The sequence below is a fragment of the Marinobacter litoralis genome (genome assembly GCF_016427555.1).
Lineage (GTDB): Bacteria > Pseudomonadota > Gammaproteobacteria > Pseudomonadales > Oleiphilaceae > Marinobacter > Marinobacter litoralis_A.
Genome location: NZ_JAELVS010000001.1, coordinates 1,151,009 through 1,264,020, shown reverse-complemented (window position 1 = coordinate 1,264,020; position 113,012 = coordinate 1,151,009). Strand labels below are relative to the sequence as shown.

115 protein-coding genes (2 of these 115 running past the window's edge) are annotated in these 113,012 nt (G+C 55.1%); 58 read left to right on the top strand and 57 right to left on the bottom strand.

Translation table 11 applies throughout. The features are described 5' to 3' along the window. The 6 genes from JAO79_RS05795 to urtA form a co-directional block, all read right to left on the bottom strand. On the bottom strand, positions 1 to 225 hold the beginning of the coding sequence (locus tag JAO79_RS05795) for an urease accessory protein UreD (protein ID WP_199006164.1). Its footprint begins 672 nt before the window's first position; 225 of the gene's 897 nt are visible here — the first part of the coding sequence; it begins with the start codon at positions 223 to 225; its stop codon lies off the left edge, out of view. Then, positions 222 to 920, bottom strand: coding sequence for an urea ABC transporter ATP-binding subunit UrtE (gene urtE, locus JAO79_RS05790; protein WP_199006163.1), 699 nt, complete (start codon positions 918 to 920; stop codon positions 222 to 224). Before urtE ends, JAO79_RS05795 begins: the two co-directional genes overlap by 4 nt. Beyond that, the gene (urtD, locus tag JAO79_RS05785; RefSeq protein WP_199006162.1) at positions 920 to 1,744 is read right to left on the bottom strand and encodes an urea ABC transporter ATP-binding protein UrtD; all 825 of its coding nucleotides are present in this window, start codon (positions 1,742 to 1,744) and stop codon (positions 920 to 922) included. The genes urtE and urtD overlap by 1 nt, the downstream gene beginning before the upstream one ends. After that, a complete protein-coding gene (urtC, locus tag JAO79_RS05780) occupies positions 1,741 to 2,880 on the bottom strand; it encodes an urea ABC transporter permease subunit UrtC (protein WP_199006161.1) in 1,140 nt (379 codons plus the stop codon). The genes urtD and urtC overlap by 4 nt, the downstream gene beginning before the upstream one ends. Positions 2,881 to 2,883: 3 nt before the next feature. Then, a complete protein-coding gene (gene urtB / locus JAO79_RS05775; RefSeq protein ID WP_199006160.1) occupies positions 2,884 to 4,488 on the bottom strand; it encodes an urea ABC transporter permease subunit UrtB in 1,605 nt (534 codons plus the stop codon). A gap of 73 nt (positions 4,489 to 4,561) precedes the next feature. Further along, positions 4,562 to 5,860, bottom strand: a complete 1,299-nt coding sequence (gene urtA, locus JAO79_RS05770) for an urea ABC transporter substrate-binding protein (protein ID WP_199006159.1) — start codon at positions 5,858 to 5,860, stop codon at positions 4,562 to 4,564. Between the two features lie 633 nt (positions 5,861 to 6,493). Here urtA and JAO79_RS05765 point away from each other — a divergent pair. Both JAO79_RS05765 and JAO79_RS05760 read left to right on the top strand, forming a co-directional pair. Then, positions 6,494 to 6,766 (top strand): ComEA family DNA-binding protein, encoded by a 273-nt coding sequence (locus JAO79_RS05765; RefSeq protein ID WP_199006158.1) that lies wholly within the window; start codon positions 6,494 to 6,496, stop codon positions 6,764 to 6,766. Positions 6,767 to 6,866: 100 nt separating this feature from the next. Further along, positions 6,867 to 7,811, top strand: coding sequence for a DMT family transporter (locus tag JAO79_RS05760; protein WP_199006157.1), 945 nt, complete (start codon positions 6,867 to 6,869; stop codon positions 7,809 to 7,811). A 26-nt stretch (positions 7,812 to 7,837) separates the two neighbouring features. Here the strand turns inward: JAO79_RS05760 and gloA are convergent, their stop codons facing one another. Continuing rightward, positions 7,838 to 8,386: a lactoylglutathione lyase gene (gloA, locus tag JAO79_RS05755; RefSeq protein WP_199006156.1), complete on the bottom strand. Its 549-nt coding sequence runs from the start codon at positions 8,384 to 8,386 to the stop codon at positions 7,838 to 7,840. Between the two features lie 154 nt (positions 8,387 to 8,540). On the opposite strand from gloA, the gene JAO79_RS05750 reads away from it, so the two are divergent. Together JAO79_RS05750 and JAO79_RS05745 are read left to right on the top strand one after the other, a co-directional pair. Further along, a complete protein-coding gene (locus JAO79_RS05750; protein ID WP_199006155.1) occupies positions 8,541 to 9,197 on the top strand; it encodes a GntR family transcriptional regulator in 657 nt (218 codons plus the stop codon). 132 nt (positions 9,198 to 9,329) lie between these two features. Beyond that, positions 9,330 to 10,277 (top strand): YbgA family protein, encoded by a 948-nt coding sequence (locus tag JAO79_RS05745; RefSeq protein ID WP_199006154.1) that lies wholly within the window; start codon positions 9,330 to 9,332, stop codon positions 10,275 to 10,277. A gap of 78 nt (positions 10,278 to 10,355) precedes the next feature. On the opposite strand, the gene JAO79_RS05740 is transcribed toward JAO79_RS05745, so the two are convergent. From JAO79_RS05740 to JAO79_RS05700, 9 genes are all read right to left on the bottom strand, one after another. Next, positions 10,356 to 11,090 carry a YdiY family protein gene (locus tag JAO79_RS05740; RefSeq protein WP_199006153.1) on the bottom strand — a complete coding sequence of 245 codons (735 nt, stop codon included), beginning with the start codon at positions 11,088 to 11,090 and terminating at the stop codon, positions 10,356 to 10,358. A gap of 25 nt (positions 11,091 to 11,115) precedes the next feature. Continuing rightward, complete coding sequence (locus JAO79_RS05735; protein ID WP_199006152.1) at positions 11,116 to 12,135, bottom strand: rhodanese-related sulfurtransferase; 1,020 nt, start codon at positions 12,133 to 12,135, stop codon at positions 11,116 to 11,118. A gap of 277 nt (positions 12,136 to 12,412) precedes the next feature. Continuing rightward, entirely contained in the window at positions 12,413 to 13,144 is a 732-nt protein-coding gene (locus JAO79_RS05730; protein WP_199006151.1) for a DsbA family protein, read from the bottom strand. A gap of 13 nt (positions 13,145 to 13,157) precedes the next feature. Continuing rightward, the gene (locus JAO79_RS05725; RefSeq protein ID WP_199006150.1) at positions 13,158 to 13,739 is read right to left on the bottom strand and encodes an ACP phosphodiesterase; all 582 of its coding nucleotides are present in this window, start codon (positions 13,737 to 13,739) and stop codon (positions 13,158 to 13,160) included. A 40-nt stretch (positions 13,740 to 13,779) separates the two neighbouring features. Beyond that, a complete protein-coding gene (locus tag JAO79_RS05720; protein WP_199006149.1) occupies positions 13,780 to 15,210 on the bottom strand; it encodes a DUF5666 domain-containing protein in 1,431 nt (476 codons plus the stop codon). Next, entirely contained in the window at positions 15,191 to 16,111 is a 921-nt protein-coding gene (locus tag JAO79_RS05715) for a DUF6502 family protein (RefSeq protein WP_227664334.1), read from the bottom strand. Before JAO79_RS05715 ends, JAO79_RS05720 begins: the two co-directional genes overlap by 20 nt. A gap of 78 nt (positions 16,112 to 16,189) precedes the next feature. Next, entirely contained in the window at positions 16,190 to 17,611 is a 1,422-nt protein-coding gene (locus JAO79_RS05710) for a DUF5666 domain-containing protein (protein WP_199006148.1), read from the bottom strand. 152 nt (positions 17,612 to 17,763) lie between these two features. Next, positions 17,764 to 18,108: a chaperone modulator CbpM gene (locus JAO79_RS05705; RefSeq protein WP_199006147.1), complete on the bottom strand. Its 345-nt coding sequence runs from the start codon at positions 18,106 to 18,108 to the stop codon at positions 17,764 to 17,766. A 14-nt stretch (positions 18,109 to 18,122) separates the two neighbouring features. Further along, positions 18,123 to 19,082 carry a DnaJ C-terminal domain-containing protein gene (locus tag JAO79_RS05700; protein WP_199006146.1) on the bottom strand — a complete coding sequence of 320 codons (960 nt, stop codon included), beginning with the start codon at positions 19,080 to 19,082 and terminating at the stop codon, positions 18,123 to 18,125. Positions 19,083 to 19,337: 255 nt separating this feature from the next. Between JAO79_RS05700 and JAO79_RS05695 the strand changes: the two genes are divergently transcribed. The 8 genes from JAO79_RS05695 (at position 19,338) to JAO79_RS05660 (ending at position 27,077) form a co-directional block, all read left to right on the top strand. Continuing rightward, entirely contained in the window at positions 19,338 to 20,111 is a 774-nt protein-coding gene (locus JAO79_RS05695) for an SGNH/GDSL hydrolase family protein (RefSeq protein WP_227664333.1), read from the top strand. A 69-nt stretch (positions 20,112 to 20,180) separates the two neighbouring features. Further along, the gene (locus JAO79_RS05690; protein ID WP_199006145.1) at positions 20,181 to 21,203 is read left to right on the top strand and encodes a hypothetical protein; all 1,023 of its coding nucleotides are present in this window, start codon (positions 20,181 to 20,183) and stop codon (positions 21,201 to 21,203) included. Positions 21,204 to 21,368: 165 nt separating this feature from the next. Next, a complete protein-coding gene (locus JAO79_RS05685; protein WP_227664440.1) occupies positions 21,369 to 22,517 on the top strand; it encodes an MFS transporter in 1,149 nt (382 codons plus the stop codon). 98 nt (positions 22,518 to 22,615) lie between these two features. After that, positions 22,616 to 23,308 (top strand): DUF3348 family protein, encoded by a 693-nt coding sequence (locus JAO79_RS05680; RefSeq protein ID WP_227664332.1) that lies wholly within the window; start codon positions 22,616 to 22,618, stop codon positions 23,306 to 23,308. Then, positions 23,305 to 25,296, top strand: a complete 1,992-nt coding sequence (locus tag JAO79_RS05675) for a DUF802 domain-containing protein (RefSeq protein WP_199006143.1) — start codon at positions 23,305 to 23,307, stop codon at positions 25,294 to 25,296. Before JAO79_RS05680 ends, JAO79_RS05675 begins: the two co-directional genes overlap by 4 nt. Then, complete coding sequence (locus tag JAO79_RS05670; RefSeq protein WP_199006142.1) at positions 25,296 to 25,952, top strand: OmpA family protein; 657 nt, start codon at positions 25,296 to 25,298, stop codon at positions 25,950 to 25,952. Before JAO79_RS05675 ends, JAO79_RS05670 begins: the two co-directional genes overlap by 1 nt. Then, the gene (locus tag JAO79_RS05665; RefSeq protein ID WP_199006141.1) at positions 25,952 to 26,578 is read left to right on the top strand and encodes a DUF2894 domain-containing protein; all 627 of its coding nucleotides are present in this window, start codon (positions 25,952 to 25,954) and stop codon (positions 26,576 to 26,578) included. The genes JAO79_RS05670 and JAO79_RS05665 overlap by 1 nt, the downstream gene beginning before the upstream one ends. Positions 26,579 to 26,636: 58 nt before the next feature. Continuing rightward, a complete protein-coding gene (locus JAO79_RS05660; RefSeq protein ID WP_199006140.1) occupies positions 26,637 to 27,077 on the top strand; it encodes a hemerythrin domain-containing protein in 441 nt (146 codons plus the stop codon). A gap of 22 nt (positions 27,078 to 27,099) precedes the next feature. On the opposite strand, the gene JAO79_RS05655 is transcribed toward JAO79_RS05660, so the two are convergent. Next, positions 27,100 to 27,834, bottom strand: coding sequence for a hypothetical protein (locus JAO79_RS05655; RefSeq protein ID WP_199006139.1), 735 nt, complete (start codon positions 27,832 to 27,834; stop codon positions 27,100 to 27,102). Continuing rightward, on the bottom strand, positions 27,831 to 28,322 hold the full coding sequence (locus JAO79_RS05650) for an RNA polymerase sigma factor (protein ID WP_199006138.1): 492 nt from the start codon (positions 28,320 to 28,322) through the stop codon (positions 27,831 to 27,833). Before JAO79_RS05650 ends, JAO79_RS05655 begins: the two co-directional genes overlap by 4 nt. 127 nt (positions 28,323 to 28,449) lie before the next feature. Between JAO79_RS05650 and JAO79_RS05645 the strand changes: the two genes are divergently transcribed. Next, positions 28,450 to 29,817, top strand: coding sequence for a S8 family serine peptidase (locus JAO79_RS05645; protein ID WP_199006137.1), 1,368 nt, complete (start codon positions 28,450 to 28,452; stop codon positions 29,815 to 29,817). On the opposite strand, the gene JAO79_RS05640 is transcribed toward JAO79_RS05645, so the two are convergent. The 5 genes from JAO79_RS05640 to JAO79_RS05620 all read right to left on the bottom strand — a co-directional run bounded on the left by JAO79_RS05640 (position 29,795) and on the right by JAO79_RS05620 (position 32,797). Further along, positions 29,795 to 30,763 (bottom strand): surface lipoprotein assembly modifier, encoded by a 969-nt coding sequence (locus tag JAO79_RS05640; protein WP_199006136.1) that lies wholly within the window; start codon positions 30,761 to 30,763, stop codon positions 29,795 to 29,797. The genes JAO79_RS05645 and JAO79_RS05640 overlap by 23 nt on opposite strands. A 66-nt stretch (positions 30,764 to 30,829) precedes the next feature. Next, positions 30,830 to 31,336, bottom strand: a complete 507-nt coding sequence (locus JAO79_RS05635; protein WP_199006135.1) for a hypothetical protein — start codon at positions 31,334 to 31,336, stop codon at positions 30,830 to 30,832. A 130-nt stretch (positions 31,337 to 31,466) separates the two neighbouring features. Then, entirely contained in the window at positions 31,467 to 31,883 is a 417-nt protein-coding gene (locus tag JAO79_RS05630) for an MAPEG family protein (RefSeq protein WP_199006134.1), read from the bottom strand. Beyond that, the gene (locus JAO79_RS05625) at positions 31,880 to 32,422 is read right to left on the bottom strand and encodes a peroxiredoxin-like family protein (RefSeq protein ID WP_199006133.1); all 543 of its coding nucleotides are present in this window, start codon (positions 32,420 to 32,422) and stop codon (positions 31,880 to 31,882) included. Before JAO79_RS05625 ends, JAO79_RS05630 begins: the two co-directional genes overlap by 4 nt. A gap of 129 nt (positions 32,423 to 32,551) precedes the next feature. Beyond that, positions 32,552 to 32,797 carry a Rho-binding antiterminator gene (locus JAO79_RS05620; RefSeq protein ID WP_199006132.1) on the bottom strand — a complete coding sequence of 82 codons (246 nt, stop codon included), beginning with the start codon at positions 32,795 to 32,797 and terminating at the stop codon, positions 32,552 to 32,554. Between the two features lie 219 nt (positions 32,798 to 33,016). On the opposite strand from JAO79_RS05620, the gene JAO79_RS05615 reads away from it, so the two are divergent. Further along, entirely contained in the window at positions 33,017 to 33,607 is a 591-nt protein-coding gene (locus tag JAO79_RS05615) for a hypothetical protein (protein WP_199006131.1), read from the top strand. 57 nt (positions 33,608 to 33,664) lie between these two features. Further along, complete coding sequence (locus JAO79_RS05610; protein ID WP_199006130.1) at positions 33,665 to 34,189, top strand: hypothetical protein; 525 nt, start codon at positions 33,665 to 33,667, stop codon at positions 34,187 to 34,189. On the opposite strand, the gene JAO79_RS05605 is transcribed toward JAO79_RS05610, so the two are convergent. The 16 genes from JAO79_RS05605 to tkt form a co-directional block, all read right to left on the bottom strand. Continuing rightward, positions 34,186 to 36,177, bottom strand: coding sequence for a hypothetical protein (locus JAO79_RS05605; protein ID WP_199006129.1), 1,992 nt, complete (start codon positions 36,175 to 36,177; stop codon positions 34,186 to 34,188). The genes JAO79_RS05610 and JAO79_RS05605 overlap by 4 nt on opposite strands. Positions 36,178 to 36,426: 249 nt before the next feature. Next, on the bottom strand, positions 36,427 to 36,939 hold the full coding sequence (locus JAO79_RS05600; protein WP_199006128.1) for a hypothetical protein: 513 nt from the start codon (positions 36,937 to 36,939) through the stop codon (positions 36,427 to 36,429). 4 nt (positions 36,940 to 36,943) lie between these two features. After that, the gene (locus JAO79_RS05595; RefSeq protein ID WP_199006127.1) at positions 36,944 to 37,147 is read right to left on the bottom strand and encodes a hypothetical protein; all 204 of its coding nucleotides are present in this window, start codon (positions 37,145 to 37,147) and stop codon (positions 36,944 to 36,946) included. Between the two features lie 30 nt (positions 37,148 to 37,177). Then, positions 37,178 to 37,819 carry an ankyrin repeat domain-containing protein gene (locus JAO79_RS05590; RefSeq protein WP_199006126.1) on the bottom strand — a complete coding sequence of 214 codons (642 nt, stop codon included), beginning with the start codon at positions 37,817 to 37,819 and terminating at the stop codon, positions 37,178 to 37,180. Positions 37,820 to 37,959: 140 nt separating this feature from the next. Next, positions 37,960 to 39,003 carry a hypothetical protein gene (locus JAO79_RS05585; RefSeq protein ID WP_199006125.1) on the bottom strand — a complete coding sequence of 348 codons (1,044 nt, stop codon included), beginning with the start codon at positions 39,001 to 39,003 and terminating at the stop codon, positions 37,960 to 37,962. Beyond that, a complete protein-coding gene (locus JAO79_RS05580; RefSeq protein ID WP_199006124.1) occupies positions 39,003 to 40,106 on the bottom strand; it encodes a hypothetical protein in 1,104 nt (367 codons plus the stop codon). The genes JAO79_RS05585 and JAO79_RS05580 overlap by 1 nt, the downstream gene beginning before the upstream one ends. Next, complete coding sequence (locus JAO79_RS05575) at positions 40,094 to 40,705, bottom strand: cell envelope integrity protein TolA (protein WP_199006123.1); 612 nt, start codon at positions 40,703 to 40,705, stop codon at positions 40,094 to 40,096. Before JAO79_RS05575 ends, JAO79_RS05580 begins: the two co-directional genes overlap by 13 nt. A 12-nt stretch (positions 40,706 to 40,717) precedes the next feature. Beyond that, on the bottom strand, positions 40,718 to 40,846 hold the full coding sequence (locus JAO79_RS16380; RefSeq protein WP_265091608.1) for a hypothetical protein: 129 nt from the start codon (positions 40,844 to 40,846) through the stop codon (positions 40,718 to 40,720). A gap of 173 nt (positions 40,847 to 41,019) precedes the next feature. Further along, complete coding sequence (locus JAO79_RS05570) at positions 41,020 to 41,922, bottom strand: hypothetical protein (RefSeq protein ID WP_199006122.1); 903 nt, start codon at positions 41,920 to 41,922, stop codon at positions 41,020 to 41,022. A gap of 23 nt (positions 41,923 to 41,945) precedes the next feature. After that, positions 41,946 to 43,565, bottom strand: coding sequence for a vWA domain-containing protein (locus tag JAO79_RS05565; protein WP_199006121.1), 1,620 nt, complete (start codon positions 43,563 to 43,565; stop codon positions 41,946 to 41,948). A 73-nt stretch (positions 43,566 to 43,638) separates the two neighbouring features. After that, the gene (locus JAO79_RS05560) at positions 43,639 to 44,394 is read right to left on the bottom strand and encodes a hypothetical protein (RefSeq protein WP_199006120.1); all 756 of its coding nucleotides are present in this window, start codon (positions 44,392 to 44,394) and stop codon (positions 43,639 to 43,641) included. Beyond that, positions 44,387 to 45,247, bottom strand: coding sequence for an RNA polymerase sigma factor (locus JAO79_RS05555; RefSeq protein ID WP_199006119.1), 861 nt, complete (start codon positions 45,245 to 45,247; stop codon positions 44,387 to 44,389). The genes JAO79_RS05560 and JAO79_RS05555 overlap by 8 nt, the downstream gene beginning before the upstream one ends. Before the next feature lie 168 nt (positions 45,248 to 45,415). Further along, a complete protein-coding gene (fba, locus tag JAO79_RS05550; RefSeq protein WP_199006118.1) occupies positions 45,416 to 46,480 on the bottom strand; it encodes a class II fructose-bisphosphate aldolase in 1,065 nt (354 codons plus the stop codon). A gap of 222 nt (positions 46,481 to 46,702) precedes the next feature. After that, a complete protein-coding gene (locus JAO79_RS05545; protein WP_199006117.1) occupies positions 46,703 to 47,863 on the bottom strand; it encodes a phosphoglycerate kinase in 1,161 nt (386 codons plus the stop codon). A 105-nt stretch (positions 47,864 to 47,968) separates the two neighbouring features. Further along, positions 47,969 to 48,997: a type I glyceraldehyde-3-phosphate dehydrogenase gene (locus JAO79_RS05540; RefSeq protein WP_199006116.1), complete on the bottom strand. Its 1,029-nt coding sequence runs from the start codon at positions 48,995 to 48,997 to the stop codon at positions 47,969 to 47,971. Next, positions 48,997 to 50,997 (bottom strand): transketolase, encoded by a 2,001-nt coding sequence (gene tkt / locus JAO79_RS05535; protein ID WP_199006115.1) that lies wholly within the window; start codon positions 50,995 to 50,997, stop codon positions 48,997 to 48,999. Before tkt ends, JAO79_RS05540 begins: the two co-directional genes overlap by 1 nt. Positions 50,998 to 51,178: 181 nt before the next feature. Here tkt and JAO79_RS05530 point away from each other — a divergent pair, with 181 nt between their 5' ends. The 8 genes from JAO79_RS05530 (at position 51,179) to JAO79_RS05495 (ending at position 59,170) form a co-directional block, all read left to right on the top strand. After that, positions 51,179 to 52,180, top strand: coding sequence for a metalloregulator ArsR/SmtB family transcription factor (locus JAO79_RS05530; protein ID WP_199006114.1), 1,002 nt, complete (start codon positions 51,179 to 51,181; stop codon positions 52,178 to 52,180). Between the two features lie 143 nt (positions 52,181 to 52,323). Next, positions 52,324 to 53,514 carry a methionine adenosyltransferase gene (gene metK / locus JAO79_RS05525; protein WP_199006113.1) on the top strand — a complete coding sequence of 397 codons (1,191 nt, stop codon included), beginning with the start codon at positions 52,324 to 52,326 and terminating at the stop codon, positions 53,512 to 53,514. Between the two features lie 60 nt (positions 53,515 to 53,574). Then, complete coding sequence (ahcY, locus tag JAO79_RS05520; protein WP_199006112.1) at positions 53,575 to 54,948, top strand: adenosylhomocysteinase; 1,374 nt, start codon at positions 53,575 to 53,577, stop codon at positions 54,946 to 54,948. A 12-nt stretch (positions 54,949 to 54,960) separates the two neighbouring features. After that, positions 54,961 to 55,830 (top strand): methylenetetrahydrofolate reductase [NAD(P)H], encoded by an 870-nt coding sequence (gene metF, locus JAO79_RS05515; protein WP_199006111.1) that lies wholly within the window; start codon positions 54,961 to 54,963, stop codon positions 55,828 to 55,830. Between the two features lie 216 nt (positions 55,831 to 56,046). Continuing rightward, positions 56,047 to 56,802: a transporter substrate-binding domain-containing protein gene (locus JAO79_RS05510; protein WP_199006110.1), complete on the top strand. Its 756-nt coding sequence runs from the start codon at positions 56,047 to 56,049 to the stop codon at positions 56,800 to 56,802. 56 nt (positions 56,803 to 56,858) lie between these two features. Further along, positions 56,859 to 57,545, top strand: coding sequence for an amino acid ABC transporter permease (locus JAO79_RS05505; RefSeq protein ID WP_199006109.1), 687 nt, complete (start codon positions 56,859 to 56,861; stop codon positions 57,543 to 57,545). Between the two features lie 13 nt (positions 57,546 to 57,558). Beyond that, complete coding sequence (locus JAO79_RS05500; protein ID WP_199006108.1) at positions 57,559 to 58,305, top strand: amino acid ABC transporter ATP-binding protein; 747 nt, start codon at positions 57,559 to 57,561, stop codon at positions 58,303 to 58,305. Between the two features lie 94 nt (positions 58,306 to 58,399). Continuing rightward, positions 58,400 to 59,170, top strand: a complete 771-nt coding sequence (locus tag JAO79_RS05495; protein WP_227664331.1) for a putative 4-mercaptohistidine N1-methyltransferase — start codon at positions 58,400 to 58,402, stop codon at positions 59,168 to 59,170. A gap of 88 nt (positions 59,171 to 59,258) precedes the next feature. Here the strand turns inward: JAO79_RS05495 and JAO79_RS05490 are convergent, their stop codons facing one another. Continuing rightward, positions 59,259 to 59,747: a DUF2505 domain-containing protein gene (locus JAO79_RS05490; RefSeq protein WP_199006106.1), complete on the bottom strand. Its 489-nt coding sequence runs from the start codon at positions 59,745 to 59,747 to the stop codon at positions 59,259 to 59,261. A 248-nt stretch (positions 59,748 to 59,995) separates the two neighbouring features. Here JAO79_RS05490 and JAO79_RS05485 point away from each other — a divergent pair, with 248 nt between their 5' ends. The 4 genes from JAO79_RS05485 to JAO79_RS05470 all read left to right on the top strand — a co-directional run bounded on the left by JAO79_RS05485 (position 59,996) and on the right by JAO79_RS05470 (position 64,585). Continuing rightward, positions 59,996 to 61,345 carry an adenosylmethionine--8-amino-7-oxononanoate transaminase gene (locus JAO79_RS05485; protein ID WP_199006105.1) on the top strand — a complete coding sequence of 450 codons (1,350 nt, stop codon included), beginning with the start codon at positions 59,996 to 59,998 and terminating at the stop codon, positions 61,343 to 61,345. A 15-nt stretch (positions 61,346 to 61,360) separates the two neighbouring features. Next, a complete protein-coding gene (locus JAO79_RS05480) occupies positions 61,361 to 62,095 on the top strand; it encodes a 16S rRNA (uracil(1498)-N(3))-methyltransferase (RefSeq protein ID WP_199006104.1) in 735 nt (244 codons plus the stop codon). A gap of 137 nt (positions 62,096 to 62,232) precedes the next feature. Further along, positions 62,233 to 63,462 carry a hypothetical protein gene (locus JAO79_RS05475; RefSeq protein ID WP_199006103.1) on the top strand — a complete coding sequence of 410 codons (1,230 nt, stop codon included), beginning with the start codon at positions 62,233 to 62,235 and terminating at the stop codon, positions 63,460 to 63,462. A gap of 85 nt (positions 63,463 to 63,547) precedes the next feature. Next, entirely contained in the window at positions 63,548 to 64,585 is a 1,038-nt protein-coding gene (locus JAO79_RS05470; protein WP_199006102.1) for an HDOD domain-containing protein, read from the top strand. Here JAO79_RS05470 and JAO79_RS05465 read toward each other — a convergent pair. Together JAO79_RS05465 and JAO79_RS05460 are read right to left on the bottom strand one after the other, a co-directional pair. After that, positions 64,582 to 65,898: a YihY/virulence factor BrkB family protein gene (locus JAO79_RS05465; RefSeq protein WP_199006101.1), complete on the bottom strand. Its 1,317-nt coding sequence runs from the start codon at positions 65,896 to 65,898 to the stop codon at positions 64,582 to 64,584. The genes JAO79_RS05470 and JAO79_RS05465 overlap by 4 nt on opposite strands. A gap of 110 nt (positions 65,899 to 66,008) precedes the next feature. Next, positions 66,009 to 66,944: a D-2-hydroxyacid dehydrogenase gene (locus JAO79_RS05460; RefSeq protein WP_199006100.1), complete on the bottom strand. Its 936-nt coding sequence runs from the start codon at positions 66,942 to 66,944 to the stop codon at positions 66,009 to 66,011. 75 nt (positions 66,945 to 67,019) lie between these two features. On the opposite strand from JAO79_RS05460, the gene tmpT reads away from it, so the two are divergent. The 5 genes from tmpT (at position 67,020) to JAO79_RS05435 (ending at position 74,226) form a co-directional block, all read left to right on the top strand. Then, a complete protein-coding gene (gene tmpT / locus JAO79_RS05455) occupies positions 67,020 to 67,679 on the top strand; it encodes a thiopurine S-methyltransferase (RefSeq protein WP_199006099.1) in 660 nt (219 codons plus the stop codon). 174 nt (positions 67,680 to 67,853) lie between these two features. Next, complete coding sequence (locus JAO79_RS05450) at positions 67,854 to 69,776, top strand: PrkA family serine protein kinase (protein WP_199006098.1); 1,923 nt, start codon at positions 67,854 to 67,856, stop codon at positions 69,774 to 69,776. A gap of 26 nt (positions 69,777 to 69,802) precedes the next feature. Then, complete coding sequence (locus JAO79_RS05445; RefSeq protein WP_227664436.1) at positions 69,803 to 71,092, top strand: YeaH/YhbH family protein; 1,290 nt, start codon at positions 69,803 to 69,805, stop codon at positions 71,090 to 71,092. Beyond that, entirely contained in the window at positions 71,089 to 72,645 is a 1,557-nt protein-coding gene (locus tag JAO79_RS05440; RefSeq protein ID WP_199006096.1) for a SpoVR family protein, read from the top strand. The genes JAO79_RS05445 and JAO79_RS05440 overlap by 4 nt, the downstream gene beginning before the upstream one ends. 141 nt (positions 72,646 to 72,786) lie before the next feature. Then, positions 72,787 to 74,226, top strand: a complete 1,440-nt coding sequence (locus JAO79_RS05435; RefSeq protein ID WP_199006095.1) for a WS/DGAT/MGAT family O-acyltransferase — start codon at positions 72,787 to 72,789, stop codon at positions 74,224 to 74,226. On the opposite strand, the gene JAO79_RS05430 is transcribed toward JAO79_RS05435, so the two are convergent. After that, positions 74,223 to 74,846, bottom strand: a complete 624-nt coding sequence (locus JAO79_RS05430) for a TetR family transcriptional regulator (RefSeq protein WP_199006094.1) — start codon at positions 74,844 to 74,846, stop codon at positions 74,223 to 74,225. The two genes, JAO79_RS05435 and JAO79_RS05430, sit on opposite strands and share 4 nt — an antisense overlap. Before the next feature lie 199 nt (positions 74,847 to 75,045). Between JAO79_RS05430 and JAO79_RS05425 the strand changes: the two genes are divergently transcribed. After that, positions 75,046 to 76,152, top strand: a complete 1,107-nt coding sequence (locus JAO79_RS05425) for a ferredoxin reductase (RefSeq protein WP_199006093.1) — start codon at positions 75,046 to 75,048, stop codon at positions 76,150 to 76,152. 50 nt (positions 76,153 to 76,202) lie between these two features. Beyond that, on the top strand, positions 76,203 to 77,276 hold the full coding sequence (locus JAO79_RS05420) for a fatty acid desaturase family protein (protein WP_199006092.1): 1,074 nt from the start codon (positions 76,203 to 76,205) through the stop codon (positions 77,274 to 77,276). Here JAO79_RS05420 and JAO79_RS05415 read toward each other — a convergent pair. Both JAO79_RS05415 and JAO79_RS05410 read right to left on the bottom strand, forming a co-directional pair. Further along, entirely contained in the window at positions 77,251 to 79,098 is a 1,848-nt protein-coding gene (locus JAO79_RS05415) for a diguanylate cyclase (RefSeq protein WP_199006091.1), read from the bottom strand. The two genes, JAO79_RS05420 and JAO79_RS05415, sit on opposite strands and share 26 nt — an antisense overlap. A 109-nt stretch (positions 79,099 to 79,207) precedes the next feature. After that, positions 79,208 to 79,648, bottom strand: a complete 441-nt coding sequence (locus JAO79_RS05410; RefSeq protein WP_199006090.1) for an Rrf2 family transcriptional regulator — start codon at positions 79,646 to 79,648, stop codon at positions 79,208 to 79,210. 167 nt (positions 79,649 to 79,815) lie between these two features. Here JAO79_RS05410 and moaA point away from each other — a divergent pair, with 167 nt between their 5' ends. Further along, complete coding sequence (gene moaA, locus JAO79_RS05405) at positions 79,816 to 80,808, top strand: GTP 3',8-cyclase MoaA (protein WP_199006089.1); 993 nt, start codon at positions 79,816 to 79,818, stop codon at positions 80,806 to 80,808. Between the two features lie 7 nt (positions 80,809 to 80,815). Here moaA and JAO79_RS05400 read toward each other — a convergent pair whose 3' ends face one another. Both JAO79_RS05400 and JAO79_RS05395 read right to left on the bottom strand, forming a co-directional pair. Then, the gene (locus tag JAO79_RS05400; RefSeq protein ID WP_199006088.1) at positions 80,816 to 82,003 is read right to left on the bottom strand and encodes an L-lactate dehydrogenase; all 1,188 of its coding nucleotides are present in this window, start codon (positions 82,001 to 82,003) and stop codon (positions 80,816 to 80,818) included. A 43-nt stretch (positions 82,004 to 82,046) separates the two neighbouring features. Continuing rightward, entirely contained in the window at positions 82,047 to 82,409 is a 363-nt protein-coding gene (locus tag JAO79_RS05395) for a DUF488 domain-containing protein (RefSeq protein ID WP_199006087.1), read from the bottom strand. 284 nt (positions 82,410 to 82,693) lie between these two features. Between JAO79_RS05395 and JAO79_RS05390 the strand changes: the two genes are divergently transcribed. After that, positions 82,694 to 83,053 carry a hypothetical protein gene (locus JAO79_RS05390; protein ID WP_227664330.1) on the top strand — a complete coding sequence of 120 codons (360 nt, stop codon included), beginning with the start codon at positions 82,694 to 82,696 and terminating at the stop codon, positions 83,051 to 83,053. Between the two features lie 101 nt (positions 83,054 to 83,154). Here the strand turns inward: JAO79_RS05390 and JAO79_RS16210 are convergent, their stop codons facing one another. From JAO79_RS16210 to hemN, 3 genes are all read right to left on the bottom strand, one after another. Then, positions 83,155 to 83,289, bottom strand: a complete 135-nt coding sequence (locus JAO79_RS16210) for a putative transporter small subunit (RefSeq protein WP_227664329.1) — start codon at positions 83,287 to 83,289, stop codon at positions 83,155 to 83,157. Further along, positions 83,286 to 84,965 (bottom strand): sodium:solute symporter family protein, encoded by a 1,680-nt coding sequence (locus JAO79_RS05385; RefSeq protein ID WP_199006086.1) that lies wholly within the window; start codon positions 84,963 to 84,965, stop codon positions 83,286 to 83,288. The genes JAO79_RS16210 and JAO79_RS05385 overlap by 4 nt, the downstream gene beginning before the upstream one ends. Before the next feature lie 515 nt (positions 84,966 to 85,480). Beyond that, a complete protein-coding gene (hemN, locus tag JAO79_RS05380; protein WP_199006085.1) occupies positions 85,481 to 86,890 on the bottom strand; it encodes an oxygen-independent coproporphyrinogen III oxidase in 1,410 nt (469 codons plus the stop codon). A gap of 168 nt (positions 86,891 to 87,058) precedes the next feature. Here hemN and JAO79_RS05375 point away from each other — a divergent pair, with 168 nt between their 5' ends. Beyond that, the gene (locus JAO79_RS05375; protein WP_199006084.1) at positions 87,059 to 88,591 is read left to right on the top strand and encodes a cryptochrome/photolyase family protein; all 1,533 of its coding nucleotides are present in this window, start codon (positions 87,059 to 87,061) and stop codon (positions 88,589 to 88,591) included. Between the two features lie 48 nt (positions 88,592 to 88,639). Here the strand turns inward: JAO79_RS05375 and JAO79_RS05370 are convergent, their stop codons facing one another. After that, positions 88,640 to 89,557: an AEC family transporter gene (locus JAO79_RS05370; RefSeq protein ID WP_199006083.1), complete on the bottom strand. Its 918-nt coding sequence runs from the start codon at positions 89,555 to 89,557 to the stop codon at positions 88,640 to 88,642. A 187-nt stretch (positions 89,558 to 89,744) separates the two neighbouring features. Between JAO79_RS05370 and JAO79_RS05365 the strand changes: the two genes are divergently transcribed. From JAO79_RS05365 to JAO79_RS05335, 7 genes are all read left to right on the top strand, one after another. Next, positions 89,745 to 90,446, top strand: coding sequence for a Crp/Fnr family transcriptional regulator (locus JAO79_RS05365; protein WP_199006082.1), 702 nt, complete (start codon positions 89,745 to 89,747; stop codon positions 90,444 to 90,446). A gap of 85 nt (positions 90,447 to 90,531) precedes the next feature. Next, positions 90,532 to 91,209, top strand: a complete 678-nt coding sequence (trhA, locus tag JAO79_RS05360; RefSeq protein WP_199006081.1) for a PAQR family membrane homeostasis protein TrhA — start codon at positions 90,532 to 90,534, stop codon at positions 91,207 to 91,209. A gap of 14 nt (positions 91,210 to 91,223) precedes the next feature. After that, positions 91,224 to 91,685, top strand: coding sequence for an EVE domain-containing protein (locus JAO79_RS05355; RefSeq protein ID WP_199006080.1), 462 nt, complete (start codon positions 91,224 to 91,226; stop codon positions 91,683 to 91,685). Further along, complete coding sequence (locus tag JAO79_RS05350; RefSeq protein ID WP_199006079.1) at positions 91,676 to 92,413, top strand: 5-oxoprolinase subunit PxpA; 738 nt, start codon at positions 91,676 to 91,678, stop codon at positions 92,411 to 92,413. Before JAO79_RS05355 ends, JAO79_RS05350 begins: the two co-directional genes overlap by 10 nt. Continuing rightward, complete coding sequence (pxpB, locus tag JAO79_RS05345; protein ID WP_199006078.1) at positions 92,413 to 93,105, top strand: 5-oxoprolinase subunit PxpB; 693 nt, start codon at positions 92,413 to 92,415, stop codon at positions 93,103 to 93,105. The genes JAO79_RS05350 and pxpB overlap by 1 nt, the downstream gene beginning before the upstream one ends. Then, positions 93,102 to 94,046: a biotin-dependent carboxyltransferase family protein gene (locus JAO79_RS05340; protein WP_199006077.1), complete on the top strand. Its 945-nt coding sequence runs from the start codon at positions 93,102 to 93,104 to the stop codon at positions 94,044 to 94,046. Before pxpB ends, JAO79_RS05340 begins: the two co-directional genes overlap by 4 nt. A gap of 86 nt (positions 94,047 to 94,132) precedes the next feature. Continuing rightward, positions 94,133 to 94,948, top strand: a complete 816-nt coding sequence (locus JAO79_RS05335; protein WP_199006076.1) for an ion transporter — start codon at positions 94,133 to 94,135, stop codon at positions 94,946 to 94,948. A gap of 91 nt (positions 94,949 to 95,039) precedes the next feature. Here the strand turns inward: JAO79_RS05335 and JAO79_RS05330 are convergent, their stop codons facing one another. Further along, the gene (locus tag JAO79_RS05330) at positions 95,040 to 95,417 is read right to left on the bottom strand and encodes a SirB2 family protein (RefSeq protein WP_199006075.1); all 378 of its coding nucleotides are present in this window, start codon (positions 95,415 to 95,417) and stop codon (positions 95,040 to 95,042) included. A 193-nt stretch (positions 95,418 to 95,610) separates the two neighbouring features. On the opposite strand from JAO79_RS05330, the gene fabA reads away from it, so the two are divergent. Both fabA and fabB read left to right on the top strand, forming a co-directional pair. Next, positions 95,611 to 96,120, top strand: coding sequence for a bifunctional 3-hydroxydecanoyl-ACP dehydratase/trans-2-decenoyl-ACP isomerase (fabA, locus tag JAO79_RS05325; RefSeq protein ID WP_199006074.1), 510 nt, complete (start codon positions 95,611 to 95,613; stop codon positions 96,118 to 96,120). Positions 96,121 to 96,131: 11 nt separating this feature from the next. After that, positions 96,132 to 97,343, top strand: a complete 1,212-nt coding sequence (gene fabB / locus JAO79_RS05320; protein WP_199006073.1) for a beta-ketoacyl-ACP synthase I — start codon at positions 96,132 to 96,134, stop codon at positions 97,341 to 97,343. On the opposite strand, the gene JAO79_RS05315 is transcribed toward fabB, so the two are convergent. Then, on the bottom strand, positions 97,344 to 97,700 hold the full coding sequence (locus JAO79_RS05315; RefSeq protein ID WP_199006072.1) for a helix-turn-helix transcriptional regulator: 357 nt from the start codon (positions 97,698 to 97,700) through the stop codon (positions 97,344 to 97,346). A gap of 347 nt (positions 97,701 to 98,047) precedes the next feature. On the opposite strand from JAO79_RS05315, the gene sufB reads away from it, so the two are divergent. The 7 genes from sufB to JAO79_RS05280 are packed head-to-tail and all read left to right on the top strand — an operon-like array spanning position 98,048 to position 104,262. After that, a complete protein-coding gene (gene sufB, locus JAO79_RS05310; RefSeq protein ID WP_114334449.1) occupies positions 98,048 to 99,496 on the top strand; it encodes a Fe-S cluster assembly protein SufB in 1,449 nt (482 codons plus the stop codon). A gap of 56 nt (positions 99,497 to 99,552) precedes the next feature. Then, entirely contained in the window at positions 99,553 to 100,314 is a 762-nt protein-coding gene (gene sufC, locus JAO79_RS05305) for a Fe-S cluster assembly ATPase SufC (protein ID WP_199006071.1), read from the top strand. Between the two features lie 15 nt (positions 100,315 to 100,329). Further along, positions 100,330 to 101,616: a Fe-S cluster assembly protein SufD gene (gene sufD / locus JAO79_RS05300; RefSeq protein ID WP_199006070.1), complete on the top strand. Its 1,287-nt coding sequence runs from the start codon at positions 100,330 to 100,332 to the stop codon at positions 101,614 to 101,616. 4 nt (positions 101,617 to 101,620) lie between these two features. Continuing rightward, positions 101,621 to 102,874: an aminotransferase class V-fold PLP-dependent enzyme gene (locus JAO79_RS05295; protein ID WP_199006069.1), complete on the top strand. Its 1,254-nt coding sequence runs from the start codon at positions 101,621 to 101,623 to the stop codon at positions 102,872 to 102,874. Between the two features lie 12 nt (positions 102,875 to 102,886). After that, complete coding sequence (locus JAO79_RS05290) at positions 102,887 to 103,243, top strand: HesB/IscA family protein (protein ID WP_199006068.1); 357 nt, start codon at positions 102,887 to 102,889, stop codon at positions 103,241 to 103,243. Between the two features lie 18 nt (positions 103,244 to 103,261). Continuing rightward, positions 103,262 to 103,804: a putative Fe-S cluster assembly protein SufT gene (gene sufT / locus JAO79_RS05285; RefSeq protein ID WP_114334454.1), complete on the top strand. Its 543-nt coding sequence runs from the start codon at positions 103,262 to 103,264 to the stop codon at positions 103,802 to 103,804. Continuing rightward, positions 103,801 to 104,262, top strand: a complete 462-nt coding sequence (locus tag JAO79_RS05280; protein WP_199006067.1) for a SufE family protein — start codon at positions 103,801 to 103,803, stop codon at positions 104,260 to 104,262. The genes sufT and JAO79_RS05280 overlap by 4 nt, the downstream gene beginning before the upstream one ends. A 2-nt stretch (positions 104,263 to 104,264) precedes the next feature. Here the strand turns inward: JAO79_RS05280 and JAO79_RS05275 are convergent, their stop codons facing one another. Both JAO79_RS05275 and JAO79_RS05270 read right to left on the bottom strand, forming a co-directional pair. Further along, positions 104,265 to 105,479, bottom strand: a complete 1,215-nt coding sequence (locus JAO79_RS05275; protein ID WP_199006066.1) for a flagellar assembly protein T N-terminal domain-containing protein — start codon at positions 105,477 to 105,479, stop codon at positions 104,265 to 104,267. Between the two features lie 33 nt (positions 105,480 to 105,512). After that, positions 105,513 to 106,055, bottom strand: coding sequence for an LPP20 family lipoprotein (locus tag JAO79_RS05270; RefSeq protein WP_199006065.1), 543 nt, complete (start codon positions 106,053 to 106,055; stop codon positions 105,513 to 105,515). A 243-nt stretch (positions 106,056 to 106,298) separates the two neighbouring features. On the opposite strand from JAO79_RS05270, the gene traF reads away from it, so the two are divergent. The 4 genes from traF to trmL all read left to right on the top strand — a co-directional run bounded on the left by traF (position 106,299) and on the right by trmL (position 110,573). After that, a complete protein-coding gene (gene traF, locus JAO79_RS05265; RefSeq protein WP_227664328.1) occupies positions 106,299 to 107,561 on the top strand; it encodes a conjugal transfer protein TraF in 1,263 nt (420 codons plus the stop codon). A gap of 145 nt (positions 107,562 to 107,706) precedes the next feature. Next, complete coding sequence (locus JAO79_RS05260) at positions 107,707 to 108,810, top strand: multifunctional CCA tRNA nucleotidyl transferase/2'3'-cyclic phosphodiesterase/2'nucleotidase/phosphatase (protein WP_199006064.1); 1,104 nt, start codon at positions 107,707 to 107,709, stop codon at positions 108,808 to 108,810. Between the two features lie 114 nt (positions 108,811 to 108,924). Further along, complete coding sequence (locus JAO79_RS05255) at positions 108,925 to 110,103, top strand: acetyl-CoA C-acetyltransferase (protein WP_199006063.1); 1,179 nt, start codon at positions 108,925 to 108,927, stop codon at positions 110,101 to 110,103. A 5-nt stretch (positions 110,104 to 110,108) separates the two neighbouring features. Continuing rightward, on the top strand, positions 110,109 to 110,573 hold the full coding sequence (gene trmL / locus JAO79_RS05250) for a tRNA (uridine(34)/cytosine(34)/5-carboxymethylaminomethyluridine(34)-2'-O)-methyltransferase TrmL (RefSeq protein ID WP_199006062.1): 465 nt from the start codon (positions 110,109 to 110,111) through the stop codon (positions 110,571 to 110,573). A gap of 70 nt (positions 110,574 to 110,643) precedes the next feature. Here trmL and secB read toward each other — a convergent pair whose 3' ends face one another. Continuing rightward, positions 110,644 to 111,141, bottom strand: coding sequence for a protein-export chaperone SecB (gene secB / locus JAO79_RS05245; protein ID WP_114334462.1), 498 nt, complete (start codon positions 111,139 to 111,141; stop codon positions 110,644 to 110,646). Positions 111,142 to 111,280: 139 nt separating this feature from the next. Next, the gene (locus tag JAO79_RS05240; protein ID WP_199006061.1) at positions 111,281 to 111,697 is read right to left on the bottom strand and encodes a rhodanese-like domain-containing protein; all 417 of its coding nucleotides are present in this window, start codon (positions 111,695 to 111,697) and stop codon (positions 111,281 to 111,283) included. Positions 111,698 to 111,859: 162 nt separating this feature from the next. Between JAO79_RS05240 and gpmM the strand changes: the two genes are divergently transcribed. Then, positions 111,860 to 113,012, top strand: partial view of a 2,3-bisphosphoglycerate-independent phosphoglycerate mutase gene (gene gpmM, locus JAO79_RS05235; protein ID WP_199006060.1) — the 5' portion only. Its footprint extends 395 nt past the window's final position; only the first 1,153 of its 1,548 coding nucleotides appear in the window; its start codon is at positions 111,860 to 111,862; the stop codon falls past the right edge of the window.

The following is a 113,012-nucleotide window of genomic DNA, read 5'->3' as shown; positions in this document are numbered from 1 at the left end:
CGGGTGCAGCAGGTACACGTGGCAGCAACCGTGTTTGCCTTCCGGATAGAACGGGCGCTGTACCCGCAACGGGCCGGTGTGCTTGCGGCGCACCATGCGGGTGACGGGCTCGGCCCCGCCCTCGCTTCGGGATTCGAAGCCGAGGGACAACGAGGCCGCCCAGCGCCGTTCGGTATCGAACCGGTGGCCAGAGCTATGGGTCGCGATGGGTTGGTACGCGGTCATACGGTCAGGTGTTTCTTGATCAGCTCGTCGCTCAAACCTGCGATCTCACCCTCTGCGACTCGCCGGCCCCGGTCCAGGATGGCGAAGCGGTCTGCGTATTTGCGGGCGAACGGGAGTTTCTGTTCCACCAGCAGTACCGTCAGGCCATCTTCTTCGATCAGTTTGCGAATCACCTCGCCAATCTGGGCCACGATGTTGGGCTGTATGCCCTCACCCGGCTCGTCGAGGATCAGCAGTTTCGGTTCGATCACCAGCGCCCGGCCGATGGCCAGTTGCTGTTGCTGGCCACCGGAAAGATCGCCGCCGCGGCGGTGTTTCATTTCCTTGAGCACCGGGAACAGCTCGTAGATGCGCTCGGGGATTTTTTTGCTGCCGTCTTTGCGGACCGCCAGGCCCGTGCGCAGGTTTTCTTCTACAGTAAGCAGCGGAAAAATCTGCCGGCCTTGGGGCACGTAGCCGATGCCCAGGCGGGAGCGGTCTTCGATTTTCTTTTGGGTGAGCTCTACCTCGCCCGCCAGCGCCATGTTGCCGCTCTTGACGCTTTCTTCCCCCATGATGCATTTCATCAGCGTGGTTTTACCCACGCCGTTGCGCCCCATCACGCAGGTGCATTGACCTTGGGGGATGTCGAGTTCCAGATCCCAGAGGGTGTGGCTTTCGCCGTAGTATTGGTTGAGTTTCTCGATCTTGAGCATTAGGCCTCTTCCCCCAGGTACACTTTGATCACTTCCGGGTCGTTCGACACCTGGTCCATGGTGCCTTCCGCCAGCACGCTGCCTTGGTGCAGCACGGTGACTTTGCGGGCGATGGAGCGCACAAAACCCATGTCGTGTTCCACCACCACAACCGACTGTTTACCGGCCAGGCTGGTAAGCAGTTCGGCGGTGCGTTCCATTTCCTGTTCGGTCATGCCCGCCACCGGCTCATCCACCAGCAGCAGCCGTGGTTTTTGCATCAGCAGCATGCCGATCTCCAGCCACTGTTTCTGGCCGTGGGAAAGAATGCCTGCGGGTTTGTTGCACAGGGGTTCCAGCTTGATGGTTTCCAGTACCTCGCCAATGCGGTCCCGGTGCTCCGGCTTCAGGATGGCGGTGAGTGTAGGCCAGATGCCTTTGTTGGTGGCCATCGCCAACTCGAGGTTTTCGAACACGGTGAGGGCTTCAAACACCGTCGGTTTCTGGAACTTGCGGCCGATGCCCAAACTGGCGATTTCCGGCTCGTTCATAGTCAGCAGGTTGTGGCGGCTGCCAAACCATACCGAGCCGTTATCCGGGCGAGTTTTACCGGTGATGATGTCCATCATGGTGGTTTTCCCGGCGCCGTTGGGGCCGATGATGCAGCGCAGTTCGCCGTCGTCGATGGTAAGGTTGAGGTTGTTGATGGCATGGAAGCCATCGAAGCTCACATTCACATCTTCCATATACAGAATCGGGCCGTGGCGCACGTCTACCGGGGATTGGGCGGGCTCCAGAAATTCGAACACCCGCTCTCGGTTGGTCAGTTGCTCGAACATGCTCATGCGGTGGCCTCCTGTGCAGCTGGCGCGTCGTCATTGGCGTTGGCTTTCCGGTCTTTTTGTAGCAAGCCGGCAATGCCTTTAGGCAGGAACACGGTAACCAGCACGAACAAGGCACCAAGGGCGAACAACCAGGCATCTGGCATCACGCCGGTGAACACGGTTTTGGCGTAGTTCACCAAAATGGCGCCAATGACGGCCCCATAGAGGGTTGCGCGGCCACCCAAGGCCACCCACACCACAATTTCGATAGAGAACAACGGCGAGAATTCACTGGGGTTGATGATGCCCACTTGCGGTACATACAAGGCCCCGGCCACACCCGCCAGCATGGCGGATACCACGAATACGAACAGCTGCACCCGCTCTACCCGATAGCCCAGGAATCGGGTGCGTGCTTCGGCATCCCGGCAGGCGATGCTGACCCGGCCCAATTTGCTGGTGACAATGCCGCGGCAAATCACATAGCCGATGGCCAGCGCCACACCGGTAGCAATGAACAGCCCGAGCCGTGTCGCGTCGCTACGCAGGTTAAAGCCGAGAATGTCGCGGAAGTCGGTCAGGCCGTTGTTGCCACCAAAGCCCATTTCGTTGCGGAAGAACGCCAGCATCAGGGCGAAGGTCAGCGCCTGGGTGATGATCGACAGGTACACGCCGGTGACGCGGGAGCGAAAAGCCAGGAAGCCGAACACCAACGCCAACAGGCCGGGTGCCAGCAGCACCATGATGAAGGCGAACCAGGCCATGTCGAAGCCGAGCCAGTACCAAGGCAGCTCCTGCCAGTTCAGGAACACCATGAAGTCCGGCAACAGCGGGTCGCCGTAGGTGCCGCGATCGCCGATTTGGCGCATCAGGTACATGCCCATGGCGTAACCGCCGAGGGCAAAGAAGGCACCGTGACCCAAACTGAGAATACCGAGGTATCCCCACACCAAATCGACCGCCACCGCCAGCAGGGCGTAACACAAATACTTGCCCAGCAAGGTTACGGTGTAGGCGCTGACATGCAGCGCGCTGTCTTGTGGCATGAACAGGTGCAGAAAAGTGACCAGTACCAAGGCGCTGAACAACACGCCAAGGAAAATCTGGGTGGAACGTTCCTGAAACGGCCGGAACAGCCAGGTTTGTGATGAAGCCATAACTCAGCCCTCCGCGGCCCGGCCTTTCTGGGGGAAGAGCCCCTTCGGCCGTTTTTGAATGAACAGGATGATCATGACCAACACCATGATCTTGGCCAGTACCGCGCCAGCCCAAGGTTCCAGAACCTGATTGATGGTGCCCAGCGTGAGCCCGGCCACCAAGGTGCCCCAGAGATTGCCGACACCGCCGAACACCACCACCATGAACGAATCGATGATGTAGTTCTGGCCCAGGTTCGGCCCCACGTTGGTGATCTGCGACAGCGCCACACCGGCCAGGCCCGCAACGCCGGAGCCCAAGGCAAAAGTGAGAATGTCTACTTTGGTGGCTTTGATGCCCATGGAGCGGGCCATGGCGCGGTTTTGGGTAACAGCGCGCACCTCAAGGCCGAGGCGGGTTTTGCGCATGATCAGCATCAGCCCCGCGAACACCACCAGAGCAAAGCCAATGACGTAGAGGCGGTTCAGGGTGAGTGACAGGGCTTCGTTGATCATGATCGAGCCGCTCATCCAGTCCGGCGTGACCACCGAGCGGTTCAGCGGCGACACCAGAGTGCGCACCAGCTGTTGCAGAATCAGACTGATGCCGAAGGTGGCCAACAAGGTTTCGAGCGGGCGGCCTTTGAGGTATTGAATAACGCTGCGTTCAATGGCGATGCCCGCCAGCGCCGCCACCAAAAAGCCGGCCGGAATCGACAGAATCAACGCCAAACCGGGCTGGCCGGGGAATAACTGCTGCATGCCCCAGGTGGTGTAAGCACCAAGCATGATCAGTTCGCCGTGGGCCATGTTGATCACTCCCATCACGCCAAATGTGATGGCCAGACCAATCGCCGCCAGTACCAGTACCGAACCGAGGGACAGGCCGAAGTACAAGGTTTCGGCGGCGCGGTTCATCTTCAGCTTTTGTTCTATGCTTTCGAGCGCTTGCGCTGCGGCTGCGGCGAGCGCCGGGTCGTCACTGTTGCTGGCGTTGTTCAACGCCGCCCGTGCCTTGGCATTCAAACTGCCCGACAAAGTTTCAACCGCGCTTACGTCGCCCTGCTCCAGCCGGTGAATGGCCAAAGCCGTGGCGAGCATGTCGCGCACGGCGGAGTTGTCGTCTACCTGCGCACGCTGTTCAATTTGGGCTACCAATGCGCCATCGACTTCACCCAGTAAGTCCCGGGCTGCCGCTAGCCGAACGTCCGGGTTGGCGGCGGTCAGGTCGATCACGGCGAGCAGGCCTTCTACCTCGCTGCGCAATGAGTTGTTTACGCGAACGGTAGCCAAAGCCCGGCGGGACACTTTGCCTAGCTCTTCCCCGTTCAGGGCGCTGGCAACCGTCCAGTTTCGGCCCACATTGTTCAGAACGACCACCGTGGTGCCGCTCTCTTTAACCGTGGCGAGCTTGCCTGCCGAGAAGGCTTCCAGCCATCCCCGGGCACGCTCGTCACCGCTTTCGGAAATTTGTTTCAGAACCGCAGTGCGCTCGGCGTTGCTGGCTTCTACGAGCCGTTGCAACAGTGCTTGCGCTGCGTCGTCCTGTACCTGGGCGGTCGCCAGCGACGGCCCCAGAGTGATGCACCAGACAAAGATCAGCCCGGCGAGCAATCGAAAGATGCTCATGATTCATTCCTGTTGGCGATGAAATGAAGTTCGAAATGCCGGGCAAGCCTAAAAGCCTGCCCGGTTAAACGTTTTACTTGGCGGCTACATCTGCGGAGCTGCCACAGGTGCCGGTGACTACGTTGAAGTTGCCGCAGCGCAGCGGTGCGCGCCAATCACTGATCAGGTCTTTTGAACCCGGCAGGAAATCAGACCAGGCATCGCCGGCAACGGTAGACGGGGTTTCCCACACTACCGAGAACTGGCCGTTGTCCTGAATCTCGCCAATCAGCACCGGTTTGGTGATGTGGTGGTTCGGCATCATGGTGGCGTAGCCGCCGGTGAGGTTAGGTACGCTCACGCCGATGATGGCGTCTTTAACCGCGTCTACGTCGGCGGTACCGGCTTTCTCCACGGCTTCAACGTACATGTTGAAACCAATGTAGTGGGCTTCCATCGGGTCGTTGGTGACAGCCGCTTCGTCACCTTTGAATTCCACCCAGGCGTCGATGAAGTCGTAGTTGGCGTCGGTGTCTACGCTCATGAAGTAGTTCCAGGCGGCGAGGTGACCAACCAGAGGGCCGGTGTCGATACCCGCCAGCTCCTGCTCACCCACCGAGAAGGCCACCACCGGAATGTCCGATGCGGAAATGCCCTGGTTGCCCAGTTCGCGGTAGAACGGCACGTTGGCGTCGCCGTTAATGGTGGAAACCACGGCGGTTTTCTTACCGGCGCTGCCGAACTTTTTGATGTCGGAAACGATGGACTGCCAATCGGAATGACCAAACGGCGTGTAGTTGATCATGATGTCGCTGGCCGCCACACCTTTGTCTTTCAGATAGGTTTCGAGCACTTTATTGGTGGTGCGGGGGTACACGTAATCGGTGCCCGCCAATACCCAGCGTTCCACGCCGATGTCGTTCATCAGGTAGTCCACCGCGGGAATCGCCTGTTGGTTGGGCGCTGCACCGGTGTAGAACACGTTTTCTGAGGATTCTTCACCTTCGTACTGAACCGGGTAGAACAGCAGGCCGTTCAGTTCTTCGATCACCGGCAGTACGGATTTGCGGGATACCGAGGTCCAGTTGCCGAAGATGACATCCACTTCTTCTTTTTCGAGAAGCTCACGGGCTTTCTCGGCAAACAGCGGCCAGTTAGACGCAGGGTCAACCACGACGGGCTCCAGCTTGCGCCCCAGTACACCACCCGCCTCATTCTGTTTTTCGATCAACATCAGCATGGTGTCTTTGAGTGCTGTTTCACTGATCGCCATGGTGCCGGACAAAGAATGCAGCACCCCCACTTTGATGGGGTCTTCCGCTGCCATCGCGTGGAAGGAAACCGACAGTGCCAAGGCAGACAGGCCAAGCTTTACGTTTTTTTTCAGGCTCATGGTGCACGTCCTTTTCGTTGGGTATTGAGTCGTTTAACGTACTCAGCCTTTGCACCGACCGTTCCAACCCACATGAAAACCATTAAAAAACAAAAGGTTGCATATAATTCAGCTCATCAGATTCAAGGATTGAGCCCCGCTGCTTCGGATTCGAGGCCTGATTTTGGTGCTCGCGATGGGAGCGCGCGCCACTGTGGTGCGTCTCAAACAATGAATCTCAATTCACCGTGAAACGCACAAGCTTGTAGGAGATATCGCACACGCTGGGTGGATGATGTCCGATTCTTAATAAACGGGCCCGGCGTAGAATCGATGTTGTCAGGAATGACAAGCCGGCACGGACGTTGGCTCAGGGATGGAAACTCAAGGATATGAGAGTTGCCCGAAGGATCAGGGCGTACAGGGATGAACCAGGGATGACGTGCTCAGGATGATGCACAGCCTGACGGATCAGGCAGGGGTCAGCCACGGAATTTCGGGGGCACAGGGAGTGTGTCCTCTTCCGTGCATTAGCCAGCCTGCTTTCCTCGCTTTTGATTCCACGAAACACCAGCCACTTTGCAGTTCCAACAACCTCTGGGTTGTCTCACCTGATTGATCGATAAAAAGAACCCTTACAATCAGGAATCACCCATGAAACACACGTCTTTTTTCGCTGCCCTTGTTCTGTTGTTCAGCCTGGCGACCGGTTTTGTTTATGCCAATGAACCGACCGCGATCAACATCAATGCCGCCGATGTGGCCACTCTGTCTGCCCTGAACGGCATTGGCGAGAGCAAAGCCGAAGCCATTGTGGCGTACCGCGAAGCGAACGGCCCGTTTGCATCGGTTGAAGATCTGGCCAATGTAAAAGGTATTGGCGCCCGCACCGTTGAGAAGAATGCCCAACGCCTCGCGGTGAAATAACCCGTTCCAGGGGGCGCTCCGCCCCCTGCTATTCGCCTATGGCGAACCCTGCCTGCCACTGTTAGTCTGCTCGGTTAATTCTCTGTGCTTGGCCAGCTTTATGATTCGAGGCGTTCTTTTAATTGCACTGGCGGCCCTGCTTTGGGCGACCACCAGCATTGTGGCGAAATTTCTGTTTGGCGGGTCGGACCTTCCGCCCCTCACCCTCGCCTTCTTACGCTTGCTGGTGGCGTTGCCGTTTTTCTGGGTATTAATGCGGCGGGAACAACGCCAGCTTCGCCGGGCCAATCCCGGCGGGAATGCGGCGCAATATTCGTTGCGCTCACTCAGCTGGAAAGCACTTCTGCCATTAACCGCTTTGGGGCTGTTTCAAGCCCTGTATCAGGGCAGCTATCTGGTTGCGGTGGATCTGTCCGGTGCGGGTATTGCCACGTTAATTTCACTCTGCCTGCCTCCTGTTTTCGTGGCCATACTGGCTGCCCCAATGTTGGGCGAGCGGCCCACTCTGACCACCTGGATTGCTGCTCTGGGCGCGCTTTTGGGCACCGGCATGCTGGTGGTGGGTGATATTGATACCACCGGCACTCTTCGGCTTGCGGGCATTTTGATGTCGTTGTTGGCGGCGGCGGTGTACACCGGGTTCACACTCACCAGCCGTTATAATTCGGTGGGCACGCCCGCCTTCACCACAGCCTTCATCTGCTTTCTCACCGCTGCGCTGTTGCTGCTGCCGGTGGTGCTGTTCACCGGCGGCTTTGCAACGCTGGAAAGCATGGCTCTGAAGCACTGGTTGATGGTGTGTTACATCGGGTTGGTACCCACCGGTATCGGCTACCTGATGTTTTTTACCGGTATCAAAAGCACACCGGCGACACTATCGAGCATTGTGGTTACGCTGGAGCCTTTGTTTGTGGCGCTGCTGGCGTGGCTTATTCTGGGGGAAATGCTGGGGACGGTAGGGGTGGCCGGTGCCATCGTATTGGTAGTAGCGGTGATTGTTGCTTCACGCAGCAACCGCTTGTCCGGAACCAACCAGGACGGTTGATTCCGGCGCTCAGAAGGGCGTAAAACTTAGTTACCCTTACGCTGTTTTTCCAGCATGTTGGGCTGCAGGATTTCAATCCAGTAGCCATCCGGGTCTTTGATGAACGCCAGCCCCTTCATCTTGCCGTCGTCTGGCCGTTTCACGAACTCGACACCCAGCTGCTCGAAACGTTCACAGGCGCTGTAAACATCCGGAACAGCCACACCGATATGGCCAAAGCCTTGCGGCTCGTCGTTACCGTTGTGGTACCCGAAATCGGCATCGTCTTCGGTGCCCCAGTTGTGGGTCAGCTCCAGCATGGCTTCGCGGCCGAAGGTGTATGTGGTCCGGTGACCGTCATCGGCGGGTACTCGCTCGGCTTCGGCATCGTCCAGATACGCCAGAAAATACAGCGTGAACTTCATTTCCGGGAAGTCCAGTTTACGCACCAAACGCATTCCCATAACTCGGGAATAGAAATCCAGAGAACGCTCGGGATCTTTAATCCGCAGCATGGTTTGGTTGAACACGTAACCTTCGGTTTCAGGAACCGGTGCGTCATGGAGGCCAACGGCCTGTTCGAAATGCTTTGGCATAATGGGTCATCCCAATCTGGTTCAGACTTGAACCGCTTTATATGCGTGCAGACGGTGGTTTTTCAAGGCCCCACGTACCATTACCTGGATATGATAAACTGCACGGTCGTTAGCCTCAGCAGGCTTCGTTACCCGATTTAAAGAGTTATCAATCATGGACTTTCAAGCGCCGAACACTCTGGCCGAACAGATTGCCGGTTATATGGCCGAACGCATCATGACGGGGCAAATTCAACCGGGCCAGCGCATTCAGGAAGCCAATCTGGCAACCGAACTCAAGGTAAGCCGGGCGTCAGTGAAAGAAGCCCTGTACACCCTCGAACGCTGGCATCTGGTTGAAATTACCCCACGCAAGGGCGCGTCTGCCACTCAGATCAACGCGGAATACGCCGCCGAGCTTTACGATGTTTACATGCATCTGCTGATCATGCTCGCCACCCGCTTGTGCGAACGCTGGGAAGAAGACGATAAGCCGATGGTCATGGAGGCTGTTAACCGTATTCTTGCCACCGTCAATGAACCCGGTGCAGACATCACAGCCGTTGTGGAAGCCAGCTTTGGCGTTATGGAAGCAGCCTGTGCAGTGGTCAACAATCCCTACCTCACGGAATCCCTGTCCAACTTCAAACCGGCGGTCAGTCGCACTTACTACTTGAGCGCCCAGCGCTACCGACAGGGGCTGACCCACACTCTCCGCTTTTTTACCGAGCTGCAACCCGCGGTGCTGGCACGAGACACCGCCAAAGTTCGCACATTGATCGAGGACTTTGCTGAGCAGCAGAAAAGTCTGATCCGGAAGGCAATGGCGTAAAGCGCTTCGTGTGGCAGTTGCATAAATGATCCCCGCAACGGACTGCGGATAGTGGAAGTTCCGGTTGATCGGCTTACACTGTAGAGACGTATGTTTCAGTATCGATCACAGGCGACCCACAAGGAGCATTTAGTGAGCAATATTCCTGTTGGCATCAGCACTTGCCTGCTTGGCAAAGAAGTTCGCTACGATGGCGGCCACAAGCATTCCCGTTATTGCACACAAGTGCTGTCGCAGCACTTTGATTTTCGCTCTATCTGCCCAGAGCTGGAAGCTGGCTTGGGCGTGCCCCGCCCGGCCATTCACCTGCGCGAAAAAGACGGCGAATTGCGCCTGACCGATAACAAAGGCACTGCCGACCACACCGAGGCCATGGCCGACTTTATCCAGCAGGTGATGCCGTCGCTGGCCGATCTGCGCGGCTATATTCTGATGGCAAAATCACCCAGCTGCGGCATGGAGCGCATTAAAATTCACGACGCCGATGGCAAGGTAATGAACCGGGATGGCCGGGGCTTGTTTGCCGAGGCGCTGATGAGAGCGTACCCGTTGATGCCGGTTGAAGAAGAAGGCCGATTGAACGACAACGTTCTGCGGGAAAACTTCATTGAAAGGGTGTTTGCCTACGACGACTGGATGCTGAACGTGGCCGGCGACAAGCTCACCAAACAATCCCTGCAGGATTTCCACAGGCGCTATAAATTTGCGCTGCTGGCTCATTCCGAGAAAATTTACCGCCAGTTGGGCCCCATGCTGGCCGATTTGAAATCCGAACCTTTGGAAGACATTGCCGAGCGCTACATTCACGGTTTTATGGAAGCCATGACTCAGCGCGTCAGCCGCGGCGCCCATGTGAATGCCATGAACCACCTGTTGGGTTATCTGAAAGATGATATGAGCGCCGCCGACAAAGCCGTGCTGCTGGAGCAGATTGAGGCCTATCACCGGGAGGAAGTGCCTTTGGTGGTGCCGATGACGCTGTTGCGTCTGGCTCAGCGCCGGGAGCCTGTGGACTATTTAAGTACCCAGAAATACCTCACTCCCTACCCGGACGAGCTGGGTTTGCGAAACAACGTTTAAGCCCAGTGTTAAACGCAAAAGGGGCAGAGAGCTTTACAACTCTCTGCCCCTTTTTTATGAGCACACGGTTAGCTTCGCTTAGAAACCGTAGAGCAGTGATACCGCCAATTCGGTGTCGGTGCTTTCCGAATCATCAGGCGCATCCGATACGTGCTTGACCCGGTACGCAACCTTCATGGACAGATTGTTCATGATGGAGCTTTGCAACGAGGTTTCCGATTTGGAAATGGTGTTGTTGTCATCCAGACCGATTTCCGTGCTCAGCTTCTGCCGGAACAGAGAGTTTTCGGACAATCCGTAGTCGAACTGGGCAGCTAGCCGCGCAATGGCGTCTTCTTCCACGTCGCGTCCGGTATCCGGATCAACTTCCATGCGTTTGTTATAGCGATAACCGGCACCCGCGGAAAGATCGAGAAAGGAGCGCTCACCGGCTCGCCACACCCGGTTTCCGTAACCGGTGGTGACCGACGATTCAAACTCGTATCCGGAGAAACGATCGTCTTCCCAGTTGCCACGCAGGAACCAGTACTGCTGCTCGTCGAACTTGTAATTGGTTTCCAGTGCGGCACGGTATTCTTCAGCGGTGGTTTCGTCGTCTGCTTCGGTGTACTTGGTGCTGAACTCACCGCTGTTGCGCCAGAATTCCTGTTCGTTGATCAGGCCCAGGCGGCCGTTTACCTTGGTTTCGTCGGTGTTGCCTGACGTCATCAACACGCCCAACTCTGCCTCGCCTTCCCAGTTTTCACTTTCCTGTGCTTGCACCATGGGTGCCACGGCCAGACAAGCGATAACGAGCGGCTTCCTGATCAACATACGGTCTCCTTAGTTCGGTTTAATCTTACGATGACGCCGAGTTGCGGGTGCGCTCGCCTTCCAGACTTTTCCGCGCCTGGCGCTCACGCTCTGCTTGTTTGCGCGCTTTCCGCTCGGCAATAATTCGGGCTGCTTCACCACCTACGTGGGCTTCGCCCCGCTGTTCCGCCAGGCGCATTTGGCGTTCGCGCTCTTTGAAGCGGGCCTTCTGTTCTTCGGTCAGTGATTCAATGCACTGATGGCAGCTCACGCCTTGTTCATATTCCGGGCGCAGCTTGTCGTCTTCGGTAATCGGGCGACGGCAAGCGTGGCACTGGTCGTAGTCTCCGCGCTCAAGATTGTGATTAACCGTGACCCGATCATCAAATACAAAACATTCACCTTTCCACAGACTTTGCTCTTGAGGCACCTCTTCCAGGTACTTCAGGATGCCGCCTTTCAGGTGATAAACCTCGTCGAAGCCCTGCTCTTTCAGATAGGCGGTGGACTTCTCGCAACGGATGCCGCCGGTGCAGAACATGGCAACCTTTTTGTGTTTGGCCGGGTCGAGGTTTTCTTTCACGTAGTCCGGAAATTCACGGAAGGTGTCTGTGGCGGGGTTTTGCGCGTTCTGGAAGGTGCCGATTTCGACTTCGTACTGGTTGCGGGTATCCACCACCAGCACTTCCGGGTCTGAAATCAGGTCGTTCCATTCTTTGGGATCTACGTAGGTGCCCACCACCCGTTTGGGGTCGATGCCTTCAACGCCCATGGTGACGATTTCTTTCTTAAGTTTAACTTTGGTGCGTTTGAAGGGCTGGAATTCTACGAAGGATTCTTTGTAGTCGATGCCGTCGAACCGTTCGTCGCTGGCGATCCATGCTTTAACGGCGTCGATGCCTTCACGGCTGCCGGCGATAGTGCCGTTGATGCCTTCACGAGCCAGCAGCAGTGTGCCGTGCACGTCTTTTTCCAGCATCAGGTTTAGCAGTGGGTCGCGTAGGTCTTTGTAATCGTTTACGACTGCGAACTTATAGAGTGCGCAGACAACTACGTTGTTGCTCATGTTTTTCTCCTGCGGGCCGGATCGTAAATCCGGAGCATGGTTGATGGTTATCGCGGGCTCTTTGCCAGCTTGGGGGCGATTTTAACGCACTCCGGGGCGGGTGCAAGTTGGGGGTTACCGTGAATGGAGCATTGGGGCCGCCCTGCACGAGAGACCCCTTTCCAAAATACGCTGTGGATACGTCCTTGTACGCTCGGCTCCGCCATCCATGGCTGCGCACGATTTTGGAAAGGGGTCCCTCGCACAGGGCTAACTCTGTGCGGGGGTTGGAGAGTCTTTAGTCTTCGGCTTTGTTTAGTTCGCGCTCGATTACTGCGGACAGCTGGCCCCAACCGGGACGGGTCAGCTGGATGTTATCGACCAGAACCGTTGGCGTGCTGGCGACGCGCAGTTGCATGGCAACTTGCAGGCTTTGTTCAACGGCTTCTTTGTGCAGCTCTGTGGTCATGCAGCGGCGGAAGCGGCGTTCTTCAAGGCCGAGGTCGTTGGCGTAGCGGGTGAAGGTGGCAACCGGGTCGTTTGAGCCGCTCCAGTCGGATTGCGAGCCGTAGAGTTTGTCGTGCATGGCCCAGTATTCACCCTGATCACCGGCACAACGTGCCGCTTGGGCAGCGGGCATGGCGTTCGGGTGCTGGCGCAGTGGCAGGTCGAAGTACACGAAACGCACTTTGCCGGATTCGACGTATTCTTTTTTCAAACGCTGGCTGGCTTCGGAGAAGCGGGCGCAGGCCGGGCACTGGTAGTCGGCGAATTCCCGCACCACCACAGGGGCATCTTCCGCACCGACCGAGGTGCCGTATTGATCAAAAACAGCCGGAAACTCGTCGGCGTTCTCAGCGGCCACCGGCAAGTTACTGGAGGTAGGCGCAGGCGGCGTGGTCATGAAATAGACCGCAGCAATCACAGCTACAACAACCACCGCGGCTATTGCGATGTAGGCCGGTTTTTTGTTGCCTTGGTTACGCGGCGCAGGTGCGCCTGTTTGTTTGCGTCGCTTTGCTTCACCCATCTTGGGCTCCTTGTCAGGTGTCCGGATACTGGCGGGCGAAGGTTTGCAGTTCGGGGAAGAACTCCAAGAAATTCGCCTCTAGTTCCCGCTCATTCTCCCGAATTTCATCAATTATTCCAGTAAATTGATTGGGAAAACGAATACGTTCGGCTACCCGATCCAGGGCGAATCCGATGTTGTCCAGTTCCTGATAGGCACTGAACCAGTCGTGTTCCACCATGCGTCGGGTAACCCTGATCATGGCCGGTGGCATGAGCGGCTCTTGGGCGCTGAGTTCCCGATATACGGTGTGTATGAACGCGGTTTGTTCGAACTCGCTATAACGATGCCAGTGCCGCAACAGGAAGTGGTCGTAGAGGATATCCAGCGCGACACCGGCAAAGCGCCGGCGCTGTTTGGAGAAGAGTTGCTTGCTGGCCAGCACTTGTGGGTGTTGGTCGGTGAAGGTATCCACCGCCAGGTGGTGGCGGACGCCTTCCAGAACCGGTTTCGGCAGCCCTGCCCAGTCGATGCCTTTGGTGAAGTCGCCGAGAATGCTGCCCACACGCGCCTCGGCAGAATCCGGCGCGAGAAACGTATGGGCAAGATGGTTCATGGGTTAGTGCTCCCTCGGGCTAGTGCGAAATCACTTAGCCTTAATCATCGCATTCGATTCCGGTTGCCTGAAACCCGTCGGTGACTTTTTGGTATTCGACGCTTACAACGGCACAGTCGCGCCAGCCTTCGTTTTCACTTCCTACGTTTTGATCGTAGGTTATCTCGACGCCCAGGACAGTAAGTTTTCTGGAGTTTGGGTCGTCCGCGGTTAACTGCCCGGTTAGCTCATACTCACCGCTGTCATCAGACTCGATTTCAATGTTGAGCGCTTCGAGATAGCTGAAAACGCCATTCGCATCTTTTTGTTCGACACCTTCCACTTCCAGAAACTTCGCTTCAGAGAGCGGCGTTTGGTCGTCATCGTCTCTGTCGATCAACGTACTGTTGGTAATCCGAACCCGAACACCTCCGACATTCAACTCGTTTTCTGCCGAACCTTCAAAGGGGGTCAACACTGCAGCTTCCACTTCCGCATTGCCTTCGAACAGTTCAATTTCTTCGGCATACAGTCGGCCAGATTTAATCTCGCCCTCCACCTGAACCAGCAGGCCATCGGCGATGCGTGAACGGGCGAAATCGTCGAACTCGGTGTTGTCGTCATAGACAACCTGAATGCCGTTCAATGCGAAGGTTGAGCCGGGCACGTTCAGGGACTGCACCGGGCCGGTCATTTCTATTTCGCCACTTTCATCTGAGAGGAAGCGGCGGTCGTCCGAGGCACGGATTTCGGCGGCGGTGACATCGCCACCCTCAGAGAGGAAGCGGCCTTCCACCTCAACCAATGCACCTTTCACGATGTCGTTGATCGTGAGGTCTCCGGGATAACTTACGTTCTGACCACCACGAATCCATTGATCGCCAATCCGAAACTTATCTAACTGAACCTCGTCGATTCGTCCTTCCAATTCCAGGGGGAAGTCGGAGCCTGTGGTGGCACTGCCTATGAAGCTGGCGCGGTATCCGTCTGCCATGCGCCAGGCGCTGACTCGTACCGTCATGCCTTCGGTGAGGTTGCCATCTTTGACACGTACTACCGTGCGCCGATCGTAGCTAATCGTTTGTCCCAATACACGGAAACTACCGGGTGTGCCGGTGCTTTCGTCGGGCACTACAATATCCGTCACCGGCCCGCGGAAGGTGTCGTCGTATTTCAGGGCTTCGGCATTGCCGGAGCCGTCTTTATTCCACTCCCCTTCGATCCGTAAGATCATGCCTTTTTCAAGGTCAGCTTCGGTCGAAATATCGTCGTTGCTTTCAACGCGCTGATTGACGATATCGCGGGTTTCAAACTTCACGCCGTTTACAAACACGCTGCCAAAACCCGATACCGGGCCAACGCTGGAGCCCGTGCCTCGAATACCGCCATCCGCAATGCTGGTGCCACCACCGCCTCCGCAAGCAGCCAGAATGCCGAGGGTGATCGGAGTGAGTACCAGCGTCAGGCGTTTTTTAATGGATACCGGATTCATTTGGGTCTCCTGCCAGCGGTTCAGGCTGGTGATGGTCATCAGATAAAGTGGAATCAGCAGCGCTGCGCGCCTGAATCGGATCTTCAAAATAAAATACCCCCACACCAGTGCGCACCCGCTCTCCTGAATGGCTGGAGGAAGATTGCGAAAGGTCCTGGTCATAAGGCGCCAGCCACTGGTCTAGTTCTTCCAGCAATCGCTGCGATTTCTCGGCCGCAAACTGTTGCCAGCGTTCGATCACGTCTGCGGGGATGTTGTCGTAGGTGAGTGTTCTTTGGAACAGTGGGACCCGGCCGGGCTGGCTTTCGGTCAGGTTGTGATCAATCGTTGCCACCAGATCTGACACGTCTTCACCAAAGATCTGCAGCATTTCTTCGCTGTCGCCTGCGGGTACGTAGGCGCGCTTCTGAAGGTGCAGTTTGCCGGTTTGTTCATCCGCGGACACAACGCCCACGCGAAACAATTCGTCCAGAACGGCTCGAGGCGGCATATCGCCGCTGTATTTGCGCACCAGATCGGTGAAGCTGCCGTCACCTTCAAAGGGCAACATGGCTGGCTGACCATCAGCCGATTGAAAGGCAGTATCCCGAACCCAACCAGACACCACACGGGACGCGCGGTTGGCGTGGGAGCGGCCTTCAGAGCCGGAATGTTCACCGGCCAGCAAATCACGCTGACGTTTCACTTCTTTACGGGTGAGCCCCGTCATCACGGCGGCTCGGGAATCGGTTGGTTTGCGTCGCCCATCGGTAAAATCTTCAAGGGCCGCTTCCACATAAGCACGCTTCACCAGATCAGCAAATTCGCTGAACGGAATACCATTGCGCAACAGCAATCGGGCCAGAGGTCGAAGGATGCGATACAACGCTTTGTGGAGAGGATTGGTATTGGGTGTCGTCATGTTTGGGATTGTATTCCCATAGCTAGCCTGAAAGCCAGAAAGGGCCGCCTTATGGCAGCCCTTTCTCAACTCGAGAGATTAATTGCTCACATCGCTGGCCAGTACGAATTCACCGCCAGTGTTTTGGGTGTATTCAACTTCCACCTCGTCACCCACGCTTACACCAGCCGCACTATAGGCTCCGAACCGAATCTCGAGGTTCATGATGGTCAGAGAGGTTTCGCCCATCGCATCAACACGACCTTCGATTTCTGCAACGGTTTCGCCTTCGGCGTCTTCACGCTCGATGGCGAAAGCTTCCAGATAACCGCCATCGGTATCACGCTGGCGCCCTTCTACTTCCACATAATCGCCTACCTGAAGAGCGTTCAGATCGTCTTCTCGGCTTCTGCGCTCGTCTGATTCCGTCTCGATGAGCGTGGTGTCCGTCAGCCAGACTTTGACACCGCTTACGGTCAGGATTTCGTTCTCACGATCAAACTCCTGGATCTTGCCGCTCAGTTCGGCATCGCCTTCCTGACCTTCGATCTCCTCAGCAATCAGAACGCCGTTACGGAACTCGCCTTCTACCTTCACATAGGTACCGTCCTGAAGGGTGCTGCTGTCCATGTCGTCGAATTCAGTATCATCAGAGAGCTGCACCTGAACGCCGTTGAGCATAAAGGTGCCTGCCGATTCATCGAACGCGAAGATATCACCGGAGATTTCTACGTCGTCGTCATCCTCGAAAAGATCGTCTTCTTGTTCGATTTCCTTCGCCATGAGCAGGTCGCCGTTCAAGTAACCTTCGATTTCCACCGTCATGCCGTTTTCGAGATCGGCCAGATCAAAGTCGTCATCACCGCTGGCCAACTCGTAGTTCACGTTGTACCCGGCAATGGTGAACGTGCGGGCGGTGGCATCCAGGTCAGCCACGATACCTTCAAGCTCGGCTTCGTTCGTACCATCAAATTCCAACCCGATGACTTTCGCACCCACATAGCTGGCACGGAACTGCCCGTCAGCGGTACGCCAGCCACTCACTCGCACGCGATAGTTCGTTGGATTACCGGCCAGCTCTGCTGCGGTTGCGCCGCGAAATACCGTTTTAGCATCAAGCTCGACCGTCTGGCCCAGCAGAGTCAGGCTGCCTGTTTTATCGGTGCTGCTCCAGGTTGCCTCGGTGAGCGGGCCGCGGAGGGTGTCGTCGTAGGAAACCTCGCGGGCCTGACCTTCACCTTGGCCATTCCAGCTGCCACTAACCTTGACCACCATACCTTTCTGGAGCTGGTCTTCGCGCTCGAGACCATCGTTGCTGGTTACTGTGCCATCGGTTTTGAAGCGCGTACCGTTGACGTAAACACTGCCGAACCCGGTAACGGCCCCCACGCTACGACCATCGTTCCCTGAGCTTGCTGACGAACCACTGCCGGAACCCGAGCCGCCACACGCGATCAGCGAGCCTGCGACCGTACCCATCATGACCATCTTCACTGCTACGGAAAGACCATTACGCTTCATCTCAATTCCTCTCATGTTCGGGCCAATTCAATTATTGGGATTATTTTCCCAAAAAACATAAATGGGAAATTAATCCCAAAATTGGCAATTGTCCAGAAATTTCACATGAAGGTTTTGTGAGGAAAGGGGTAGAAGACAACCTACCCCCGGGCTTAATCACCCATCAGCTGGTGAACTCTTTGATTTAACCGGGCCACTTCCCGCCGCATTTCGTGAAGCTCATCGAGCAGGTCTAGGGAAACCGCCAACCCCGGCAGGTTGAGTTTCAAGTCTCGCTGCAGGCGCAGCGCTTTCTGAAGGCGATTAAGCGCGTCCGCATCAAACTGCCACTCGCGAGCCTCCGGAACATCCTCAACCGGCACTAAAATGCCGTAGGTCACCAGCTTGATGACAAACTCAGCATGGCAATTGCCCCGCTCGCACACTTCTTTGAGGGTAAAGGTGCGGCCTCCGTTGTCGATGATTTCCACGGTCAGGATCTGGGTTTTGTTGGTCATATCCTTGCCCCCGCCTACAGATGCAGTTTGCTACGTGGATTGAAGTTCTTTTCTAGCTCGGCCAGCTTCTCATAGAGCTCATTCGCCTCAGCGGAATGCTGTTCCGGCATGGCAACCTGCAGAATCACGATCTGGTCCCCCGGGTGCTTGCCGGGAAAACCCTTGCCTTTCAACCGCAGCTTGCGGCCACTGGTGGAGCCTTTGGGAACTTTTACGTTCACCTTCCCGCTGACGGTAGGCACGGTGACGGTTGCCCCCAGAGCGGCCTCCCAGGGGGCGATGGGCAATGTTACCAACACGTCGCCACCTTCAACGGTGAAGTGCGGATGCGGTGCCAGCTCTACCTCGAGAAACAGGTCCCCGGGCGCACCACCGCCTATTCCCGGCGCACCTTGCCCTTTAAGCCGTAAGTGCTGGCCATCGCGCATGCCGGCTGGAATTTTCACTTTCAGTGTTTTAGGGCGAGTTACCAGGCGGCCGTGATCATCTACCTCGCGCACCGTGAACGACACTTGCTTATCACAGCCAGTCAAAGCTTCTTCCAGAAACAGGGCCAGCCGGGCATGCACATCCTCGCCCCGCATTCTCATGCTCTGGTGAAAACCGCCACCCCCGAAGCCTCCACGCCGGCCACCGCCGAAGATTTCCTCAAAAAAATCACTGAACTGGCGAGCGTCGGCCTCGGTGTATCCTCCACCGCCAAAGCCCGAGGCACTCTGCCAGCCCGGTGGCGGCTGGAATGAGCCATCGGCGCGGGCACCGTACTTGCGCAACTGATCGTACTCGGCCCGTTTTTCAGGGTCTTTCAACACTTCATACGCTTCGCCCACATCTTTAAAACGGTCGCTCGCGTCGGCCTCTTTGCTGACATCCGGGTGGTGCTTCCGCGCCAGCTTACGGTAGGCCTTCTTGATCTCCTCGGGCGTGGCAGACTCACTCACACCGAGGACGGCGTAATAGTCTTTGAAATCCATGGCGCTCCTCGCATCTGACCAAAGAGGTTTCTCTGACTACCTATAATTGACGCTGAAGGAAAAAATACAAGCCAGTGCTGACCGCCACTTGAGACAGGTCAAGAACTGAGAGGTGGTTCACAATGACCGACTGATGGCCGGATCTGACAACTCCGAAGCCTCTTCTCCCATTCTGCAAACCAGCCCCCATGGACGATATTGAAAGGGCAGTACCCATAGACGGACCGTCTATCCCTTACACAAGGAGTTCAAACAATGACAATTAATGAACACCGTTCGTTCCTGCCCGATTTCCTGGGCAAAACCCTCAAGCCAGCCATGGCACTTGGCGCGGCCCTGCTGTTTACCGGTTGCAGTGAACTCGGCTATCTGCTCAGTAACGACAAGGTCACCGACGCCGACAACGACCAGGTGGTTTTCGTTGGTGATTCCATCTTTGCCCTCTCCGGTGAAATCCAGAATCAGCTGGAGGCCAAAGCCGGCGAAACCTTCCGGCGCTACACGGTCTCCGGTGCAGAGCTGTCCGGAGAGCTGATTGCCCCGTCCATTCCCAATCAGTTCCGGGAAGCAGTTACCGATAACCCGGATATCAAAACCATTGTGGGTGATGCCGGCGGGAATGACATTCTGATTCCTGCGATTGCCTTCAACTCCAACAACTGCAAGACACCCTGGTGGCGCTTCGGGCGCCTGAGCCAGCAATGCCGTGATTTCATCGATGATATCTATGTGGAAGGCGTCGATTTCCTGAACGAGATGGCGGAAGCCGGCGTTCAGAACGGCATTCTGACCGGCTACTACTACACCAAGAACGGCCTGTTCCGGCTGGACGACATGAAAGAGGCGGTGGACTACGGCAATGCCACACTGGCCCGGGCCTGCGAGAACTCGGTACTGGACTGCACATTTGTGGATCCGCGCTGGGTAATCAACGACCGCGACATCATCTTTGATGGTATCCACCCGGCGGATAGCGGTTCGAAAAAGATCGCTGATCTGATCTGGCCGAAACTGCAACCGCTTCTCTGAGCGCCCTAGTGTCCCGGCCGGAAAACGGCCGGGACCACATTCTGCAAGACCACTGGCAGGACCGCTGCAATGAAACCACTCAACTCCTTATTGGCGCTCGGTGCCATGGCCTTACTGGTTGCCGGCGGTGTTCATTACTGGCCCGAGTCATCAAAGACAACGGCCAGTCAGGTACACGACAGCTCCGCGCCTTCACATGCAGCCGCGACGCCCACCGCCGAGCCAACCCAAAGCGGTGACCAACGCGTTGTCGAACTAGCCGTTAAATACCTGGAGCTTTATGGCGACACCATCACCGAGCCGGCCACCCAGGCACGTCTGTATAACGAACGCCGAAACCTGTTGGCGCGTTACCCGGATTCCGGTAACGAACTTTTCCAGTCCGCCATCACCACGGCCTTTCCAGAACTGGCCGACAGCATTTTCGCGTTAATGGCCAAGCTGGACCTGTACAACCGGTGGCTCGACAATCACGAGCTTCGTTTACAGGGGTTGCCGGACATGGAACGCTACGCCGAACTCTGGCAGCAACGGGAAGCGATTTTCGGCCCCCTGGCAAGCCAGATCTGGGCTGAGGAGCAGAACCCGGTGGAAGCCAAATCGGACCAGTTCCAGCAGACTCTGGCGCGGCTGGACCAGGCCAACCAGATGCCACTGCCCGAACTGGCTCACCAGCTAAAGACCACCGCAGACGAACTCTATGGTGCCGATCTGGCCCGGCAACTGGCGGGTTCCGGTGCGACCGGCCATGCCCTGTTTGCCATGGACAGCGTGCAACAGCAGCTTGCCAGCCTGCCTGCAGACAAGCGCCAGCAAACTATCAACGATCTGCGCCGCCAGATAGGCTACTCCGAAGAAGCCGTTCGCCAGTTGGCCGAGGAAGACCAGCGCCGGGAGGAAAAATGGCAGAAAGGCAAAGCTTACATGGCCGAAAGACGCGCCTTGCAGAACCGCCTGAACGGCGACCAACTGGAGGCCGCGTTAACGGATCTTCGCCAGGAGCATTTCGGGTTTTCTGCCCCGACCATCGAGCGGGAGGAAGAAGAGGGATTTTTCCGGTTTGAACGTGAACGTCGCTACGGCTTGAATTAGCAAGCTAATATCCATCCTCATAATCGCTTATAGCCGTTAGAGCACCCAACCCTGACAATGGCGGGCTTTCTCTTCCCTGATTGGATCAAGGAGATCAGATTGAGCGCCGCCAACCACAATTCCGAGTCCCGCCTTCCGACCTGGCTGATCGTCTTTGCGCTGGCGATGGGCGGCTTTGGTATCGGTACCGGTGAATTCGCCATTATGGGATTGATGCCCAATGTCGCTCAGGATCTCGGCGTTTCTGAGCCGCAGGTAGGCCACCTTATCTCCACCTATGCGCTGAGCGTAGTGGTCGGTGCGCCCATTCTGGCCATTCTCGGCGCGCAACTGTTCCGGCGGCAGCTGCTCATTCTACTGATGTCCTTCTACGCGCTGGGCAACCTGGCCAGTGCACTGGCCAGCAATTACGAATCCCTGCTGGTTTTCCGGTTTATCGCCGGACTGCCCCATGGCGCCTACTTCGGTGTCGCTGCGCTGGTGGCAGCCTCGCTGGTACCAGTACACAAGCGGGCCAAGGCGGTGAGCCAGATCATGATGGGGCTGACCCTGGCACTGCTGATCGGCAACCCCCTGGCCACGGTGATGGGGCAATCCATGGACTGGCGCTATGCGTTCGGCTTCGTTGGCGCCATTTCCCTGTTAACAGTCGTGCTGGTCGCCTTATTGCTGCCGAGAGATCCGAGCGAGCAACGTCACAGCGCTCTGAGCGAACTTCGAGCCTTCAACAAACCAGACATCTGGCTTGCACTGGCCATTGGCTCCATCGGATTCGCTGGCATGTTCACCGTGTTCAGCTACCTGGCTCCCACCTTGCTGCAGGTCACACGGGTTGATGAAGGCTGGATTCCCGTTGCCCTGGTGGTGTTCGGGCTGGGCGGTTTTGTTGGCAATCTTCTCGGGGGCTGGCTGTTTGATCGCCTGCAATTTCGCGCCGTAGGCGTGGTGCTGATTTTCAGTGCCGTTATCCTAAGTGTGTTTCCATCAACCACGAGCTACCTACCCGCATTATTGACCGCCTGTTTCCTAACTGCGTTGATGGTTGCGCTGGGGCCGGCACTGCAGACTCATCTGATGGATGTGGCCGCTGGCGCTCAAACACTGGCGGCCGCCTCTCATCACGCTGCCTTTAATCTGGCCAATGCTCTGGGCCCTTGGCTGGGAGGGCTGGCTATCACCGCAGGATTTGGCTGGCAATCCACCGGATACGTCGGCGCTGCCACGGCGCTGGCCGGGTTATGTATTTTCCTGATAGCGTGGCGGCGGTCGACGCCGGAGTCCAGAGCCGAACCACAAGCCGATGCGGCGGTTTAGGTAACCATTATGATTCGGCCCGGTTAGGCAGTAGAATAGCGAACTTTAATAAATATTCGTTCGTTATTCTTCCAATACCCTGACCCGGTGCGCCGCCTATGGATCCAATGGCCTCTGTACAATCCGGCAGTGCTCATGCCCGGCTGTTGCAGCTTCTGGCCACCGGCGATGCACCTCGAAAACCTCACAACCTGCCCTGCTTCGCCGAGCGACTAAGCCGTTTATTCGGGCTTGGAGATACCATGTCATTGGATGCGGCGACCGCGTTTCGAAGCCGCCAGCCCGGCATGAATCAGGAGGCGGTTTTCGAGCAACTGACTAAAGAGTTGAGCAACATCCGGCGGGCATTGCGGCGCAAAATCGGACGCTACGGTGAGGAAGTCGAAGCCGGCGATAGTGTCACAGCCGAAACCTACCTGAATGCCTGGCTGGTGCTGCAGCGCAAGGTGGCGGCCTCCAGCCGCCAACTCCGGGACAAAGTGCGCAAGGCGATGAAAGATCATAATCAGGACCTTGCTCGTCTGGCGGAACTGGATTCGGTTTTCGACCACACCATGGCCAGCTACACCAGCCAGTGTTTTTCTCATATTTCCAAGGTTCTGGAACAGCGATTCCACAGCCTGCAACCCTCCTCTGATTCACCCCCTGAAACCGGCCACACGCCGGATGACTGGCTCCACCGTTACTGCGAAGACTCGCAGAATCTTTTACTCGCTGAACTGGATGTTCGGCTGGAGCCGGTGTTGGGGCTGCTAGAGGCCTGCCACAACGAGGTAAATCACTCTCCATGAGCAGACTTTTCTTTTTTCTCGCGTTTGTTACAGGTTTGGCGGTAACCGGCTGGATTGGCCAGCGTTTCATCTATTCCGACCTGTTGGCGCTGTCTGTCACTATGATCATTGCCGTGGTGTATACGCTGGGCTTTGTAGAGTTGATGGGCTTTCGCAGCACCACCCGAAAACTGGCCGATAAACTGACGACAACTCCGGAAAACCGCGAGCAACTGTCGGGGTGGCTAGCCGGCCTGCCGGAGCAAGTACAGTTTGCGGTGCAGCGGCGCATTGACGGTCATCTTGCGGCCCTGCCCAGCCCGCAATTTACCCCTTATCTGGTTGGCCTGCTGGTGATGCTCGGTTTGCTGGGCACCTTTGCCGGCATGATCGTGACGTTGAGCGGTGCCGCGTCGGCCCTGGATGGCAGCACCGAGCTGAGCGCCATTCGCAGCGCCTTGGCCGCGCCCATTGCCGGGCTCAGCCTGGCCTTTGGCACCTCCATTGCCGGTGTGGCAGCTTCCGCCATGCTGGGACTGGCCTCTACCCTGAGCCGGCGTGAACGGTTACAGGTTTCCCGCCAACTGGACAACACCCTGCGCCAGCGCTTGCACCATCTGTCCGCAGACTACCAGCGCCAACAAGCATTCACAGCGCTGGAGTCGCAAGCCGACGCCCTGCCGCAAATGGCATCAGCCATGGAAAGCATGACCGCCCGTATGGAGCAACTGGGCCAGCAACTGGAACAATCCCTGATCCAAAACCAGCATGACTTCCACAGTACAGTGGGCGATCACTATCAGTCCCTGGCCGCTTCTGTGGCGGAATCGCTCAAGAACGCACTGGAATCCAGCACACGCCTGACCGCGGATCGGATTGAACCGATTGTTACCGGGGCCATGACCGAGCTACAAGCCAGCGCAGGTAAGCTTCATGAACACTGGGCGGCGACCACCCAGCAACAACTGGCCGAGCTGACCGACACCTTCCAGAAAACCACCCGTGAGGCCAGCGAACACTGGCAGCAGAATCTTCAGGCGCAGCAGCAGGCCTCCGCTGAACATCAGCAAGCCTTGCAACAGAGCTCGGAGCAAGCTCAGAAGCAGCTGTTCGAGCAGGTTCAAAGTGCCACAGAACAAACTGCCCAGCATTGGCAAACCGGTGTTGCACAACAACAGCAAACCGCCGAAAAGCTGGTGACCGATCTGCAGAACACTCTGCAGGACTACCAAACTCAGTTCCGAAACGAGACCGCCGGGATTGCAAGCCAACAGCAGCAAGGTTTGGATGCACTGATTACCCGTATCAGCGAGCAGCTTACAACGCTGCATGCACAAGAAGTGGCCCGCGGCGAAACCGCGCACAACCAGTTGGCTGACTTGGAAGCCTCGGTGACCAAACACCTGACCGAGCTCGGCGCGGGGCTGGAAGCGCCCATGACTCGCCTGATTGAGACCGCTTCAGAAACCCCGAAAGCGGCGGCGCAGGTGATTTCTCAGCTGCAATCCGAGATGGCCCGCAATAGCGAACGGGAAAACCAGTTACTGGAAGAACGCCAGCGCCTGGTGCAAGAGCTGGACAGCTTGCTGGAATCCCAGCGCAGCAACGCCGACAGCCAACGCCAGGCGGTGGATTCTTTGATCAGCGGTGCTGGCGAGACTCTGACCGGCATCAGCGAGCGTTTCAATGTACTCATTCAGGAGCAAAGCCAGCAGCTCGGCAAACTGGGCGAGGACTTGAGCGGCAGCAGCCAGGAAGTGGGTGCGCTCAGCGAGGCCTTCCTCAAGGCCGTGGAATTGTTCAGCGCGTCCAATGCGCAACTCCAGGACAACCTCAACAACATCCAGAAAGCGCTGGACACCGCCAGCAACCGCCACGACGAGCAGCTAGCCTACTACGTGGCCCAGGCCCGTGAAGTCATCGACCTGTCGGTCAGCTCCCAGAAAGATGTTATTGATGCCGCCGCGGCACTGCGGCGCGGTGAGCTTGAGACCAGCGGGGTGGACTGATGGAACATCTGGAGGACAGCGAACAGCAGTCCACGCCGATCTGGGCGATTTTCTCCGACTTAATGGCCGCGTTGGTCGGCATTCTGGTGCTGATACTGGTGTGGGTGATCGGGGTACAGCTGGAACTCAGCCAGTCTTTGGCGGAAGAAAAAGCCAAACGCGAAGCCGAAGAAGAGCGCCGTATTGCGCTGGAACAAGCATTGGAAGACCCACTGACCAAAGGCCTGGTGACCTTCAGCAATGGCCGCATTGGCATCAGCGGTAACGTACTGTTTGAGCTGAATTCGGCTCAGTTACAGGCCGATGGGGTCGAGGTGCTGGAATCGCTGGTTACGCCGCTGAAGACCTACCTGACTCAACACGATGAATTGTTGATGGTCAGCGGTTTTACCGATGACTTGCCGATGCATCGGAGCAGCCGGTATCAGGACAACTGGGGACTGTCGGCGCAGCGTGCGCTCACCGTAACGCGCACGCTGATGGAACTGGGCCTGCCGAACGACCGGGTCTTCGCCGCGGCTTTTGGCGCACACCACCCCGCAGTACCCAATGTGGATGCCGAATCCCGCGCTCAGAACCGACGGGTGGAGATCAGTACCGTGCCGCGCGCCTCAAACAGCACCGCAGCCGACCCCCAATCGGATACCGAAAGCTGATGGCTAATCTGGCTGAATCGTCTCTGCTTGCTCCGTTGCAGGCGGCCGGCGCGGACCAAGTTGATCCGGTGCGCTTTCACTACCTGGCAACGCTCGAACAGCGCCTGCGGGCGAAAGGGCTGGAGGGCTCCGCGCATTGGCGCAAACTGGAGCGGGCGGTCGCCGAATTACGAACCACAGAGGATGAACATGGTGAGCAACCTTCTGCGGCCGAGCCCCCGCGTCGCTCTCCCCTGCTCGAGTTGATCGACAAACTCAATCAAGCTCCAGCAAGCGTTCCGGCACAAGCGCCCCGCTCCGCAATCGAGCAACTGATTTTCGGGGCAACAGAAGAGGAAGAACTTACCGGTTCACAAACCACACCAAACAGCCCTCAACCCTTGAAAGCCATGGCCCGAGCATCGGCTGACCAGGGTGTTCAAGCCCTTCAAGACCGCATTCAGCATGCCATCGAAGATATTCCCGAAGATGCCGGCCCGATGAACGCCCACCGGCTGGTCAGCCGGGCCATTGCCGAGATGCAGCGTCTGTCACCGGCGTATCTCGACCGGATGGTGAAGTACACCGACACGCTGATGGCGCTCGAGAAGCTGGGGCGCAAAATCGAGATTACCAAGTCGAAATAAAACCCGTTCAAATGTGTTCTACACTATCTCGGTGTTCAAGCCGATAAGGAGAGCCATAGTGAACGTGTTCGAAGCCTTGAGACAGGATCACGACGTACAACGGGAACTGCTGGATCAACTGGCCGATACCTCTGGCGATGAGCAAGTCCGCCGCCAGGGCTTTGCGAAGCTAAAAACCGAGCTGACCGAACACGCGGCGGCTGAAGAAAAGCATTTCTACGCCCACCTGATGCAACACGAACAAACCCAGGACAAAGCCCGCCACAGCGTTGCCGAGCATCACGACATTGATGAATGCATCGAGCAGCTTGAACAAACCGATTATTCCAGCCCTCAATGGCTCCAGCTATTCAAGGAGCTGCAACACCTTGTCAGCCATCACCTGGAGGAGGAAGAACAGGAAGTGTTCCAGATGGGCGGCAAGGTACTGACCGATCAACAGAAAACGGATCTGGGCAGCCAGTACCGCAACGAGATGGAGCAGCGCAGAAACGCTTAAGCGCGTTTGCCACCGTCAAGCTTCAGTGGTTTGGCGACCACTGAAGCTCGATCAGGCGCCGTTCATCTTCAGGTGCCACTATGGGGCCTGCGATCATCTTATCCAGGGTGGCATCCAGCGCCGAGCCGCCACTGGCTGTTTGATAGCGATCCTCGGCAACCTCACCCGCCACTTCAAAACGCACAGCCAGATCCCATGCCCGGGCCTCGTCACCACTCAGGCAGGCAATATTTTCAGAACGGCTGGTATCGCCTTGTACCCGAAACTGTCGGCAGTATTCACCGTCGTGATTCACGAACGTCAGCCGCGGTGTCAGCTGTTCTCCGCTAGCCAAGGTGTAGTTGGTACCGCTGGGCGTCGATTCCAGCACCTGCGCCACCTCCTGCCAGGACGCATCCGCATCCATCGTAGGCAGCGACAGCCACTGGGCCAAGGCAAAGCCACCAACCAAAGCGGCAGCGATGGCCTTCCCGGTATGAGCGCGAAGCCGTTCCCGTAAAGGAAAACGAATCACATTGTTCAGAGGTTGTTCGGGCTCGTTCTTGGCCATACCCAACATCTGCGTGATCGCCTCGGGCAATGGCCGGTGGTCTATTTCCCCGTAATGGGCCTGCAGAGTCTGATCGACCAGCGACAGTTCACTCAGACGCGCAGCCAGCGCAGGCTCTACTGCTAGACGATCACGAATCTGCTGCATTTCCTCGGCGAGCAATTCGCCATCGAGAAAAGCCGAGAGTTTTTCATCCACGTTGGTCATTGCTTGATCCTCGTTGTCTCAGGCGCCAGCGCCTCACTCAATGCGCCGCGCGCACGAGCCAGCCGGCTCATTACCGTACCTTTGGGCACCGACAAAATCTCTGCGACAGCCTGATAAGACAGTCCCTGAATCGCCACCAGCGATATGATCTGGCGCTGGTCTTCCGGGAGACGGCTCATTGCCTGGTCCACGCGGTTAACCTCCATTTCGTTGGCTACTTGCTTATCGCCATCAAAAATCTGGCCGTCACTGAGCTCCGGGTGTTCTGCCGCATCACGACGAACCTTGCGAGCCCGGCACTCGTCAATCCACACGTTGCGGCACACCCGAAATGCCCACGGGGTAATGTCTGCGTCTTCAGGCCGCGGCCGGCTCAACAACCGTTCAACCGTGTTTTGAAGCAGATCGTCCGCATCAGCCGCGGACCCGGTCAGTGAGTAGGAGAACCGCCTCAAGCTCGGCAATAGTTCCGTGATTTCCTGTCGCATGGCGCCCTTTGTCGATATGTGTTACCTGTACAACGGGTCACAGCGGGATTTATTCCCTCTGATTGGGAATTATTTTTCGGTCCAGCCGTTGTTCTGTTAGAAACTCCTCTTTACCTGGGTCTACACGATGATGAAGCGACCAACGTTCCACTGGCTGATGGTGCCGGCCTTACTGATTGCGCCCGGGTTGGCACAAAGTGTCGGCCCCAGCGGTCTTATTGACGGGCGAATTGACAGCATTTCCGAACAGGTCGAACGGCGCGCCGAAGCATTGGTGGAGCGCAAAGTGGCGGAGCGGACTCGCGAGCGTATGGTCAACGCCGACGAGCTACCGGAGCAACTGCAAGGGCAACTGTCGGAGCTGTTGCCTGTCCGTACCCGCAATGGCGAAACTGCCTTCTACGAGGCACTCCAACGCGATGGTTCCCGAGCTGTGGCCAGGCAATGGCTTATCACAGCCACCGCCGATGAACTGGTTCAGCTCCGCCGCCCCGGCGTGACGATTCTGGAGCAACGAGAGCTTGAAGGCTTGGGGCTGACCGTGGTGCGTTTTCAGGTGCGCCCGGACATTGACTCCCGTGCCGCGCTGGAAAAACTGTTACCCGAACTGTCAGAACGACTCGACCGCAACCACATCTACAGCCCGCAAAGCCGGGCTGCTGGTGCAGTGCCCAACGGGCCCCAACAGCCGATCGCCAGCCTGTGCTCGGACCCCGTTCGGGTCGGCATGGTGGATACGCTGATTAGCGATGAACATTCAGCGTTTGATCAGGCGAGCATCATTCAGAAACCGTTCTTAACGATGGCAAACCAACCCGGTGAACTGACAGCACCTCGTGCCCACGGCACCGCTGTTGCCAGCGTGCTAATGGGCCAGCTTGGTGCTCAATCCCGAGCCCGACTGCCGCACGCCACCTTGTTCAATGCATCGGTGTTCTACGAGGGCTCCGGGGCGACTTCGGGGGCAACGCTCGCTCATTTGCTGGAAGGATTAAACTGGCTGGCAGAGCAAAAGACTTCGGTCATCAATATCAGCCTGACCGGCCCGGATAACCGGATTCTGGCCGCTGCCATCAAAAGCCTGCAAAAACAGGGGCCGATACTGGTCGCCGCTGTGGGCAACGAGGGCCCCGCTGCACCGCCGCTGTATCCCGCTGCTTATGAGGGGGTGATCGGGGTGACGGCGGTGGATAACGCAGGCGCGCTATACCGGTGGGCAAACCGGGGAAACCACGTGGCATTTGCCGCGCGCGGTGTGGACGTGCCGGTGGCTCACACTAACGGCGGCTTGGTACGCGACAGCGGCACCTCGTTGGCGGCCCCGGTGGTCGCTGCCCTGCTTGCGTGTTCGTTGCCGCGTATGAGCAAAGAGCAGGCGATTCAGGCACTGATTGACCACGCTGAAGATCTGGGAGACAAAGGCCGCGACCCGGGTTTTGGCCACGGCTTTCTCGACGATCAATCTGAGCGTTTCAGAAATCCGCCCGCAGAGTAACGCCCGCCACGGTTTTGTCGTAATCCGCCGAGTCTACGTTTGAGGTGTAGTGGCCGTAAGATACTTTCGGTTCAAGGCTCAGTACCTCGTTCAGCCCGATCCGCCAGCCGGCTTCCACGATCCAGGCCTGGTCTGCGCGTTGTTCTGAAGTGCGCTCCTGCAAATCTGAAGTAAACGGGTTCTGCAATAGCGGCGCATCCGGTTCGATCACCACCTCGTCGTATTCGCGATCTTCGTAACGCCACTTCAGCTGCAGGCGATTGTCCTGCTCCGCCAGCTGAAACCTGTGCACCCAGCTGACCCGCACGCGAACGAGCCGATTGTCATAGGCATCGGCCTGCGCATCTTCGCGATCACCGTCTATACCGAACAGCAGGTGACTGCGCGCGTCATTAAAGAAGAAAAACGCATCCAGGCTGGCACCTTTGATATCGGCGTCCCGGGCGTCGCCTTCCTCAAAATCTTTGGTTTTGTCCTGAAGGCTCACCATGACATAGGTGCTGTCGCCCAGCAGACTGCCAAGGTAGACGCTGGTTCTCGTAAAATCCAAAAACGGATCAGAGTCCAGAGTCGCGTGGGAATAGTGGTAGCTGGCACCCACCGTGACCGGATCAAAATCGTAACTCAGATCCGCAGAGGCCAGATGAATGTTTTGATCAAACTCATCGTAGGTTTGGTAGCGGCTACCAGACACCGAATAATCCAGTGTCAGGTTCAGAGCGTTTGTGGGTTTCAAGATCGCTTCCAGCCCGGCATCGAAGACCCAGGCTTCGTCGCTGTTATCGGAGGAGCGGTTCAGTTCGTCAACCGTCAGGTTGTTGTCGTGCTCCATGCCCGCAGCCAAATGACCGTTCAGTTCGGCGCGCTCTGAAGCCCACAGTGCCGGCGTAACCAACGCCATCACAGCCACAAGCGGCAACTTAGGAAAACGTTGTGTCAAATGCATGAAAGGTATCTCCTGACCAGAAGAAAGCCGAGCCTTTACAGGCTCGGCTATCATCAAACGGCGTGGTTAAAGTACTCCACCACCGGTAGAGCCTTTGACAGCGCCTTTTACGGAGTTCCGAACTTCACCTTTCACGGAATCCGATACCGAGGTACCAATTTGCTGATTGGTTTCTACGCGGACTTCCGAGCTGCGAGTCTTGTTCACACGATCTTTTACCGCGGCGCGTTTTTCAGCAGCCTTGTTGGCGGCCGCATCGGCAGTGGCATTCGCTTTGCCGCGGACTTTCTGGCCCGCTTCGACACCGGCGCTCACCGCTGCGTTGGTTTTCTGGCGAGCTTCGTTGCTGGCCGCCCGCCCTTGTTCAGAAGCTTCACGGCGCGCTGCCTCACCGTCTACATTACCCTGAGCAGATGCTGAGCCACTGCCTTGGGCCGAGACACCGTCGTTGCCGTTGGCACTGGCGCTCATGTTGGCATCGGCTTGAACATTGGCCGATGCGGCGCCTTCAGCGGCAAATGCGCCGGTTGAAAGAATGGAACAAATCGCAAAAGTCAAAACGTGCTTTTTCATAGTTTCGTCCTCCTTCTGATGGACCCTTATGGGCAGTTTTCATCAGGAAGACGACTGGGCCGAAACTTTATTCCAAAAAAAATCCAAAAAAATTGAAATCCGGCATTTCGGCTCAGGAATCGTCTACTAATCAGAGCAGTGGAAACATCACAGAACCCCACAACCCGCACAAGCAAACCAGGCTCAACACGAAAACGAAAAACCGGTAGTTCACGTTGTTGTTGGTCAGGTGGATGACGGAATGTACCACCCGGGCCGCCACAAATGCCCAGGCGAAAATCAACGTAATCATGGCGGTGTTGCCGGTAACCAAACCGAAAATGATGCCAATATAAAACAGCGGCGGCACTTCAAAGTGGTTCTGCACATGGCGGGCCATCAAGTGCAGATAATCCGGCTGCGTGCCTTCGTTGTAGGTGCGGTAGTAGCTCAACCGGACTTTCCGCGCCCTAACGGCAAAGAACCTCAGAGTGCCCAGCCTGAAGATGCAGGTCATGGTCAACACGAACATCGCAAAAGCGGGGTATAAAATGGCTGTCGAACTCATGCGCTCACCTGCTCGGTCTTGGCGTGCTGGATCACCTCGTTCAGTGTCCACTGGTCATCCGCGTGGTTGCCGTATTTCAGAGCGACAATTTTCCCGCTTTCATCAATCAGGAAATCTGCTGGCAGCCCCAGCTCCGCTTCCAGGCTTTCCGGTTTTTTCATGCCGAACTTGCGTACGCCGTTCAGTGCTCCTCTCATCATTTTGAAATTGAGAATCGCTTTCCATGAGCTTTCCACGCCAAACGCTCGGTACAGCTGTCTGGAAGGATCCGCAATCAGATCAAAAGGCACATCAATCACATCTTTTAGCATGCGCTCTTGGCTGGCATGAAAGACGACCACCTCGTGGATGTTGTTTTCCTGCAGCTGTGCGGAATTTTTGAAGAAAGACTGCAAATGGAGATTACAAATCGGGCAACCCGCAAAGCGTCTGAACTGCAGATGAACTAGTTTGCCGGGCTGGGGAACCTGTACCGGCTGATTTTTGATGTTTCTCAAATCGGCCAATGCGACCGTATCGCCTATAACTTTACATTTCACTCGATCTCTCCGGTGATTATTTATTTGTTAGAGGGTTATTCATTGACGCGGCTATTTACCAGAAGGTTCCGAAAGGGAGTTATAGTGCATTTGGTGGGTGAAGCGTCATGCCCCAAGCATACGCCCAAACTAGACAAAAGAAACGCTCTGAAAATGCGGGTTATCCACACGCGCTTCGAGCGATGCGATGGTATCGGTTGCGACCAAGCTGACAACGCCATTTGCGTCGAACTTGATGCATTCGTTTCGACTCTCATCAAACGCGGTATCAAGCCCGACACCTTCGATCACCGCACCTGACTTCAGCGTGAGTTTTATCGGGTACCGGTACATGCACGCTATTTCTATGTAGTCGTGCTGATCACACGTAATCATGCTGCAGGCTCCAATCACGTTTAATCAATTTGTTGGCGCACACAATCAAATTAAAGCACGTGTGCAGCGCTAGTATTCGCCGGTGTACTCATGGGAGCACTCAGCAGATCAGATAATTATACGATGAGAAGCGGTATTCCGTTTCTGCCGATTCCGTTATAAGGTAAAACTTTCCCTATAAATCCCTCGCACACTGCGGCCAGCCAAAGAGCACGAGGCATGACAAGGCAAGTTCCAACACAATGCGTACGCTTCAGGGGCTCAGGCTACATCCTGCTTGGCGTAGATCAGACTCTTTTCTCACCCTGGGATCACGGTATTCACCCCGAAAATACAGATTCTTCGAACTGGGCGGGGTTTGTCGCGCATTTTGATATCCCAGATGAACAGCTGTATCTCGATTACCTAAACGTCAGCCACACGCCCCCCGCCAGAAAGCGCTTGCAACGGTCACTTTCCAATACTCGCGACCAATTGGGTGCAACGCTGGATGAGCTCATTGGCGACTACAGCTTGCCCTCGCTCAATGGCGTGGAAGCCACCGATGCCGGCATGGGATATTGGCACTACGAGGATGTCCAGCTCGCGCTTAACTACACCGGTGCGCTGACCCTATGCCCGGAGCCTGGCCAACACGAGCAAGATTATCTGGAGCTGGTCTTTGAAAAAGGGTGCCTTATTACATGCAAAACCATCTCGCCCCCTCTCTCTGATGACGCTTCCAGAATAATGACAGAGGGCTTTTCGCGGGAGTTCGACTGGAACAATCTGGACAACGATCCCGAAATTGATCCGCCACAACAGCCCTGAGTAAACAACACCAGAGATAGGTACAGGGTATCTTTCTGAATCGTGGAGAAATGAAATATGAAACACTTTATCAAAGCAGCAATGATTCTATTGCTGATTTTTTCGGCGAACGCCTATGCCTACGATCAGATCTTCAAGGTATCGGAGGGGCTGAAAATCCGCTCACCTTACTATGGCGATCAACCGATCATTTCGATCCGGGTGTACGGCGATACGGTGTCGGCTTTTTCAAAAGATAAATTCGGCAAAGACTACAACGACACCCTTTTCAAATTAACGGCAAAGACCGAAGCTCTGAAGGAGTTCTTTTTCGATATTCTTGAGAAAGGCCGATTTGTGATTCTTCCTAATAGCAGCGGTTCGGTGGAAGATCTCAGGATTATCTACAAGGGCAAAAAATACAGCTTTTATGAGGGAGCCGTCTATTTGAACGAAAACGATATGTGCGGACTTGATATGCAATGCCCGACCAGCGACGCGGCCGCCCGCCAGGGACGGAACACCACGGCTCCAGGCACAAAAGGGCCGCTTGAGAGAGCGGACGCGACAAAGGTGGACCACATGACGCGGATTAAATTCTAATAGGACGCTGCACTGATGGAGCAGGCTGTTTTAATGTGTTCGGGAATTTCGACGATCCCGATATTAAGATAATCATCTTCCCATTTTGGCAGCAGGACCAGATCCCGACCTATCGCCATATCTGATTCATTGGAAGCTGCCGCAGCGCTGGATCGGGCCCCGTATTGCCAGCTGCCGTAATATTCTTGAAAGTTACCCGGACAACCAATAAGCAGACGTTTATCAGAATTTGATCCGCGATAGAAAAACGCCAGAACTCCGTTATCATTTTTATCCATCCAAAAACTGCTTTTAGACGCCTTTCGAAATAGCGTTTTTTCTCCAGAGGCAGTATTTAGCTGGTATATGCGGCTGCTGCCAAGTGAGAAGTAAACATCTTTACCTCTCACGACTGCATGAATTTGAGCCCCACCCTCACGGGAGAAACTCATTGAATGGCCAATCCCGTTAGAGTCATGGTATTTGAGCATAACCTCATCGGTACCGCTTTCAGGCTTATAAAAGATCGCTACCGTATTACCACCCGAGCGTACTGTTTCGATTTCTGCGGCCCTATCCAGCAGGGGCTCGGCGTTAGTCCCTCCCTTACGCAAACGGTAGACCATAGCCTGGTTTATCTTAATGCTATCGTAGTCCTCATAGCCGATAAGCAGTCCGGATTTCCCAATATCACGAATCCATTCCCCTTTTCTTTCCTGGATTTTATCGCCGCTCAGGCTTGAGGTTACCGGCCGCGTACTGCGCGGATTATTGATATCAAACAGTGCATAGTAATCATTGTTGTCATAGGGATACCCGCTTTGCTTTTCTGGCGAAGCATGAATAACCCACGTTACATTCCCGGACTCCCAGATCCCCAAGCCTTGTCCTCCGTATCGATCATCGTTCTTTACCAGCGACGATATTTCCGTTGTTACCAGTGAACCGTTCCGATACTGATGATAGTTCCAGGAATTAGTCCTTGTGTCGCGGGAGGTAAAGACGGCACTTGCTCCGGAAGCGGCGTAGCTGTTGGCTGCAATTCTCCTTCCATCGCTGCTGGCATAGCTATACACCTCGGTATAACCCGACAAATCAACGATGCCCACCTTTCGTGTACCCAGATCACCCCGACGAATATGGAGAAGGATGTCGTCGCCCGCTTCTGCCCATTCTATATGCCCTCCAGAGGAGCCAGAGGAAGCAGGAAAGCGTTTCACTACCCGGAAGTTGTCATCTAACGATAGCGGCTTGTTTACTTTTTTGCGGTCGGTGCCCCCGGTTCTGATCCCATTCCCTCCAGCTTGAGTGCCCCCTCTATGTTCAGAACCGGCCACCTCGTGATCTGGTCCGGAGGAAAGCTGTGCCCAGAAAGACGCCGAAAGATCGCCAAAGTCCTGAGCGTTCAGAAAAGCGACCGTCAGCGGGTTTAACACAAGCAATATGCCGCCCCAGGCACCGGATCTAAGCCATCTTTTTTGCTTGCTATGCACCACAGTCGCAAACCCGCCAGCGATGGCGACAAGCAACGAGAATCCGGCAACTTTCCTTAATTCTGCCAAGTCCCAAAGCAACAACAAACCGGCCAGGGCGATGAGCAGAGCCGCTACCAACCCACCAAAAAACTTAGCCAGCCCGCCCTCACTGCTGCGTTTAAGGCCGCTCAAAGGTGTGTATGTACCAAGCTCAGGCAACTCATAGCATTTGCCCTCAATGAGCGTTTGTTTTTCGCCATGTTTTTCCGCCAGTTTCAGCCCTGATTGCGCGGCCCAATGCAAGCAGAGACCACAGCTGCACCTAATACAGGCATCATCTTTGACAGAAAATTCAAGATGTTTTGCGCAGCCCGGGCACGGCATTGTTCCGATATCATCGCTGGATTCAGGCGCGTTTTTTCCTGGCTGGCCCTCTTGCCGGTCGTTGTTGTTGGGCAAGCTGACCCCTTTCTGGGGCGACCAATGAAAAACAGCGTTGCATCCGGAGCAGCGGAATTTTCTTTCTTTATTCAAAGAGTCTCGGAGCGCGAGTCGTCCATCGCAGGAGGGACAAGGCAGCTCAATTGAAAGATCCTCAACTCGGGTAACGGCCTCATAATTGCTCAGAGGGTGAAGACCGCGAGATGGTGACCAGAACATTCGGGTACCACAGTTTTTACATCCCACTTTCCCGGTGCGATCTAGGGGAAATGTCAGGGGTTTCTTGCACCCGATACATGGCATCATAAGTCACTACATCCGGCTTGATTATGAGACACGTCTTTATTCATAGCCACTATCACAATATTCCAGCACCGACATTGATACACGCGCCAACGGGTTTAACTGTTTGCCATCCCACTGGTAATAGCGAGTCTCCATTCTCATCGACTCGCCCGCGCCGGGATTCGTAATCAACAAGGCGCTATCTGCCCGGAAGCAAAGGCCCAATGACGTTGACCAGGCTTCATTCATAGAGACTTGGCCCGTTCTAATATCCACAATGGAGAACTGCTGACAGCCAGTGCCACACCCCCAGTAGACCAGACGGTAGTGGCCAGCAAAGTTGGCAGGACGCCCCATCTGGGCATTGAATCGACTCCTGAAACTGATGGCGTCCCGATGACTGTCGAAATCCACGAACTCTAGTGCCTGGTCAGACGCCTCCACCGGGAAATCGGAGAAATCGACTGTTTCTAGCGAAACCTTGTGTTCCACTTCACCGGCTGCCGCATCTACCCGTGAAGTAGGAAGCGCGAACACCAGGCAAAGCAACCCGATCATTTGCCATCGCATGAATCTATCGCCCCCTCAGATGCAAAACATGGACATCCACTTCCTCACCTGTTGCTTGTTCAGTCACCAGGTACAAAACACCCGATCCATCAGAGCGTAACCGTTGCGTGACGACATAGCGAAGCGCCAAACGTTGTCCCGGTTGCAGGTCCAGCTGGGTCGGAGTCGTGGCGGTTACCGTAATATGCCTTCGCTTTTCATCGTCCATTGCAGACTACCGCTTCAATCAGTCCTTGGGTTACTTGTCCCATTCTTCCGGTGGAGTTGCGCCATGTTTCAGCAAGAACTTCACCATAGCGTCATCCTGGGAATACAGCAGGGGGCGCCGGCCTTCTTTATCCTGACGGTTCAATAGATCAGGGTTTTGCTGGATCAGCCACGTCACCATTCTTCGATTGTTGTATTTCACGGCCATATGCAAAGGCCCTATGCCTGACATTTTTGCCGATTCCGGCCAAGGCACGCCCTTCTGTTTGAAGTGCTGGTAGCAAGCTGGACTGCCTCGGTAGGCAATCACTTTGCCCAGATCCAGCTTCCTTTTAGCTTCATCTGACAGGACCTTGGCCATAACACAGCCCCCAACATCGTTGCCGAACATCAGGGGACCAACCAGATTCACCTTCGCTCTGTTTAGATGCTCGATCGCATGTTGCTCATCGTCAGACAATTGATCAAATTTTTCGGTTTGCGCTGCGAGCGATTGGACATAAACCCCAACCAGCCTGGCAAATCCGGGGCTTAGCAAAAACTCTTCATCATTTACGTTGTCCTGAAGCAGGCCCCCTAATTCAATGACAGTCAGCTCTCCCGCTTCAAACCGTTTGCTGACGAGAGCTACGGAATCAACTGACGTTACCTTTGGAGCCTGCGTCTCCACCATCTCGGCGCCACCTGACGTGTCAGCCCATACGGGTTGACCTAAACAGAACACTAATAGCAGTAATAGTCGACCCACCTAAAAACTCCGTTCGAATGTTATACCCTACTGAAGTCGTCAAATTGACTGTAAACGATTACAAATCAGTCGCCGCGAGAAGCGGGATCAGGCGATTTACCTCTAATCTTTTTCAACAACGCCTTAGCATAATAAAAATATTCAAAATCACCATTATCAATATAATCTTGAAGTGATTTCTCAGCTAACTCAAATTCTTCCAGACGGAGATAAACCAGTGCTTTCAAAAAATGGTATTTTTTCGGAATATTTAAATTCTCTTCACCAAGAAATTCATAAAGGCTTTCAAGATTAGATGTGCTTTTCCGAAAATTTCTTCTACCAAGATCTCTTTGAATTATTTCTAAATGTTTATCATACTGATAAGAAACTCGCTCCTCATCTTTTAAACTAAACCCTGCAAGCAATCTTCGAGAATGATCCTCATAATATTCAGTCACGCCCCCCTTTATCATATGAGGGAGATGGTAACTGGAATCTCTTTTGAGGTCGGGAGCATACTCCAAACGAACTCTTATCCCTGTTATGGCCGGAACGGGCTTATTATGCTCATTCCTGAAATGCTCACCGAGATCAAAGGCCACTTCTCCCGATTCCACTTCAACGTATGTTCGGTGCTTAATAAATACACTGTCCGAATTCGCTGTGAAGTATTTTCCATACAAGAACATCCCATCACCGTCAGAAAACTTCCTGACCGGATCTACTCTGACATTACCAGTCTCTTCAACTTCAAAAACTTCCATTTTTTCTATTTCCGGGAAAACAACACCGCACGTTTTATTCCACCGCCTAATGCTATACCTTATCTGTTTAACCTCTGTGTGATATTCGGGTCGGAGCCGCAATATATTGTTATCGATTTTAGCGGAAGTGATCCGGAAACCTTCCATAAAACCTTTCCAAGGTTGACGCTCACCTCTCCACTCATTCTTGGCCTGCTTTGTTTCCCAATCGATTTCAACTTCGTCTTCCCAAGCAACAAAAGGTCCTTCTTTACGCTCGTCGTCTACCGTACAAGATAACGAGGCACACCCTTGAACAATCAGAACCATACAGATCAAAAGGGAATACTTTCGTGTCGTCGAAGAAATAATTCGATCAACCATCACAGCACCCCCGTTTTCATCATAAACTGCAAAATCTCACCAAGGTCGCACTGTTTGGATTCACAATCCGGGGCATTTCTGGACGCTTCTTCCCAATGATCATAACCAGCAACTTCGTCCCAACCATCATCACCGTTGACCATTGCCCTGTAATCATATGGAGCGGGTGCTGCGGATTTAGTTATCGCCTTTGTCGTGCTTCTCATTCTGGGCTCGGGCTCGGGCTCGGGCTTGGGCTTGGGCTTGGGCTTGGGCTCCACATAAGCCGAGTATTTCACTTTACAAAAATCGAGGTATTCCTCAACAGCAGATATGGCTTTAACACCACTACCTTTTCTGACGGACAGCGTCAGCGCACTTGGATTAATAGGTTCCCCGTTGTAAGTTGCGCGGTAACGCCCAGTAAAATATATTTTTATTTTATCAAAGTAATTTCCTTTTTCTTTTTTAATTGAAATACCAGAACCCGCGGAAATTTTTATATCGTTGCTTTTAAAAACATTCTTTATTCTTTTCACGACCCCATAATCTTCCAACCGAATCCGGCTCACCTTCTCAACGCGACTTATACGGCATTCGCCCTTACTCCAACTACTAAATATAAAAGTACTTAGATGCTCTTCTCTTGAACTATACCTACTTTCTTGGTTGGAAGTGACATTCATTGTGTAACGAAGAATGTTATCCATTAAACGCTCTTGCATATCACCAAACATTGAATCAAGCGCTGAGTTGCCCTTCTGTTTAGCGGCCTTGGGAGCAACATCCCGTAAGAGTCCCGCAGACTCGTCAGAAAAACGACCGCTACCGTTAGTGATCGCCTGATAAACTTGGAACGACGTTCTGGCAAGAACGTAATCACCCAACTCAGCGGCGACGACGCCTCGGTAGTACCAGTAACTTTCAGGCACCCCCAATTGATGTTCTGTCCGCAGCTGATCGATGAGCCATAGGCTCTCATAGGCGGCATCATAGTCTTCAGTCACTAACTGATCCGCCAATTCAGATACCTGATCATCCAATTCGTCGATTGGCGCCTTCGCCATTGCTGTACCCGAACCCAAAAAAATCGCCAAACAGAGAAGTACAACTACCGTATGCATGCAGTAGCTCCAGCCACAACTGATGACTCTGCGTATTTCTCACAGCCGCACAAAAGGCCACCCACCCTGGCCAATGCAGCCTCGCAGGCTTTCTTATTCTTTTCTCGGGACACAGCTTCCCTGGCCTCTTGCTCCAATTTGACAGCATCACGCCTTTTCTGATTGAGCTGTTGTCGCTTCCTGACTTCCTCGGCGAGACGGCGCTTCTCTTTCTCCTCGGCCTGTCGAGCAAGCATCCGTTCTCTCTTTGCTTCCGCCTTCAACTCGCCTAAAAGGCTATTCAGGCCATCAATATCACCACGGTTCATTCGGCAATATTCGCGTCTTTTATTTATTATTCGGTCAACCCTTTTCTTGCAAGAAGAGTCACAATTTTCCGGATAACTCCTCAGCAGACACGGATTGAACGCGCAGTGACATTTATCTCGCCACGCCTTGGATTCTGCCTGCTTTTCCCTGACGATTTTATCTGTCTTACGGGCTTCCACTCTGTCAAGGGGAGAAGCCACTACTGAAGACACTACTACGAGATAAACAAATAGCATTAAGGGCAACTTCGTCAGCAAAAAGCGCGCGTCAAACAAACCGTAAGAATTCAAATTCGACTCCAATTAACCGCGGGCAACCGCGAAGACAATCTGCGCAGCGAAAAAGATCATGAGGGCCACGCCGACCCAGCGGCCGACCTTTTTGTTTTTTCCAGCACTCGTATCACTATTACTCTGCTCATTATTTTCCATTTTTAGCGTCCTCTCAGCCTCTAAAGTTCAAGCCTGTGGTCATTCGGTTTCGAGCTAATGACCCGTTAACTATCAAGGCGTTCCAGACCATTTGCCTCACGAATCCCTTTCATCCCAATACCTTGACCACGACCTAAAATATAAGAAACCCCTAATTGGGGGTTCTTGACAATTTACTGACGAATATCTCGCAACATTAAGGCAAGAATCCCCCAGGTTTCCTCCTCGCAAACCCGCTCAGTCTTGCCCTGCACGTAATCACGCCAGCCAGCCAATAACCTCACCCTATCGATCCCATTCTTACCTACAGAGTAGCGACGGTATGTTTTCTCGGCAATCCGAGCCATTTCATAGCCCACATAGTAGCTAAGCATGCCAAGCTGCTCTCTATGATCAGCGCCATCCGTTATTTGAGATTCACCGATTATGTCTTGAGGCGAATATCGCACCGGCACAGCCTGAAAGAAGTCTTCGATTCCAGCATAAGACCTCCCTAAATCAATCTTGTGGCGAATCATGGAAATATTGCTTTGAGCAAATAGTGCCGCGAGGCCATACGACGCTCTCTGTCTGTCGGAGGAAAGCCTGACCGACTCGTTTTGCCACACCGTTTCGCGACCCAAAAACCATCCGAGTTTCTGGCTGTAATCAGTGTGAACTTCGTGATACAGGGCCCTGGCTTCGAGGTAGTGGTGTTCAGCCAATAGGTTTTCCGCCTGAGCCATTTTCCCTTCCAGCTTTTCGATTACTGCGTTGTTAAACAGCGCTTTGTCGACGCGTTCTCGCCAGAACGCGAGGGATGACGCACTTCCAGTCGCTGATCCCGAATCGATATACAGTTGTTCCAACGCATTCCGGCCCTGATCCAGTCGCACCCTGAGCCCATCAATTTTCTCTTTAACAACGACGATTTCGGCCTTTAACCTGACCTCTTCCAGACGCTTCTCGGCGGTCGAGCCTGAAACATCAACGGGGCCGGTGGTGATGGCGGTTCCTATGCCAATCATGGCGAGTATTACCCAGGCTCCAATCCACAGGTTTCTCCCCGTTGCCGGGACTGCATTCTTCTCAACCACGGCCTATTCTCCTGACGCAAGAATCAATCCAGTCCCTTGGCAAGGCGCAGCAACTGAACAAACTCGGCCCGGTAACCGTACATATCATCACCTCGGTTGCCTTGTGCCAGAGTAATCGCATCGTCCAGCGTCCAGTCGCCGGTGTACTTACTCCCACTCAACAATTGCCCGGCGCCCGCTACCGCAGTGGCGAATGCGGTTTCCTGGTGACGCAGCGCCTCATCAACTGCCGTATTGTGTGCCGGAATCGGAGTTTCCAGGTGTTTGGATGCTTTCTCGCCCGGCAGCTTGTAGCGCAGCTTCAGGAATGCGAACTCATCAGCCTTTTCCGCCCTCGGCTTCGACGGTTCCGTTTCATATCGGGAAGGCGAAATTAGCGGTGTGCCACCTACCGGAGTAATCTCATAGATGGCAGTGACACTGTGCCCTGCACCAATATCTCCGGCGTCGACCGCATCGTTATTGAAGTCTTCCCGCTTCAGGGCCCGGGTCTCATAACCCAGTAGGCGGTATTCCTGAACGGTGGCGGGATTAAATTCCAACTGGATTTTCAGGTCTTCGGCAATGGGAAACAGGGAGGAAGTGGCTTCCGTGACCAGCACCTTTCGGGCTTCATTCAGGTTGTCAATGTAAGCCGCCACGCCATTGCCGTTCTGGGCCAGCGTCTGCATCAGGTGGTCGTTGTAGTTGCCAGCGCCAAACCCCAGAACAGACAGGTAGATGCCTTGTTTCCTCTTGCGGGCAATCAGGCCCTCCAGGGCGTTACGGTCGGTTATGCCGACGTTGAAATCGCCATCCGTGGCGAGCATTACCCGGTTGACGGCTTTCTCATCGAAGTTCGCTTCCGCCAGCTGGTAGGCGAGCTGAATACCCTCCCCTCCAGCGGTGGATCCGCCCGCTTGCAGCTGGTTCAACGCCATCAGTATTTTCGATTTTTCCTTCACTGGTGTGGGAGGCAACACCACACCCGAGGCACCCGCATAGACCACGATGGCCACGGTATCGTCGTCGGGCATATCGTTTAGCATCATGGTCAGGGATTGCTTGAGCAGGGGCAGTTTGTCCTCAGCGCTCATACTGCCGGACACGTCGAGCAGGAACACCAGGTTCGCCCGGGGCCGAGTTGTTGGCGGCAGTTCGTAGCCCTGAATGCCGATATGCAGCAGTTTATTACCTGCCTTCCATGGGGAGTCGGTGACCACTACAGTCGGCTTGAATGGTTGTTCCGCGTTCTCAGGGGTGGGGTAGTCATAATCGAAGTAGTTTAGCCATTCTTCCAAACGGATAGCTTGTGGCTCAGGCAGCTGGCCTGCCACCAGCCGTCTCCGGGAAAAGCTGTAAGAGGCAGTATCCACGTCCGATGAGAACGTGGAAACCGGCGTTTCCAACACCCGATGGACCGGATTTTGTTCAACGGACTCAAAGCGATCCCGTGAAGTCTTCACCTGCTCGGGATAGTGGCGCTGATAGCCTGATACGCTTCTGTCCGCCTGCATACGGGACGCGACCATCTTTGCCTGATGGTGCAGCGAAACGGCCATTTCCTTCTCTGCCACCGGTGGACCTACGACCGGTTCCGCTGCGCAAGCAGATAACAGGATTCCCGCCACGAATCCAAGTGCGACATGCTGTACTACTTTCATGAGAAGCTCCATTTCGAACGTGTTTCCTTCTTTGACGGACAGGAGAAAAAACTGCCTCATCCAAAACAGCAAATCAGTCTTCGGACACAGGGGATTGTGGCCCACTCCTGGTAAGTACCTGCTGAGCTTTTTGCTTCAGCGTTGCGCCAAGCCGGCACCACCCGGCTTCATTTTCCGGGGTGAGCGGTTCCAGTTCCCGATTGAAGCGTTTCGCCAACAAAGCCCACGGGAACTGTGCCGACAAGACGTCTTCAGCATCTGGGTTGCCCCCGGCCTGGCACACGGTTGATTCCAGAGTACGAAGTTGCTCTGCAAGTTCCGAAAACAGCTGCGAGGTCTTATCCAGCGGCACGGCAGAGTATCCCTCCCCCTCATACGCTTTCAGAAACGTATCCCAGGCACCGGGTGGCACCGGCTGAAACGCATGGTCAGGCGCCGAAGCCACATTGACCGAGGCGCGGAGTTCCCGTTTTGCGGCCAATTGAGGTTCTGGCTCTTTGCTTGTCCAGGCCAGCACAACAATAAGAGCGAGACTCGCGACCATGCCAACGCCTCCAAGCGCCAGGCCGTGCTTCGACCATGAGCGACCAACGGCAGGCTGACCTGTCTGAGCTTCACGTACAGCCTGCCACTGCTGGCGTAGCAATGGGTTGGCGGACAGAGCCCGTTTAACTGCTTGCTCCTGTTCCGGGTTCAACCGCTTGTCCGCAAAAGCCGCCAGGATGGCATCCTCATTCTCAAATGTCGCAAACAACGGCTGGCCGCATAGCGCCGGCGGCTGCTTCTTTAGCAATGCCTGTATGACCGCTTTTTCGGTGCTATTAACCAAAATCACTCTCCAAATCAGTCGCGATAACGCCGTCTAGACCCAGTTGCCGCAACACCCTATGAAGCTCGGCTCGAATACCCTGCAAGCGTCGCTGGACCGTAGCCGGACTGGTATCAAGTAGTTCGGCTATCCTGCGGCTCGACAGACCGTCTTCATAACTAAGTGAAAGCAACAAACGGTCGTCTTCGCTAAGGGATAACAGGGTATCGATATTATCCAGCGTCTCTTCGGTATGAGACGGACATATCTCGTGCGATGCTCCAGAATGCCCTAATAACTGACCCAACAGCGCCAGTGCTCGCGAACGCTGGGCACGTCGAAGACTGGCGTTGAGAGAAGCGCCCTGATCGTCCGGCAACTGCTCCAGGCCCAGTTCGGTGGCGCAGCACTCGGCGAAACCAGGTTCACCGCAACGAGGGATTCTTTCTTTGATGGTGCGGACGATCTGCTTGACCAAACCTTCCTGAAAATCGTTTGCGAGACGGGCTATGATCGTTTCCGGCCACTGACGTTCCAGACATAGCATATGCCAAAGCTTCACCCATGCATGCCCTAGCTCCTGCAACCAGGCAGGCGGGCGCGGGCGGCCAAAACGACGGCGCGCAAAATCTTCCATGGCACGGCTGGCAATGGCATAGGCAAATGTGGAAGGCTGACTTTTCCCGTTGAAGCTCTGTAGGCAATGCCAGTGATCTTCACTTAGCACCTCAATCATGGCGGTGACAGCTTCGTCCTTCAGCCCGGGCTGTACAAAACGTTTCGCCGCCATGCGCTCCAGACCCGCCATAAAAGCAGGATCGAAAACCACAGAAGACCAGTCGGTAGAACCGCCGGATTCATTTCTGGATACCATGCCAATCTATTGTTTTTTTTTGAAAGTCACGGCGAGGGACACAGACGCACCCTCGCCCAGGGCGTGCGACGGCTCAAAACTATACGGCTTCACTCCGAAGCAATGAGTCCGTTGCCATCACACATCACAAAAAAAGCCCCCGGATTACGGGGGCTTTTCGCAGACAGCTTACTTAACCTTAGGGTCCAGCTCGCCAGCCTCGTAACGCTCAAACATTTGCTCGAGGTTCAGCGGCTTGATTTTGCTGGCCTGACCGGCGCAGCCGAAGGCTTCGTAACGAGCAACACAGATGTCGGTCATCGCTACCATGGTGGCCTTCAGGAATTTACGCGGGTCAAACTCGGCCGGGTTCTGCGCCATGAAGCGACGAACCGCACCGGTGCTTGCCAGGCGCAAGTCGGTGTCGATGTTCACTTTACGCACGCCGTGCTTGATGCCTTCAACGATTTCTTCAACCGGTACACCGTAGGTTTCCGGAATTTCACCGCCGAATTCGTTGATTACTTTCAGCCACTCCTGGGGTACAGAGCTGGAGCCGTGCATGACCAGGTGGGTGTCCGGGATGCGCTTGTGGATCGCTTTGATCTGCTCGATCGCCAGGATGTCGCCCGTTGGTGGACGGGTAAACTTGTAGGCGCCGTGGCTGGTGCCGATGGCGATGGCCAGTGCGTCTACGTGGGTTTTTGCCACGAAGTCGGCGGCTTCTTCCGGGTCGGTCAGCATCTGGTCCATGTCCAGAGTGCCTTCGGCGCCAATGCCGTCTTCTTCACCGGCTTGGCCAGTTTCCAGAGAGCCCAGGCAGCCCAGTTCGCCTTCTACGGAAACACCGCACGCGTGCGCCATTTCGACTGTGCGGCGAGTTACGTCTACGTTGTATTCGTAGCTGGTCGGGGTTTTGCCGTCTTCACCCAGCGATCCGTCCATCATGACGGAGCTGAAGCCTAGCTGGATGGAGCGCTGGCAGACGGCCGGGCTGGTGCCGTGGTCCTGGTGCATAACCACGGGGATGTGCGGCCATTCTTCGATGGCGGCCAGGATCAGGTGGCGCAGGAAGGGGGCACCGGCGTATTTGCGGGCACCGGCAGAGGCCTGAACAATAACCGGGGAGTCGGTTTTGTCGGCGGCTTCCATGATGGCGCGCATTTGTTCGAGGTTGTTTACGTTAAAGGCTGGCACACCGTAACCATGCTCGGCGGCGTGGTCCAGAAGTTGCCGCAGCGATATCAGGGCCATGGGTTGTCTCCTTCATTAGACTATTAATGTTTGGAGCAGACTGTGTATTCAGGAGTCTGCTGCGGATGAAGGGGAAACAGTTTCGCGGAACCGCTACGAGCACATCCATGTGCGCTTCTCTCAGGCCATCCTTGGCCTTCGAAATTCCGCGAAACTGTTCCCCCTCCCTCCTTGCGATTCTTACTTGGTTCTTTGCTGCTCTTTATTCAGCTCTGACTGAAATCAGGCGCCTCTTTCTTCCAGTACAGCTACTGCCGGCAGGGTTTTGCCTTCTACGAATTCGAGGAAGGCACCACCGCCCGTTGAGATGTAGGAGATCTTGTCAGCTATATCGTATTTGTCAACGGCTGCCACGGTGTCTCCGCCGCCGGCCAGTGAGAAGGCTTCGCTTTGGGCGATGGCTTCGGCGAGGGCTTTGGTGCCGTTACCGAACTGGTCGAATTCGAACACGCCGACCGGGCCGTTCCAGAGGATGGTTTTGGCGCTCTTTAGGAGTTCGGCGAACTGGCCAGCAGTCTCCGGGCCTACGTCGAGGATCATGTCGTCGGCGGTTACGTCGGAGATGTTGCGAACCGTTGCGGTGGCTGTTTCGGCGAATTCGCTGGCAACCACTACGTCAACCGGCAGCGGGATTTCCACACGGCTGGCGATGTCTTTGGCGGTGTCGATCAGGTCGTGCTCGCACAGGGATTTTCCAACCGGATGGCCGGCGGCCGCCAGGAAGGTGTTGGCGATGCCGCCGCCTACGATGATCTGGTCGCAGACTTTTTCCAGGGCGTTGAGTACGTCCAGTTTGGTGGAGACTTTGGAGCCGCCAACGATGGCCACAACCGGCTTGGCCGGGTTATCCAGCGCTTTTCCAAGTGCGTCCAGCTCAGCCGCCAGCAGCGGGCCGGCGCAGGCTTCGGGGGCAAACTTGGCCACGCCGTGGGTAGAAGCCTGGGCGCGGTGAGCGGTACCGAAGGCGTCCATCACGTAAATGTCGCACAAGGCTGCATACTGCTTGGCCAGGTCTTCGTTGTCTTTCTTTTCGCCTTTGTTGAAGCGAACGTTTTCAAACAGAACCACTTCGCCGTCGGCCACTTCCACGCCGTCGAGGTAGTCTTTAATCAGGCGCACTTCCTGGCCCAACATGGAAGACAGGTGGTCAGCGACCGGCTTCATGGAAGAGGCTTCGTCGTACACGCCTTCTTCCGGGCGGCCGAGGTGGGACATCAGCATGACTTTCGCGCCGGCGTCTTTCGCTGCTTTGATGGTGGGCAACGAAGCGCGGATGCGGGCATCGCTGGATACCTTGCCGTCTTTTACCGGTACGTTCAGGTCTTCACGAATCAGAACCCGCTTGCCGGCGAGGTTCAGGTCAGTCATTTTTTTGATGGCCATAATCAAGGTCCGTAGTTATGGATTCAATCGTATCTTGGTTCGGGTCTATCTTGGGTGGGGTCTGACCCCATTCGGGGTCAGACCCCTTCTATCCCGTTGTATCGGTCAGGGTTTGCTTAGCCACGCCTGGCTGACATTCAGCATTCGGTTGGCGAAGCCCCATTCGTTATCAAACCAGCACAGCACCTTTACCATGGTGCCGCCGGTGACTCTTGTTTGCCCGCCATCAACCACGCCGGAATGGGAATCGTGGTTGAAATCCGAACTCGCCAGCAACTCGTCAGTGTAGTCGAGGATGCCCGCCAGCGGCCCTTCGGCTGCGGTTTTCAATGTTTTGTTCACGGCTGCCACATCGGTGGCTTCGCGCACATTGACTACCATGTCGATGGCCGACACGTTGAGCGTAGGCACGCGAATGGCAACAGAGCTGAAACGCCCTTCCATGTGCGGCATTAGCCTCTCGATACCCCGAGCTAATCCGGTATCAACCGGCACCAGGTTATGGAGAGCGCTTCGGGTGCGGCGCAAATCCTTATGGTGGTACGCATCGATCACAGGTTGGTCGTTCATCGCGGCATGAATGGTGGTCGTACTACCCTGCTCCACGCCGAAGGCATCATCCAGCACTTTGATCACCGGCACCAGGCAGTTAGTGGTGCAGGAGCCGGCGGCGACAATCACATCGTCCCGGGTCAACGCCTGATCGTTGATGCCGTAAACCACGGTACGGTCTACGTCGGCTTCGCCCGGCTGGGAGAACAGCAAATGTTTGGCTCCTGAGGCGATGTGCTTTTCTGCTGTCGCACGATCGGTAAAGGAGCCCGAGCATTCGAGCACCAAGTCCACATCCAGCAGCCGCCAGGGCAAATCATCCGGGTCCGGGTGACGCAGCACGCGGATGCGATCACCGTTCACAATCAGGTCACCGCCTTCCACTGACACCTTTCCATTGAGCCGCCCGTGGGTAGAATCGTATTTGGTCAGATGTGCAATGGTGTCGATGTCTGACAACTCGTTAATCGCGACCACCTGCAGGTGGTCGCGAAAGCCGTTCTCATACAATGCCCGCAACACGCACTGGCCAATACGGCCGTACCCGTTGATAGCAATCCGATAAGGCTTTGAGTTGCTCATCAAGCTTCCAGCAGTTCAGCAGCCACTTCCAGGATGTTTTCAGCGGTGAAGCCGAATTCCTTGAACAGCTCGCCAGCCGGCGCAGACTCACCAAAGGTGGTCATGCCTACAACCCGGCCGTCCAGCCCAACGTACTTGTACCAGTAATCCGCGATGCTGGCTTCGATCGCGATGCGGTTGGTCACTTCCAGCGGCAAGACTTGCTGCTTGTATTCAGCACTCTGGGCATCGAACACGTCGGTAGAGGGCATAGACACCACGCGTACCGCTTTACCCTGCTCGCGCAGCTTGCCGGCCGCGTCCTGCGCCAGGCCAACTTCAGAACCGGTGGCAATCAGAATCAGCTCAGGCGTGCCTTCGCTGTCGGACAACACGTAGCCACCTTTGGCGACATTTGCCAGCTGCTCGGCGTCACGATCCTGATGCGGCAGACCTTGGCGGGAGAACACCATGGCCGTGGGGCCATCGTTGCGCTCCAGGGCTGATTTCCAAGCTACGGCAGATTCAACGGCATCGGCCGGGCGCCAGGTGCTCATGTTCGGCGTAGTGCGCAGGCTGGCCAGTTGTTCAATCGGCTGGTGGGTTGGGCCGTCTTCGCCCAGGCCAATCGAGTCGTGGGTGAATACAAAGATGGAGCGCTGCTTCATCAGTGCTGCCATGCGCACGGCGTTACGGCAGTATTCCATGAAGATCAGGAAGGTAGCACCGTAGGGAACAAAGCCGCCGTGCAGCGCCATACCGTTCATGATCGCCGCCATACCAAACTCACGCACACCGTAATAGATGTAGTTGCCGGAGGCGTCGTCTTTGGTCACGCCTTTACAGCCAGACCAGATGGTCAGGTTAGAGCCGGCCAGGTCGGCAGAACCGCCCATCAGTTCCGGCAGCAGCGGGCCGTAGGCGTTCAAGGCATTCTGGGAAGCCTTACGGGAGGCGATGGTGTCGCCCTTGTCCTGACATTCCTGGATGTAGGCTTGCGCTTTTTCCGCGAAATCTGCTGGCAGCTCACCGGCCATACGGCGCTTGAACTCTGCAGCCAGTTCCGGCTCGGCTTTTTCGTAAGCGGCAAACTTGTCTTCCCAGGCTTGCTGGGCCGCTGCGCCTTTTTCTTTGGCATCCCAAGCGGCATAGATGTCGTCAGGTACTTCAAAGGCGCCGTGCTGCCAGCCTAGCGCTTCGCGGGTCAGAACGATTTCGTCGTCACCCAGTGGGGCACCGTGGCAATCTTCTTTGCCTTGCTTGTTCGGAGAACCGAAGCCAATGATGGTCTTGCAGCAGATCAAGGTAGGCTGTTCGGTGTTTGCGCGGGCCGCTTCAATGGCAGCACGAATGGCATCGGCGTCGTGGCCGTCTACGTTCGGGATAACCTGCCAGCCGTAGGATTCAAATCGCTGCGGAGTATTGTCGGTGAACCAGCCTTCCACTTCGCCGTCGATGGAAATGCCGTTGTCGTCGTAGAAAAACACCAGTTTGCCCAAGCCCAAAGTGCCAGCCAGGGACGCCACTTCGTGGGAGATGCCTTCCATCAGGCAGCCGTCGCCGAGGAATGCGTAGGTGTAATGGTCAACAATGTCGTGACCCGGGCGGTTGAACTGAGCCGCCATCGCTTTTTCTGCCAATGCGAAACCGACGGCGTTGGCAATACCCTGACCCAGCGGCCCCGTAGTGGTTTCTACGCCTGGGGTATACCCGTACTCAGGGTGCCCCGGAGTCTTTGAGTGCAGCTGACGGAAGTTTTTGATGTCTTCAATCGACACGTCGTACCCGCTCAGGTGCAGCAAAGAATACTGCAGCATGGACCCGTGACCGTTAGACAAGATAAAGCGGTCGCGGTTGGCCCACTGCGGGTTAGCCGGGTTATGGCTCAGGTAATCGTTCCACAATACCTCGGCGATATCCGCCATCCCCATGGGCGCACCCGGGTGGCCGGATTTGGCTTTCTGAACCGCATCCATGCTCAGCGCGCGTATGGCGTTGGCGAGATCTTTACGAGACGGCATCGACAATTCTCCAGTGTTTTTCAGGAAAAGACTTCAAGCTGCAAAAACTGCTTAAAAAGAAGGCGCGTATTTTCGCCGATTAGGGTATCCGGGGGCAAATTTCAGACAAGAATAAATCTATATCAAAAAAATTTGATATGGCTATTGATCGATCAACCGAACCACCCTACACTCTTCCGCCATGACATCACTCAACACGCACGCTCCCGAAACCTCATCCGTAGAGGCCCTGGCTCCGATCTTCAAAGCAAGCGGGGATCCTTTACGCCTGGAAATTCTGCGGGTGCTGCGCCGGGACACCTTTGGTGTGCTTGAGTTGAGCCAGCTGTTTGATATGCGCCAGTCCGGCATGAGCCACCACCTGAAGGTGATGCACAAAGCCGGTTTGCTGGAACCCCAGCGGGAAGGCAATGCCATTTTTTACCGTCGCCCGCTGCATCTGGACAGCGTAAAACTGACGGACCAAGCCATTCGGCAGATTTTTGAAACGGTAGACCGCATTCCGCTGCCCATGGCGCTTGCCGAGAAAATTGAAGCCATTCGGGCACAACGAGCGGAACAGTCGCAGGCGTTTTTCTCGCGCCATTCCGCGCAGTTCCGGGAACAGCAAGAATTGATTGCGGCGTTTGATCTGTATGCCGACCCGACAGCAGAGCTGATTCGCAAGCGAGTGAGCCAACAGAGCTGGCAGAGCGTATTGGAAATCGGCCCGGGCGAAGGCGGCTTTCTGCCTGTGTTGTCCGAACTTTTCGAGCACGTAGTGGGTCTGGACAACAGCAAAGATATGCTCGCCAAGGCGACCCGAACGTGTATTGAAGAGCGCCTGAACAACGTTGATTTGATTGAAGGCGTGACCGACACCGTGCTGGCCAGCGGCGATGCGTTTGATCTGATTGTTGCCAACATGGTGCTGCACCATGTACCCAGCCCGGCGGATATCTTCCTTGATGCCGCGGCCCTGATGAACAACGGCGGCTGTTTCATTATCAGTGATCTGTGCAGCCACGATCAGGACTGGGCAAAAGAAAACTGCGGCGACCTTTGGTTAGGCTTCGAGCCCGAAGAGCTGACCGCCTGGGCGGCCGATGCCGGCCTGAACGCGGGAGAGCAGCTGTTTATCGGCCTGAGAAACGGTTTTCAGATCCAGGTTCGGGAGTTCTGGAAAACAACCAAAAGAGCCTGAAACGCACGCAGATCACGGAATATTGAAAAAATTTGATATAGAAGTAAGTAGTAATACTTACACCCTGAAAACACAAAAAGAGCCGGTAGGTCATCCCTGACAGTGCCGGTACGAATTTGACAACGCTCACAGAGGACACACGTATGTCTGACTACAACATCTTTACCTCCGAATCGGTCTCTGAAGGCCACCCGGACAAACTGGCGGATCAAATCTCTGATGCGGTCCTGGACACCATCCTGACCGACGATCCGCACGCCCGTGTAGCCTGTGAAACCATGGTAAAGACCGGTGTTGCCATTGTCGGCGGTGAAATCACTACCAGCGCCTGGGTTGATCTGGAAGACCTGGTTCGCGGCGTGATCAAAGACATCGGCTACACCTCGTCAGACGTAGGTTTCGATGGCGACACCTGCGGTGTAATCAACATTATCGGTAAGCAGTCCGTCGAAATCGCCCAAGGCGTTGATCGCCAGAAGCCGGAAGACCAGGGCGCCGGCGACCAGGGCCTGATGTTCGGCTACGCCAGCAATGAAACTGACGTGCTGATGCCTGCCCCCATCACCTTCTCGCACCGTTTGGTGCAGCGCCAGGCCGAAGCTCGCAAGAGCGGACTGCTGCCTTGGCTGCGCCCGGATGCCAAGAGCCAGGTTACCTGCCGCTACGAAAACGGTCAGGTTGTTGGCATTGACGCGGTTGTACTGTCCACCCAGCACGATCCGGACGTCAGCCAGGCAGACCTGAAAGAAGCGGTGATGGAACTGATCGTTAAGCACACCCTGCCGGCAGAACTGCTGCACAAAGACACCCAGTTCCACATCAACCCGACCGGCAAGTTTGTGATTGGCGGCCCGGTAGGCGATTGCGGCCTGACCGGACGTAAAATCATCGTAGACACCTACGGCGGCATGGCTCGTCACGGTGGCGGTGCGTTCTCTGGTAAAGACCCCTCGAAGGTTGACCGCTCGGCCGCTTACGCAGGCCGTTACGTGGCCAAGAACATCGTGGCAGCTGGCCTGGCCGATAAATGCGAGATTCAGGTGTCCTACGCCATCGGTGTGGCACAGCCTACATCTATCTCTCTGAACACCTTCGGCACCGGCAAGCTCAGCGATGAGAAAATCGTTGATCTGGTACGCGCACACTTCGACCTGCGCCCTTATGCCATCACCAACATGCTCGACCTGCTGCACCCGATGTACCGGGAAACCGCAGCCTACGGCCACTTTGGTCGTGATCCCTACGAAATGACCGTAGGCGGCAAAACATTTACCGCCTTCCCATGGGAAAAGACCGACCGCGCGGCTGCTCTGAAAGACGCCGCCGGCATCTAAGCCATATTCAGGCGCATGAACAACTTCATGCGCCTAAACAGAATCTACCGGAGAATACCTATGAGCAACTTCGACGACTATAAAGTACGCGACATCGCCCTCGCCGATTGGGGCCGCAAAGAAATTCAGATCGCCGAAGGCGAAATGCCTGCGCTGATGAAGCTGCGCGAAAAATACAAAGCCGATCAGCCGCTGAAAGGCGCCAACATCATGGGCTGTATTCACATGACCATTCAGACCGCCGTGTTGATCGAAACACTGGTCGAGCTGGGCGCGAACGTGCGCTGGTCTTCGTGCAACATCTTCTCGACTCAGGACCAGGCCGCTGCCGCTATCGCCGCTCAGGGTATTCCGGTATTCGCCTGGAAAGGTGAAACCGACGAAGAATACGAATGGTGCCTGCACAAGACCGTTGGCGCAGACGTAGACGGCTGGGAACCGAACATGATCCTGGACGACGGCGGCGACCTGACCGAACTGCTGCATAAAGAGTACCCGCAGATCATCGCGAACTGCCACGGCGTGACCGAAGAAACCACCACCGGCGTTCACCGCCTGCAGGAAATGCTGCGCGACGGTACGTTGAAGATTCCGGCGATCAACGTGAACGACTCCGTGACCAAGTCCAAAAACGACAACAAGTACGGCTGCCGCCACAGCCTGAACGACGCCATCAAGCGTGCCACCGACCACCTGTTGTCTGGCAAGAAAGCACTGGTTATCGGTTACGGGGACGTAGGTAAAGGTTCTGCCCTGTCACTGCGCCAGGAAGGCATGATCGTGAAGGTCACCGAAGCAGACCCGATCTGTGCGATGCAAGCCTGCATGGACGGCTTTGAAGTGGTTTCTCCATACATCGACGGCATCAACACCGGTACCGAGCAAGGCATCAACGCTGACTTGCTGGGCAACACCGATCTGCTGGTCACCACCACCGGTAACGTGAACGTGTGCGATGCCAACATGCTGAAAGCCCTGAAGAGCGGCGCGGTGGTTTGTAACATTGGCCACTTCGACAACGAAATCGACACCGCTTACATGCGCAAGAACTGGGAGTGGGACGAGGTTAAACCGCAGGTCCACCTGATCTACCGCGACAAAGCCACCAACGACCACCTGATTCTGCTGTCTGAAGGCCGCCTGGTGAATCTGGGCAACGCTACCGGTCACCCGTCTCGCATCATGGACGGCTCTTTCGCCAACCAGGTACTGGCTCAGATGTACCTGTTCGAACGCAAGTTTGCCGACCTGCCTGAAGAAGCTCGCGCCAAAGGCATCTACGTCCAAGTGCTACCCAAGCAGTTGGACGAAGAAGTGGCCCGCGCGATGGTTGAAGGCTTCGGTGGCGTGATCACCAAAATGACTCCGGACCAGGCCAAGTACATCGGCGTGCCGGTCGAAGGCCCGTACAAGCCGGAAACTTACAGGTACTAAGCGGACAGAATCATGCAATCCCAAAAACAATTCAAACGTCGCTTCAGCTTCGAGTTTTTCCCGCCCAAAACAGAGGCGGGCAAAGAAAAACTTCAGGTTGTTCGCGATCAGCTTGCCGAAGTGAACCCGGATTTTTTCTCGGTCACTTTCGGTGCCGGCGGCTCAACCCGTGACCGCACGATTGAAACGGTGCTGAACCTGCACCAGCAGGGCATCTCCACAGCTCCGCACTTGTCCTGCGTTGGCGGAAGCCGCGCAGAGATCAGTGAATTGCTGGACGAGTACAAAGCGAATGGCATTAACCGAATCGTAGCCCTGCGAGGCGACCTGCCATCCGGTATGGGGGCTTCCGGTGAACTGCGTTACGCCAATGAACTGGTCGAGTTCATTCGGGAACACAGTGGCGATCACTTCAACCTCGAAGTGGCTGCCTACCCGGAGTTCCACCCGCAGGCTCGCAGCGCGGAAGATGATCTGAAGAACTTCGCCCGCAAAGTACAGGCTGGCGCCAACAGCGCGATCACCCAGTACTTCTTTAACGCGGACAGCTACTTCTACTTCATCGACCGTCTGGAGAAGATGAACATCACCATTCCAGTGGTGCCCGGCATTATGCCCATCGTCAACTTCTCCAGCCTGGTGCGCTTCTCCGACATGTGCGGCGCAGAAATCCCGCGCTGGATCCGCAAGCAGTTGGAAGCCTACGGCGATGACACGGTCAGCATCCGGAAATTCGGTGAAGAAGTGGTGACTCGCATGTGCGAAGACCTGCTTAAAGCCGGCGCTCCCGGGCTGCATTTTTACACCCTGAACCAGACCGAACCGAGCCTTTCGATCTGGAAAAACCTGGGCATTACAGACCGCGAAAAGATCTCCTTCTGATTTTTTCGCCATCCACTCTCTCCCGTCCCGGGAGAGAGTTTTTCATCTTTCCCCTTCAAATTAATCACCCCTGATTACCTGAAACCCCTCGTTTTTTAGGCTAGAGTGTCTCTGATGCAGTCCCATTTACGTTCCCGTGAGACACAGTCACAACTCTGTGTCATCGTGGTCTGTCTTACCGGGCAGAAGGAACCATAACAAGACTTAGGAGAAAGCATGAGCAGCAAATGGCTAAAAACACTGGGCGCCGGTTTGGCACTTTCCGTAGCTGCAACGTCGGTCAGTGCAGAGACGCTTCGCGTAGTCACCGACCCCAGTTTCGTTCCATTTGAAATGATGGATCAGGAAACCGGCGAAATGATCGGTTTCGACATGGAGATCATTGCCGCGGTTGCCGAACGGGCAGGCTTTGACTACGACCTCAACACCATGGACTTCAACGGCATTATTCCCGCCCTGCAAACGGGCAATGTAGACATCGCCATCGCCGGAATTACCATCACCGAAGAGCGTGGCGAGATCGTTGATTTCTCCGACCCCTATTACGATTCCGGCCTCCGGATTTTGGTACGCTCAGGCTCTGACATGGACGAGATGTCGGACCTTGAAGGCAAGAAAGTCGGCTCCAAAATCGGCAGTACCAGTTACGACTACCTGATGAAAACCCTCGAAGACGATGACGGCGTTACCCCTTACCCGGGCAGCTCCGATATGTACATGGCACTGATGTCTCGTGCGATCGATGCGGTTTTCTATGACGCTCCGAACGTTGGCTACTTTGCCAGCACCAAAGGCAAAGGCAAGGTCGAGGTGGTTGGCCCTCTGTATGAAGGCCAGCAGTACGGCATTGCTCTGAAGAAAGGCAGCAAATGGGTTGGCCCGGTCAACGAAGCGCTGGCTGAAATCAAAGAAGACGGCACCTACAAAACCATTTACGAAAAATGGTTCGGGCCGATGCCTGAAGACCAATAAACCTCCACGCGTTCCGGTCAGGGCGCACGATGCCCTGACCGGTTCCTCCCAACCCAATGGAGACACACACTGTGGAATTCCAGTTTCAATTTGACTGGCAGGCAGCGATTCATGCCATTCCCTATCTCGCCAAGGGCATTCCCTACACCCTGATGATTTCCTTCGGTGGCCTTGCCATCGGTTTTGTTCTGGGCATTATTTTTGGTTTGCTCAGCATCAACAAAAAATGGTTTCTGCGCTGGCCGGCCACCGCCTACATCGAAATTTTCCGGGGCACACCGATTCTCGTGCAGGTACTGTTTATCTTCTACGGCCTGCCCGATCTGGTCGGCGGCCCTATCGATCCGCTCACAGCCGGTATCGCCGCCATTGCTCTGAACTCCGGCGCATACATTTCGGAAGTGGTTCGTGGCGGCGTACAGTCGATTGCCAAGGGCCAAAGCGAAGCCGGCCTGTCTTTGGGTTTGTCCCGCACACAAACCTTCTGGTCAATCATCTGGCCGCAGGCGTTCCGGCGCATGATTCCGCCGCTCGGCAATCAAGCCATCGTGAGTATCAAGGACACCTCTCTGTTTTCGGTTATCGGTGTCGGTGAACTGGTTCGTCAAGGTCAGGTTTACATTGCCAACACCTTTACCGCTTTTGAGGTGTATTTCGTGGTGGCGCTGATGTATTTGGCGATTACCTTGTCCTTGTCTCTGGTTCTGCGGTTAATGGAACGCCGCGGCCTTGCATCCATCTGAAGGAACTCGAACCATGACTCAGATAGTCACGATGAAGGGCATGAACAAGTATTTCGGCAAACTGCATGTCCTGAAAGATATAGACCTGTCCGTTGAACAAGGTGAAGTGGTGGTGATCATCGGCGCCAGTGGCTCCGGTAAATCCACCCTGATCCGCTGTGTGAACGGCCTGGAAGAGTATGAATTCGGCACCTTGAGTGTCGATAACCAAGACCTGGCCCCGAAGGGTGGCAACCAGAAAACACTGGCAGAGATCCGCAAAGAAGTGGGCATGGTGTTCCAGCAGTTCAATCTGTTCCCTCATCTAACCGTGAGGAAGAACATCATGCTGGCGCCAATGAAAGTAAAAAACACCTCCCAGGTTGTGGCCAACGCGACCGCTGAAAGGCTTTTGGAGCGGGTAGGCATCGGCAATCAGGCCGACAAGTACCCCAGCCAGCTTTCGGGCGGACAGCAACAACGGGTCGCCATTGCCCGCGCATTGGCGATGGAGCCCCGGCTGATGCTGTTTGACGAGCCAACCTCTGCGCTGGATCCGGAAATGATCGGTGAAGTTCTGGACGTTATGCGCGAGCTGGCCAAAGAAGGCATGACCATGATGGTGGTCACCCACGAAATGGGCTTTGCCCGTGAAGTGGCCGACCGGGTGATTTACATTCACGAAGGGCAGATTGTCGAAGAAGGCAAACCCTCGGATGTGTTCGACAACCCGCAAAACGAAAGAACGCAAGCGTTTTTGTCCCGGGTCTTGGCACACTAACGAACCGCGCTCTGCCCCATCAACACCCCGATTTCGGCCATCCGCGAGAACGCACGAAGTCGGGGTTTCTGTTTCAAGAGGATCGTTTTCAACCATGACCCGACCAGCCCCTCAGCCCCACGCCTACTACGAAAGTAACCGGTTGCTGGCAGAATACGCAGAGTTCCACTTTGGCGACACCTGGTATGGCGTGGAAAACTTCCCGAAAGCGTTGGCAGAGCGTGCGCTAGCGGCGATGGCAGGCAAGCCAAGAGGCAAAGCGCTGGACTTGGGGTGCGCCTGTGGCCGTGCGAGCTTCGAATTAGCGAAGCAGTTTGACGAAGTAGAAGGCATCGACTTTTCCGCCAACTTTGTTCATCTGGCGTCTGAAATGGCGAGACAGGGTTCGGTGCGCTATCCACTGACCGAGGAAGGCGAGCTGACAAGCGAGCGTACACGGTCGCTAAAAGACATGGGGCTGGATGCCTGCGCGTCGAAGGTCTCTTTCTATCAGGGGGATGCCTGCAACCTGGAAGGGAGATTCACCGATTACGATCTGGTACTGGCCGCCAACCTGATTGACCGCCTGTACAAGCCCAGGCTGTTTTTGAACAACATTCACCAGCGCATCAACGATGCCGGCATTCTGCTGATTGCCTCACCCTATACCTGGATGGAAGAGCATACACCGAAAGACGAATGGATCGGAGGCTTCCAAAAAGACGGGGAGGATTACACCACACTGGATGGCTTGAAGGAGATTCTGAGCCCGAACTTCCGGCTCATTCAGGCACCAGAGAAAGTACCCTTTGTGATCCGTGAGACCCAACACAAATTCCAACATACTTTGTCAGAAGTGACTCTTTGGGAGCGACTACCCCGATAAGCAATCTTTGGCGAGCCAGAATATCCGGCCCGCCAAAGAACGCGTCTTTAAGCCTGCAGGCATTGCACCGACAGGCTCACGATCGTCATCACAGCAAAGACGCGATGGCCTCGTGCTCGAGGTTGATCTTGGTGCGGGTATCATCAGCCAGGAAGCGCGCAATCTTCTTGCCCAGAAAAGGCACATCAGACTTCACGGTGATGTTGATGCTGTTGGTACAGGTGTCGGCATTACCCTGAACGCGCATCACGCCTTTGATCTTGGCCGGAACACCTTCCACTTTCACCCGAAACTCGCAGTGCCACTCGCCGTCATCTTTTTTGACCCAGTGCTCTTCCTGACGGATTTCGTTCCACTCACGATGAAAACTGGATAGCACGCCTGGCACCTCGGCCGACGCCTTCATTTCACGCTCGACAACCAGCTTTCCGGCGACGGAGTCTTTTTGCACATCGACAACTTTTACGTTGCGAGCTCCCACTTTCTCGTTCTTGGCAAGAATCTGTTCTTCTGAAAAAAAGTGGCTGATCACGTGATCTAGCCCTGCATCGTATGAATGCTCAAGTGTCAGTTCCATAAATCCTCCATCGTATGATGCCGCTATTGTTACGACACACATGCGCTACAGCATTGGCCCTGACGGCAGTACGCTATGGCGTGGAGGCCAGACGAATGGATCACATTGTCACTCTGTTCGACGGGTTTTCTGGCCCGCCCCCTTAACCACCCCCGGTAGTCAGCAGTCGCTGTTAACTGTATTATCAAAACCGGTTAACAGCGAACAACTTTGATCTTTAAACAACTGCCCTACTGGAGCCCCGCCTTATGCGTAATGCTGATCTTGTCGCCCGCGGCCTCAAATCTGTGTGGCACCCCTGCACCCAGATGAAAGACCACGAAACCCTGCCACTTGTCCCCATCAAGCGTGGCGAAGGTGTTTGGTTGGAGGATTTCGAAAACAACCGGTTTATAGACGCGGTCAGCTCTTGGTGGGTCAACCTTTTCGGCCATGCCAACCCCAGAATAAACGCGGCGATCCAGCAGCAGGTCAGTGAGCTGGAACACGTCATTCTTGCGGGGTTCACTCACGAACCCGTGGTGAACCTTTCCGAGCGCCTGATTGAGGTCACACCGGAAGGCCTCAACAAATGTTTCTATGCCGATAACGGGTCATCCGCCATCGAAGCTGCACTCAAGATGAGCTTTCATTACTGGAAGAACCTTGGCAAACCGGGCAAAAAGAACTTTGTGAACCTGAGCAACAGCTACCACGGCGAAACCCTTGGGGCATTGGCGCTTGGAGATGTTGGTCTGTACAAAGACACCTACCAGCCGCTGCTGATGGAAGTGATCACCGCGCCATCACCGGATGCCTATAACGCGGAGCCCGGCGAAAGCGACGAAGCCTACGCCCTTCGCCAGTTCGAGGCGATGGAAAAACTGCTGGCCGAAAAACACGATGAAATATGCGCCGTTGTGGTGGAGCCACTGATTCAGTGTGCCGGCGGTATGCGCATGCACCACCCGATTTACCACACCAAATTGCGTGAAGCCTGCGATCGCTATGGCGTGCATTTGATCGCGGATGAAATTGCCGTTGGCTTTGGCCGCACCGGTACCCTGTTTGCCTGCGAGCAGTCCGGTATCACACCCGACTTCATGTGCTTGTCCAAAGGACTGACGGCGGGCTATCTGCCGCTTTCGGTCGTGCTGACCACCGATACCGTCTACGAGGCGTTCTACGACGACTACGAAACTCTGAAGGCGTTCCTGCACAGCCACAGCTACACCGGCAACCCCATCGGCTGCGCCGTTGCTTTGGCCACGCTGGACATCTTCCGGGACGACAACGTCATCGAAAAGAACCGTCAGCTGTCGCGCTGCATGGCCGATTCCGTCGCCCATTTGGCCGACCATCCCCACGTCGGCGACATCCGCCAACACGGCATGACCCTGGCCATCGAGATGGTCAAAGACAAGGCGTCCAAGACCCCCTTCCCCTGGCAGGAACGCCGTGGCCTGAAAGTGTACCAACACTCACTGACGCGCGAAGCCCTGCTACGCCCACTAGGGAACGTGGTATATTTCATGCCCCCTTATGTCATCACTGAAGACCAGATTCGCCATCTGGCTCAGGTGGCAACTGAAGGCATCGACATCGCCGTAAAAGGCTAAGGAGTTCCGGCCCCCATGCGCATACCCAGAATTTTCACCGACAGCCCTCTGAACGAGGGCAGCCAGTGTGAACTCGACGACAACGCTGCAAATCACGTTGGCAGGGTACTGCGCATGCAGCCGGGGCAAGAGTTGCGGCTTTTCAATAACGATGGCTACGATTACCGCGCAACCATCACTCAGGCCAGCAAGAAGAATGTCACAGTTGACGTCCTGAGCCGTGAGGACAATGCAACAGAATCGCCACTTACGATCACCCTCGGGCAAACCTTGTCGAAAGGTGATCGCATGGATTACGCGGTTCAGAAAGCGGTGGAAATGGGCGTTACCACCATTGTGCCCCTGAGCACCCAACGCAGTGACGTAAAACTGAAAGGCGACCGCGAAGAAAAACGCCTGCGCCACTGGCAACAGGTTGCAATCAGCGCGGCCGAACAATGTGGCCGGGCGAAGGTACCGGAGATTCTCCCGGTTATGTCGGTTCAGGAATGGCTGGAACACAGCCAATCCTGCGATCTTCGACTGGTGCTGCACCACCGCACGGAGCACTCTTTGAACACGCTCGACAAACCTGCCAACGTTGCTCTGATGATCGGGCCGGAAGGCGGATTAACCGCCGACGAGATCGCCCAAGCCGAACAAAGCGGCTTTCTGCCGGTAGCCCTTGGCCCCAGAGTTCTGCGCACGGAAACAGCTCCGGTTGCCGCCATGGCGCTGTGCCAGTGGTTGTGGGGAGACATCGGCGGTTAACCGATTCATGACCGTGACACGCAATTTTCGCGGCAGCTCAGTCATTGACAGAACCTGCTGTGCTCCACATCATTCATAGCTTATCTAAAGCCAGCCGAAACCCTTCTGGCAATAACAACTGACGATGCGAGCTCAGGATGACAGATTTATTTTCTACCCCGGAATTCTGGCAGTACCTCAGCATTCCTGTAATCGCCGCTATGATCGGATGGGGTACCAATTGGCTGGCCATCAAGATGACATTCTATCCTTTGGAATTCATCGGCAAGCCGCCCTTGCTCGGCTGGCAGGGCATCATTCCCTCGAAGGCCAGAAAAATGGCGGCCATCAGCGTCGATGCCACCATCTCCAAAATCGGCACTGTTGAGGAAATTTTCGAGCAGATAGATCCGAACGTTCTCGCTGCCCACATCATCTACACCGTTGAACCGCGCGTTGAAGAATACGTCGACGAACTCATGCTCAGAGAACACCCCACCTTTTGGGAGAATCTGCCCTCGTCGGCACGCAAGCTGGTGTACGAACGGGTCAGAAAAGCCACTCCGCAACTGGTTGACAACCTGGTTCAGGATATCGCCTATAACATCGAAGATTTGCTCGATATCAAAGGCATGGTGATCGATCGTCTGGCCAAAGATAAACGCCTGCTTAATCGAATTTTTCTGGAATGCGGCGATGTTGAATTTCGGTTCATTATTAATTCCGGTCTGTACTTCGGTTTTCTCTTCGGGCTTATCCAAATGGCGGTTTGGTATCTCTATCCAGCCGTCTGGGTACTCCCGGTATTTGGCCTGCTAGTCGGATGGGCGACCAACTGGATCGCCCTGAACGTGATATTCCGCCCCTTAAAACAACACACAATCGGCCCACTGAAGGTTCAAGGCCTCTTTCTAAAGCGTCAGCCAGAGGTGGCTCAGTCTTTCTGCCACATTGTAACTCACGAGATCCTTACCGTAGGCAACATCATTCAGAGCATACTGGAAGGTCCGAAAGGCGATCGCGCTCGCAACATGGTAAAAAAACACATCAAACCGCTGGTCGACGAGACCGCCGGCTTGGGCAAAGCTTTCACTCAAATGGCCTTCGGTCCCACCGGTTTTGCAGCACTGAAGAATCAGGTAGGTGAAAAAGCCATTAGTATCTCGCACAGCTCCTTCGACAACCCGGCGTTTGAAAAAGACCGGGCTCGCGCGGTTGAATCCATAATGGTGGAAAGGATGATTGCGCTCTCATCAGAAGAGTTCCAGGACCTGCTACGCCCCTGTTTTCAGGAAGACGAAATCAAATTGATCCTGGTTGGCGCGTTCCTCGGAATGGCAGCCGGTATCGGCCAGCTGATCTTTATTTTCGGCGACGCCCTCCTGTAAAACTAAGGAATACTGTGCAGAGAAGTTGCACATATCTATACTCACAGGACAAATCACTCAAGACATACCCGTTCGGAGGCAATGGATGCCGGGATTTATCTCTTGGGTTTCGGGCCTGTTTGCGAAGAGGCAACCCGCGCAAACTGTGCAAGAAACCCGCTTATTCAATCATGCGGCAAACGAGCCGTCAGCCAGCGAAAAGCCCGCCCCCACGCCTCCCCCTCGCCTGGAAGAGCACCTGTTTTGCTGGCTGCTGGACGTTCAACCTGCGCAGCTGAAAAAAGATGCATCCCGTGGAGACAAGATCCTGGCCGAGCTGGGGCATCGATTGCAAACCAACTCAATGGAAGAGTTGCCTCGCAAACCCGGAACCTTGCCGATGCTCATGCGAGCGCTGTCAGCGGAAACCACAGACCGCAAGCACCTGACCGATATCATTCTGAGCGATCCGTCATTGACCGATCAGCTGCTTCAGATCGCCAACAGCCCGCAATTCAAACCGGGCGACTACCTTATTGAGTCGGTTGACCAGGCGGTGTTTGTTCTCGGCTTGAACGGCATCAGAAATGTCATCGCAGCGGCGGTAATGCGCCCGATGATGGCGGCCAGAAACAGCTCGGAAGCTCTGTTTGCTCAGCGGGCATGGCGCTGGGGCCTGACCTGCGCGCGCTCTGCAGAAATGATTGCCAGAATTCACAACGACGATACCAGTGCGCACTTCATGGTAGGTTTGCTGCCGTCGTTGGCTTACATCACCATCCGCCGCGAAATTGCCGCCATCTGCCGGGCGCAAAACATTGACAGCGACCCCGAGCCTGCCTTGCTCAGGCTTGCGTTGGCGCAATACCAATGGGCGACATGCCAGTTACTGGCGAATGTTTGGGCCTTGCCGCCGAAATACCACGCGTGGCTGCTATCCGCCGAAAGGCCAGCCCCCAAACAGGAAAACTGGCCACTACTGGATGGGCTGTTGGTGGGAACGCGAGAAGTTCTGCGCCATGCCCGGCAGCGCAACCTGGCGGAGGAAGACCTGCTGAAGCTTGTTCATATCTCTCCACAGCAGCTCGACCAAGTTCGCGCAGCGGTACTGACAATGCTTAAAGAAGGCGGCAGCGAGCACTAGCCGCCGCCTGCGGTTTTCCCAAGCAAGTCCGCAAAACTGACGTCGTCCCGCCCGAAAGACACATCAATCAATTGCGTGGGCAGCGCGTTCGCCGGCAAGCGGTCAACCACCTTGTCCTCATCGCGCCGCACCACCTTCAGGACCATCTCGACCGTGATCAAATCCAGCGCCCGCCCGGGCACCAGTTGGTCGCCGTTGCGCCCGGCCAAACTCAACACTCCCGCCCGGATTAACTTATCACTGACACGCCGCGTTACTTCACCCGGCACTCGTAGCTCGTGCTCCAACGACTCTTGCTGAGGAGCGGGCTCGCCCTGACTGAAAGGCTTGGCCACCATCCACATCAAGGCCAAAGCGACCCGTTCCTGCAGCTCGGGCGCCATTTGCACATTGCGTTTTTTGGCGACCGAACCGGGGTTCTGCATGTAGAAGGCCAAGCTGGCCCCCAGCAAAAGAATCATCCAGTTCAGGTAGATCCAGATCAGCAAAATAATCCCGACCGCAAAGCCTGAATAGATCGCCGCGTACTTGGCGGACCCGGCGACAAACGAGGCGAAGAGCATCCCGCCCGCTTGCCAGGAAATACCCGCCAGCAGGCCCGCTATAAAGGCATAACGGAACTTCACGCGAGTGTTAGGAATGAAGATATAGACGAAGGTGAACGCCGCCACGACCAGAAAGAAGGGGGTAAATCGGGTGGCTATGACAATGAGCGATCCAAACGGTTCGATGGCTAATAGCGTTTGTGCGATATCCGACGACAGCACCGTGGCCGTAGCACCCACGGCAGACACCATTAACAATGGCCCCACCATAATAACGCTAAGATAGTTGCTGAATCGCTGTGCCATTGAGCGCATATCCGGCACGCGCCAAATCATGTTGAACGACCGCTCGATCTTCTGGACCAACGAGATCACGGTATACACCAGCAATGCCAAGCCCACCGACCCTAGCACGCCAACTTTAATGTTATCGACGAACCCGAGGATCTGCTCCGCAATTTCGATGCCTTGCGGCCCCATCGGCTGGAAAAACTGATACAGGAACGGTTCCATGCGCTGATGCACACCCAACGCCTTCAGGACCGAAAAACTCAGCGCCAGCAAAGGCACAATACTCAGGAGCGTGGTGTACACCAAACTCATGGAATGCAGAGTGAGCTGACCACTGATGACATCCCGAACCAAGGCATACAAAGACCGGCCCGACTTGTACAGCCATGTCCACGGCCAGGATTGGGGCGGATTAGGGTTTGAAAGAATCCAGTCTTCTGCGGCCTGAAGCCGCTCCTTAAATTGTGTAGACGCCACGTAGAATCCTACTTTGTTGGTCTTTTCTACAGCTTATCAGGCAGATGGCAGTAAACAACCTGCCATTGCCCATTTCTGGAACCGCTAAAGCGCCCCCTTTTACGCTGTCTTCATTTCACAGACTTCAGGTTAGCCGCCGTTATTCCCACAATCCTCTGCCGGGCTTCCCGGCTGGCCCAGGCGGAATGAGGGGTCACGATCAGATTTGGAATATCGTCCGCCAGCAGCGGGTTACCGTTGCGCGGGGGCTCTTCGGTCAACACGTCAAACCCTGCCCCGGAGATCTGCCGGTCTCGCAGAGACTTTGCCAAAGCGTTTTCATCAACCAACCCACCCCGACTGGTGTTGATCAGTAGCGCGCTGGGTTTCATCAACGCCAACTCTCTCTCACCAATCAAGTTCCGAGTTTCTTCGGTTAACAAACAGTGCAGTGATAACACGTCAGCTTGAGTCAACAGCTCGTCCAACGGAATACGCGGATAGCCATCCACACTGCCCGCCTCTTGTCCGGGGCGACATCCCAACACAATATTCATTCCAAACGCCTTCGCCCGCTCGGCAACACCCTGCCCCAAATCACCGTAGCCCAGAATACCCAGCGTTTTACCCTCAAGCTCCATGATCGGATGATCCATCAGGCAGAACATGTCACTGCGTGCCCAGGTGCCATCACGGGCATCCCGGTTGTAATCCAGCAGTCTTGTTGCCAACGCCAACATCAATGCCATGGTGTGTTGGGCAACGGTGGATCGGCCGTAATTGTTCACGTTGAGCACTGCGATACCGTGCGCTTTCGCCGCCTCCAGATCTATGTTGTTCAAACCGGTCGCCACCACGGCGATGGTTTTCACTTCCGGGCAAGCTTCGAAGTGCTCCCGCCCCAGCACCACTTTGTTCACCAGCACCGTGTCAAACCCGCGGATGCGTTCCAAGACCTGCTCCGGCGCTGTGCGTTCGTGGCAGGTTAATCCGCCGGTCACTTGCTCTATGGGGGCCAAGTCCACATCATCGCCAAGAGTTTTGGCATCCAGAAAAACGGCTTTCATACTTTTCTCCTGTCTCAAGCAGTGAACAGATTAAGCTAGACTGAAACAAATTGATCAATCGCAGAGGCACGCACCATGGAGCACGAATTCTGGCACGAACGCTGGGCCAAAGAGCAAATCGGCTTTCACGAAGGCACTGTTAACCAGTACCTGCACGATCACTGGCCGCAGCTGGCCGGCTCAGGGACCGACGCGGTGTTTGTGCCGCTGTGCGGCAAAGCCCACGATATGTGGTGGCTGCACGACCGGGGCCACCCCATTATTGGTGTTGAGCTCAGCGACGTGGCTTGCAAGGACTTTTTCGAGGAAGCTGGTGAAAAAGCCATGGTCAGCCCGGGCGAACCCTTCACCACGTTCACCCACGGCAGCCTGCAACTGTGGTGCGGCGACTTTTTCCAGCTGGTGCCCCAAGACCTCAAACACATCCGCCTAGTCTACGACAGAGCTGCTCTTATCGCCCTGCCGCCGGAAATGCGCCAAGACTATGTCAATCACCTGACAGCCGTCACACCGGAGAACCTCACCATATTGCTGATCACCCTCGACTACGACAGTCAGGAGATGAAGGGCCCTCCTTTCAATGTCAGCGATGACGAAGTTCGCAAGCTCTTTTCTGAAGACTACAACATTACACTGATACACACGCAAGACATGGCGCACGACAGCCCCTTCGCGAAGCGAAAAGGTCTGAGCAAAGGAGCCACAGAAAGCGTGTTCAAACTCACCAAAAGATAATTTAATGAACCCTTTCTGCACTCGGCCTGTCCAACCTCACGAGTCTGAACTAAGCTCAAATTAAACAACCCATCCAACCAATCACACGGCCCCGGGTCACAACTGCCGGGGCACTGCGGAGACACTGCGTGAGTTAGAACTGTCCATAACAAGCGAATGTAAGCGAGGGTATCTATGAGCATTCTGCAGCATTTCAAAGACCGGTATGCACAAACTCAGGAAGAAGAATTCTCTCTTGAGGAATACCTGGAGATCTGCAAAAACGATCCAACAGCCTACGCCACCGCCGCGGAGCGTATGTTAATTGCCATCGGCGAGCCGGAACTGATCGACACCTCCCGAGACCCTCGCCTCTCGCGTATTTTTTCCAACAAAGTCATCAAGCGTTATCCGGAATTCAGCGAGTTCTACGGCATGGAAGAAGCGGTAGAAAACATCGTGGCTTTTTTCCGTCATGCCGCCCAGGGGCTGGAGGAAAAGAAACAGATTCTCTATCTGCTTGGCCCGGTCGGTGGTGGTAAATCGTCACTCGCCGAAAAGCTGAAAGCACTGATGCAAAAAGTGCCCTTTTACGCCATCAAAGACTCACCGGTGAACGAAAGCCCGCTGGGCTTGTTCAGCTCAGAAGAGGACAGCCACATTCTGGAGGAAGAATACGGCATTCCGGGCCGGTACCTGAATAACATCATGTCGCCGTGGGCCGTTAAGCGCCTGCACGAGTTTGGCGGCGACATCAGCCAGTTCCGGGTGGTGAAACGCTACCCTTCGATTCTCGACCAGATTGCGGTGTCGAAAACCGAGCCAGGAGATGACAACAACCAGGACATTTCCGCTCTCGTCGGTAAAGTGAACATCCGCATGCTGGAGGATTTCTCGCAAGACGATCCGGATGCGTACAGTTTCAGTGGCGGCCTCTGTAAAGCAAACCAGGGCTTGCTGGAATTTGTGGAAATGTTCAAAGCGCCGATCAAAGTGCTGCACCCGTTGCTGACCGCCACACAGGAAGGCAACTACAACACCACCGAAGGCATGGGATCGGTGCCCTTTGATGGCGTGATACTGGCCCACTCCAACGAATCCGAATGGCAAACCTTCCGCAATAACAAGCACAACGAGGCCTTCCTCGACCGGGTCTATATCGTCAAAGTGCCCTACTGCGTTCGGGTCACCGAAGAGATCGAGATCTACCGCAAGTTGCTGAAAAACAGCTCGCTGTCGGGCGCGCCTTGCGCACCGGACACTTTGGACATGCTGGCTCAGTTCTCGGTGCTATCGCGCATCAAAGACCCGGAAAATTCGAGCATTTTCTCGAAGATGAAGGTGTACGACGGCCAGAACATCAAAGACACCGACCCGAAGGCAAAATCCATTCAGGAATATCGGGATGCGGCTGGGGTTATGGAAGGCATGGATGGTTTGTCCACCCGTTTTGCATTCAAGATTTTGTCGAAGGTCTTCAACTTCGACACTACAGAAATCGCGGCCAACCCGGTTCACCTGCTGTATGTACTGGAAAAACAGATTGAGCAGGAGCAGTACGCGCCCGAGACTCAGGAAAAATACCTACGCTTCATCAAAGAGTACCTGGCGCCTCACTATGTGCAGTTCATCGGCAAAGAGATCCAGACGGCGTATCTGGAAAGCTACAGCGAATACGGCCAGAACCTGTTCGACCGCTACGTCACCTACGCCGACCTGTGGATTCAGGACCAGGAATTCCGGGATCCGGAAACCGGGGACATTCTGGACCGCTCCTCTATCAACGACGAGCTGGAAAAAATCGAAAAACCCGCGGGCATCAGCAACCCGAAAGATTTCCGCAACGAAGTGGTCAATTTCGTACTGCGGGCCCGTGCCAACAACCATGGCGAGAACCCGTCCTGGCTCAGTTACGAAAAGCTGCGCAGCGTGATCGAGAAGAAAATGTTCTCGAACACCGAAGACTTACTACCGGTTATTTCGTTCAATCCGAAAGCCAGTCAGGAGGACCAGAACAAGCACAAACAATTTGTCGAACGCATGGTCGATCGGGGGTACACCGAGAAACAGGTCCGTTTGCTAGCCGAATGGTATCTGCGTGTACGTAAGTCCCATTAACGACCAGCGGGAGCAGTAATATGGGCATGACCCACATAGTCGATCGGCGACTTAACGGTAAAAACAAAAGCGCGGTGAACCGGGAACGGTTCCTGCGCCGTTACCGGCATCACATCAAGAAAGCGGTCTCAGAGGCCGTGCAACGTCGCTCTATTACCGACGTGGAGCGAGGCGAGAAGGTCAGTATTCCGGCTAAAGATATTCAGGAGCCGATTTTTCGTCATGGCCATGGGGGGCGCCGGGATGCGGTTCATCCGGGCAATCAGGAATGGGTAGCCGGAGACACCATCGCCAAGCCCGATGGCGGGAGTGGACAAGGCCAGGGTTCGGGGCAGGCCAGCCCTGACGGCGAAGGCATGGATGAGTTCGTGTTTCAGATCACTCAGGAGGAATTTCTGGAATTTCTGTTCGACGACCTGGAATTGCCCAATCTGGCCCGCAAGAAACTCAAGGATACAGAATCGTTCAGCTACGTGCGGGCGGGCTTCACCAGCCAGGGCGTGCCGGCCAAGCTGGACGTTGTTCGTTCACTCCGCGGCGCCCACGCCCGAAGGCTCGGTTTAAGCGGCGCCCGTAAGAAAAAAATCCGGGACCTTGAGGCCGAGCTGAAAGCCTTGGAGAGCGCACCAGACAATCTGGACCCAGCGTTCAGTCACGAAGACCAGATCAAAGCGCTCATGGAAGAGATCGCCGAATTGAAAGCTAACGTGAAGCGCATTCCGTTCATTGATGAAATCGACCTGCGCTACCGCCAGCACGACAAACAGCCCAAGCCGGCCACCAGCGCGGTGATGTTCTGCCTGATGGATGTGTCGGGTTCGATGACCCAGATGCACAAAGACATCGCCAAGCGATTCTTTATTCTTCTCTACATGTTCCTGAAAAAGAACTACAAGAAGATTGATGTGGTGTTTATTCGCCATCACACCAGCGCGAAAGAAGTGACCGAGGAAGAGTTTTTCTACTCGCGCGAGACCGGCGGCACCATTGTTTCCAGTGCACTGAAACTCATGCGCAAAATTATCGACGATAGATACTCACCGGCGGAATGGAACATCTACGCGGCGCAGGCTTCGGATGGCGACAACTGGAACGATGATTCGCCCACGTGCGGCAAGCTTTTGGCTGAAGGCATTTTGCCCCAAGTTCAGTACTACTCATACATCGAAATCACACCGCTGGACCACCAAACGCTCTGGTATGAATACGAGAAACTCATGGCCGAGAACCCGCAGAGCTTTGCCATGCAACAGATCGCTGACCCAGCGGACATATACCCGGTTTTCCGGAAGCTGTTCGAGAGGAAAGCGGCATGAACGAATCAATCGACCTCCCCAATGATACGGAAGGTGCTAAGCCCGGAACCGGCTCTCCCATTTCGACCAGTTCGGAATGGACCTTTGAGCTGATTCGAAAATACGATGAGGCTATCGCTGAATGCGCCGCCGAATTTGGTCTGGACACCTACCCCAACCAAATTGAGGTGATTACCGCCGAGCAAATGATGGATGCCTACAGCTCCGTGGGCATGCCAGTGGGCTACAACCATTGGTCCTTTGGAAAACAGTTTCTGCAAACATCCAAGGGGTATCAACGAGGCCAGATGGGGTTGGCCTATGAGATCGTGATCAATTCCAACCCCTGCATCGCCTACCTGATGGAAGAGAACACCTTGCCCATGCAGGCACTGGTTGTTGCGCATGCCTGTTATGGACACAACTCCTTCTTCAAAGGCAATTACCTGTTCCGGACCTGGACCGATGCCAACGCCATCATCGACTACCTGGTGTTCGCCCGAAACTATGTGTCTGAATGCGAAGAACGCTACGGCATTGATGCTGTGGAAGAGATTCTGGATTCCTGTCACGCCTTGATGAACTATGGCGTAGACCGCTACAAGCGACCGTCCCCCATTTCCGCCGAGGAAGAAATTCAACGGCAAACCGAAAGAGAGGAATACCAACAGCGCCGGATAAACGACCTTTGGCGCACGATCCCGAAACCCGAAGAAGACGACCCGGTCAAACGCAAGCCCCGATTCCCCTCCGAGCCGCAGGAGAATCTGTTGTACTTCATCGAAAAGAATGCGCCTTTGCTGGAAACCTGGCAACGGGAGCTGGTTCGGATTGTGCGCAAGCTGGCTCAATACTTTTACCCGCAACGCCAGACTCAGGTCATGAACGAAGGCTGGGCCAGCTTCTGGCACTACACGCTGCTGCATCGGCTGTTCGAAAAAGGGCTGGTGACCGACGGCTTCATGCTGGAATTCCTGCAAAGCCATACTTCCGTGACCTACCAGCCACCGTTCAACAGTCCTTGGTACTCTGGCATTAACCCCTATACCCTCGGGTTCTCGATTTACACAGACCTGCGCAGAATGTGCGAAACGCCCACCGACGAAGATCGAGAATGGTTCCCTGATATTGCGGGCACCGACTGGCTGGAAGCCCTTCATTTCGCGATGCGAAATTTCAAAGACGAAAGTTTCATTCTGCAATACCTTTCGCCTAAGGTAATGCGGGATCTCAAGTTATTTGCCATCGAGGACGACGACAACGAAAACCATTACACGGTCACTGCGATTCACGACGAAACCGGCTACAGGGCACTGCGCGAAAAACTGGCCGCACAATACAATCTGAGCTATCGGGAGCCCAACATTCAGGTTTGGAATGTGGACGTTCGGGGCGACCGCTCGCTAACGCTGCGCCACATTCCGGTTGACCACATCCCTTTGGGTAAGGAGACCGATGAAGTGCTTCGACACGTTCACCGGCTATGGGGTTTCGACGTGTACCTCGAAACGGTGGATGACGGCAAAGTACAAAACACTCACCGATGCCCGCCTCAGTCTGCCGATGACGACTGACTGGAATCCACCCTTAGCTTATAGCCGGAAACACTAAAAAAGAGCGGCATCAACGGAACGCTTTTCATCGTTGTGTCGTCTACTAACCGGTATACTCGTTTACATAATTAAAATTCTAACTTCGACGGAGACAACAAAGGAATGGCACGCCTCAACACCTTGGACGCCTCATGGCTGGCGGTAGAATCCGAAGATACGCCCATGCACGTGGGAAATCTGCAAATATTCTCATTACCGGAAGGGGCCCCTGAAACCTATTTGCGGGACATGGTTCTCCGCATGAAGGAATCTCACGATGTGGCAGCGCCATGGGGAGACAAACTGGCTTGGTCAGGCTTTCTCGGGAGAGTGATTGCACCAGCCTGGAAAAAAGACAAAGACATCGATCTCGATTATCACGTCAGGCATTCTGCACTCCCCCGCCCTGGTGGTGAGCGGGAACTCGGCATTCTGGTATCTCGCCTGCATTCCAACCCACTGGATTTTTCCCGCCCACTGTGGGAATGCCACGTTATTGAAGGGTTAGAAAACAACCGGTTTGCACTGTACACAAAAATGCATCATTCGATGATTGATGGCATCAGCGGCGTACGTTTGATGCAGCGGGTGCTGACCACCGATCCGGACCGCCGTAATATGCCACCACCCTGGGCCGTGCAACCGAAAAAACGCAGGGCTCATAAAGGCGACAGAGAAGCCAGCGTACCCGGAGCTTTTGCACAGGCTATGGACGCTTTGAAGCTGCAGGTCGATATGGCGCCACGGTTATGGCAGGCCGGCAACCGTCTGGCTCAATCGGCTCTGCACCCGGAGGATGGTCTGACCGCTCCGTTTACCGGGCCGGTATCCATTCTGAACCACCGGGTAAAAGGCCAGCGCAGGCTCGCCACCCAGCATTACCCGGTAGACCGCATAAAAGCATTGGCGCACGCTTCCGGCGGCTCGCTGAACGATATTGTTTTGTACCTGTGTGGAACCGCTTTGCGCCGCTTCCTGCTTGAGCAGAACAGCCTGCCTGATACGCCGTTGACTGCGGGTATTCCGGTGAACATCCGCCCGGCGGACGATCAAGGCACCGGCACGCAAATCAGCTTTATGATTGCCTCGCTGGCAACCAACGAGGCCGACCCGCTGAACCGCCTGCAGCACATCAAAGAATCCAGCCGCCGCGCGAAGGAACACTTACAGAAGCTGCCCAAGAAAGCCTTGACGCAGTACACCATGCTGCTCATGTCGCCTTACATTCTGCAACTGATGTCAGGATTGGGTGGGCGCATGCGGCCGGTGTTCAACGTGACCATATCCAACGTGCCAGGGCCAGAAGAAACCTTGTACTTTGAAGGAGCAAAACTGGAAGCAACCTATCCGGTCTCGCTGATCGCGCATGGCGGCGCCCTGAACATTACCTGTCTGAGCTACGCGGGCACGCTGAATTTTGGCTACACCGGTTGCCGGGACACACTTCCGAGCATGCAGAAAATCGCCGTTTACACGGGTGAAGCTCTGGATGAACTCGAGGCGCTGATTCTGCCTCCGAAACCACGAAAAACTGCGGGGCGCAAAAAGAGCATTGAGGCCTAAGCGCTTTTCCAGTGGCCAGCCCCGATCAGGACTAGCTGCAAAAAACGGGTGGTGCGCTTGCGCACCTGCCCGATCTGGTAGTCGTCTTCCGGTGAGATACTGAGAATATCCGTCAAACTGAAGGCGACCGTCCGGACCACCAGATCACACGTCATATCCAGATCCGAATCGCTCAAATGCTCAAGCAGTCTGAGCCGACGCAAGTCATTGGCCAGCTCGTTGGCAAAGTACCGCATTTCACTGCGAATACCTTCCTGAACCGCCCGGCTTTCTCCCGCCAGCCCTTGCGCCATAAACATAAAGAAATTGCGATTGGCCAACGCATGGGCCACGAAGATCGCGACTGACTCTTCGATGAGTTTGTCAGCTTGCAACACGTTCGCGCGGGCTTCACGCATCATCCGGCGTAGCACCAACCCCAGTTCATCGACCAGCTGAAGCCCCAGGTCATCGACACTGCGAAAGTGCCGATAGAACGACGTGGGCACGACACCGGCCTGCCGGGTCACTTCCCTAATTCCTATGCTGGCGAAATGCCGCCCTTTACCCACCAGCGTTAATGCCGCCGTCATCAGCTTTTCCCGGGTTTCACCCGGTCGTCGCCTTTGTACATCTGCCATGGCTCTATCCGTACAACAACATCAAAGTCACAAGTGTACACATTCGACCGACAAAAAACCGTTCTCACTTGTCATTACGAGCCAGCTTTGCACCAGGGCCATTGCTCAGAACACAACCCGTGTGTACAGTCGTACACATTATGTGAACAACTGTACACATGCAGTTGCGCTGACCGCTATCTATCCTTGGAGATACACGATGCTGGCAAAACTCACTTCGTCTAAAGCAGCACACTGGCTAGGCCGACAATTGCTCAACCGAGACGACCCTGCGGCGTTTTTCGATCCGTTAACCAAGACTCTTAACCCAATGTGGGTACAACAGTACACACCCGCGCGAGTCGAACGGATCACGGCCGAAACTGCCGACACCAAAACCTTTGAGCTGAAACCCGCCCAGCGTTGGGGCGGCTTTAAAGCCGGCCAACATCTGAACGTGCGAATCGACATCGATGGCGTTCGCCGTACCCGGACTTTCAGCCTTTCAAGCCCACCCGCGCTCTGGAATCGGGAGGGATTAATCAGGCTCACCATCAAACGTCTGCCCGGTGGCCTGGTGACCAACTGGCTACACGATGAATTGAAAACCGGCGATGTTATCGGGCTGACAGAAGCCTTTGGCGACTTCTCGATCCCAGAGGTCGCGAAACCAGTGCTGTTCATTGCCGGCGGCAGCGGTATTACGCCGATCCTGAGTCAGCTCGAAACCATGGCATTGGAAAATTATCCGCAGCCCATCACTTTGCTTTATTACGTGCGCACTCAAAACGACGTGATCGGAAAGCAACAGCTGGATGCTCTGCGCCGTCGCTACCCGGCTTTCTCACTAAACATCATAACCACCCACGAGGGCGCCGCACCCCGCTACCTGAATGACCAAGACCTGGACTCGATCCCCGATCTGGCGGCACGAGAGACGTTTCTGTGCGGGCCGAAAGGTTTGATGGATTTGGCCACGGAGAAGCTTCGCCAGCGAGGCCTTAACGACGAGCAGCTGCACAGCACCTTCTTCGCACCACCGGCAACGGCTCAGCTGTCGTCATCCGGTATGGGCGGCGAGGTCACGTTCAGTACCAGTAATCTGACCGTTGACTCCAAAGGCGACGCCAACCTGTTGGAGATTGCAGAAGCCGCAGGCCTGACGCCTCAACATGGTTGCCGCATGGGCATCTGCCATCAATGTACCTGCACGAAAACCAGCGGCACGGTGGTAAACCGGCTTACCGGCCAGGTCTCAGGTGCAGGCTCTGAAAGTGTGCAGTTATGCATTTCTATCCCCCAGGGCCCGGTGGCTCTGGAGGTATAACCTTTTTCTGTTTTCGCACTGCGGCCAGAAGGGCTGCAAGGAGTACACATATGAATACACTAAATGATCAACAGCTGGATGAGCTGCAAAAAGACCTGGACGCGATCCGCGATGAAGTGTTGGCCGATCTGGGTGAGCGAGACGCCAATCATATCCGCAGCATGGTTCGCCTGCATCGAAAGCTGGAAGTAGCGGGCCGGGTCATGATGCCATTCGGATTCATTCCTCCGGTGTTTCTTGCCGCTACTGCGTCATTAGGGCTAGCCAAGATCCTCGAGAATATGGAAATCGGCCACAACGTGATGCACGGTCAATACGACTGGATGAATGATCCGAGCCTGAACTCCCAGACCTACGAGTGGGACACCGCTTGCTCCAGCGAATCCTGGCGCCGTACCCACAACTTTGAGCATCACACTTACACCAACGTGATTGGCAAAGACCGGGATTACGGTTACGCGGTTTTGCGCTTGAGCGATGACGAAGCCTGGAGACCTCGCCATACCTTCCAGATTCTGAATTATGCGGTCCTGAGCATTCTGTTCCAGTGGGGTGTTGCTCTGCACGAACTAGAGGCAGAAAAGTTGAGCAATGGGAAAAGTCATTTAAAAGAGAAACGCCCCTTTCTGAAAGTCGCCGCCAAGAAAGCGGGACGCCAGGCGTTTAAAGATTATGTGTTCTTTCCGGCCCTCACCCTGCCCGTAGCGCCGATTGTGCTCGCCGGCAATGCCGGAGCAAACCTGATCCGGAATCTGTGGTCATCCACCGTGATCTTCTGCGGCCACTTTACTCAGGATGCAGAAACCTTCACCGAAGAACAGGCCGAAGGGGAAAGCAAAGGCCATTGGTATCTTCGTCAGCTAACCGGATCATCCAACTTTACCGGGGGTAAGTGGCTGCACATTATGAGTGGCCATCTGAGCTTCCAGATCGAACACCACGTCTTTCCGGACCTTCCTGCTCACCGCTACCCGGAGATATCCGAGAAGGTTCAAGCGGTCTGCCGTAAACACGGCATTCACTACAACACCGGAAGTTTCAGGAAACAGTACAGCACTGTACTGAAGCGCATCCTTCGTTACTCGCTACCCGAACGCTTTACTCAGCGGCCAGCGGTGGCTTGACGGCAGCAGGGCTAGCAGAGCGGCCGCTCACATCCCGAGCGGTCACTCTGTTTCGGCCTTCGGCCTTGGAGGTATAAAGCGCTTCGTCTGCAACAGACACCACTTCATCAGGCTCAACAGCAAGGCCCGAGCCGACGACGGCCACGCCAATACTGACAGTTACCGACCGGGGCTCACCTTCCCATTCAAACCAAAGGTCCGATTCAACACCTTCACGAATCTGATTGGCTACCTGTATTGCCCCGGCCGCATCGGTATAAGGCAAGACAATTGCGAACTCTTCACCGCCATATCGGCAGACAATGTCGGTTTCTCGCCGAACCAGATTAGTCAGTTTGTCCGCCAATTTACGCAGGCAACTGTCACCTGCCTGATGCCCCAGGTTGTCGTTGAAGGCTTTGAAATGATCTACATCCAGAAGGATAAGCGCCAGCGATCCTCTGCGCCGGCACCGAACCAATTCTTTTCGCAGATGCTTGTCGAAGTAACGCCGATTGAATACGCCCGTCAGCCCATCGGTGGAACTCAGCATCTCCAGCTGTCGGTTTGCCGATTCCAGTTCCGCCGTTCGCTCCGCAACACGAGACTCAAGGGCCGTATTCATTTCACTCTGGATCCGCTGCGTTTCCTGTGTCATGTGCCGTAAGCGGTCCGCCAGCGCAATGGACAACAAGATAACCTCAAACGCTGACCCAATCTGAATGGCATATTCGGTCACGACATTGGCGGGCAACACACCAAAGGTTTTAAACAGATACAGCAACATTCCCGACAGCAATGCCGTCCATGCCAACATGAAAAAGCGTGCAGGCCGGAAGTTTCGGTACAAACACACACCTCCGGCGAACATAACAAGGGTCGCCGCCAACACCGCAAAAAAACTATTGAAGCGAATAACGGGCGCGTAACTCGGGGAAACCATCGGCGCAACAGCTGCCAGAGCAAAAACCCCCATCATGGCCAAAAACGTACGATTCAATATCGGCGCGTTGGTCTTAAGTGCCAAAAAGGATCGGGAGAATCCGAGCACAAAGAACATACCCGAGGCAATCAGCACGGCGACCGCGCGATTATTCCACCATGGCGAATCTGGCCACAGATGCTCAAAAGACAGTCCGTTCAAACTGGATTGAAGAATGCCGTAATTTAGAATGTAGCCCGAATACCAGAGGTAATTGGTGTCACGAATTGACAGAAAAATGAGGAAACTGAAGATCAGCATGGCCACCAGCAAGCCGTAGAACAAGCCAAGAACAAATCGCTCCTGATGGTCGGCATGGCTGAAACTGTCCAGACTCCACAGTTTCGTACGCATTTGTATCGCGCCGCTGGTCTTCACCCGGAAATACAAATCGACGCTTTCACCCTGGCGCAGCGTCAGGTCGAAGTTGATATTATGATGATCTTTGGCGCGCCGATGAAAGGGTACAGAATCGCCGGCGATCTGCCGCTCTATCGGCCCCGTGGCACGGACAACAAACAGTTCCATTTCATCAATTATCGGGTACAACCCCTCGATCACCCACCGGTCATTCGGACTGGAAACATTTTCAACACGGGTGTGAAACCAATACGTTGAGTCGGTAAAACCGAAGTTGTAGGCTTTTGGCGGAATGGCTGTTGAACCTATTTCTGGCCAGCGCCGCTTGATCTGATAGATGTTCAGATTTGAGGTAGGGTCTTCATAAAAAGCAAGATGCCGGGAAATATCGATCTCGTGACTGGCCCGGTCCAGTTTAACGGACAAGCCATCGGGAGCCCCCGCGGCCATTGCCTGCAGCGAGTTCAAAGCCAGCATGAGAACCAGCAACAGACGAATCAAACGACCCCCGGTAAAAGTAAGATTCTATGTAAGAACCTCAATAATAGCTGACTTGGGGTCAATGAAGGGTAAGGATTGGCGTTCGTTCGTTACGATGTGTATCGCGCCACTACACAACATGTAGCAACCGAAGCAATTCCGGGCGATGCTTGCTTTGCACCACGTCTGCCAACGTGTATTTATCCAGCACGGCAAGAAACGCCTGCAACGCTTCACCGAACATACCTCTCAAACCACAAACAGGCGTAATTTTGCAGGTATTTCCCCGGGATAAACACTCGACGATATTCAGCTCTTCTTCTGTTTCCCGAACCAATGCGCCTATATTGATAGACTGAGGTTTATGATGCAGGCGCATGCCACCGTTTTTGCCTCTCACCGTGACTATGTACCCTTTCTGATTAAGCTGATGAACTACCTTCATCAGGTGATTTTTCGATATCGCGTAGCTATCCGCGATCTCTTGAATGGTCGACAAATGCCCTTCTTCCTGGCCAGCCAAATAAATCAGTACCCTTAAAGAGTAATCCGTAAAACGGGTGATACGCATGGATGCTCCGAACAAATTACGCACTGCATTGTCAGTTTGTCAGACAAATTATACATTCAATTCCAACGGAGGTCTGTTAGTTTTGATAATGGGGGTATCAACAACACGCTGCACTTTGAGATACTAAACTAGCAAGTTTGTGCCCATGCACGCAGAGGAACCGTAACATGCCGCAATCCGAGCTAGTAGACCGCTTCGGGCGCACCGTGAATTATGTGCGCCTCTCGGTTACTGATCGTTGTGATTTCCGATGCGTATACTGCATGGCCGAAGAGATGACGTTTCTTCCGCGAGAAAAGATCATGTCGCTCGAAGAGATCGCTCAAGTGGCCCGCAATTTTGTTTCTCTGGGCACTCGGAAGATTCGCCTGACCGGTGGAGAGCCGCTGGTTCGGAAGGGCGTTGTTGATCTGGTTCGGGAAATCGGCAGTTATGGTCTGCGCGACTTTGCGATGACCACCAATGGCAGTCAGTTACCTGCCTTGGCGGAGGATTTACGAAAAGGCGGCCTGGACCGGCTCAATATCAGCCTGGATTCACTGGACGCCCAAAAATTCAAGGCGATCACTCGCACGGGTAAGCTCAGCCAGGTTCTGGAGGGGATCGATGCGGCCAAAGAGGCCGGGTTTAAGCAGATAAAGCTCAACACGGTGGTCATGAAAGGCCGTAACGAGGAAGAAATTCCAGAGTTGGTTGAGTTTGCCCGAACGACGGGCTTAGACATCACGTTCATTGAGGAAATGCCTCTGGGAGAGATTTCTGAGCACGACCGTGGGCTGGCGTTGTGCACCAGTGACGAGGTTCGGGCGATCATCAGCAAGCGCCATGACCTCCAACCAACCGATGATGATTCGGGTGGGCCTTCGCGTTATTACCGTATGCCGGACAGCGCTACCCGAATCGGGTTTATTTCGCCTCACTCCCATAACTTTTGTTCAACCTGCAACCGGGTTCGGGTGACGGTGGAAGGGCGGCTTTTGTTGTGTCTGGGCAATGAGCATTCGATGGATTTGTTGCCGCTGTTGCGAGAGTTTCCGGGGGATGATGAGCGACTTCAGGACGCCATTATTGCGGCGATGGATTTGAAGCCGGAGCGGCACCATTTTTCCAGCGATGGAGAGGTGGAAATTCTTCGCTTTATGAACATGACGGGGGGATAACCGGCAATTATCTCACCACACCATCCCGCAATGCGCCCACCTCCTTCAGCGACATCAGGTCCGAACGACCAAGCTGCTTGATCGTCGTTTTGCCCATCAGCGACAAAGTCAGTTCCGTTTCCAGACGTATATTATCAAGCAGATTTTCTACAGCGGGTTGCCCACCCGCCGCCAGAGCATAGCCCCACGCTCGTCCCATTAGACAACCATCCGCCCCCAGACATAACGCACGAACCAAATCCTGCCCTGTCTGAACACCGCCATCCACAAGAACCTGGCATTTTCCGGCCACCGCTTCGGCAATTGCCGGCAACACATCCAAACTGGCCGGTGCGCCTTCCAGCTGTCGTCCGCCGTGATTGGAAACCACAATGGCATCGGCGCCCACGGCGATCGCCGAGCGCGCATCGTCGCTTTCCATAATGCCTTTTATGACCAGCTTCCCGGGCCAGTGTTCACGAATCCAATCCAGATCTCGCCAGGTCACCGAAGGATCAAACTGGCTTTCAACCCAAGCTTTGAAATCTTCCGGCTTCCGGCCGGATGGCACCACGCTGGCCAGATTGCCAAACGTCAGCGGCTTCCCGCCAATGGCGACATCCGCCAGCCAACGGGGATGGCTCAACAGATCCAACGCCTTGCGGAATTTTGCTGGCACCGACAGATTACCATTCATGCCGTTCCGGACATCACGATAACGCAGCCCGAGGCGCGCAAGATCGACGGTAAACACCAAGGTTCTAAAACCGGATTGCCAGGCGCGCGCCAACAAATCTGCCGAGAATTTCCGGTCTTTCAACACATAAAGCTGAAACCAGAGATTGGCACTCGGAGCCTCCCGTGCCACCTCTTCAACCGAACAAATGCCCACGGTGCTTAAACAAAAGGGGATACCAGCACTCGCACCTGCCTTGGCCGCCTGCGCCTCACCACGCTTGGCCAACATGCCCGATAACCCCATCGGTGCCATGACCAAAGGCAAGCTGACGGGCGCGTCGAGCAACTCCGTAGCGGTATCAATCTGAGAAACATCGGTCATTACCCGCTGGCGAAAGCGCCACTGGGTGAACGCCTGTCGATTGTCCGCCAAGGTGTATTCAGAAAAAGCACCACCGTCGAGATAATCAAACAGCATGCGTGGCAGTTTTCGTTTGGCCAGCAAACGGTAGTCAGAAACAGATGCGGGAGCGAGCATGGCTAGCACTCTTGTTATTGGGGTTCAGAGCCCCTTTTTTTATTTAAAGCTTATCTTCTTGCACAAACGCCTTCAGAGCAACCGCATTATTGTGCTCAGTATCCTTGGCGGCAAACACCAGCGTGATGCGTTTCTGCTCCGTAAGCAGGCGCTTGAAGGTTTCGATATCCTCTGAGGCGTCGTCAGATCCCAATTCTTTCAGATAGCGCTTCTGAAATTCGTTCCATTTGTCCGGATCATGATCGAACCATTTTCGCAGTTCGGTGGAGGGTGACAATCCCTTTAGCCAATGGGCAATATCCGCTTCCTCTTTCGAGACGCCTCTTGGCCAAATACGATCAACCAATATACGCGGGCCATCTGAGCGTGCGGCATCCTCATAGGCCCGTTTCAGACGAATCTCCATAACAGGCTCCAAACTGAAAACATACGCCAGAGACTACTCCGGTCGAGTGGCTGTTTCAAAATCCGCCTCTTGCCCTGGGTCAAGACTGGCCCAAGCTGACTATTACCGACCTACCCGTTCTGATAGATTCCAGAACCAAAGCACATACAACAACCTACCTGGCCACCTCTATGGCCTCCATTCAAGGACTGTTTGCCATGAGTCTGGCCGAAAAGCTTTGTCTCTCCGCCGCTTTTGTTTTTTTTATGACTGGGTTATTAACCGGCATCTGGAAATACTGGTGCATGGCCACCACTCCAAAGGCCGCTGCGCCCCGATATGTGGATATCGCGCACCGAAGCTCACTGATGTACAGCTTTGCCGCCCTGCTCTTGGGATGGTTCGCCAGCTATAGCGTTTATACGGATTGGGTGAACACCGTGGCAGCCCTGGGCGCCTTGGGCTTTTTCGCGCTGGCTATTGGCACCTACATCATCCACGGCATTTTGCGAGACACCAGCAATCAGCTGCGCAAGCCTCACAAACTGGGGCAATCCAATCTGCCCGGCTGGCTGATTCATGGTTTTATGGTTGCGTTGATTGTTGCCGAAGTGGGTGGGTCGTTCGTACTGGGGTCTGGTGCGATACTCGGAATTTGGCACTAGATTCAGCGCCGATAAAGCGCTTTGCGCGGCGAGTGCTTTCGGGCGGGGGAAGAGAAACACCAGCAGCCGAGGTCGGCTGCTGGTTACAGGTGAAGCGTTGATCAGATCAAATCTTCATCCGACTTGCGGCAGTTGCGGGCATCCCGCGCTACTGCACCGCAGATAACCGCCAGCACACCCAGCGTCAGCGCTGGCCATACCAGGATGTACGCGCCGTAAACCAATTCGTTTGTCATTTTGCACCCTCCGGGATCATATCAACAGTTTCGTCGGTGTCTGCTTCGTCGTAGCAACCGACCCGTTTTTCGATCAAATCAAAGTCAAAACGCTCTTCTTTACTGAGCAGGGTCATGGCTGTGCAAACCACAGCGCTGGCACCGTATGCAGTGAGCGACGCCACCAATACCATGTAGTCACGCAGGAAGCCGGTGGCAAAGATCAGCATCAGCACCAGGGTGATCGCACCCGCAATCAGCCCGGCTGCACGGCCAAAGAAACCGAATACCATCATGCCAATCACCACAGCGCCGCCTGCAGATGCCAGGATTTCAAACAGCAGTACGGTCAGCCCGGTCATTTCTACCAACTCGAAACGGGCAATACAGAAGAAGGCCATTGCCACCACAACCGACCAGGTAAAGGCGGCATTGGTAACCCGATCCCAGAAACAGCTAACGATAACCGGGAATACAATCGCACCCCACAAGGCACCGACAAACACCAGCATCACCAGAATATCCAGCGAGAAGCTGGCGAAAATCAGGCCAGCCACCGTGGCTACAATCATGGTGATCCGGCCAACCATCATCATGATTTTCGGGTTGGGGTCGTTCCTGGCGATGTTCTTACCGTACACATCGGCCATCATGATCGTAGACAACGCCGACAGATCAGAGTCGGCTGTTGACGACAAAGAACCAATCACCAGCACAAAGAACAGGGCCACAAAGAACGGCGACAGGTAGGTGGAAACCATCTGCGGAATCAAATTGTTCATTTCGCCATTTAACGGCTCAACACCAACCGACAGCGCCATCAAACCGATCATGCCCAGTCCGATTACAATCGCACCGTAGCCAATCGTTGCGGTGACAAACGTGGATTTGATGTTCTTTTCGCGCACCGCGAACAGGCGCTGGGAAATGGTCTGGTTACCGATGGCGTAGGCCAATACCGCCACAAAGAAAGGCGCGCCTTGGTTCATGATCGCGTCTACCGAGAACAAGCTGGCCTGCTCATCGGTCATTCGGCTAAGACCTTCCACCATGACACTCGGGCCACCCGCGGAAAACAGCACAGCCGGGATGATGACGACAGCGATCGCCATCAATGCCACTAACTGGGCGAAGTCCGTAAACACTGAGGCACGGAAACCCGAGGTCAAGGTGTACGACAACACGCCTACGCCTGCTACCAACACACCGGTTTCAAAAGACAGGGGCGACAGCACAGACACCAGAGCACCCGCCGCCGTGAAGTTCACCATCAAACTGATGATGCTGCCCAGCACGTTGGAGCCGGCCAGAATCAGCTGGCTGGAGGAACCGTGGCGGGCATGAATCAGCTCGCCCAAGGTGTGTCCGTTAGGAGCTAACTCGCGGAAACGGCGACCGAACGGATAGATGAACAGGATCATCAGCGCGCCCCAGAAGCCGTAGTGAATCGGCCCGGACACGCCGTAGGTGTAACCGGACGTAGCCGCCGCGTAGAACGATGCAGCCCAGATCCAGGTGGCGGTCATACTGGCCGCACCCATTCCGAAACCGACCTGGTGGCCTGCCACCATAAAACCGGACGTATCTTCCTTATCTTTGCGGATGAGCAAAGTCAGCAAGTAGGTACCACCATAGAAGGCAGCAAGCAGTAACAGCACGGTTACTGTAGAAAACTGGGTAAATCCATTCTCGTTCAAGACTCAACCTCTTTTCGAAGAAACAAAAAACCGCTGTCTGCCCGAACGTTTAATTTCGGTCGCCAAGAATCGAGCAGGGAGCTGTCGTTTCCGCTCAAGCGGGGGTGTTGCTTGGGGCAACAGGAGGGGGCTAAGTGGCCCCGAAGCTATCAGTAGCTAAGGAATACTGAGGCGAGGCAAAAGCTCTGAAAATTCTTTAGATGTCATGGTATTTTCAATCCTTTTAACCGGAAGCAAAACAAACTGACGACCATTTCAGGAACCAGAGGCCTCCCTGGCTCTCGGAATGGACGCCTTCTATGTATTGAGTTTCAGGTTAATCACATAGAAGCCCAGACGTGAGGCCGAAAAACCATACGCATTTTACGGCACATTGTCTAGTCTGTAGAGGGCAGAATATTAGTGTACGACACAAACACTAACTCACATTATTTTCCAGGCTGTTCAGCGACCCAACGCAAACAGGGCCACCCAAAGGCAGCCCTGTTGATTGATTAACATCAGGTTTATCGTGTTCAGATAATCCGGGAAAAACGCTGACTGGCGCCCTCTTTCCGATACAAATCGAAAATCTGGCAAACTGCACGAATTAACAATCTTCCGGCGGGCTGAACCTGCAAAACAGAACCGGCATCGGCAATCAGTTCATCTTGAATCATCGGCTTCAAGCGCGCCAATTCATCCGCAAAGTAGCGGTCGAAGTCTTCATTCCACTGGTCTGCAAACTGCTTGCGATCCAGGCGGAACTGGCAAATCAACTGGCCGATAACCCAACGACGAATTCGGTCATCCCGGCTCAGGGCTACTCCGCGCACAATGGCCAGCTGCCCCGCATCCATCGAGGCTTCCCAAGATGGCAGGTCATGATTGTTCTGGAAATACGCATCGTCGGTTTGACCAATGGCCGACACGCCTAACGACACCAAGTCGCAATCGGCGTGGGTGGTATAGCCCTGGAAGTTCCGGTGTAGCCGTCCCTCGCGCTGGGCAACTGCCAAGCTGTCATCGGGTTTGGCAAAGTGGTCCATGCCAATATATTCGTAGCCCGCTTCGAGCAACCGATTGATGGTGTTATGAAGGATCGTCAGCTTTTGCTGAGGGGTCGGCAGGGTGTCGGCCAGTATCCGGGTTTGCGGATAGAAGCGATCCGGCAGGTGTGCGTAGCTGAATACCGACAGCCTGTCTGGCGACATCTCGATCACCGCCTCCAGCGTTTCGGCGAAACTCTCTGGGGTCTGGTGTGGCAATCCGTAGATCAAGTCCAGGTTGATAGAACGGAAACCTAGGCGGCGCGCCTCGTTCAATACGCCTTCCGTCATGGCCCGAGGCTGTATACGATTCACCGCCTTCTGCACTTCCGGGTTAACGTCCTGTACACCCAGACTGATGCGGTTGAACCCCAGCTTCCAAAGCGTGGGTAAGGTATCTTCGTCTACTTCACGAGGGTCAATTTCAATGCTGTAATCCCGATCGTCTCCGGATTGCAGGTTGAACAGTTCGCCATAACCTTCCATCAAGTGCTGCATCACATCTTTCGGCAAGAATGTCGGCGTGCCTCCGCCCCAGTGCAGCTGCTGCACGGGGCGATCTGCACCAAACAACGTCGATTGGATAGCAGCTTCTTTCAGAACCCGCTCGACATAAGGCAGGGCTTTGTCGCGTTTTTTGGTGATCACTTTATTGCAGGCACAGTAGTAACAAAGGTGCGCACAAAACGGCAGATGGGTATACAGCGAAATCGGGCCACCCGCGGCTTTACTGCGACCGGCAGCCTTCACCATGTCTTCGATAGAGTATTCCTGAGTAAACTCCACCGCCGTTGGATAGGAGGTGTATCGCGGGCCACTGAGATCGTAACGACGAATCAGCGCTTCGTCCCAAATAAAGGCGGGCAGGTTGCTGTCTACAGAACTAGCTGGAGCCATAATGATCACTCGAATGTCAGGAAACCGGAAGGCAAGGATTATGCCCCGGCGCCCCGCTCGATCTTTTGATGTAGATCAGGCCCGGGACTCACTCGCCCCACTAAACCAAACTTGTGCTCATGGCGTAGCTCATCTACCCCTTAAGGATAAACTCTGCCGGAGAACCCGATGGCCAACCTCATTCTTATTCTTGGTGATCAACTCAGCACAACCCTGTCTGCCCTGGAAGGTGCTGATCAGGAAAACGATTTGATTGTGATGGCCGAGGTTCATGATGAAGCCAGCTACACCAACCATCACAAGAAAAAGCTGGTGCTCGTGTTCAGTGCCATGAGGCACTTTGCCAAGGAACTGGAGCAACAAGGATGGCGGGTTCAGTATCAACGCTACCGCCCGGATAACCCGGCGCAATCTCTGGAGCGCTTCATCGCCACCATGGTGCAAGAGCACTCACCGGAGTGCATTATCACCACCGAATGCGGTGAATGGCGTTTGCACGCCCAAATCAGCCAATGGCACAAAAGCCTGAATATTCAGGTTGAAATTCGCCCGGACACACGGTTTATCTGCAGTCTCAAAGAATTTGCCGAATGGGCAGAGGGCAAGAAGCAATTGCGCATGGAGTTTTTTTATAGGGAGATGCGCAAGAAAACCGGACTGTTGATGACGCCAGACGGGCAACCGGAGGGCGGCCACTGGAATTACGACGCCGACAACCGCAAGAAGTGGACCGGTAAACCTCCGGCCCCCAGCCCGTTTCGGGTCGAACCGGACGATGTTACCCAAGCCGTCATCAAACAAGTGAATGAGCACTTTTCAGAACATTTTGGCACAACCGACGATTTTCACTTTGCGGTTACAGCGGATCAGGCTCAACAAGCACTGGCTCACTTTATCGATTTCGCCCTACCCTGCTTTGGCGATTACCAAGACGCGATGTCTGACCAGGAAGATTGGCTGTTTCACGCCATTCTTTCGCCTTATATCAACGCCGGATTGCTGGCCCCAATGGACGTCTGCGAGGCCGCCGTTCGCGCCTGGCACTCTGGCCAGGCTCCGTTAAACGCCGTTGAAGGGTTTGTGCGTCAGATTCTGGGCTGGCGTGAGTTTGTTCGCGGAATTTACTGGCGCCTAATGCCCGATTACGCCCGTGAAAACCGCTTGGGCAACACTCGCGCATTACCGTGGTTTTACTGGACCGGTGACACCAAAATGCGGTGCATGCACAAGACGATTGATGCCACCTACCGAAATGCCTATGCCCACCACATACAGCGCCTGATGGTCACCGGCAACTTTGCTCTGCTGGCCGGGGTTAAACCCGAGGAGATTTGTGACTGGTATCTTGCCGTCTACGCCGATGCCTACGACTGGGTTGAGCTACCGAATGTGCTCGGCATGGTGATGCACGCGGATGGCGGATACCTGGGCTCCAAACCCTACGCCGCCAGCGGCAAGTACATCCAGCGGATGTCGGACCACTGCCAGAACTGCCACTACCGCGTTCAGGATGCGACAAGCGAAGATGCCTGCCCGTTTAACAGCCTGTACTGGCATTTCATCGACCGCCACCGGGATGATTTCGCCAACAATCATCGCATGGGCATGATGTACCGGAACTGGGACAAGCAGAAACCGGAGCGGCGCGAGGCGCTGATAAAGCGGGCCAATTGGATTCTGGAGCACCTGGAGGAGTTGTAGCGCGGGTAAGACAGGCACAGAACCTGCCGCACCGCCGTCTCAAACTCGTTAAAAGACCAGTGAAACCATCACCGGAATAAAGCCAAGCGCAAACAACGTACTGAGAAGAGTGGTACCGGCCGCCTGCTGGGGCGAGGCGTCCAGCAGCGTGGCAATGACCACGGTATTGGCGGCAATCGGGGTGATGGAAATCAGAAAAATCGCCTGATGTACGGCTTGGTCGTAGATGCCCAGCACACTGGCATCCAGCCACCAGAACGCCAGTGCCAGCACCGGCCAGGACACAAACTTGCCGAAAAACGCCAGCCCGGTAAACACCGGGTTTCCGGCCAGCCCTTTGAAGCTCAGGATACTCATACCGATAATCATCATGCCCAATATACTGTAGGCGCCGCGCAGATTATCGAACAGCGGCACGAACGGGTCTGGAATCCCCACCCCCGAAAGATTCAAACCCACCGCCAACAGAAACGCATACACCGACGGCAGCTTGGCAACACGAATCAAGGCATCGCGAATGCTGTATTTGCCCCGTGCCGCCAGATAAAACCCCACGGAGTTTTCGAACAAAGTGGTGCCCAGCATGCACACGATGTACAGCGCCAAGCCCTGTTCACCGAATAACAACAAGGCCACCGGGATGCCAAAATACCCGGTATTGCCGGTGCCCACCGTTAACGGAATCACCGGCGCACTGCCATCGGTCAGCAGCTTGCGGGCCAGCGCCATATGAATTAACGCCAGCACCGTACAAAATCCGAACACCAGAAACGGCAACAAAATCACTTCCGGCGACAAGGGCGCAGCCATCACCCCGGAAAACACCACGGACGGCGTCACGATGTACAGCATCATGCCCGCGATGTGCTTGCCACTGACCTCCAGATAGCGCCCTGCCAACCAGCCAAGGGCTACGGTTACGTAGAGCGGTAGAAGTTTTATGAACAAGGCCAGCGCAGCAGTCATGGCGTCTCCGAAAGGGAATACATGAAAACGGGTTAAACGGCGCAGTCTACCACCGCACCCGAAAGAGGTAACTTCCCATTTCGCAGCTTATCTATTGCGCCAAACATCCTTAACCATTTAAATCATTTGAGATCTTTGTTTTTGAGCAGGATAATTAGTTTCGGGCCTACACAGAGAGAGTGAGATTATGAACAGCCGTTTCAGCCCTCCGCTAGCATCCGCTCCCTGCCTGCTGGGCGACGACGATCCCGAAATCATTCATCAAAAAGCGGCACCGGCGGAAGTCGCTCTGCTGAACGGTCTTAGCCGTGCCTTTGGTATTTGTCTGAACGAAAATCAGAACTCCAGCGAGGCACGCTTCCTCAACGACATCTCCCGGTTGTTCCATCAGCGCCGCGTTGACGCTGAAACGCCGCTGGAAAAGCATGACCACCCCTGGTCAAACGTCTACCTTGTGCAATATGGAATCCTGCGTTTATTCCGCGAGTCTTCATCCGGCAAAGTCGCCGTTCATCACTTTTTCACAGAAGGCGACCTGGTTTGGCCGGTGTTTGGCCGCGCCAGAACCGTGCGCAACACGCTTTGCCTGACCAGTGTTGTTCCCGCCACGCTTTGGGTAGCAGACTTTGCCGCCTTTCGCTCCGCGATACAACGCCATGGTGATGGCCTTTGGGCAAAGTTTGCCCTGATGCTGACCGAAGAAATTGCAGAATTGACGAGCATGCGGGAATTTCGCAAGCAAACCATGCCCGCTCAAGAACGATACCATCTATTGCTGGAGGAATATCCGGAGCTCGTAAAGCGAGTGCCGGATAATCAACTGGCCGCCTGGCTTGGCGTAGTGCCCGCCACCTTCTCCCGGTTAAAAGCCGCCAGCAAGCACTGCTGAAAGCATCAGCGATTATTCGTGGAAAATTTGTGCGTACACCTGTACGCTGAACCGAATTATTTTTTCACGGATTCAGGCAGCGCAGATGACACACGACACCAATCTCCCGGAAGCAGCTACAAATACCATTCACGACCGTATCGAAGAATGGGTTAACAGTGCCACGCACGGGCTCGGCGCCATTTTGAGCGTCATCGGCACAATCGCACTGATTGCCGGCGCAAGCCAGCTCGGGGACGTCTGGAAAATCCTCAGTTTCAGCGTGTTCGGCTTGTCTTTGGTTCTGCTCTATCTGGCGTCGGCCTTGTATCACGGCGCTAGCCGCCCGCAACTGAAAGCCCTCTATAAAACGCTAGATCACTGCGCCATCTTCCTGTTAATTGCGGGCACCTATACGCCGTTTTTATTGGTTAACATGCGCGGCACAACCGGCTGGATATTATTCGCGGTGATCTGGTCACTCGCCTTTGCCGGCGTTGCACTGAAAGTTATCTTCAAAAATCGCTTCAAACTGGCCCGGGTGGGCATCTATGTGGCCATGGGCTGGCTGATCACTTTTGCATCCGAGGATCTGGCCGCCAGCCTGAGTGAAACCGCCCTTTACTTGACCATCGCAGGCGGTATTGTTTATACCGCGGGGGTGGTGTTCTATCTGGCAGACCGCATCCCTTACATGCACGCGGTATGGCACTTGTTTGTGCTTGGTGGAAGCGCCTGCCATTTTGGTGCTATCTATGTTGGCGTGCTACCTCACACTGTTTAATGGGCTCGACACTCATGGCCAAGTGGCTGGTAAAAACGGAACCCTCCGAATGCAGCATCAATGATTTTGCGAAGCAGGCGGATACAAGCATCCCCTGGGACGGCGTTCGCAACTATCAAGCTCGCAATTTCCTGCGGCAGATGGCCGAAGGGGATCTGGTTTTGATTTATCACTCCAGCTGTAAAAACATCGGCATCGCTGGCGTTGTTCAGGTTACTCGAAGCGCCTACGCCGATCCCACTCAATTTGATCCCGAGTCGCCCTACCACGACCCCAAAAGCACGCAAGAACAACCTCGCTGGCAAGCCGTCGATATGCAGTTCGAGGAAAAGCTGGCGCAACTGATCTCGCTGGACCGTCTGAAAAATACGGAAGGCCTGGAAGCGTTACCCCTGGTACGCAAAGGCAACCGGCTGTCGGTCATGCCGGTGAGCGAGAACGAATGGCAAATCATTCGGAGTCTGCAATGCGATTAAACTGCGATTTAGGGGAAAGCTACGGTGCCTGGACGATGGGCATGGACGAGCACATCATGCCGTTCATCGACCAGGCCAACATTGCCTGCGGCTTTCACGCCGGCGACCCCATCACCATGCAGCACACCGTACAGCTGGCTTTAAAACACGGCGTGGAACTGGGCGCACACCCCTCATACCCGGATCTGCAAGGCTTCGGCCGCCGCTCAATGTCAATGAAACCCGCCGAAATTACCGCTCTCGTCAGTTATCAGATTGGTGCACTTAGCCACATTGCAGCCTCACAAGGTGGCCTTTTGCGTTACGTAAAGCCCCACGGTGCTCTGTATAACGACATGATGCGTGACGAGGCCATTCTCGAAAGCATATTACTCGCCATTAGCCGCTCGCCTCATCAGCTCGCGCTTATGGCCATGTCCACGGCTGACAACGGCGGTCTGAAAACCCTGTGCGAAGAATACGATGTGCCGCTCATCCTGGAAGCCTTTGCCGATCGGGCCTATGACGAGCGAGGGTTTATTGTACCGAGAACCCAGCCCGGCGCGGTTCATAACGACACCGCGACCATTATTGAGCAGGCCCGCCGGTTGGCAACCGGCACCCCGATGCAAAGTATCAATGGCAGCCCGTTGCGCCTCGAAGCAGACTCTTTATGCGTCCACGGTGACAACCCGGATGCCATTGCCGCGGTAGAAGCCATCCGCAAGGCTCTGAAGGATCTGCACTGATGCAATGGCGGTGTGAGGTAACCGGTATCGATACCCTTACCTTGTATTTTGGCGACCGTATCGACGTTGCGCTCACTGAAAAGATTCACCTCGCTTCCGAAGCCCTGGCACGCAATCTCGGGCCTCGCCTTATTGATACTGTGCCGTCCTATACATCGCTTCTGCTGCGCTACGACTTACTGAAAGATGACTATTCGAGCCTAATCGCAGATGTAACCGCCATTTTGGACGACTTACCTGAACGCCCTGAAGAACGGAATGAAGCGAGCATCATCGAAATCCCGGTGTTCTATCATTCCAGTGTCGGTCCGGATCTCGCAGCCATCGCTAAAAGAGCCGATTTAACCATCGACCAAGTCATTCAGCGCCACTGCCAGCAGGTTTATCAGGTGTTTGCGATCGGGTTCGCGCCCGGCTTTGCCTATCTGGGCGAAGTTGCTCCTGAACTGGCGGCCCCGCGGCTAGCCACTCCCAGACCGAAAGTCCCTGCGGGCAGCCTTGGCATTGCCGATCAACAGACCGCCATTTACCCTCTGGAATCGCCGGGCGGCTGGAACCTGATTGGCCGCACGCCACTCACCATGTTTGATCCCCACCGGGAACAACCATCGTTGTTACGCGCCGGGCAACAGGTGCGGTTTCGAGCCATCACACGAGACGAATTTCTCGCGTTGGGCGGGCAGATCGAATGAGCGCTCAGGCCGGTTTTCATGTCACCAAGCCAGGCTTCTTCACCCTGCTGCAAGACGAGGGGCGCCGTGGCGTGATGCACATGGGGCTCGCTTCCGGCGGCACCATGGATAGACATGCGTGGGCTTGGGCCAACCACCTTTTAGGCAACAGGTACGGTGCAACGGCATTGGAAATCACCTTTGGCGGTGCCACATTCACCAGTGGCCTGAACACTCAAATCGCTGTGACCGGTGCCGAGGTGCAACTCACCGTGAATGGCCAACAAAAACCACTGTGGAGCACCATTCAAATTGAAACCGGTGATGTCGTGGCATTAAGTGCACCTCGGGCCGGTGTACGTTGTTATCTTGCTGTACGGGGCGGCTTTGTCAGCGAAACTCATCTGGGGAACAGTTGTGCCACGGTCTTCCGAGAAGGCACCGGCGGCCTTCACGGCGATGGCAGCCCGCTGCGCGAAGGCGATTTTTTACCGTGCAATGCCACCGCACCTCCCGTCGTTAATCGAACCATCCCCAACCATTGGATTCCGGATTACAGCACACCGTTGACGCTGGATGTTTTACTCTGCGCCCAGGCAGAGCGGTTTTCAGCAACGGCACGCTCTACCTTCTTTGCAAACACCTATACCCTGAGCCCACAGTCCGATCGCATGGGAGCACGACTGGCTGGCCCGACTCTGGAAGCTTCAGAGCGGCAGCTTATATCCGAAGGCACCAGTCTAGGAGCCATTCAGATTCCCGCCGACGGCCAGCCCATCATCTTGCTGCAAGATAGACAAACCGTCGGCGGCTACCCAAAACTTGGCGCAGTGACGCCTCGAAGCCTCGACGCACTGGCCCAAAGGCCGCCCGGAACCCGGCTTCATTTCAGGGAAACCACCCTGCAAAGCGCCCAACAGGCCGAGCGGCAATTTCTGACGTTTTTCAGAACAGCCCGGTAACGCTTCATCAGCTTGCAAACAAAGCTACCACCAACCCCACCAGACCATTAGAATTGCTCCGATTCTTTTTATCCGGAGCCCTAGTGATGTCAGTTGAGCTGTATTCTTCCAACAGTTTTGAACAACTCAAGCGCATTGAGTCCAGTAAGATTTTTCAAGGCGCCGTCATTGCCATCATCATTCTTTCCGCTCTTACCATCGGTGCGAAGACCTATAACTTACCGCCACTGCTGGAACAGGCAATAACGGTACTGGATAACGCCATCACCCTGTTCTTTTTGGCTGAAATACTCTTCCGCTTTGCCGCTTGCTCCACCAAACGTCGCTTCTTGATGGACGGCTGGAACCTGTTTGACACCTTGGTGGTGATCGGCAGCTTAATCCCCCTCGACAACTCCGAGGCCGTGCTGCTGGGCCGCTTGCTGCGAGTGTTCCGGGTGTTGCGGCTAGTTTCGGTGGTGCCCGAGTTACGATTCCTGATCAACTCGCTGCTTAAAGCCATCCCGCGCATGGGCTACATCGCCCTGCTGATGTTCATCATTTTCTATATCTACGCCGCGATTGGCTCCATGTTCTTCGCCAGCGTGGATGAAGAGCTCTGGGGCGATGTGGCGATATCCATGCTCACGCTGTTCCGGGTAGCTACCTTCGAGGACTGGACCGACGTGATGTACGCCACCATGGCGGATTATCCCCTGAGCTGGATTTTCTACCTGACCTTTATCTTCCTCACGGCATTCGTGTTTCTGAACATGATGATCGGGGCGATTCTGGAAGTGATGGGCGAGGAGCAAAACGCAGAGGCCGCGCAAAAAGCCCACGATGAGCGGGACCAAATCGTTCAACAGCTCCAAGCAGTTCAGCGCAAACTGGATGAGCTGAGCGAAAAAATCCAGCGCTGAGTCCACCGCACCCCGTTATTTAGCGCCACAAAAAAGCCCATACCTCCAACAGAAGCATGGGCTTTTTACTGCTTTAGCTTTGGCTGCGGCCTTACCCCAGTAAAGGTTTAGCCATCGCCAGATGGAAAATAGCACTCACTTGCACCAAAGCAAAAATCGCAGCAATCACACGAACCGGCGTTGAAAACTTGGGTTTAATAGCAAATACACCGGCGACAATATAACCCACCAACAACACAATTTTGGCAATCAGCCACCCCGGCATGCTGGACGCATAACCCGCCACAAACAACAGTGCAATGGCAGCCACCAGCAGCACCGTGTCGTTGGCGTGGGGAATCCAGCGCAGCGGTGTTTCTCTCCAGCCTGGCCGGCCCACCACATCCAACAGCAATCTCAGCGCGAACAAAGTAATGGTCAGATACGCAGCGGTCATGTGCAGGTGTTTCAGAATCATGTAAGCGGTCATCAACACTTTCCTTTTTTCGTTATCTATTTATCGCCGGCATTGTACGCAAATCCCGCGATAACCGGTACGGACATTGTCGCCGTATCCCAGGCGTTTCAGGAAAAGCGGCAATCATCCACTAAAGGTCAATAGCCGTTTTCGTATCAGGCGCTAAAGTAGGTGTATCAAATATTGAAACAGAGACACCCGCAATATGTACCCTGATCACTTTGACAAAGAAGACCTGATCCGCTGCGGTCATGGCGAATTGTTCCCCGGCGATATGCGCTTGCCCATCGACGAAATGCTGATGGTCGATCGCATCACCCACGTTGGTGCTGATGACGGTCTATACGGCAAAGGCAGCTTGGTCGCAGAGCTGGACATCAATCCGGACCTCTGGTTTTTCAAAGTTCACTTCCAGGGCGACCCGGTCATGCCGGGCTGCTTGGGGCTGGATGCCATGTGGCAGCTGGTTGGCTTCTACCTGGCCTGGGGCGGCGGCGAAGGTAAAGGCCGGGCGTTGGGCGCCGGTGAAGTGAAGTTCTTTGGTCAGGTGCTGCCGAGTAACAAAAAGGTCACCTATTATCTGGATATTAAGCGCCTGATTCGCCGCAAGCTGACTATGGCGATTGCAGATGCCCGAATGGAAGTGGATGGTCGTGAAATATACACCGCCAAAGATCTGCGGGTTGGCCTGTTCACCTCCACTGACGACTTTTAGGAGCTAGCAAGATGCGTCGTGTTGTTATCACTGGCATGGGGATTGTCTCCAGCCTTGGAACCAATCAAAAAGAAGTCGCCGAATCTTTGCGTGAGTCCCGCTCTGGCATTGCGTTCAGCGAAGAGGCCCGCGACAACGGTTTGCGCAGCCACGTTTCCGGCAAAATTGATCTGAACCTGTCAGAGCTGATTGATCGAAAGATCTTGCGTTTCATGTGCCCGGCCGCTGGTTACAGCTATCTGGCCACCAAAGAAGCCATTGAACAAGCCGGCCTGACCGACGAGCAAATTCGCGCCAATACCACCGGCGCTGTGTTCGGTACCGGCGGCGCCTCAACCGTTGAATTGCTGGATTCCATCGATACTCATCGCGACAAAGGTATTCGCCGGGTTGGCCCCTACCGAGTTCCGCGCACCATGGGCAGTGCCATCAACGCTTCCATCACGACCGCGTTCGGCATTACAGGCATCAATTACGGCATTACTTCTGCCTGTGCGACCAGCGCCCACTGCATCGGCCACGCCGCTGATCAGATTGCACTGGGTCGCCAGGACGTCATGCTCGCCGGTGGCGGTGAAGATATCCACTGGACCCTCAGCCTGATGTTCGATGCCATGGGCGCGCTGTCCACCAAGTACAACGACACGCCCGAGCAAGCCTCACGCACCTACGATGCAGACCGCGACGGTTTCGTTATCTCAGGTGGTGGCGGTGCCTTGGTTCTGGAAGCGCTGGAACATGCAGAAGCACGGGGCGCAACCATCCTGGCGGAGCTGGTAGGCTTTGGCGCAACTTCGGACGGCGCCGATATGGTTGCACCAAGTGGCGAAGGCGCCGTTCGCTGCATGCAGCAGGCAATGGCCAATGTTGATGGTGAGATTAAATACATCAACACGCACGGCACCAGTACGCCTGCCGGTGACATCACCGAGCTGCAGGCGCTCAAGAACACCTTTGGCGACAAGATTCCGCCTCTGAGTTCAACCAAGCCGCTGTGCGGCCACGCGTTGGGTGCGGCGGGTGTGCACGAAGCCATCTACTCGTTGATCATGCAACGTGAAGGCTTTATCGCACCGTCGGCCAACATCCAGAATCTGGACGAAGGTGCAGAAGGCTTCCCGATTGTCCGTGAACGCATGGACAACCAGAATCTGGACCTGGTAATGAGCAACAGCTTCGGTTTTGGCGGCACCAACGCCACCCTGATTTTCAAGAAGGTCTGATCAGGACATCCGAAGCGAGCGGTATTCAGCCGGCGGCGTTCCCATCCAGCGTTTGAACGCCCGGCTGAATGCACTCAGCTCCGAAAATCCAAGCTGTTCGGCAATTTCGACCAGCGGCTTGGATTTATCTTTCATATACGCAATCGCCTGTTCTCGACGGACTTGCTCCAACAACGCCGCAAACGTCACCCCTTCCTGACGCAACTTTTTGTGCAACGTGTAGCGACTCATATGTAACTGACCAGCGACGGCCTCAACGCCAACCTTGCCTCGAGTCAGCTGGACTTTAATCAATGAACTGACACGCCCACCCAAAGACTTCGCCGAAGCTTCCGGTGACAAATTAACTGGTCCCATACTGCTCCCTCCCTTAGTCATTTCCCTGGTTTCACCAATCTACAGACTCCAGCGTACAACTGTTAGCCGAAATTAATCAATGCGACCTTTTAGCAAGAACGACGAGAGGAACCACTCCCGATGAGGTCAAGCATAGACCAACATCGCCCCTTCAACTCGGGCGCGAATGTAGGGCTGAAAGCACGATTAAGGTATAATCCCTACACGGCCGATTTAATACCTGACTAAATTACTCTGGTATTGTATAATCATTCGCCAGAAGCAATGGGAGGAGCCCTTTTCATTCTGCTCCCCCGGCGAAACACAGGGCACCATGCCCCAGATGAGAGAATTACGGAGCGACGATCATGGCGACCACCGACAATGAGGTGAAAGAGCTGATCAAACGGGAATACGAACACGGTTTCGTGACCGAAATTGAGTCAGACACCTTTGAACCCGGCCTCAATGAAGATGTAATCCGCCGCCTGTCAGAGATCAAGCAAGAACCCGAGTTCATGCTTGAATGGCGCCTTAAGGCTTATCGTCGTTGGCTGGACATGGAAGAACCCGAATGGGCCCACGTTGACTTCCCGAAAGTCGACTACAACGACATCTCCTACTATTCGGCGCCCAAGAAAAAAGAAGACATGCCCCAGAGTCTGGATGAAGTCGATCCGGAACTGCTACGCACCTATGAAAAACTGGGTATTCCGCTGCACGAGCGGGCCAAGCTGGCCGGTGTTGCGGTTGATGCGGTATTCGATTCCGTATCGGTAGCCACCACTTTCAAAGAACCACTGGAAAAAGCGGGCGTTATTTTCTGCCCGATTTCCGAAGCGGTACACAAGCATCCCGAGCTGATCAAGAAGTACTTGGGCAGCGTGGTGCCTGCCGGCGATAACTATTTTGCCGCACTCAACTCGGCGGTCTTCTCGGACGGCTCGTTCGTGTACATCCCGAAAGGCGTTCGCTGCCCCATGGAGCTGTCCACCTACTTCCGGATCAACGCAGCCAACACCGGCCAGTTCGAGCGCACCCTGATCGTTGCTGAAGAAGGCAGCTACGTGAGTTATCTGGAGGGCTGTACCGCCCCCATGCGTGACGAAAACCAGCTGCACGCAGCCGTTGTTGAAATCGTTGTCCTGGACGACGCCCAGGTCAAGTACTCCACTGTACAGAACTGGTATCCGGGCGATGAGCACGGCAAAGGTGGTATCTACAACTTTGTGACCAAGCGTGCAGCCTGTATCGGTAAAAATTCCAAGGTGTCCTGGACGCAAGTCGAAACCGGTTCTGCAATCACCTGGAAATACCCGAGCTGCGTGCTGCGTGGTGAAAACAGCGTTGGCGAATTCTACTCCGTCGCCCTGACCCACAACTATCAGCAGGCAGATACCGGTACCAAGATGATCCATCTGGGTAAAAACACCCGGAGCACCATCATCTCTAAAGGTATTTCCGCCGGGCGCAGCTCAAACGCTTACCGTGGCTTGGTGAAATTCGGCCCCGCAGCCGATGGCGCGCGTAACTTTACCCAGTGTGATTCGCTGTTGATCGGCGACCGCTGCGGCGCCCACACCTTCCCGTACATCGAGAGCAAGAACAAATCGGCCATCGTGGAACACGAAGCCACCACCTCCAAGGTCAGCGACGAGCAGATGTTCCTCTGCCGCCAGCGTGGTATCGACCCGGAGCAGGCCGTATCCATGATCGTAAACGGCTTCTGTAAAGAGGTGTTCAAAGAGCTGCCGATGGAGTTTGCGGTAGAAGCCGGCAAACTACTGGAAGTTAGCCTCGAAGGCTCTGTTGGTTAAGTTTAGTTCCACGGCAAACACAAAGAATTCAGACGGTTAAAAGAGAGAAGCAACAAATGCTGAGCATCAAAAACCTGCACGCATCCGTTGAGGACAAAGCCATCCTCAAAGGCATCAACCTGGATATCAAGCCCGGGGAAGTTCACGCCATCATGGGCCCCAACGGTTCTGGTAAGAGCACCCTGTCACAGGTTCTGGCAGGCAACGAGGCATTTGAAGTCACCAGCGGCGAAGTCACCCTGAACGGTGAAAACCTGCTGGACCTCGCCATCGAAGAACGCGCTCGCGAAGGCGTTTTTCTGGCATTCCAATACCCGGTTGAAATCCCCGGCGTAAGCAACCTTCAGTTCCTCCGCACTGCGGTCAACGCCCAGCGCAAACATCGCGGCGAAGAAGAAATGAACGCGGCCGAATTCATGAAGCAGGCCAAAGAAGTGTCCAAGCAAGTCGATCTGGACCCTTCGTTCCTGAAGCGTGGCGTTAACGAAGACTTCTCCGGCGGTGAGAAAAAGCGTAACGAAATCATGCAAGCCCTGCTGCTTCAGCCAAAGCTGGCGATTCTGGACGAAACCGACTCCGGCCTAGACATCGACGCACTGCAAGTGGTTTCCAACGGCGTAAACGCTCTGCGCGCTGAAGACCGCGCCATTCTGATGGTCACCCACTACCAGCGCCTGCTTAACCACATCGTACCGGACTACGTACACGTTCTGGCCGGCGGCCGAATCGTTAAATCCGGTGGCCGTGAACTGGCACTTGAATTGGAAGAACGCGGTTACGGCTGGTTGGGAATCAAAGACGAAGACACCAGCAACTGATCAGGAGGCCGCGGAATGAATCAAGCACCTATGCTTTCCAGCGCCTTTCTGCATCCGGCCGGGCAAACCCTGCCTGAGCCATTGCTGGCGCTGCGTAAACAACGGGCGAGTCTGTTGGTTGATATGCCACTGCCCACCCGTAAAACCGAAAACTGGAAGTATTCCAGCAAGTATTTGAAGCTGTCCGACGAGCTGGCCATTTCCTTGCCTGCCGAAGGCAAGACCGGCAACAGCCTGGCGGTTTCTGGCTACAAGGTCGTATTTCGCAACGGGATTTTTATCCCTGAAGCCAGCGACTACCCGGATATGGATGGCATCACCATCCAAAGCTTCAGCGATCTTGATAACCAACAAGCGGACGTGCTCGCCCTTCAGCTTGGCAGCACTCTGGACCACGATCAGGCGCAATTCGCTCGCCTGAACGGCGCGCGTTTTGATGACGGACTGCTCGTGCGCCTGGAAGCCGGCGCGGCTCTGGATCAGCCGCTGTTCATCATTCACGAAACCGCAGCGGATGCCAGCGGCTCAGCTTTCCCGCGCATTTTCGTGGAAGCCGGAGCAAACAGCCAGATCACACTGGTTGAAGAGTACACCTCAAGCGGCAGCGCGCCTGCGTTCGTTAACACAGTGACTGAATTCAGCCTCGCAGACGGCGCGAACGTAACCAGCATTCGCCTGAACATGGAAGGCGAATCGGTTCAGCACATTGGGGCCACCGGCGTGGTTCAGAACCGTGGTTCGCGCTTTGAAAGCCACTGCGTTGGTTTTGGCGGCCCCCTGCGCCGGCACGACCTGCAAGTGCGTCTGGTCGGCGAAGAAGCCGAAACCAAGCTCAATGGCGTGGTGGTGACTCAAGGCAAACAGCACTACGACAACCACACTTCCATTGACCATGTGGCGGCGAACTGCAACAGCGAAGAAACCTACCGGAATATCGCGGCAGACCAATCCCACGCGATCTTCAATGGGCGCATTCATATCCATCAGGACGCACAAAAATCCTTTGCGGATATGAACAACAAAAACCTGTTGCTGAACAACGGTGCCGAAATCGACACCAAACCGGAACTGGAAATCTACGCCGACGATGTGAAGTGTGCCCACGGGGCCACCATCGGACAGCTGGACGAAGAATCCATTTTCTACCTGCTGTCACGGGGCATTGGTCGCCGCGACGCAAACGTACTGCTCACCATGGCGTTCATTAACGAACTGGTCAGCCAGATACCGCTGGAAGTCGTGCGGGAAACAGCCCAGGTACGTCTGAACGAATTCTTCGAGCAAACCTTCCAGGAGATCTGAAGGCATGAGCGATCTGTCCATGGCAAGCAACACCAGCACCAAAGCGTTTGATGTAGAACGCATCCGGCGCGACTTTCCCATTCTGGCCCAAGAGGTTAACGGGAAGCCGTTGGTGTATCTGGACAACGGTGCCTCGGCCCAAAAGCCAACCGCTGTCCTGGATGCCATGGACCGTTACTACCGGGAAATGCACTCCAATGTGCACCGGGGCGCTCACACCCTCGGTGATCGGGCCACAGCGGCCTTTGAAGGCGCGCGGGAAACCGTTCGCGGATTCCTGAATGCGCCCAGCACGCGCGAAATCATCTGGACTCGCGGCACCACCGAAGCCATCAATCTCGTGGCCAACGGCTTGGCGCCTCGCCTGAAAGAAGGCGACGAGATTCTGGTCAGCCACATGGAGCATCACGCCAACATTGTGCCCTGGCAGATGGTGGCCGAACGCACGGGTGCCAAAGTGGTTCCGGTGCAGGTGAATTCCGCAGGCGAATTGGATCTGGAATCCTTCAATAACCTGCTGAACGAGCGCACTCGCATTCTGGCCATCACTCACGTATCGAACGTACTGGGTACCGTGAACCCGATTGCCTCCCTGATTAAGCAAGCTAAAGAGCAGGGTGTACTGACCTTGATCGACGGCGCTCAGGCGGTGCCCCATTTCAAGCCTGACGTACAGGCCTTGGGCTGTGATTTCTACGTGTTCTCGTCTCACAAGCTGTTCGGCCCTACCGGCATCGGCGTTCTGTACGGCCGCGCCGACTTGCTGGAACAGATGCCTCCCTATCAGGGCGGCGGCGAGATGATCGAACGGGTGTCGTTCGAGCGCACCACCTGGAACGTTCTGCCCTACAAATTCGAGGCCGGCACGCCGGCGATTGCCGAAGCGGTGGGGCTGGCTGCCGCCATCCGTTATCTGGACAGCCTTGACCGAAAAGCCATGGAAGCGGCCGAGAACGCCCTTCTCGCCCGTGCCAACGAGCTGGTAAGCACAGTACCCGGCATGGAAATCATCGGTACGGCCAAAAACAAAGTGCCCGTGATGTCGTTCAAAATCGCGGGGCTACACCCCAGCGACATCGGCACCCTGCTGGATCAGCAAGGCATTGCCATTCGCACTGGCCATCACTGCGCCATGCCACTGATGGATTTCTACGGAGTACCCGGTACAGCCCGGGCTTCATTTGCGTTTTACAATACACTGGAAGAGGTCGAGCAATTATTCGCTGGCCTGCAGAAAATTCAGCGCCTGTTTACCTGAGGAGGTGGAAACATGTCAGCCGAAGTCTTCACCCCGAACGATGTCAGCGTGACCATGACGCCCACAGCGGTCAAACACGTTCGCAAACAACTGGACAAAAAGCCGGGCGCTAAAGGCATTCGCCTGGCCATTAAAAAGAGTGGCTGCTCGGGCTTCAAGTATGAAACCGAATGGGTTGAACAGCCCGGCAACGACGACCGCATTTTCTCTATCGACGGTGTGGACGTGTACGTTAAGCAGGAACACCTGTCTTTGGTTAATGGTATTGAAATCGACTTTGTCACCGAGGGAGTCAACTCCCTGTTTCGCTTCCGCAACCCCAACGCAACGGCGGAGTGCGGCTGCGGCGAAAGCTTTACGGTGTCATAAACAGAGGCTTTATTGAGCATGCAAGAACGGGAAGTTGTCCTGACGAAGCGCGAAGTGGAGGCACGATTGGTGCCCGTGGGCACGGAAATCATGATTCCGGCGGACACCTTCGTGACGATTACCCAATCTTTGGGCGGCACGTTCACCGTTGCGGTCAACGGAAATCTGGCTCGCATCGAAGGCCACGACGCAGACGCACTGGGCAAGAAACCGCTGGAAAGCAGCTTTGAAACACCCGCCGACGGCACAGTGAATGAAAACCAGGTCTGGGAAGCCATGCGCAGCGCCTACGATCCGGAAATCCCGGTCAACGTGGTTGATCTGGGGCTGATTTACGAGTGCAAGATTGAAAACGGCACCGAAGACGGCAATCACGTTTACATCAAAATGACCCTGACCGCCGCTGGCTGCGGTATGGGCCCGGTGATTACCGACGACGTGAAGCGTAAAGTTGAGCATGTACCCAACGTGGACAAAGTGACTGTAGAGCTCACCTTTGATCCGCCCTGGAACAACGACATGCTGACCGACGAAGCCAAACTTGAACTGGGTATGCTATGACCGCCAGCAAACAGCTATTTCTGGATAACCCCCTCGGCCAAAAAACCACATTGGAAGACGTTCTGGACGCCTTCGAGTTTCTGGACGACTGGGAAGATCGTTACGCTTTCATCATCGACTTGGGCAAGCAGTTACCTGAATTTCCTGATGAAGCCCGCATCGAAGAGAACTACGTGCACGGCTGTCAAAGCCAAGTCTGGGTCATTCATCAGCACGATGAAGAGAGCGGCAAGCTGTTCTTGCTGATTGATTCTGATGCCATGATCGTTCGCGGCCTGGCGGCGATCATTCTGGTGGCCCTGAATGCAAAATCGCCGCGGGAACTACTGGCCACCGACATTGACGAACTGTTCGAACAACTCGACCTGATGCGTCACATCTCCCCCACGCGGGGCAACGGCCTGCGAGCCATGGTCGGCAAGATTCGGGATATCGCAGCGGCCGAAGCCGCTGCCTGAGATCACCAGATAATCGCCAGATCGTCCCGCTGCACATTGATCTGGCGGCCCATTGTCTCAAGACGCCCGGTACTGAAATCCGGGTGCACGCTGTCCAGCGTTAATGTTACACCTGCATCATCAAGCTCCGGCGTGCCGCCGAGCGAATCAAAGTAGCTTTGGCTGCGATAGACATTTAGTTGGTCACCGGGGCGTAAACCGGCGGTCGCACCGGACGCCAGAGTGACCTTGTGATCACTGACACGAGTGATTCGCGCCATAAAAGGCTGACAGTTCAGAGCCTTACTGACCGATACTGCCATTTCGTCAATTACCTTAGAAACAGCCGCACCCCATTCATTGTGTTCGAACCCGGCCGCTCCAAAGCCTGCCGTGCCAGTGCCCGAGGGCTTCCAATTGGCTGCGGTTTCAAACCGTTTACGAAACACCGGTGAACCACTGAAACCGTCGAATACCATCACCTCGGTTTCGAAACGCCGGGTCTTATCACCAAAGCCCAGCCCTCTTTGCATTCTCGCAAACACCGACGTGCCCCATGCGTCGGGATCAGACAGGCCGATATCCCGAATAACGCCAGTCACAACAAACTGCGCTCCCAGCTCCCGAGCCAACTGCACCACATTAGTGAGTCGATTGCTGGCCATATTCGCCTGGGTGGTCGGTGCATCCGGTAAATTGCTGAACAGGCGAAGCGATGTCGATCCGAGCACCTGAAGCGAACCCTGCTGCTGCATACGCGCCACCAGCGCTTGCGGCAGCTGCTCACCCGCATTATCCAGGCCCGGATCGCCTCCTTGAGACGGATTCACAATCGGGAACCCTGTTACCGCCACTCGTTTGCGCAGCCCTGAGGCGTTTCCTGCCTGGCACCGCCCATCGCCATCCGCGGATCTACCGGAAAGTTCGGCACGAACAATCACTCGCAGTAAATTCCCACGCCGGTACTCATCAACGATGGTGGCATTACGCAGTTCGACATTCGAAGACAGTTCCGTTTTCGATTCGGTAAGCTGCCCGTTTTCAACGGTATCCTGAGTACTGACTCGCGCCTGATACTGCAACGCCAGATCTCGCATGGCCGCTTGCCGAGCCTCGGCACGGGCCTGATCCAGATTGTCCTCGCGAATGTTGGCATGGCCAACGCCCTCAAGAATTGTTGCAGCGTTCACCCAACCGGCACCCACCACAATCAAACACAAAAAAACGATGCGAGTCATAACGCTCCCGAACCCTGCCGAAAAGCGGCTGGTTTAATCCAGATAATAAAGTGAATCAATCTGTTGGCCTTTGACATCGGTGGTTGCCACGTCGCTTTTCGATTCGTGGTGACTCGGCATGGGGATCGAACAAAGATCCCGCACCTGATCATCCGCTACCTCGGATGCGCACTCCTGGAACTGAGGCTCCAGCTTCAACTCCATAACCGTTTCAACCACGCCCCCTGGGTGCTCATTCACGGACAAGGTACGAGCTCCGCGCACATAGCTGTCCACATAGGCACGGAAGCTATCGCTCTTGAGTGCAAAATCGCTCACAGTCGAGTGGCCGTATATCACGGAGCCATACACCCGTTCGGCCAGGTTTCGATAGGCATCCAACCTCGACGCCCTGAGAGCCATCAGGCGTTGCTGGGGGTCCGACCGACCCTGCTGGGATTGGCCGTATACACCAAAGCCACTCACCTGAACCACGATCGGCTCGAACTCATCCGAGGCATCCTGCTTACCTCCCGTTGCACAGCCCACCAGCACCATGGTCAGCAACACGGGCAGAAAGCACCTTGTCAGTGTCATTATCTCGTCTCCGGAACACAGGTTTTCCATGACCATGAAAAAATCACGCCATCAAAGATAACCGATTGATTCGAATGGCCGTTCAATCAAATCCAAACTTACTGGTCAATAAAGCGGCAAGATTTTGCCTTTGTTTACGAACCTGGAACAAACCGTTACGACTTGCCAGCTGTTTATCGCGAATATCTGGCCTAATCTCATTATTATCTACTGCCCCCAACAACATACACGAATAGGCTCGAAATGAACGCTACGCGCTTTAACAAACTGTCCTTGGCCATTGGCCTGTCCATTGCGACCACCTCCGCACTGGCCAGTCCCCAAGCCTTTATGTCATCACGCTCGTTTGCAATGGGCGGCACCGGGATCGCCGTCGCCGCACCATCGGCCGCACCGAGCACTAACCCGGCCATGATGGCGTCGCAACAACACGGCTGGTCGGATGACTTTGGATTGATGCTGCCTTCCGTTAACGTTCGGGCGGCGGACGAAGAAGAGACAGTTGATCAGGTTGACGACATTCAAGATGTGATTGACGAATTTCAGAATCTAGATCGCTCATCGAACCCTCAAGAAGCGCGCAACCTGGCAAAAGATCTACGTGAGCGATTGAACAACTTCGACAAGGATACTGTCCGAGTTGACGCAGGGCTCGGCTTGGCCTTTGCGATTCCTACGGGCTCTATTTCCGTTGGTTTTATGACGAACGCCAATCTACGCGCGACTGTCCGAGGCGAGTTCGATGAGGACGACAATGCCTACCTAGAGCGCCTGGAGAACGCGACTACTGCGGAGCTCCTTGTTGCTGATCTGGACCGCGATCTGAAATCCCGCGGCCGAATCCTGGCCTCCGCAGTGGTTGAAGCCGGCATCAGTGTAGCTAAAACGATTGAGCTAAATAACGGAAAAAGCTTCCAGTTGGGTGTGACTCCAAAATACGTCGAACTTCGCACCTTCCAATACACCGAGACCGTCTCCAGCTTTGAAGACGACGAATTCGATGGCGACGACTACCAAACCGAAAAAAGCGGCTTTAACCTGGACATCGGCGCAGCCTACGCGTTCGGTGAGCAAAATGAATGGAACGCCGGCGTCGTGGTGAAAAACCTGATTCCGATGGAGCTTGATTCGGCACAAAGCCGGCCCGCACTGGAAGAGAAATACACCCTAGAGCTCAACCCCATGGTCACCGCGGGCATCGCCCACAAAGGTGCTTACCATGTGGTAACGGCTGAACTGGATTTGACCAAGAAAGAAGCCTTCGGCTACGAAGACGACACCCAATGGCTGGCTGTGGGTGCCGAGTTTGATGCCTGGCGCTATGCCCAGTTACGTGCCGGTGTTCGCCACAACCTGGCCAGCAACAGCGACAACGATGGCATTGAGGAAAGCACCCAGTTCACCGCGGGCTTCGGTCTGAACGTACTCGGTGCTCGCCTGGATATCGGTGCTCTATACAGCAGCGCAGATGTGGGTGCCGCGATCGAGTTTGGTGCGGCCTTCTAAGCGGCCTTAATCTTCTCGGGGGCACGCTCGCTGCCCCCGAACCAATCCCCCTTCCCTCCGGATTTGCGTCACGTCCATAACACATCGATAATCCCGCCTAAGATTTCAGCCAACATGGCATTCAATACCAATGAGGGCGAACAACATGGACATCTACCTTGTGGGCGGCGCAGTGCGCGATGGGCGGCTGGGCATTCCGGTCAAAGATCGCGACTGGGTTGTGGTCGGCGCCACCCCGGAGGCCATGACGAAAAAAGGCTACCGCCAAGTGGGCGCAGATTTCCCGGTGTTTCTGCACCCCGAAACCGGCGAAGAATATGCGCTTGCCCGCACCGAGAGAAAACAAGGTCGAGGCTATCACGGTTTTACCGTGTACAGCGCTCCGGACGTGACCCTTGAAGAAGATCTGAAGCGCCGCGACCTCACCATCAATGCCATGGCGGAGCGCGAAGATGGCACCTTAGTCGATCCGTTCAATGGTTCAGCCGATTTAGAGCAGAAAACGCTACGGCACGTTTCCGAAGCGTTCGCAGAAGACCCACTGCGCATTTTAAGAACAGCCCGTTTCGCGGCACGCTTCCACCCACTCGGGTTCACCATCTGCACCGACACTATGGCGCTTATGCGGGAAATGATCGGTAGCGGTGAGTTAGAGCATCTGGTGCCGGAACGGGTGTGGCAAGAGGTTCAGCGCGCGCTGCATGAAAAGTCGCCCACCGTGTTTTTTAAAGTACTGCATGAACTAGGCGCATTGGACATTCTAATGCCGGAGCTAGCCAACACGGGATGCTTTAATGCCGGCCTTCAAGCGTTGCAATGCATGAGCGCAAAAAACAACACAACCGCCCAGCGATTCGCGGCATTACTAAGCGCCCTGCCGGAGCCAGAAGCCAACGCCAGAGCAGTGGCCATGAAAAGCCCGAACGACTGCCGGGATCTCACCCGGCTTGTGTGCCTGTCCACAGACTGGCTTTCACAACACAACGACGCTGCTCCGCCCCCTGAAAGCGTGCTGGACATGTTTGACCAGACCGACCTATGGCGCAGGCCCGAGCGCTTCGAGCTGCTATTAGCTACGCTCACTTGCACGCCCCAGCAGCAACATGTGCAACCTTTGAAACTCGCGGCTGAATCCGCAAAGGATGTAAACCCGCAAGATTTGCTGAAACAAGGTTTCAAAGGCAAAGAACTGGGCAACGCCATTCGTAGCGAGCGGCTCACTCGTATCACGCAGGCTTTGGCCCCATAACTCGACTTTGGTGGTTTTGGCGCACTCGGGCTTTCCCGCTACAATAGCTGCCAATAAATCATATTCCGGGGCAGCCGGCCGGCTGAACCTGCATTTATACAACGGAGAGTTTCCATGCGTGATGTTGTCATTGTTGCCGCAAAACGTACCGCCATTGGCAGTTTCGGAGGCGGCCTGTCGAGTGTTCGTGCTGACCAACTGGGCGCGGCAGTTATCAAGGCTTTGATGGAAGACACCGGCGTTGCCGGCGAGCAAATCAACGAAGTCATTCTCGGCCAGGTACTGACAGCCGGTAGCGGCCAGAATCCGGCTCGCCAAGCCAGCATTCACGCAGGGCTGCCCGCCTCTGTTCCGGCTATGACCATCAACAAGGTTTGCGGCTCCGGCCTGAAAGCCGTTCACATGGCGGTTCAGTCCATCCGTTGTGGCGATGCCGAGATGATCATTGCCGGTGGCCAGGAGAACATGAGCCAGGCGCCCCACGTGCTGCCAAACAGCCGCAACGGCCAGCGCATGGGCAACTGGAACATGGTAGACACCATGATCACCGACGGCCTGTGGGATGCCTTTAACGATTATCACATGGGCATCACCGCCGAGAACATTGTTGAAAAGTACGGCATCAGCCGTGAAGAACAGGACGAATTCGCCGCCGCATCCCAGCAAAAAGCCGTTGCTGCACAGAACGATGGGCGCTTTGACGGCCAGATCGTTCCTGTGAGCATCCCACAGCGCAAAGGCGACCCGATTGTGGTGGATAAAGATGAATGCCCACGGGAAGGCGTATCTGCTGACAGTCTTGCCAAGCTGCGCCCTGCCTTCAAGAAAGACGGCTCTGTCACTGCCGGCAACGCATCCTCGCTGAACGACGGTGCGGCCGCGGTGATGGTTTGCAGCGCCGAGAAAGCAAAAGAACTGGGTTTAACGCCTCTGGCCACGATTAAAGCGCACGCCAACGCCGGTGTTGATCCAACCATCATGGGCACTGGCCCAATTCCTGCCAGCCAGCGTTGCCTCGAGCGTGCCGGCTGGACCGCCGCTGACCTGGATCTGGTCGAAGCCAACGAAGCCTTTGCGGCACAAGCTATTTCAGTGAATCGTGATATGGGTTGGGACACCAGTAAGGTGAACGTTAACGGCGGTGCCATTGCCTTGGGTCACCCCATCGGTGCATCCGGCTGCCGGATTCTGGTTACCCTGTTGCATGAAATGCAGCGCCGTGATGCCAAGAAAGGTCTTGCCACCTTGTGCATCGGTGGCGGCATGGGCGTCGCCTTGGCTGTAGAGCGCTAAGGCGGGTGTTACACGTTGTCTTGTACGAGCCGGAAATACCGCCGAACACCGGCAATATTATCCGGCTTTGCGCCAACACCGGTTGCCAGCTGCACCTGATTGAGCCTTTGGGGTTCTCTCTCGAAGACAAGCAGATGCGCCGGGCCGGGTTGGACTACAGCGAATACGCCACGGTAAAGATCCACAAAGATTACGCGAGTTTTCTGGAAACAGAGCGTCCCGAGCGGCTGTTCGGGCTCACGACCAAAGGCACTCGTCATTACCATGAAGTTGCCTATCAGGATGGCGACTATCTGATGTTTGGCCCTGAAACTCGCGGATTGCCGGTAGAGGTTCGTGAAGGACTGGAAGCATGCCACCGCCTTCGGGTACCTATGCAACCCGATAGTCGTAGCCTGAACCTGTCCAATACGGCGGCTTTGGTGGTTTATGAAGCCTGGCGCCAATTGGGTTTTCCCGGCGCAAGCTGAACATTTCGTCCAGACATAAAAAAACCGGCATGATTAGCCGGTTTTTTTTATATCTGGGCGTGCGAAACACTTAGTGCGTTTGCTCTGCCCCGGCCTCGCCGGCCGCTTCTTCCTGCTTCTTTTTCAACGCTTGGGCGTAGATAGCATCGAAGTTCACCGGGGCCAGCATCAGGGCCGGGAAGCTACCTTTACCTACAGCACCGTCGATGGCTTCGCGAGCATACGGGAACAGGATCGTCGGGCAGTAAGCGCCCAGCATCTGACCAAGCTGCGGACCTTCGATACCGGCTACCATGAATACGCCGGCCTGCTGAATCTCAACAATGTACGCAACTTTTTCGCCCAGCTTGGCAGTGACGGTCATCGACAGCACTACTTCGTACTGATTGTCGCTGACTTTGGTGTGAGAGGTATTCAGGTCCAGATTTACCTGCGGCTTCCACTGCTCCTGAAACACCATCGGCGCATTCGGCGATTCAAAAGAGAGGTCCTTCACGTAAATACGCTGAAGGGCAAACTGGGGTTGGTTCTGGTTTTCGTTGCCTGCGGCTTGCTGATTCTCAGCCATGATCCGTCCTTTCGTTTTTATTTCGTAGCATGGGCACCGCGCCCATTGTCCTAGTCACGCTTTGCCGGGACAGTCTAGCGCCTGCCCACGACAAGTAATGTGAAACAGTGCGATAGATCGCCGATCAGATCAAGCCCTATTACTTCTTGACCACGGGCAGGTTATTGGCTTTCCAGTCAGCGATCCCGCCGTTCAGGCGCACGACTTCTGAAAACCCGGCTTCTTTAAGCTGTTTAACCGCCATTGCAGAGTGCTGCCCCATTTTGTCCACCACCACAATCTGCTTTTCTTTGTGCTTGTTCAGTTCGTTTAAACGATCTTTCAAGCCACTTAGCGGAATGTTGATCGAGCCGGTGATGCGCCCCTCGCCGAAGTCCTTGCGGTCGCGAATATCCAGCACTACGGCTTCTTCCCGGTTGATCAAAGTAACTGCGCCCTGGGCTGAAATCTTTGCGCCACCACGGCGAGATTCAAGGGCCAGAATCGCCAGAATCAGCGCGACAAAAATTGATACCAGAATGTAGTGATTAACAACGAATTCAAACAAACGATCCATGGAGCGCTACCCTGAAAATTAGTTTGGCCGGATTATACACACCCACACCCGCTCAAAGAAGGCGGGCAGCCTCGAGCGTTACTGCGTGGCCTGCGCAAATGAAAACGGTTACAATCTACCCCACTTTTTATTCGTTCAATCTACAACCAACCGGACAATACAATGACCGCGACGCGCAAGCCCACTGCACTGATTATCCTCGACGGCTGGGGCCACCGTGACCCGGCTGAAGACAACGCCATCTCGAACGCCAACACCCCGTTTTGGGACAAACTCTGGCAGAACCAGCCGAAAACCCTGATCAACACTTCAGGTATGTTTGTCGGCCTGCCTCAAGGTCAGATGGGTAACTCCGAAGTTGGCCACATGAACCTGGGCGCCGGCCGGGTGGTGTATCAAAGCCTGACGCGCATCGACAAAGATCTCGAAGACGGTGAGTTCCAGAACAACCCTGCCCTGTGCAATGCCATTGATAAAGCCGCCAACAACGGCAAAACGGTGCACATTATGGGCCTGCTGTCTCCCGGCGGTGTTCACAGCCACGAAGATCATATTCTGGCTGCTGCAGAACTTGCCGCCGCACGCGGTGCAAAAGAAGTGTATATCCACGCGTTCCTCGATGGCCGCGACATGCCGCCACGCAGCGCTCGCCCGTCACTGGAAAAAGCCGCTGCGAAAATGGAAAGCCTCGGCGTTGGCCGCGTTGCCAGCATCGTCGGCCGTTACTATGCCATGGACCGCGATAACCGCTGGGACCGTGTTGAAAGCGCCTACAACGTCATGACTCTGGGCGACGCAGAATTCACCTGTGCCGACCCGCTCACCGCACTGGACCAGGCCTATGAGCGCGGCGAGAACGACGAGTTCGTGAAAGCGACCCGCATTCATAAAGAGGGCCAGGCAGAAGGCACCATCAACGATGGCGACGCCGTTCTGTTCATGAACTTTCGTGCTGACCGCGCCCGGGAAATGACCCGCACCTTCGTAGAGCCGGATTTTGACGGCTTCGATCGCCGCAAGCATCCGGAACTGGCCGATTTTGTCATGCTGACCGAATACGCCGCCGACATTAAAACCTCTTGCGCCTACCCACCGGAGCAGCTCACGAACGGTTTGGGCGAATACATGGCGAAACTGGGCAAAACCCAGCTGCGCATTTCCGAAACTGAAAAATACGCCCACGTGACCTTCTTCTTCAACGGCGGTATGGAAACACCGTTTGAAGGCGAAGACCGTATTCTGGTGCCATCTCCGAAAGTCGCCACCTACGACTTGCAGCCGGAAATGAGCGCACCCGAGGTCACCGACAAGCTGG

Excerpts from the sequence above, each read along its gene's own strand:
- urtE (WP_199006163.1), bottom strand. The coding sequence starts at position 920 with ATGCTCAAGATCGAGAAACTCAACCAATACTACGGCGAAAGCCACACC.
- urtD (WP_199006162.1), bottom strand. The coding sequence starts at position 1,744 with ATGAGCATGTTCGAGCAACTGACCAACCGAGAGCGGGTGTTCGAATTT.
- urtC (WP_199006161.1), bottom strand. The coding sequence starts at position 2,880 with ATGGCTTCATCACAAACCTGGCTGTTCCGGCCGTTTCAGGAACGTTCC.
- urtB (WP_199006160.1), bottom strand. The coding sequence starts at position 4,488 with ATGAGCATCTTTCGATTGCTCGCCGGGCTGATCTTTGTCTGGTGCATC.
- urtA (WP_199006159.1), bottom strand. The coding sequence starts at position 5,860 with ATGAGCCTGAAAAAAAACGTAAAGCTTGGCCTGTCTGCCTTGGCACTG.
- JAO79_RS05765 (WP_199006158.1), top strand. The coding sequence starts at position 6,494 with ATGAAACACACGTCTTTTTTCGCTGCCCTTGTTCTGTTGTTCAGCCTG.
- JAO79_RS05760 (WP_199006157.1), top strand. The coding sequence starts at position 6,867 with ATGATTCGAGGCGTTCTTTTAATTGCACTGGCGGCCCTGCTTTGGGCG.
- gloA (WP_199006156.1), bottom strand. The coding sequence starts at position 8,386 with ATGCCAAAGCATTTCGAACAGGCCGTTGGCCTCCATGACGCACCGGTT.
- JAO79_RS05750 (WP_199006155.1), top strand. The coding sequence starts at position 8,541 with ATGGACTTTCAAGCGCCGAACACTCTGGCCGAACAGATTGCCGGTTAT.
- JAO79_RS05740 (WP_199006153.1), bottom strand. The coding sequence starts at position 11,090 with ATGTTGATCAGGAAGCCGCTCGTTATCGCTTGTCTGGCCGTGGCACCC.
- JAO79_RS05735 (WP_199006152.1), bottom strand. The coding sequence starts at position 12,135 with ATGAGCAACAACGTAGTTGTCTGCGCACTCTATAAGTTCGCAGTCGTA.
- JAO79_RS05730 (WP_199006151.1), bottom strand. The coding sequence starts at position 13,144 with ATGGGTGAAGCAAAGCGACGCAAACAAACAGGCGCACCTGCGCCGCGT.
- JAO79_RS05725 (WP_199006150.1), bottom strand. The coding sequence starts at position 13,739 with ATGAACCATCTTGCCCATACGTTTCTCGCGCCGGATTCTGCCGAGGCG.
- JAO79_RS05720 (WP_199006149.1), bottom strand. The coding sequence starts at position 15,210 with ATGAATCCGGTATCCATTAAAAAACGCCTGACGCTGGTACTCACTCCG.
- JAO79_RS05715 (WP_227664334.1), bottom strand. The coding sequence starts at position 16,111 with ATGACGACACCCAATACCAATCCTCTCCACAAAGCGTTGTATCGCATC.
- JAO79_RS05710 (WP_199006148.1), bottom strand. The coding sequence starts at position 17,611 with ATGAAGCGTAATGGTCTTTCCGTAGCAGTGAAGATGGTCATGATGGGT.
- JAO79_RS05705 (WP_199006147.1), bottom strand. The coding sequence starts at position 18,108 with ATGACCAACAAAACCCAGATCCTGACCGTGGAAATCATCGACAACGGA.
- JAO79_RS05700 (WP_199006146.1), bottom strand. The coding sequence starts at position 19,082 with ATGGATTTCAAAGACTATTACGCCGTCCTCGGTGTGAGTGAGTCTGCC.
- JAO79_RS05695 (WP_227664333.1), top strand. The coding sequence starts at position 19,338 with ATGACAATTAATGAACACCGTTCGTTCCTGCCCGATTTCCTGGGCAAA.
- JAO79_RS05690 (WP_199006145.1), top strand. The coding sequence starts at position 20,181 with ATGAAACCACTCAACTCCTTATTGGCGCTCGGTGCCATGGCCTTACTG.
- JAO79_RS05685 (WP_227664440.1), top strand. The coding sequence starts at position 21,369 with ATGGGCGGCTTTGGTATCGGTACCGGTGAATTCGCCATTATGGGATTG.
- JAO79_RS05680 (WP_227664332.1), top strand. The coding sequence starts at position 22,616 with ATGGATCCAATGGCCTCTGTACAATCCGGCAGTGCTCATGCCCGGCTG.
- JAO79_RS05675 (WP_199006143.1), top strand. The coding sequence starts at position 23,305 with ATGAGCAGACTTTTCTTTTTTCTCGCGTTTGTTACAGGTTTGGCGGTA.
- JAO79_RS05670 (WP_199006142.1), top strand. The coding sequence starts at position 25,296 with ATGGAACATCTGGAGGACAGCGAACAGCAGTCCACGCCGATCTGGGCG.
- JAO79_RS05665 (WP_199006141.1), top strand. The coding sequence starts at position 25,952 with ATGGCTAATCTGGCTGAATCGTCTCTGCTTGCTCCGTTGCAGGCGGCC.
- JAO79_RS05655 (WP_199006139.1), bottom strand. The coding sequence starts at position 27,834 with ATGACCAACGTGGATGAAAAACTCTCGGCTTTTCTCGATGGCGAATTG.
- JAO79_RS05650 (WP_199006138.1), bottom strand. The coding sequence starts at position 28,322 with ATGCGACAGGAAATCACGGAACTATTGCCGAGCTTGAGGCGGTTCTCC.
- JAO79_RS05645 (WP_199006137.1), top strand. The coding sequence starts at position 28,450 with ATGATGAAGCGACCAACGTTCCACTGGCTGATGGTGCCGGCCTTACTG.
- JAO79_RS05640 (WP_199006136.1), bottom strand. The coding sequence starts at position 30,763 with ATGCATTTGACACAACGTTTTCCTAAGTTGCCGCTTGTGGCTGTGATG.
- JAO79_RS05635 (WP_199006135.1), bottom strand. The coding sequence starts at position 31,336 with ATGAAAAAGCACGTTTTGACTTTTGCGATTTGTTCCATTCTTTCAACC.
- JAO79_RS05630 (WP_199006134.1), bottom strand. The coding sequence starts at position 31,883 with ATGAGTTCGACAGCCATTTTATACCCCGCTTTTGCGATGTTCGTGTTG.
- JAO79_RS05620 (WP_199006132.1), bottom strand. The coding sequence starts at position 32,797 with ATGATTACGTGTGATCAGCACGACTACATAGAAATAGCGTGCATGTAC.
- JAO79_RS05615 (WP_199006131.1), top strand. The coding sequence starts at position 33,017 with ATGACAAGGCAAGTTCCAACACAATGCGTACGCTTCAGGGGCTCAGGC.
- JAO79_RS05610 (WP_199006130.1), top strand. The coding sequence starts at position 33,665 with ATGAAACACTTTATCAAAGCAGCAATGATTCTATTGCTGATTTTTTCG.
- JAO79_RS05600 (WP_199006128.1), bottom strand. The coding sequence starts at position 36,939 with ATGCGATGGCAAATGATCGGGTTGCTTTGCCTGGTGTTCGCGCTTCCT.
- JAO79_RS05595 (WP_199006127.1), bottom strand. The coding sequence starts at position 37,147 with ATGGACGATGAAAAGCGAAGGCATATTACGGTAACCGCCACGACTCCG.
- JAO79_RS05590 (WP_199006126.1), bottom strand. The coding sequence starts at position 37,819 with ATGGTGGAGACGCAGGCTCCAAAGGTAACGTCAGTTGATTCCGTAGCT.
- JAO79_RS05585 (WP_199006125.1), bottom strand. The coding sequence starts at position 39,003 with ATGGTTGATCGAATTATTTCTTCGACGACACGAAAGTATTCCCTTTTG.
- JAO79_RS05580 (WP_199006124.1), bottom strand. The coding sequence starts at position 40,106 with ATGCATACGGTAGTTGTACTTCTCTGTTTGGCGATTTTTTTGGGTTCG.
- JAO79_RS16380 (WP_265091608.1), bottom strand. The coding sequence starts at position 40,846 with ATGGAAAATAATGAGCAGAGTAATAGTGATACGAGTGCTGGAAAAAAC.
- JAO79_RS05565 (WP_199006121.1), bottom strand. The coding sequence starts at position 43,565 with ATGAAAGTAGTACAGCATGTCGCACTTGGATTCGTGGCGGGAATCCTG.
- JAO79_RS05555 (WP_199006119.1), bottom strand. The coding sequence starts at position 45,247 with ATGGTATCCAGAAATGAATCCGGCGGTTCTACCGACTGGTCTTCTGTG.
- fba (WP_199006118.1), bottom strand. The coding sequence starts at position 46,480 with ATGGCCCTGATATCGCTGCGGCAACTTCTGGACCACGCCGCCGAGCAT.
- JAO79_RS05545 (WP_199006117.1), bottom strand. The coding sequence starts at position 47,863 with ATGGCCATCAAAAAAATGACTGACCTGAACCTCGCCGGCAAGCGGGTT.
- JAO79_RS05540 (WP_199006116.1), bottom strand. The coding sequence starts at position 48,997 with ATGAGCAACTCAAAGCCTTATCGGATTGCTATCAACGGGTACGGCCGT.
- tkt (WP_199006115.1), bottom strand. The coding sequence starts at position 50,997 with ATGCCGTCTCGTAAAGATCTCGCCAACGCCATACGCGCGCTGAGCATG.
- JAO79_RS05530 (WP_199006114.1), top strand. The coding sequence starts at position 51,179 with ATGACATCACTCAACACGCACGCTCCCGAAACCTCATCCGTAGAGGCC.
- metK (WP_199006113.1), top strand. The coding sequence starts at position 52,324 with ATGTCTGACTACAACATCTTTACCTCCGAATCGGTCTCTGAAGGCCAC.
- ahcY (WP_199006112.1), top strand. The coding sequence starts at position 53,575 with ATGAGCAACTTCGACGACTATAAAGTACGCGACATCGCCCTCGCCGAT.
- metF (WP_199006111.1), top strand. The coding sequence starts at position 54,961 with ATGCAATCCCAAAAACAATTCAAACGTCGCTTCAGCTTCGAGTTTTTC.
- JAO79_RS05510 (WP_199006110.1), top strand. The coding sequence starts at position 56,047 with ATGAGCAGCAAATGGCTAAAAACACTGGGCGCCGGTTTGGCACTTTCC.
- JAO79_RS05505 (WP_199006109.1), top strand. The coding sequence starts at position 56,859 with ATGGAGACACACACTGTGGAATTCCAGTTTCAATTTGACTGGCAGGCA.
- JAO79_RS05500 (WP_199006108.1), top strand. The coding sequence starts at position 57,559 with ATGACTCAGATAGTCACGATGAAGGGCATGAACAAGTATTTCGGCAAA.
- JAO79_RS05495 (WP_227664331.1), top strand. The coding sequence starts at position 58,400 with ATGACCCGACCAGCCCCTCAGCCCCACGCCTACTACGAAAGTAACCGG.
- JAO79_RS05490 (WP_199006106.1), bottom strand. The coding sequence starts at position 59,747 with ATGGAACTGACACTTGAGCATTCATACGATGCAGGGCTAGATCACGTG.
- JAO79_RS05485 (WP_199006105.1), top strand. The coding sequence starts at position 59,996 with ATGCGTAATGCTGATCTTGTCGCCCGCGGCCTCAAATCTGTGTGGCAC.
- JAO79_RS05480 (WP_199006104.1), top strand. The coding sequence starts at position 61,361 with ATGCGCATACCCAGAATTTTCACCGACAGCCCTCTGAACGAGGGCAGC.
- JAO79_RS05475 (WP_199006103.1), top strand. The coding sequence starts at position 62,233 with ATGACAGATTTATTTTCTACCCCGGAATTCTGGCAGTACCTCAGCATT.
- JAO79_RS05470 (WP_199006102.1), top strand. The coding sequence starts at position 63,548 with ATGCCGGGATTTATCTCTTGGGTTTCGGGCCTGTTTGCGAAGAGGCAA.
- JAO79_RS05460 (WP_199006100.1), bottom strand. The coding sequence starts at position 66,944 with ATGAAAGCCGTTTTTCTGGATGCCAAAACTCTTGGCGATGATGTGGAC.
- tmpT (WP_199006099.1), top strand. The coding sequence starts at position 67,020 with ATGGAGCACGAATTCTGGCACGAACGCTGGGCCAAAGAGCAAATCGGC.
- JAO79_RS05450 (WP_199006098.1), top strand. The coding sequence starts at position 67,854 with ATGAGCATTCTGCAGCATTTCAAAGACCGGTATGCACAAACTCAGGAA.
- JAO79_RS05445 (WP_227664436.1), top strand. The coding sequence starts at position 69,803 with ATGACCCACATAGTCGATCGGCGACTTAACGGTAAAAACAAAAGCGCG.
- JAO79_RS05440 (WP_199006096.1), top strand. The coding sequence starts at position 71,089 with ATGAACGAATCAATCGACCTCCCCAATGATACGGAAGGTGCTAAGCCC.
- JAO79_RS05435 (WP_199006095.1), top strand. The coding sequence starts at position 72,787 with ATGGCACGCCTCAACACCTTGGACGCCTCATGGCTGGCGGTAGAATCC.
- JAO79_RS05430 (WP_199006094.1), bottom strand. The coding sequence starts at position 74,846 with ATGGCAGATGTACAAAGGCGACGACCGGGTGAAACCCGGGAAAAGCTG.
- JAO79_RS05425 (WP_199006093.1), top strand. The coding sequence starts at position 75,046 with ATGCTGGCAAAACTCACTTCGTCTAAAGCAGCACACTGGCTAGGCCGA.
- JAO79_RS05420 (WP_199006092.1), top strand. The coding sequence starts at position 76,203 with ATGAATACACTAAATGATCAACAGCTGGATGAGCTGCAAAAAGACCTG.
- JAO79_RS05410 (WP_199006090.1), bottom strand. The coding sequence starts at position 79,648 with ATGCGTATCACCCGTTTTACGGATTACTCTTTAAGGGTACTGATTTAT.
- moaA (WP_199006089.1), top strand. The coding sequence starts at position 79,816 with ATGCCGCAATCCGAGCTAGTAGACCGCTTCGGGCGCACCGTGAATTAT.
- JAO79_RS05400 (WP_199006088.1), bottom strand. The coding sequence starts at position 82,003 with ATGCTCGCTCCCGCATCTGTTTCTGACTACCGTTTGCTGGCCAAACGA.
- JAO79_RS05395 (WP_199006087.1), bottom strand. The coding sequence starts at position 82,409 with ATGGAGATTCGTCTGAAACGGGCCTATGAGGATGCCGCACGCTCAGAT.
- JAO79_RS05390 (WP_227664330.1), top strand. The coding sequence starts at position 82,694 with ATGGCCACCACTCCAAAGGCCGCTGCGCCCCGATATGTGGATATCGCG.
- JAO79_RS16210 (WP_227664329.1), bottom strand. The coding sequence starts at position 83,289 with ATGACAAACGAATTGGTTTACGGCGCGTACATCCTGGTATGGCCAGCG.
- hemN (WP_199006085.1), bottom strand. The coding sequence starts at position 86,890 with ATGGCTCCAGCTAGTTCTGTAGACAGCAACCTGCCCGCCTTTATTTGG.
- JAO79_RS05375 (WP_199006084.1), top strand. The coding sequence starts at position 87,059 with ATGGCCAACCTCATTCTTATTCTTGGTGATCAACTCAGCACAACCCTG.
- JAO79_RS05370 (WP_199006083.1), bottom strand. The coding sequence starts at position 89,557 with ATGACTGCTGCGCTGGCCTTGTTCATAAAACTTCTACCGCTCTACGTA.
- JAO79_RS05365 (WP_199006082.1), top strand. The coding sequence starts at position 89,745 with ATGAACAGCCGTTTCAGCCCTCCGCTAGCATCCGCTCCCTGCCTGCTG.
- trhA (WP_199006081.1), top strand. The coding sequence starts at position 90,532 with ATGACACACGACACCAATCTCCCGGAAGCAGCTACAAATACCATTCAC.
- JAO79_RS05355 (WP_199006080.1), top strand. The coding sequence starts at position 91,224 with ATGGCCAAGTGGCTGGTAAAAACGGAACCCTCCGAATGCAGCATCAAT.
- JAO79_RS05350 (WP_199006079.1), top strand. The coding sequence starts at position 91,676 with ATGCGATTAAACTGCGATTTAGGGGAAAGCTACGGTGCCTGGACGATG.
- pxpB (WP_199006078.1), top strand. The coding sequence starts at position 92,413 with ATGCAATGGCGGTGTGAGGTAACCGGTATCGATACCCTTACCTTGTAT.
- JAO79_RS05340 (WP_199006077.1), top strand. The coding sequence starts at position 93,102 with ATGAGCGCTCAGGCCGGTTTTCATGTCACCAAGCCAGGCTTCTTCACC.
- JAO79_RS05335 (WP_199006076.1), top strand. The coding sequence starts at position 94,133 with ATGTCAGTTGAGCTGTATTCTTCCAACAGTTTTGAACAACTCAAGCGC.
- JAO79_RS05330 (WP_199006075.1), bottom strand. The coding sequence starts at position 95,417 with ATGACCGCTTACATGATTCTGAAACACCTGCACATGACCGCTGCGTAT.
- fabA (WP_199006074.1), top strand. The coding sequence starts at position 95,611 with ATGTACCCTGATCACTTTGACAAAGAAGACCTGATCCGCTGCGGTCAT.
- fabB (WP_199006073.1), top strand. The coding sequence starts at position 96,132 with ATGCGTCGTGTTGTTATCACTGGCATGGGGATTGTCTCCAGCCTTGGA.
- JAO79_RS05315 (WP_199006072.1), bottom strand. The coding sequence starts at position 97,700 with ATGGGACCAGTTAATTTGTCACCGGAAGCTTCGGCGAAGTCTTTGGGT.
- sufB (WP_114334449.1), top strand. The coding sequence starts at position 98,048 with ATGGCGACCACCGACAATGAGGTGAAAGAGCTGATCAAACGGGAATAC.
- sufC (WP_199006071.1), top strand. The coding sequence starts at position 99,553 with ATGCTGAGCATCAAAAACCTGCACGCATCCGTTGAGGACAAAGCCATC.
- sufD (WP_199006070.1), top strand. The coding sequence starts at position 100,330 with ATGAATCAAGCACCTATGCTTTCCAGCGCCTTTCTGCATCCGGCCGGG.
- JAO79_RS05295 (WP_199006069.1), top strand. The coding sequence starts at position 101,621 with ATGAGCGATCTGTCCATGGCAAGCAACACCAGCACCAAAGCGTTTGAT.
- JAO79_RS05290 (WP_199006068.1), top strand. The coding sequence starts at position 102,887 with ATGTCAGCCGAAGTCTTCACCCCGAACGATGTCAGCGTGACCATGACG.
- sufT (WP_114334454.1), top strand. The coding sequence starts at position 103,262 with ATGCAAGAACGGGAAGTTGTCCTGACGAAGCGCGAAGTGGAGGCACGA.
- JAO79_RS05280 (WP_199006067.1), top strand. The coding sequence starts at position 103,801 with ATGACCGCCAGCAAACAGCTATTTCTGGATAACCCCCTCGGCCAAAAA.
- JAO79_RS05275 (WP_199006066.1), bottom strand. The coding sequence starts at position 105,479 with ATGACTCGCATCGTTTTTTTGTGTTTGATTGTGGTGGGTGCCGGTTGG.
- JAO79_RS05270 (WP_199006065.1), bottom strand. The coding sequence starts at position 106,055 with ATGACACTGACAAGGTGCTTTCTGCCCGTGTTGCTGACCATGGTGCTG.
- traF (WP_227664328.1), top strand. The coding sequence starts at position 106,299 with ATGAACGCTACGCGCTTTAACAAACTGTCCTTGGCCATTGGCCTGTCC.
- JAO79_RS05260 (WP_199006064.1), top strand. The coding sequence starts at position 107,707 with ATGGACATCTACCTTGTGGGCGGCGCAGTGCGCGATGGGCGGCTGGGC.
- JAO79_RS05255 (WP_199006063.1), top strand. The coding sequence starts at position 108,925 with ATGCGTGATGTTGTCATTGTTGCCGCAAAACGTACCGCCATTGGCAGT.
- secB (WP_114334462.1), bottom strand. The coding sequence starts at position 111,141 with ATGGCTGAGAATCAGCAAGCCGCAGGCAACGAAAACCAGAACCAACCC.
- JAO79_RS05240 (WP_199006061.1), bottom strand. The coding sequence starts at position 111,697 with ATGGATCGTTTGTTTGAATTCGTTGTTAATCACTACATTCTGGTATCA.